General features: G+C 41.3%; 115 protein-coding genes and 3 tRNA genes (1 of these 118 running past the window's edge). 38 read left to right on the forward strand and 80 right to left on the reverse strand.

From position 1 onward, the window contains the following. Nucleotides 1-369 precede the first annotated feature (369 nt). Nucleotides 370-597, forward strand: a complete 228-nt coding sequence (locus J3998_RS03205) for a DUF6447 family protein (RefSeq protein WP_208147861.1) — start codon at nt 370-372, stop codon at nt 595-597. 80 nt (nt 598-677) lie between these two features. Here the strand turns inward: J3998_RS03205 and J3998_RS03210 are convergent, their stop codons facing one another. Next, on the reverse strand, nt 678-3,509 hold the full coding sequence (locus J3998_RS03210; RefSeq protein WP_208147871.1) for a diguanylate cyclase: 2,832 nt from the start codon (nt 3,507-3,509) through the stop codon (nt 678-680). A 238-nt stretch (nt 3,510-3,747) separates the two neighbouring features. On the opposite strand from J3998_RS03210, the gene dusA reads away from it, so the two are divergent. The 4 genes from dusA to arsC are packed head-to-tail and all read left to right on the forward strand — an operon-like array spanning nt 3,748 to nt 7,116. Then, nucleotides 3,748-4,821: a tRNA dihydrouridine(20/20a) synthase DusA gene (gene dusA / locus J3998_RS03215; protein ID WP_208147873.1), complete on the forward strand. Its 1,074-nt coding sequence runs from the start codon at nt 3,748-3,750 to the stop codon at nt 4,819-4,821. A 9-nt stretch (nt 4,822-4,830) separates the two neighbouring features. After that, nucleotides 4,831-6,531, forward strand: a complete 1,701-nt coding sequence (gene xseA, locus J3998_RS03220) for an exodeoxyribonuclease VII large subunit (RefSeq protein ID WP_208147874.1) — start codon at nt 4,831-4,833, stop codon at nt 6,529-6,531. Further along, entirely contained in the window at nt 6,524-6,736 is a 213-nt protein-coding gene (gene xseB, locus J3998_RS03225; RefSeq protein WP_208147876.1) for an exodeoxyribonuclease VII small subunit, read from the forward strand. The genes xseA and xseB overlap by 8 nt, the downstream gene beginning before the upstream one ends. 20 nt (nt 6,737-6,756) lie before the next feature. After that, nucleotides 6,757-7,116: an arsenate reductase (glutaredoxin) gene (gene arsC / locus J3998_RS03230; protein WP_208147878.1), complete on the forward strand. Its 360-nt coding sequence runs from the start codon at nt 6,757-6,759 to the stop codon at nt 7,114-7,116. Nucleotides 7,117-7,430: 314 nt separating this feature from the next. Here arsC and J3998_RS03235 read toward each other — a convergent pair whose 3' ends face one another. Next, entirely contained in the window at nt 7,431-7,754 is a 324-nt protein-coding gene (locus tag J3998_RS03235) for a hypothetical protein (RefSeq protein ID WP_208147880.1), read from the reverse strand. Nucleotides 7,755-7,998: 244 nt separating this feature from the next. Here J3998_RS03235 and J3998_RS03240 point away from each other — a divergent pair, with 244 nt between their 5' ends. Then, entirely contained in the window at nt 7,999-8,289 is a 291-nt protein-coding gene (locus J3998_RS03240) for a hypothetical protein (protein WP_208147882.1), read from the forward strand. Nucleotides 8,290-8,360: 71 nt separating this feature from the next. On the opposite strand, the gene J3998_RS03245 is transcribed toward J3998_RS03240, so the two are convergent. Then, nucleotides 8,361-8,798 (reverse strand): hypothetical protein, encoded by a 438-nt coding sequence (locus tag J3998_RS03245; protein ID WP_208147884.1) that lies wholly within the window; start codon nt 8,796-8,798, stop codon nt 8,361-8,363. A 364-nt stretch (nt 8,799-9,162) separates the two neighbouring features. Here J3998_RS03245 and J3998_RS03250 point away from each other — a divergent pair, with 364 nt between their 5' ends. Continuing rightward, a complete protein-coding gene (locus J3998_RS03250; protein ID WP_208147886.1) occupies nt 9,163-10,674 on the forward strand; it encodes an RNA polymerase factor sigma-54 in 1,512 nt (503 codons plus the stop codon). A gap of 38 nt (nt 10,675-10,712) precedes the next feature. Here the strand turns inward: J3998_RS03250 and rluB are convergent, their stop codons facing one another. The 4 genes from rluB to J3998_RS03270 all read right to left on the reverse strand — a co-directional run bounded on the left by rluB (nt 10,713) and on the right by J3998_RS03270 (nt 14,016). After that, entirely contained in the window at nt 10,713-11,672 is a 960-nt protein-coding gene (rluB, locus tag J3998_RS03255; protein WP_208147888.1) for a 23S rRNA pseudouridine(2605) synthase RluB, read from the reverse strand. 54 nt (nt 11,673-11,726) lie between these two features. Further along, nucleotides 11,727-12,380 carry a site-2 protease family protein gene (locus J3998_RS03260; protein WP_208147890.1) on the reverse strand — a complete coding sequence of 218 codons (654 nt, stop codon included), beginning with the start codon at nt 12,378-12,380 and terminating at the stop codon, nt 11,727-11,729. Between the two features lie 106 nt (nt 12,381-12,486). Continuing rightward, nucleotides 12,487-13,113: an L-threonylcarbamoyladenylate synthase gene (locus J3998_RS03265; RefSeq protein ID WP_208147899.1), complete on the reverse strand. Its 627-nt coding sequence runs from the start codon at nt 13,111-13,113 to the stop codon at nt 12,487-12,489. Nucleotides 13,114-13,161: 48 nt separating this feature from the next. Continuing rightward, nucleotides 13,162-14,016, reverse strand: coding sequence for a PHP domain-containing protein (locus tag J3998_RS03270; RefSeq protein ID WP_208147902.1), 855 nt, complete (start codon nt 14,014-14,016; stop codon nt 13,162-13,164). A gap of 160 nt (nt 14,017-14,176) precedes the next feature. Here J3998_RS03270 and J3998_RS03275 point away from each other — a divergent pair, with 160 nt between their 5' ends. The 4 genes from J3998_RS03275 (at nt 14,177) to J3998_RS03290 (ending at nt 16,306) form a co-directional block, all read left to right on the forward strand. Continuing rightward, the gene (locus J3998_RS03275; RefSeq protein WP_208147904.1) at nt 14,177-14,821 is read left to right on the forward strand and encodes a septation protein A; all 645 of its coding nucleotides are present in this window, start codon (nt 14,177-14,179) and stop codon (nt 14,819-14,821) included. A gap of 9 nt (nt 14,822-14,830) precedes the next feature. After that, the gene (locus tag J3998_RS03280) at nt 14,831-15,145 is read left to right on the forward strand and encodes a YciI family protein (RefSeq protein WP_481924056.1); all 315 of its coding nucleotides are present in this window, start codon (nt 14,831-14,833) and stop codon (nt 15,143-15,145) included. A 126-nt stretch (nt 15,146-15,271) separates the two neighbouring features. Then, nucleotides 15,272-15,724 carry a transcriptional repressor LexA gene (lexA, locus tag J3998_RS03285; RefSeq protein ID WP_208147906.1) on the forward strand — a complete coding sequence of 151 codons (453 nt, stop codon included), beginning with the start codon at nt 15,272-15,274 and terminating at the stop codon, nt 15,722-15,724. An 18-nt stretch (nt 15,725-15,742) separates the two neighbouring features. Beyond that, nucleotides 15,743-16,306: an asparaginase domain-containing protein gene (locus J3998_RS03290; RefSeq protein ID WP_208147908.1), complete on the forward strand. Its 564-nt coding sequence runs from the start codon at nt 15,743-15,745 to the stop codon at nt 16,304-16,306. Between the two features lie 127 nt (nt 16,307-16,433). On the opposite strand, the gene yjgA is transcribed toward J3998_RS03290, so the two are convergent. From yjgA to J3998_RS03305, 3 genes are all read right to left on the reverse strand, one after another. After that, the gene (yjgA, locus tag J3998_RS03295; RefSeq protein ID WP_208147910.1) at nt 16,434-16,979 is read right to left on the reverse strand and encodes a ribosome biogenesis factor YjgA; all 546 of its coding nucleotides are present in this window, start codon (nt 16,977-16,979) and stop codon (nt 16,434-16,436) included. Beyond that, entirely contained in the window at nt 16,972-19,041 is a 2,070-nt protein-coding gene (ligA, locus tag J3998_RS03300) for an NAD-dependent DNA ligase LigA (protein ID WP_208147912.1), read from the reverse strand. The genes yjgA and ligA overlap by 8 nt, the downstream gene beginning before the upstream one ends. Nucleotides 19,042-19,303: 262 nt before the next feature. Further along, on the reverse strand, nt 19,304-20,347 hold the full coding sequence (locus tag J3998_RS03305; RefSeq protein ID WP_208147914.1) for a cell division protein ZipA C-terminal FtsZ-binding domain-containing protein: 1,044 nt from the start codon (nt 20,345-20,347) through the stop codon (nt 19,304-19,306). A gap of 305 nt (nt 20,348-20,652) precedes the next feature. On the opposite strand from J3998_RS03305, the gene J3998_RS03310 reads away from it, so the two are divergent. Together J3998_RS03310 and J3998_RS03315 are read left to right on the forward strand one after the other, a co-directional pair. Continuing rightward, nucleotides 20,653-22,266, forward strand: coding sequence for a hypothetical protein (locus tag J3998_RS03310; RefSeq protein WP_208147916.1), 1,614 nt, complete (start codon nt 20,653-20,655; stop codon nt 22,264-22,266). A gap of 15 nt (nt 22,267-22,281) precedes the next feature. Beyond that, complete coding sequence (locus J3998_RS03315) at nt 22,282-22,629, forward strand: HopJ type III effector protein (RefSeq protein WP_243750576.1); 348 nt, start codon at nt 22,282-22,284, stop codon at nt 22,627-22,629. Nucleotides 22,630-22,743: 114 nt separating this feature from the next. Here the strand turns inward: J3998_RS03315 and J3998_RS03320 are convergent, their stop codons facing one another. Beyond that, the gene (locus J3998_RS03320; protein ID WP_208147918.1) at nt 22,744-23,517 is read right to left on the reverse strand and encodes an HAD family hydrolase; all 774 of its coding nucleotides are present in this window, start codon (nt 23,515-23,517) and stop codon (nt 22,744-22,746) included. A gap of 268 nt (nt 23,518-23,785) precedes the next feature. Between J3998_RS03320 and dksA the strand changes: the two genes are divergently transcribed. The 4 genes from dksA to J3998_RS03340 all read left to right on the forward strand — a co-directional run bounded on the left by dksA (nt 23,786) and on the right by J3998_RS03340 (nt 26,970). Beyond that, entirely contained in the window at nt 23,786-24,220 is a 435-nt protein-coding gene (gene dksA, locus J3998_RS03325) for an RNA polymerase-binding protein DksA (protein ID WP_208147938.1), read from the forward strand. Nucleotides 24,221-24,463: 243 nt separating this feature from the next. After that, on the forward strand, nt 24,464-26,098 hold the full coding sequence (locus J3998_RS03330) for a bifunctional aminoglycoside phosphotransferase/ATP-binding protein (protein WP_208147940.1): 1,635 nt from the start codon (nt 24,464-24,466) through the stop codon (nt 26,096-26,098). 27 nt (nt 26,099-26,125) lie between these two features. Beyond that, on the forward strand, nt 26,126-26,731 hold the full coding sequence (locus tag J3998_RS03335) for a hypothetical protein (protein WP_208147942.1): 606 nt from the start codon (nt 26,126-26,128) through the stop codon (nt 26,729-26,731). Nucleotides 26,732-26,733: 2 nt separating this feature from the next. Continuing rightward, nucleotides 26,734-26,970 (forward strand): hypothetical protein, encoded by a 237-nt coding sequence (locus J3998_RS03340; RefSeq protein ID WP_208147944.1) that lies wholly within the window; start codon nt 26,734-26,736, stop codon nt 26,968-26,970. 27 nt (nt 26,971-26,997) lie between these two features. Here the strand turns inward: J3998_RS03340 and J3998_RS03345 are convergent, their stop codons facing one another. Next, on the reverse strand, nt 26,998-27,660 hold the full coding sequence (locus tag J3998_RS03345) for a YqiA/YcfP family alpha/beta fold hydrolase (protein ID WP_208147945.1): 663 nt from the start codon (nt 27,658-27,660) through the stop codon (nt 26,998-27,000). A 20-nt stretch (nt 27,661-27,680) separates the two neighbouring features. On the opposite strand from J3998_RS03345, the gene J3998_RS03350 reads away from it, so the two are divergent. Then, nucleotides 27,681-29,438 carry a single-stranded-DNA-specific exonuclease RecJ gene (locus J3998_RS03350; protein WP_208147956.1) on the forward strand — a complete coding sequence of 586 codons (1,758 nt, stop codon included), beginning with the start codon at nt 27,681-27,683 and terminating at the stop codon, nt 29,436-29,438. A 58-nt stretch (nt 29,439-29,496) separates the two neighbouring features. On the opposite strand, the gene thrC is transcribed toward J3998_RS03350, so the two are convergent. The 4 genes from thrC to alaC all read right to left on the reverse strand — a co-directional run bounded on the left by thrC (nt 29,497) and on the right by alaC (nt 34,797). Next, nucleotides 29,497-30,975, reverse strand: coding sequence for a threonine synthase (gene thrC, locus J3998_RS03355; RefSeq protein WP_208147957.1), 1,479 nt, complete (start codon nt 30,973-30,975; stop codon nt 29,497-29,499). Nucleotides 30,976-31,077: 102 nt separating this feature from the next. Beyond that, nucleotides 31,078-32,139: a hypothetical protein gene (locus J3998_RS03360; protein ID WP_208147959.1), complete on the reverse strand. Its 1,062-nt coding sequence runs from the start codon at nt 32,137-32,139 to the stop codon at nt 31,078-31,080. A 91-nt stretch (nt 32,140-32,230) separates the two neighbouring features. Continuing rightward, on the reverse strand, nt 32,231-33,541 hold the full coding sequence (locus J3998_RS03365; protein WP_208147962.1) for a homoserine dehydrogenase: 1,311 nt from the start codon (nt 33,539-33,541) through the stop codon (nt 32,231-32,233). A 59-nt stretch (nt 33,542-33,600) separates the two neighbouring features. Continuing rightward, nucleotides 33,601-34,797, reverse strand: a complete 1,197-nt coding sequence (gene alaC, locus J3998_RS03370) for an alanine transaminase (RefSeq protein WP_208147964.1) — start codon at nt 34,795-34,797, stop codon at nt 33,601-33,603. 250 nt (nt 34,798-35,047) lie between these two features. Here alaC and J3998_RS03375 point away from each other — a divergent pair, with 250 nt between their 5' ends. Then, nucleotides 35,048-35,422 carry an Mth938-like domain-containing protein gene (locus J3998_RS03375; RefSeq protein ID WP_208147966.1) on the forward strand — a complete coding sequence of 125 codons (375 nt, stop codon included), beginning with the start codon at nt 35,048-35,050 and terminating at the stop codon, nt 35,420-35,422. A 30-nt stretch (nt 35,423-35,452) separates the two neighbouring features. Here the strand turns inward: J3998_RS03375 and J3998_RS03380 are convergent, their stop codons facing one another. The 4 genes from J3998_RS03380 to surE form a co-directional block, all read right to left on the reverse strand. Then, a complete protein-coding gene (locus J3998_RS03380; protein WP_425086087.1) occupies nt 35,453-36,040 on the reverse strand; it encodes a M23 family metallopeptidase in 588 nt (195 codons plus the stop codon). 268 nt (nt 36,041-36,308) lie between these two features. Beyond that, nucleotides 36,309-36,890 carry a YqaA family protein gene (locus J3998_RS03385; protein ID WP_208147970.1) on the reverse strand — a complete coding sequence of 194 codons (582 nt, stop codon included), beginning with the start codon at nt 36,888-36,890 and terminating at the stop codon, nt 36,309-36,311. Further along, nucleotides 36,887-37,585, reverse strand: coding sequence for a protein-L-isoaspartate(D-aspartate) O-methyltransferase (locus J3998_RS03390; protein WP_208147972.1), 699 nt, complete (start codon nt 37,583-37,585; stop codon nt 36,887-36,889). The genes J3998_RS03385 and J3998_RS03390 overlap by 4 nt, the downstream gene beginning before the upstream one ends. Nucleotides 37,586-37,610: 25 nt before the next feature. Beyond that, nucleotides 37,611-38,384: a 5'/3'-nucleotidase SurE gene (surE, locus tag J3998_RS03395; protein WP_208147973.1), complete on the reverse strand. Its 774-nt coding sequence runs from the start codon at nt 38,382-38,384 to the stop codon at nt 37,611-37,613. Between the two features lie 106 nt (nt 38,385-38,490). Between surE and J3998_RS03400 the strand changes: the two genes are divergently transcribed. After that, a complete protein-coding gene (locus J3998_RS03400) occupies nt 38,491-39,036 on the forward strand; it encodes a Smr/MutS family protein (protein ID WP_208147986.1) in 546 nt (181 codons plus the stop codon). On the opposite strand, the gene J3998_RS03405 is transcribed toward J3998_RS03400, so the two are convergent. The 6 genes from J3998_RS03405 to J3998_RS03430 all read right to left on the reverse strand — a co-directional run bounded on the left by J3998_RS03405 (nt 39,033) and on the right by J3998_RS03430 (nt 46,087). Then, nucleotides 39,033-39,425 (reverse strand): FtsB family cell division protein, encoded by a 393-nt coding sequence (locus tag J3998_RS03405; protein WP_208147987.1) that lies wholly within the window; start codon nt 39,423-39,425, stop codon nt 39,033-39,035. The two genes, J3998_RS03400 and J3998_RS03405, sit on opposite strands and share 4 nt — an antisense overlap. Nucleotides 39,426-39,532: 107 nt before the next feature. After that, nucleotides 39,533-40,813: a phosphopyruvate hydratase gene (eno, locus tag J3998_RS03410; RefSeq protein ID WP_208147990.1), complete on the reverse strand. Its 1,281-nt coding sequence runs from the start codon at nt 40,811-40,813 to the stop codon at nt 39,533-39,535. Nucleotides 40,814-40,955: 142 nt separating this feature from the next. Further along, nucleotides 40,956-41,795, reverse strand: coding sequence for a 3-deoxy-8-phosphooctulonate synthase (gene kdsA / locus J3998_RS03415; protein WP_208147992.1), 840 nt, complete (start codon nt 41,793-41,795; stop codon nt 40,956-40,958). Next, nucleotides 41,795-43,426 carry a CTP synthase gene (locus J3998_RS03420; protein WP_208147994.1) on the reverse strand — a complete coding sequence of 544 codons (1,632 nt, stop codon included), beginning with the start codon at nt 43,424-43,426 and terminating at the stop codon, nt 41,795-41,797. Before J3998_RS03420 ends, kdsA begins: the two co-directional genes overlap by 1 nt. Before the next feature lie 173 nt (nt 43,427-43,599). Beyond that, on the reverse strand, nt 43,600-45,075 hold the full coding sequence (tilS, locus tag J3998_RS03425; RefSeq protein WP_208148004.1) for a tRNA lysidine(34) synthetase TilS: 1,476 nt from the start codon (nt 45,073-45,075) through the stop codon (nt 43,600-43,602). Nucleotides 45,076-45,133: 58 nt separating this feature from the next. After that, on the reverse strand, nt 45,134-46,087 hold the full coding sequence (locus J3998_RS03430; protein ID WP_208148006.1) for an acetyl-CoA carboxylase carboxyltransferase subunit alpha: 954 nt from the start codon (nt 46,085-46,087) through the stop codon (nt 45,134-45,136). Between the two features lie 287 nt (nt 46,088-46,374). On the opposite strand from J3998_RS03430, the gene J3998_RS03435 reads away from it, so the two are divergent. Beyond that, nucleotides 46,375-47,127 carry a DUF481 domain-containing protein gene (locus J3998_RS03435; protein ID WP_208148009.1) on the forward strand — a complete coding sequence of 251 codons (753 nt, stop codon included), beginning with the start codon at nt 46,375-46,377 and terminating at the stop codon, nt 47,125-47,127. A gap of 158 nt (nt 47,128-47,285) precedes the next feature. Here J3998_RS03435 and J3998_RS03440 read toward each other — a convergent pair whose 3' ends face one another. Further along, a complete protein-coding gene (locus tag J3998_RS03440; RefSeq protein ID WP_208148021.1) occupies nt 47,286-49,040 on the reverse strand; it encodes a YcaO-like family protein in 1,755 nt (584 codons plus the stop codon). Nucleotides 49,041-49,175: 135 nt separating this feature from the next. On the opposite strand from J3998_RS03440, the gene J3998_RS03445 reads away from it, so the two are divergent. Beyond that, nucleotides 49,176-49,451, forward strand: a complete 276-nt coding sequence (locus J3998_RS03445; RefSeq protein WP_208148023.1) for a hypothetical protein — start codon at nt 49,176-49,178, stop codon at nt 49,449-49,451. Between the two features lie 103 nt (nt 49,452-49,554). Here the strand turns inward: J3998_RS03445 and J3998_RS03450 are convergent, their stop codons facing one another. From J3998_RS03450 to yoaA, 4 genes are all read right to left on the reverse strand, one after another. Further along, nucleotides 49,555-50,439 (reverse strand): hypothetical protein, encoded by an 885-nt coding sequence (locus J3998_RS03450; RefSeq protein ID WP_208148025.1) that lies wholly within the window; start codon nt 50,437-50,439, stop codon nt 49,555-49,557. Nucleotides 50,440-50,442: 3 nt separating this feature from the next. Next, complete coding sequence (locus J3998_RS03455) at nt 50,443-50,931, reverse strand: universal stress protein (RefSeq protein WP_208148027.1); 489 nt, start codon at nt 50,929-50,931, stop codon at nt 50,443-50,445. A gap of 195 nt (nt 50,932-51,126) precedes the next feature. Beyond that, nucleotides 51,127-51,891, reverse strand: a complete 765-nt coding sequence (tsaB, locus tag J3998_RS03460; RefSeq protein ID WP_208148039.1) for a tRNA (adenosine(37)-N6)-threonylcarbamoyltransferase complex dimerization subunit type 1 TsaB — start codon at nt 51,889-51,891, stop codon at nt 51,127-51,129. 28 nt (nt 51,892-51,919) lie between these two features. Beyond that, the gene (gene yoaA, locus J3998_RS03465) at nt 51,920-53,854 is read right to left on the reverse strand and encodes a DNA repair helicase YoaA (protein WP_208148041.1); all 1,935 of its coding nucleotides are present in this window, start codon (nt 53,852-53,854) and stop codon (nt 51,920-51,922) included. Nucleotides 53,855-54,144: 290 nt separating this feature from the next. On the opposite strand from yoaA, the gene ykgO reads away from it, so the two are divergent. Together ykgO and J3998_RS03475 are read left to right on the forward strand one after the other, a co-directional pair. Continuing rightward, nucleotides 54,145-54,270 carry a type B 50S ribosomal protein L36 gene (gene ykgO / locus J3998_RS03470; protein WP_084205718.1) on the forward strand — a complete coding sequence of 42 codons (126 nt, stop codon included), beginning with the start codon at nt 54,145-54,147 and terminating at the stop codon, nt 54,268-54,270. Between the two features lie 364 nt (nt 54,271-54,634). After that, entirely contained in the window at nt 54,635-54,874 is a 240-nt protein-coding gene (locus J3998_RS03475) for a helix-turn-helix transcriptional regulator (RefSeq protein ID WP_208148043.1), read from the forward strand. A gap of 774 nt (nt 54,875-55,648) precedes the next feature. On the opposite strand, the gene J3998_RS03480 is transcribed toward J3998_RS03475, so the two are convergent. The 4 genes from J3998_RS03480 to J3998_RS03495 all read right to left on the reverse strand — a co-directional run bounded on the left by J3998_RS03480 (nt 55,649) and on the right by J3998_RS03495 (nt 60,933). Then, complete coding sequence (locus J3998_RS03480; protein ID WP_208148045.1) at nt 55,649-56,095, reverse strand: hypothetical protein; 447 nt, start codon at nt 56,093-56,095, stop codon at nt 55,649-55,651. 217 nt (nt 56,096-56,312) lie between these two features. Then, nucleotides 56,313-56,795, reverse strand: coding sequence for a hypothetical protein (locus tag J3998_RS03485; protein ID WP_208148046.1), 483 nt, complete (start codon nt 56,793-56,795; stop codon nt 56,313-56,315). Between the two features lie 33 nt (nt 56,796-56,828). Further along, complete coding sequence (locus J3998_RS03490) at nt 56,829-58,733, reverse strand: UvrD-helicase domain-containing protein (RefSeq protein ID WP_208148048.1); 1,905 nt, start codon at nt 58,731-58,733, stop codon at nt 56,829-56,831. Between the two features lie 13 nt (nt 58,734-58,746). Continuing rightward, entirely contained in the window at nt 58,747-60,933 is a 2,187-nt protein-coding gene (locus J3998_RS03495) for an ATP-dependent nuclease (protein WP_208148050.1), read from the reverse strand. Nucleotides 60,934-61,287: 354 nt separating this feature from the next. On the opposite strand from J3998_RS03495, the gene J3998_RS03500 reads away from it, so the two are divergent. Next, nucleotides 61,288-65,847, forward strand: coding sequence for an AAA family ATPase (locus tag J3998_RS03500; protein WP_208148052.1), 4,560 nt, complete (start codon nt 61,288-61,290; stop codon nt 65,845-65,847). A gap of 1 nt (nt 65,848) precedes the next feature. On the opposite strand, the gene J3998_RS03505 is transcribed toward J3998_RS03500, so the two are convergent. Continuing rightward, the gene (locus J3998_RS03505; protein ID WP_208148055.1) at nt 65,849-66,409 is read right to left on the reverse strand and encodes a recombinase family protein; all 561 of its coding nucleotides are present in this window, start codon (nt 66,407-66,409) and stop codon (nt 65,849-65,851) included. 323 nt (nt 66,410-66,732) lie between these two features. Here J3998_RS03505 and J3998_RS03510 point away from each other — a divergent pair, with 323 nt between their 5' ends. Beyond that, complete coding sequence (locus J3998_RS03510; protein WP_208148057.1) at nt 66,733-67,665, forward strand: DNA-binding protein; 933 nt, start codon at nt 66,733-66,735, stop codon at nt 67,663-67,665. 551 nt (nt 67,666-68,216) lie between these two features. On the opposite strand, the gene J3998_RS03515 is transcribed toward J3998_RS03510, so the two are convergent. The 3 genes from J3998_RS03515 to J3998_RS03525 all read right to left on the reverse strand — a co-directional run bounded on the left by J3998_RS03515 (nt 68,217) and on the right by J3998_RS03525 (nt 71,080). Then, on the reverse strand, nt 68,217-69,470 hold the full coding sequence (locus tag J3998_RS03515; protein ID WP_208148059.1) for a tetratricopeptide repeat protein: 1,254 nt from the start codon (nt 69,468-69,470) through the stop codon (nt 68,217-68,219). Between the two features lie 75 nt (nt 69,471-69,545). Next, entirely contained in the window at nt 69,546-70,280 is a 735-nt protein-coding gene (locus tag J3998_RS03520) for a cold-shock protein (protein ID WP_208148061.1), read from the reverse strand. A gap of 335 nt (nt 70,281-70,615) precedes the next feature. After that, nucleotides 70,616-71,080: a hypothetical protein gene (locus tag J3998_RS03525; protein WP_208148063.1), complete on the reverse strand. Its 465-nt coding sequence runs from the start codon at nt 71,078-71,080 to the stop codon at nt 70,616-70,618. A gap of 217 nt (nt 71,081-71,297) precedes the next feature. On the opposite strand from J3998_RS03525, the gene J3998_RS03530 reads away from it, so the two are divergent. Further along, complete coding sequence (locus J3998_RS03530) at nt 71,298-71,543, forward strand: helix-turn-helix domain-containing protein (RefSeq protein ID WP_208148065.1); 246 nt, start codon at nt 71,298-71,300, stop codon at nt 71,541-71,543. Between the two features lie 663 nt (nt 71,544-72,206). Then, nucleotides 72,207-72,767 (forward strand): conjugative transfer protein MobI(A/C), encoded by a 561-nt coding sequence (gene mobI / locus J3998_RS03535; RefSeq protein WP_208148067.1) that lies wholly within the window; start codon nt 72,207-72,209, stop codon nt 72,765-72,767. Between the two features lie 94 nt (nt 72,768-72,861). Here mobI and J3998_RS03540 read toward each other — a convergent pair whose 3' ends face one another. The 16 genes from J3998_RS03540 to rpsB form a co-directional block, all read right to left on the reverse strand. Then, a complete protein-coding gene (locus J3998_RS03540) occupies nt 72,862-74,100 on the reverse strand; it encodes a tyrosine-type recombinase/integrase (RefSeq protein ID WP_208148069.1) in 1,239 nt (412 codons plus the stop codon). A gap of 215 nt (nt 74,101-74,315) precedes the next feature. Next, the gene (locus J3998_RS03545; protein WP_208148071.1) at nt 74,316-75,290 is read right to left on the reverse strand and encodes a chemotaxis protein CheV; all 975 of its coding nucleotides are present in this window, start codon (nt 75,288-75,290) and stop codon (nt 74,316-74,318) included. A 149-nt stretch (nt 75,291-75,439) separates the two neighbouring features. Then, complete coding sequence (gene rnhB / locus J3998_RS03550) at nt 75,440-76,048, reverse strand: ribonuclease HII (protein ID WP_208148073.1); 609 nt, start codon at nt 76,046-76,048, stop codon at nt 75,440-75,442. Further along, a complete protein-coding gene (gene lpxB / locus J3998_RS03555) occupies nt 76,045-77,247 on the reverse strand; it encodes a lipid-A-disaccharide synthase (protein ID WP_208148075.1) in 1,203 nt (400 codons plus the stop codon). The genes rnhB and lpxB overlap by 4 nt, the downstream gene beginning before the upstream one ends. Before the next feature lie 65 nt (nt 77,248-77,312). Beyond that, nucleotides 77,313-78,086 carry an acyl-ACP--UDP-N-acetylglucosamine O-acyltransferase gene (lpxA, locus tag J3998_RS03560; protein WP_208148077.1) on the reverse strand — a complete coding sequence of 258 codons (774 nt, stop codon included), beginning with the start codon at nt 78,084-78,086 and terminating at the stop codon, nt 77,313-77,315. 2 nt (nt 78,087-78,088) lie between these two features. Next, a complete protein-coding gene (fabZ, locus tag J3998_RS03565) occupies nt 78,089-78,526 on the reverse strand; it encodes a 3-hydroxyacyl-ACP dehydratase FabZ (RefSeq protein WP_208148090.1) in 438 nt (145 codons plus the stop codon). Nucleotides 78,527-78,563: 37 nt separating this feature from the next. Continuing rightward, complete coding sequence (gene lpxD, locus J3998_RS03570; protein WP_208148092.1) at nt 78,564-79,592, reverse strand: UDP-3-O-(3-hydroxymyristoyl)glucosamine N-acyltransferase; 1,029 nt, start codon at nt 79,590-79,592, stop codon at nt 78,564-78,566. Between the two features lie 16 nt (nt 79,593-79,608). Further along, nucleotides 79,609-80,151, reverse strand: a complete 543-nt coding sequence (locus J3998_RS03575; protein WP_208148094.1) for an OmpH/Skp family outer membrane protein — start codon at nt 80,149-80,151, stop codon at nt 79,609-79,611. Nucleotides 80,152-80,271: 120 nt separating this feature from the next. Then, nucleotides 80,272-82,575 carry an outer membrane protein assembly factor BamA gene (bamA, locus tag J3998_RS03580; protein ID WP_208148096.1) on the reverse strand — a complete coding sequence of 768 codons (2,304 nt, stop codon included), beginning with the start codon at nt 82,573-82,575 and terminating at the stop codon, nt 80,272-80,274. Next, on the reverse strand, nt 82,568-83,968 hold the full coding sequence (gene rseP / locus J3998_RS03585; RefSeq protein ID WP_208148098.1) for an RIP metalloprotease RseP: 1,401 nt from the start codon (nt 83,966-83,968) through the stop codon (nt 82,568-82,570). Before rseP ends, bamA begins: the two co-directional genes overlap by 8 nt. A 28-nt stretch (nt 83,969-83,996) precedes the next feature. Continuing rightward, entirely contained in the window at nt 83,997-84,806 is an 810-nt protein-coding gene (locus J3998_RS03590; protein ID WP_208148099.1) for a phosphatidate cytidylyltransferase, read from the reverse strand. After that, complete coding sequence (locus J3998_RS03595; protein WP_425086088.1) at nt 84,800-85,531, reverse strand: isoprenyl transferase; 732 nt, start codon at nt 85,529-85,531, stop codon at nt 84,800-84,802. The genes J3998_RS03590 and J3998_RS03595 overlap by 7 nt, the downstream gene beginning before the upstream one ends. A 169-nt stretch (nt 85,532-85,700) precedes the next feature. Further along, a complete protein-coding gene (gene frr, locus J3998_RS03600; RefSeq protein ID WP_208148100.1) occupies nt 85,701-86,258 on the reverse strand; it encodes a ribosome recycling factor in 558 nt (185 codons plus the stop codon). Between the two features lie 3 nt (nt 86,259-86,261). After that, nucleotides 86,262-86,984: a UMP kinase gene (pyrH, locus tag J3998_RS03605; protein ID WP_208148101.1), complete on the reverse strand. Its 723-nt coding sequence runs from the start codon at nt 86,982-86,984 to the stop codon at nt 86,262-86,264. Between the two features lie 142 nt (nt 86,985-87,126). After that, the gene (gene tsf, locus J3998_RS03610; protein ID WP_208148102.1) at nt 87,127-88,014 is read right to left on the reverse strand and encodes a translation elongation factor Ts; all 888 of its coding nucleotides are present in this window, start codon (nt 88,012-88,014) and stop codon (nt 87,127-87,129) included. A gap of 131 nt (nt 88,015-88,145) precedes the next feature. After that, nucleotides 88,146-88,886 (reverse strand): 30S ribosomal protein S2, encoded by a 741-nt coding sequence (rpsB, locus tag J3998_RS03615; RefSeq protein ID WP_208148103.1) that lies wholly within the window; start codon nt 88,884-88,886, stop codon nt 88,146-88,148. 255 nt (nt 88,887-89,141) lie between these two features. Between rpsB and map the strand changes: the two genes are divergently transcribed. Further along, nucleotides 89,142-89,924 carry a type I methionyl aminopeptidase gene (gene map / locus J3998_RS03620; RefSeq protein ID WP_208148104.1) on the forward strand — a complete coding sequence of 261 codons (783 nt, stop codon included), beginning with the start codon at nt 89,142-89,144 and terminating at the stop codon, nt 89,922-89,924. A 30-nt stretch (nt 89,925-89,954) separates the two neighbouring features. After that, on the forward strand, nt 89,955-92,594 hold the full coding sequence (glnD, locus tag J3998_RS03625; protein ID WP_208148105.1) for a [protein-PII] uridylyltransferase: 2,640 nt from the start codon (nt 89,955-89,957) through the stop codon (nt 92,592-92,594). 11 nt (nt 92,595-92,605) lie between these two features. Here the strand turns inward: glnD and J3998_RS03630 are convergent, their stop codons facing one another. Together J3998_RS03630 and J3998_RS03635 are read right to left on the reverse strand one after the other, a co-directional pair. After that, nucleotides 92,606-92,995: a VOC family protein gene (locus J3998_RS03630; RefSeq protein ID WP_208148106.1), complete on the reverse strand. Its 390-nt coding sequence runs from the start codon at nt 92,993-92,995 to the stop codon at nt 92,606-92,608. Between the two features lie 89 nt (nt 92,996-93,084). Beyond that, on the reverse strand, nt 93,085-93,984 hold the full coding sequence (locus J3998_RS03635) for a DapH/DapD/GlmU-related protein (RefSeq protein ID WP_208148107.1): 900 nt from the start codon (nt 93,982-93,984) through the stop codon (nt 93,085-93,087). A gap of 234 nt (nt 93,985-94,218) precedes the next feature. Between J3998_RS03635 and J3998_RS03640 the strand changes: the two genes are divergently transcribed. From J3998_RS03640 to J3998_RS03660, 5 genes are all read left to right on the forward strand, one after another. Beyond that, nucleotides 94,219-94,569, forward strand: coding sequence for an arsenate reductase (locus J3998_RS03640; RefSeq protein ID WP_208148108.1), 351 nt, complete (start codon nt 94,219-94,221; stop codon nt 94,567-94,569). An 83-nt stretch (nt 94,570-94,652) separates the two neighbouring features. Then, on the forward strand, nt 94,653-95,786 hold the full coding sequence (gene dapE, locus J3998_RS03645) for a succinyl-diaminopimelate desuccinylase (protein WP_208148109.1): 1,134 nt from the start codon (nt 94,653-94,655) through the stop codon (nt 95,784-95,786). Between the two features lie 10 nt (nt 95,787-95,796). Beyond that, a complete protein-coding gene (locus tag J3998_RS03650) occupies nt 95,797-96,042 on the forward strand; it encodes a hypothetical protein (RefSeq protein WP_208148110.1) in 246 nt (81 codons plus the stop codon). A 244-nt stretch (nt 96,043-96,286) separates the two neighbouring features. After that, on the forward strand, nt 96,287-97,999 hold the full coding sequence (locus J3998_RS03655) for a methyl-accepting chemotaxis protein (RefSeq protein ID WP_208148111.1): 1,713 nt from the start codon (nt 96,287-96,289) through the stop codon (nt 97,997-97,999). Between the two features lie 83 nt (nt 98,000-98,082). Continuing rightward, entirely contained in the window at nt 98,083-98,292 is a 210-nt protein-coding gene (locus J3998_RS03660) for a hypothetical protein (protein WP_208148112.1), read from the forward strand. 25 nt (nt 98,293-98,317) lie between these two features. Here J3998_RS03660 and J3998_RS03665 read toward each other — a convergent pair whose 3' ends face one another. Both J3998_RS03665 and J3998_RS03670 read right to left on the reverse strand, forming a co-directional pair. Further along, complete coding sequence (locus J3998_RS03665; RefSeq protein ID WP_208148113.1) at nt 98,318-98,947, reverse strand: DsbA family protein; 630 nt, start codon at nt 98,945-98,947, stop codon at nt 98,318-98,320. A gap of 231 nt (nt 98,948-99,178) precedes the next feature. Then, nucleotides 99,179-100,126, reverse strand: a complete 948-nt coding sequence (locus J3998_RS03670) for an ABC transporter substrate-binding protein (protein WP_208148114.1) — start codon at nt 100,124-100,126, stop codon at nt 99,179-99,181. A 384-nt stretch (nt 100,127-100,510) separates the two neighbouring features. Here J3998_RS03670 and J3998_RS03675 point away from each other — a divergent pair, with 384 nt between their 5' ends. Then, nucleotides 100,511-100,765, forward strand: coding sequence for a type II toxin-antitoxin system HicA family toxin (locus J3998_RS03675; RefSeq protein WP_208148115.1), 255 nt, complete (start codon nt 100,511-100,513; stop codon nt 100,763-100,765). Further along, nucleotides 100,762-101,097 (forward strand): type II toxin-antitoxin system HicB family antitoxin, encoded by a 336-nt coding sequence (locus J3998_RS03680; RefSeq protein WP_208148116.1) that lies wholly within the window; start codon nt 100,762-100,764, stop codon nt 101,095-101,097. The genes J3998_RS03675 and J3998_RS03680 overlap by 4 nt, the downstream gene beginning before the upstream one ends. A 297-nt stretch (nt 101,098-101,394) precedes the next feature. On the opposite strand, the gene J3998_RS03685 is transcribed toward J3998_RS03680, so the two are convergent. From J3998_RS03685 to uvrC, 20 genes are all read right to left on the reverse strand, one after another. Next, complete coding sequence (locus tag J3998_RS03685; protein ID WP_208148117.1) at nt 101,395-101,766, reverse strand: RusA family crossover junction endodeoxyribonuclease; 372 nt, start codon at nt 101,764-101,766, stop codon at nt 101,395-101,397. Then, nucleotides 101,756-102,019 carry a hypothetical protein gene (locus J3998_RS03690; protein WP_208148118.1) on the reverse strand — a complete coding sequence of 88 codons (264 nt, stop codon included), beginning with the start codon at nt 102,017-102,019 and terminating at the stop codon, nt 101,756-101,758. Before J3998_RS03690 ends, J3998_RS03685 begins: the two co-directional genes overlap by 11 nt. Before the next feature lie 8 nt (nt 102,020-102,027). After that, on the reverse strand, nt 102,028-102,531 hold the full coding sequence (locus J3998_RS03695; protein WP_208148119.1) for a siphovirus Gp157 family protein: 504 nt from the start codon (nt 102,529-102,531) through the stop codon (nt 102,028-102,030). Nucleotides 102,532-102,572: 41 nt separating this feature from the next. Beyond that, nucleotides 102,573-103,361 carry a hypothetical protein gene (locus J3998_RS03700; RefSeq protein ID WP_208148120.1) on the reverse strand — a complete coding sequence of 263 codons (789 nt, stop codon included), beginning with the start codon at nt 103,359-103,361 and terminating at the stop codon, nt 102,573-102,575. Nucleotides 103,362-103,374: 13 nt separating this feature from the next. After that, on the reverse strand, nt 103,375-103,893 hold the full coding sequence (locus tag J3998_RS03705; protein WP_208148121.1) for a single-stranded DNA-binding protein: 519 nt from the start codon (nt 103,891-103,893) through the stop codon (nt 103,375-103,377). Nucleotides 103,894-104,118: 225 nt separating this feature from the next. Then, a complete protein-coding gene (locus J3998_RS03710) occupies nt 104,119-104,562 on the reverse strand; it encodes a hypothetical protein (RefSeq protein ID WP_208148122.1) in 444 nt (147 codons plus the stop codon). Nucleotides 104,563-104,573: 11 nt separating this feature from the next. Beyond that, on the reverse strand, nt 104,574-105,167 hold the full coding sequence (locus J3998_RS03715) for a helix-turn-helix domain-containing protein (RefSeq protein WP_208148123.1): 594 nt from the start codon (nt 105,165-105,167) through the stop codon (nt 104,574-104,576). Further along, entirely contained in the window at nt 105,164-105,442 is a 279-nt protein-coding gene (locus J3998_RS03720; RefSeq protein WP_208148124.1) for a PriCT-2 domain-containing protein, read from the reverse strand. The genes J3998_RS03715 and J3998_RS03720 overlap by 4 nt, the downstream gene beginning before the upstream one ends. Continuing rightward, on the reverse strand, nt 105,424-105,924 hold the full coding sequence (locus tag J3998_RS03725; RefSeq protein ID WP_208148125.1) for a hypothetical protein: 501 nt from the start codon (nt 105,922-105,924) through the stop codon (nt 105,424-105,426). Before J3998_RS03725 ends, J3998_RS03720 begins: the two co-directional genes overlap by 19 nt. Beyond that, nucleotides 105,924-106,190, reverse strand: coding sequence for a hypothetical protein (locus J3998_RS03730; RefSeq protein ID WP_208148126.1), 267 nt, complete (start codon nt 106,188-106,190; stop codon nt 105,924-105,926). The genes J3998_RS03725 and J3998_RS03730 overlap by 1 nt, the downstream gene beginning before the upstream one ends. Further along, nucleotides 106,190-106,816 (reverse strand): hypothetical protein, encoded by a 627-nt coding sequence (locus tag J3998_RS03735; RefSeq protein WP_208148127.1) that lies wholly within the window; start codon nt 106,814-106,816, stop codon nt 106,190-106,192. Before J3998_RS03735 ends, J3998_RS03730 begins: the two co-directional genes overlap by 1 nt. A gap of 42 nt (nt 106,817-106,858) precedes the next feature. Further along, a complete protein-coding gene (locus tag J3998_RS03740) occupies nt 106,859-107,050 on the reverse strand; it encodes a helix-turn-helix transcriptional regulator (protein WP_208148128.1) in 192 nt (63 codons plus the stop codon). Then, nucleotides 107,050-107,475: a Mor transcription activator family protein gene (locus J3998_RS03745; protein ID WP_208148129.1), complete on the reverse strand. Its 426-nt coding sequence runs from the start codon at nt 107,473-107,475 to the stop codon at nt 107,050-107,052. The genes J3998_RS03740 and J3998_RS03745 overlap by 1 nt, the downstream gene beginning before the upstream one ends. A gap of 289 nt (nt 107,476-107,764) precedes the next feature. Then, the gene (locus J3998_RS03750) at nt 107,765-108,709 is read right to left on the reverse strand and encodes a hypothetical protein (RefSeq protein WP_208148130.1); all 945 of its coding nucleotides are present in this window, start codon (nt 108,707-108,709) and stop codon (nt 107,765-107,767) included. 355 nt (nt 108,710-109,064) lie between these two features. Then, complete coding sequence (locus J3998_RS03755; RefSeq protein WP_208148131.1) at nt 109,065-110,330, reverse strand: tyrosine-type recombinase/integrase; 1,266 nt, start codon at nt 110,328-110,330, stop codon at nt 109,065-109,067. Between the two features lie 221 nt (nt 110,331-110,551). Then, nucleotides 110,552-110,638 (reverse strand) — tRNA-Leu (locus J3998_RS03760). Nucleotides 110,639-110,714: 76 nt separating this feature from the next. After that, a tRNA-Cys gene (locus J3998_RS03765) sits at nt 110,715-110,788 on the reverse strand. Nucleotides 110,789-110,796: 8 nt separating this feature from the next. After that, nucleotides 110,797-110,872 (reverse strand) — tRNA-Gly (locus J3998_RS03770). Between the two features lie 116 nt (nt 110,873-110,988). After that, the gene (pgsA, locus tag J3998_RS03775) at nt 110,989-111,570 is read right to left on the reverse strand and encodes a CDP-diacylglycerol--glycerol-3-phosphate 3-phosphatidyltransferase (RefSeq protein WP_243750577.1); all 582 of its coding nucleotides are present in this window, start codon (nt 111,568-111,570) and stop codon (nt 110,989-110,991) included. Nucleotides 111,571-111,659: 89 nt separating this feature from the next. Further along, nucleotides 111,660-113,510 (reverse strand): excinuclease ABC subunit UvrC, encoded by a 1,851-nt coding sequence (gene uvrC, locus J3998_RS03780; RefSeq protein ID WP_208148182.1) that lies wholly within the window; start codon nt 113,508-113,510, stop codon nt 111,660-111,662. Between the two features lie 112 nt (nt 113,511-113,622). Here uvrC and J3998_RS03785 point away from each other — a divergent pair, with 112 nt between their 5' ends. Further along, a complete protein-coding gene (locus J3998_RS03785) occupies nt 113,623-114,615 on the forward strand; it encodes a S49 family peptidase (RefSeq protein WP_208148132.1) in 993 nt (330 codons plus the stop codon). 68 nt (nt 114,616-114,683) lie between these two features. On the opposite strand, the gene J3998_RS03790 is transcribed toward J3998_RS03785, so the two are convergent. Then, on the reverse strand, nt 114,684-115,343 hold the final stretch of the coding sequence (locus J3998_RS03790; protein ID WP_208148133.1) for an ABC-F family ATP-binding cassette domain-containing protein. The gene runs 1,275 nt beyond the window's last position; only the last 660 of its 1,935 coding nucleotides appear in the window; the start codon falls outside the window, past its right edge; its stop codon occupies nt 114,684-114,686.

Here is a 115,343-nt window from a genome sequence, read left to right on the forward strand (position 1 = left end):
GCAGTCAATTCTAGGCAGGTTTCGCAAAGCATAGCCATCGCTATGGTTAAGAAGCCTAACAACGAAGTGACGCTTCCAAACCTCGCCCGTAGGGGTTTTATAAAATTTGGCTAAGCAGTGTTGTCTCTTTTTGTCAGGTCTAGACATGACGGCAAACAGACGCCTCGCTTAGCCTAAATTTTACTTTGCCTGAAGCCATTTGGACTTGTTCTGCACTTCACTAAGAATAACACTTTCGTAAAAGTATTAATGGTAAGTTTTGACATTTTATAAAAGATGCTTACTATGTATGGCTACTAGATGTGTTGGCATGAAATAATGCCCAAGTAAAAAATGACAAAAATTAACTTATCTAAAGGAGATAAATTTATGGCAAAGTTTAAGCTAGGCAGTAAAGAGTTTGATACTGAGGATATGACCGAAGAAGCGAAAGCACATTATCAAGCGATTCAAGTATGCGAGGCGAAAATTTTAGAATTTAATGCACAGGTTTCAATTTTTCAGACAGCTCGAAATGCCTACGGAGAGAAATTACTGAAGCTAATGGAAGAAAGTGAAAGTAACGGTGGAATTGAATCAGACGGTATTCCCTTGTAACTTGCCATAAAAGTTATTTTTATATTTAAAGCCGGTCGGTCGTAAAACTGATCGGCTTTTGTTTTTTATAGCGCCTGATTTTATGAATAGACGTCTTCAATAAGATCTTCGAAACTGTCATAATCTCGTTGACAGCAGCTGGCTTCTCTTGGTGGTTTGTTCTCGGCATTTTGTGCTGAAATGTCGATAGCTTTAACGGTCATTCGGTTACGCCCGTTTTCTTTTGATTGATATAGTAACGAGTCGGTGTAATGCAGAACTTGGCTTTCTTTAGGGATGCATTCAGGGCTGCAGAATAGTGCACCGATAGAAAGTGTTAAGTAACCCAATGGAGTATTTTTGTTTTCAATTTTTTGTAGACGAACTGACTCTTGTAAGTTATTTAAGTGCACAGCAAAGGCTCGTAACTTTTCAAAATGCGTGATGACGAAAAACTCTTCGCCACCAATTCGGAAGACAAAATCGTTGGCTCGGTTAAAGTAAGTGTTGATTGAGGTTGCTATTTCGATTAACACTTCGTCACCGATTTGGTGGCCGTAGTCATCGTTAATTTTTTTAAAATAGTCCAAATCAATCATCACAAAACAGAGTCCTTGTTGTTCTCGCAAGGCGCGTTTTAGCTCATTTGATAACCGTTGGTCAAAATAGCGTCGGTTGTATAGGCCAGTAAGTTCATCGGTAATGGAAATTTCTTCGACTTTTTTACGATCACTGATATCAATGCGTGTTGCCAACACATTTGTGACTTTTCCAAAAAAGTTCTTATTTGGGGTTAACGTTAGTTCAACCCAATACTCCTCACCGTTTTTGCGAACAGCGGCTAACTCACCGCTCCAGGTATGACCGTTTTCAATCACCTGTTGATAAATTTTATGGATCTGCTTGGAATCAATTGAAGGGGCGGCTAACTTTAAATAAGGAAAACCAATCAGTTCTTTGGGAGAGTAGCCGCAGAGTTTGCTGAAAGCGTTGCTGGTCCATGTAATTTTCATTGAGTTAGCATCAATCATATTGGCATAAGATAGCTCATAAATCTGTTTCAAATAGCGCTGTTTTCGATAGTTGAAAATCAATAAGGTCAGCATAAATGCAACTAATATTATTAATACCGTGAGCAATTGCCAAAATCGTTGATAATTGAATGTTACCTGTGGTTTTTGACTTAACCAGCTTTGAAAGATTTGCGAGCGTTGTGATGGTTCGATTTTTTGTAATGCTTTGTCGATTATTGAATGTAATAAAGGTTGGTTGATATCTGTTGCCATTGCGAAACTATAGTCGGTCGCTATCTGACCGATAACTTGAAAGTTAGGGTAGCCATAATTATTAATCGTGTAATTTAATGCCGGTAAGTTGTCAATAATCGCCATAGCATTATTTAATTTAACTTGGATTAAACCGTCGTTAATCGTGTCAACGGCCAATAATTTTATATTTGGATAGTTGGTTTGCAGATATTGATATGGAAAGCTGTTTTTGCGCACCGCCAAGGTATAGCCGTCTAAAAGTGTTAAGTCTTGGATGAAGCCGCTATTGGTACTGATACCCATAAGCACTAGATTGAAGTTGAGGTATTTTTTAGAAAATAGGTATTGGTTTTGATTGCCAATGTGTGGAGACATAGCTGGGTACAATATCGGGAAATTTTCTGGAAGTTGCGCTTTTTGTGATGCTGTTAATGCTGATTGATGGATAAATTTGCTGCCAATGATTTTTTCAATAGCGCGCAGATAATCTTCAACCAATCCTTGAGGTATTCCGTTGGATTGAAACTGAAAGGGCGGATAGTCGATTTGATCAGTGGTGATAATCAGTTTGTGGTGTTGTAAAAAATCCCGCTCTTCTGCAGTAAACATGGCGTATGAATCATTGAACACTAATTCTCTATCGGCAACCGACTGATATTCCTGTGAAGTAATTAAGTTAAGTTGTTTAGCCTCAGATAAGATGGCAGCAATTTTAATTGGATCTATATCGCCAATTGGTGTGTTTCCCTGAAGGATGTATTTCTTTAGAGTGCTTGCTTCATTATGTAGAAAGGCTGGGTTTTTATTTAAAGCGTAGTGTTCGGAAATAAAGTCAATCAGTTCTTGGGGATGATTAACCGCATACTGCCAACCTTTTATCGTCGCTGCGCGAACTGCTGAAACCAGCTCTGGGTCGCTTGTTGCTAAATAAGCTGAGGTGAATAACAAGCCTGAATAGTTTTGTACGCCAAAGTTTTTCGGGTCGATAATATTGTAATTAACACCAAGCTTATCTAATTGATAAGGCTCGTTACTAATATAGGCGCCGTAAAAATCCACATTATCATTGATAAAGTCGTTTAAATTACCGGAAGATGGCAGCTCTGTCGGCATTTTTTCCGGTTGTAAACCACTTTTAGCCAGTAGGCTTCTTATCTGAATGCTGCCATTGTGCATAATGGTTTTATGAGCCAATTCATTGAGATCATCTATTGGCCTGTGCGATAAAAGCACTAGAGGGGAATATTGAAAGGCGCTTAAAACCAAACGTATATCGGCGCCTTTAGCGAAATCATTGATGATTGAACTAACGCCTACACCAAAATCTGCTTTTCCGCTTAGTACCTCTTGTAGAGGGTTAATACCATTCTCCCACGGCTTTAAGGTAACCTTTATGCCTGCCTGACGATAGTAACCTTGATGAATTGCGGCATAATAGCCGGCAAATTGGAATTGATGATTCCAGTTTAATTGTATGGTTACTGGTTGAAGTGATTCTTGTACTTCCGCTTCCGCGGCAGATATGTGGCAAGTAACAATCGAGAATATAAATGCGAGAAGGTAAAGAGAGAGAGGCTTTCTTAATGGCCTAGGTATATGACGATCATCGAGTTTACAAATGTCGACGAGCAAGCTGAAATACTTATAAGAAAAGATCGTCGACATTAGGTAAGTCTCCAATAGCCATACAAAAACATCATAGAGTAAATTAATAAAAATCAATAAACCATAGTTTTAAATGCATTTGAAATAATGTAGTTTTTAATTTACAAGAACTTTGCAAAAAGTAAATAGTATTGAGGATTCGAAAAACGTGAAAAAGCCGTTAAAATAGCGGTTTTTTGATGATGGCTAACTTTTCATGGAACTGACAACACTCTCAAGCTTGGAGCTCACAGCTGCAATGCAGCAAAAAAAGCTAAAAGAAAACAGCGCGATGCACTTCAGCGTTGCGCCGATGTTGGATTGGACCGATAGACACTGCCGCCATTTTCATAGAAAGCTAACTAAACGTGCTTGGCTATACAGTGAGATGGTTACGACCGGCGCGATAATCTACGGTGAAAATCTGCCACGCTTTCTAGGGCATGATGTTAATGATGCGCCTGTCGTATTACAGCTTGGAGGCAGTACGGCAAAAGATTTGGCATATTGTGCTGGTCTCGCTAAAGAGTGGGGGTATAGCGAGGTTAACTTAAATGTAGGCTGTCCAAGTGATCGTGTTCAAAATAATATGATTGGTGCATGTTTAATGGGGCACCCTCAAATTGTTGCCGATGCGGTCGCAGCCATGAAGGAAGCCACCGATTTACCTGTTACTGTGAAATGTCGCATAGGAATTGACCAACAAAATGAAGAAGAAACGTTGTCCCCGTTTATCGAAGCCATACAGCACGCGGAGGTTGATGGTGTCATTATTCATGCCCGCAAGGCTTGGTTGCAAGGAATCTCACCAAAAGAAAATCGTGACATTCCGCCCCTAAATTATGATCTGGTGCACCAAATTAAACAACAGTTTCCGCAGCTACCGATTGCCATCAACGGCGGTATTAAAAGCTTACAAACCGGTCAACAGCATCTAGGGTCTAAAGCGTTAAATCACTATGATTCTGCATTAGATGGTTTCATGATCGGCCGGAGCGCTTATGAGCAACCTTATATGTTGGCGGATATCGATAGCGTTTTATACAGTGCTGTAAATGAAACCCCAAGTCGTCAGCAAGTGGTCGAGCAGATGTATGACTATATTGATAATCATTTGTCGTCCGGCGGTAAACTTATTCAAATAACGCGTCATATGCTCGGTCTATACCATGGCTTGCCGGGAGGGCGTATGTTCCGCCGATATTTAAGTCAAAACGCCTTTAAACCTGAATCGGGTGTCGAGGTCTTGCAAGAAGCCGTACGTATGGTCAATGAAGAAATAGACCGTATGGCTGAACAAAAGCGCCAATTTGCGGCGCAACATGATTCTTAAATAGTCGTTATGATTTACTTAAATGTTCCTTATGCTCAGAAAGATCAAGCCAAAAGTCTTGGTGCGCGCTGGGATCCGATTGCACGTAAGTGGTATATACCGGAAGAATTGGCTGAAAAAACTGCAGCATTCGAACTCTGGTTACTTGAGCCGATTGCCAAACAAGAAACCTTAATGAATCAACCATTGAGTGCAGGCGGGGTCGAAAAAGATAATCAGACTATGAGTGACTTTTTTGTTCAAGCCAGTCAAATAAACACTCATATCTCCGACATTGAAACGGAAACTTTAGATGTTGAAGTAAAAACGAAGGGGCAGCCCTTATCTTCATTAATGAATAAAATTCAGCAGGCAATTTGGCAGCATTTTACCGGAGCCCAATGGGTTGTCGCTGAAGTTAGCAATCTTAGTGAACGACGCGGCCATTTGTATTTCGAGTTAAGTGAAACCGATGCAAACGGTCGAAGCATCGCCAATGCGCGAGGCATGATATGGCAACGTCAAGCTACGGCAATTAAGATGAAATTTGAGCAAGAAACACAAATGCCATTGAGTGCCGGTCAGAAATTGTTAATGCTCTGTGAGGTTAAGTTTCACGCGCAATACGGCCTTTCGCTTGAAATTCAGGAAATTGACGGTAATTTTAGCCTTGGAGAATTGGAACAAAAAGTTAGGGAAATTCGTCAAAAACTGCAACAAGAGGGCGTTTATGGCCTGAATAAACAGCTGAATTTACCCAAAGACTTTTTTAATATCGCTGTTATAGCCCCTCCAAAAGCAGCAGGCCTAGGGGATTTTCAAGCTGATGCTGAGCAATTGCATAACCTGAACCTTTGCCAATTCAGTTATTTCTATAGCAGTTTCCAAGGTGCAAAGGTTGAAAGTGAATTTGCTGAAGCCATTGCTCAGGTTGAACAGCAAAATCAACTAAGGCCATTTGATGCATTAGTCATTATTCGTGGTGGCGGTGCCAAACTGGATTTACATCAACTGAATGAATACAGTCTTGCGAAAGTGATCGCTATGCTGGATATTCCGGTTTTAAGCGGTATTGGGCATGAGCGCGACAACACGATTTTAGATGAAGTTGCTCACAGTTGCTTTGATACGCCATCAAAGGTTATTCATTATATTTGGCAGCAAATACTTAATCAGGCCAATAGCGCAAAGCAGAACTGGCACACTATCCAGCAGAGTTCTGAAAATGTCGTGTTTGGATTTGATAAAGCAATCGAACAATTATGGCGTCAGGTCGAGCAATACAGTCAACAACAAGTCCATCACTGGCGTCAAACAACTTTAATACCGTTTCAACAACTACAGCAGCAGGCAATTCATTCTCTAGAGCAAGCTAAGCAGAATCTGCAATGGTTAGATGAGCAGGTAATACAACTTAGTCAACAAAAAGTGTTGATAGCAAAACAGAATCTGAGCGTCTTAGATAGAGAAATAAATCAAAATGCACTGGCTAATCTGTATTTAAAGCAGCAACAGATGAAAGATTGGATGGCGTTAATATTAAACGCAGGGCCACAAGTTCAAGTTGAAAGAGGGTTTGTAATCGCTAGTGACAAGCAGGGCGCAACGGTAATCACAAAACAACAAGCTAACAAGGCCATGAATCTAAACCTACAGTTTAGAGATGGCATCATTGACGTAACAGTCAAGCAAGAAAAATCAAAGGAAGAGGATTCAAATCATTATGAGTGATGATAATAGTCAGAATTTCCGTGAGAATTATCAGAAATTACAACAAATCGCTAACAGTTTAACGCAAAATCGTGAAATCGATATTGACCAACTCATCCCAATGGTAGATGAAGCGACCAAGGCATATCAAGTTTGCAAAGAGCGAATTGATGCAGTAGAAAAAGCGTTAAATAAACGTTTAGAAAATGAAGACTCTTCTAACTAATTGGTATTTAAGGAATTATTATGCGTGAAGTTACGATCTATCACAATCCACGCTGTTCAAAAAGCCGTGGAGCCTTAGCAATACTACAAGAGAAATTTTCACCAAAAGAGATAACCGAAATCCGTTATTTAGAAAACCCGCCAAATAAGTCAGAATTGGAAAGTATCTGTGAAATGTTGGCAGTTGAGCCGTTTGCGATTATTCGTACCGGGGAAGCTCTGTTTAAAGAACTTCTACTAAACAAGCAAGATCAACGCAGCCGTCAGGAATGGATTGAAATAATGGTGGCTAATCCTAAGTTAATTGAGAGACCAATCGTTATTTATCAAAACAAAGCAGTTATTGCTCGACCGCCGGAAAAAGTAATGGAGATTTTATAGCTACTAGGCTTCTTATTCATTATTTTACTTTGATTGAGTGGGCTCGTAGTGGAATGAATAGGACATATTGATAGGTAAATAATCAATTTAACATAATATACATTATACGAATATTGGTAGCATAAGGCGTTTACAAATAAAACTCGTAGAGATTATGCTGATGCACTTGAGATCAATCCAAGATTACTTGATCTTTAATTCGACTAAATTCATCGATGTTTTAATTTAATTGTGGGAGCTGACTTAGATAACTAGCCCAATTCTTCTAATTGAGTCTTTGAGCTGCAAAAAGAGATGGAATTGAAATCGGTTATTTAAATATTATGTAATTCTTTTAACAAATTTACGCGCTCTGAATTTAAGGATTTTAATTTTTGGTGATCATAATATCTTGCTGTATCGGTGGCGATTGCTCTTAATGGACGAATCGATTCCACGTCGATTTCAAGCAGTCTTTCTTTAATTGCAGAGATTCTTTCTTCTGTTAAAGGTTCGCTTGATTGTTCGGTGGAATCTTTTTCCTTAAGGATTAAATCTCTTTGTTCAGCTGTAATTTCGGCCCAGTCGTGGCGAACTAAGTGCATTTGAGCTTCGGTAATAACAAAGATTTCATTATGCGAGTCTTTAAAAAACTTCATTATTAACTCGACCTCAACTAATTAATTAAGTTAAAAATATGTTGTTCATTAGCAATAATTGTTGCTCTGCAATGTCAATTACGCAAATGGATTTATGAATTTCTATAATTAAGTTGTTTGTTTTTTGCGTTCTATCAAGACCGAATGAGTATAGAAATTAAACTCCAGGGGCTTGTCATGTTGCATTCGTTGCTTAGGGTGTTTATATTGTTCATTCGTAAAATTAATGATTAAGGCTTTACAAATGTCGCAACAGATTAAAACAGGTATTTATAAGGTAACCAAAGGCGAATTCGAAGGTGCAGCCTTGTTAGTTATGGATGTTTCAACACCCGACGAAGCTGAATTCTGTTATTTGACAATTTATAATCCTGAAACTAAAGATAGTCATGAATTAACGGAGTTTGATTGGCAAGAAATGTCAGAAGTCGATGGTTTGCAATGGCAGCAAGAAATTCCGGAAGAAGTTAAAGATGAGTTTTTGTTTAAGAAAAGTTATGCGTCTATTCCCGGCTTAACTGTTGATGAGAGTTAAAGCTCGCTCATGTCAAAAAATAAGAAGGCGCCCTTTTGGCGCCTTTTTTATGTGTAGCTTTTTGTTCTGCGTTATGAATTGGCAAGTATATTAATTAGAGGAACTAAAGATACAATTGCTAAAAGCACTGGAACCCAAGATTTCTCTTCTTTTTTACTCATTCCGAATAGACCCGAACCAAAGGCGACAATAGCAGCGATCCACGCGATTGGTGGGAATACTAAGCTGAATAAAATTGCAGCCACACCTGATATCATGCCTAAAGTGACTGCATTACCTGGTGTATAGCTTTTGGTATTCCGCATGTCGTCTGGGCGCGAGTTGGATGATTCTAATCTTGCCATGATTGCGTTGATATCAGCTTCAGTTAGTTCTGATTGAACGACCTCCATGTCAGTCATTCCAAGAGTGATTTTCTTATTGCGGTATAGTGCTTTGATTAAGTCTTCCCACGATGCGTCTTCCGGCAGTTCATTTATGATGCTTTGTGCATCCGCTTTAATTGACATTTTTGCTCCTCATCTGACCTTAATGCTTCAAAATGCAGTGTTTTCTTCCTCAAACATGCAATTTTGAATTTTTAGCGGTTTTATTTTTGCTTCTGCGTAAGATTTCTTGATCTGTTTACGGTAGAATCATAATTAAAGATAAAGTAAGTAAGCACAAAATACACCAAAGATATAAGTTAGCTTACTGGTAAACAGATTGGATAAGGTTTCTGAAATTTTTCTTGAAATCTTGCAGACGTTTTTAGGTGCCATACATTTCTGTGTGGCTGTTTTGAAAAATTTCGAAGTTTATTATATCCATAATAATACTTTTTACTAATTCATTTGCTTTACGCATAGTTATAAATTTAGAAAGGTGTCTTCTATGGCTCTAATGCCTGGCCTTCAACTTAATATGGGGCAGCAGCTGAAATTAACGCCGCAGTTGCAACAGTCCATTAAGATTCTGCAATATTCCGCTTTGGAAGTTCAGCAGACCATCGAAACTACGCTAGAAACTAACTTTATGTTAGAAATTGATGAAGAGCGTGATGATGAGAGTGAGAACTATAAAGATCAGCTAGATTCAGATGCTTCGACTAACGAAGAGTCACTTAGTCTTGACGAAAAACCTCTAGACATTGAACAAAGTAAAGAGATCGACTCTGATTTACAGCTTGATATGGAATGGAATGAAGTTTTTTCCGACCATGCAGCGCCCAGCACCTCATTGAAAGATTCCTCCGATTACGTTTCAGCAGAAACCTATACTAGTGCCGAAACGACTTTACATGACCATTTACAATGGCAATTGGATATTGCGCCGTTAGACGAGCGCGTCACGGTTTTAGCTTCTTATATCATTGATGACGTAAATGATGAAGGCTATTTAGAAAGCTCATTGGCAGATTTGTTAATAACCATTAACGAAAATGAAAGTGATGATGAGCACCCTGCCTATCAGCTCTCCGATTTAGAAGATGCTTTAGCGATTGTGCATCAATTTGAACCTAACGGTGTAGCGGCTCGTGATTTGCAAGAATCCTTATTGTTGCAGTTAGCTGGAATGCCGCAAACTCCTTATGTAGTAACAGCAAAACAGCTTATTAAGGAAAATTTTGATTGGCTCAGTTATCACGACCATAAACGCATTAAAAAGTTTTACGGCCTAAATGATGAAGAGTTAACCACCCTACTGCGCTTGATTCAAACGTTAAATCCGCGCCCTGGTAGGGACTTTTCTCCGGTGCAATCTGAGGTGATTATTCCTGACTTGCGTCTAAAGCGTGCCAAGTCTGGCTGGTTAGTTGAACTTAATCAGGATGCCTTCCCTCGTTTAAGTGTTAATTCAACCTATATTCAACTGGCAAGCGAGTTGGATGATACTAATCAAAGTCAGCGTATCAAAGATCAGTTAAACGAAGCAAAAGGCTTAATTAAGAGCATTCAAAGCCGAGGTGAAACGCTTTTAAGAGTCGGTAGTTTTATCGTTGATCGTCAGCAGAACTTTTTTGAAGAAGGTGAGCAAGCGATGAAGCCTCTGGTTTTGCGTGAAGTTGCAGAGCATCTGGATTTGCATGAATCAACCATTTCGCGCGCTACCAATCAGAAGTACATTCAAACGCCGCGCGGCACTTTTGAATTGAAGTACTTCTTTTCGACTGGCGTCAGTCAGTATGGTAGTGCTGATCAGTCGGCAACGGCAATTAAAGCGCATATTAAGCGTTTGATTGATGAAGAAGATCCGAAAAAACCGTTAAGTGACAGTAAGTTAATGAAGCTTCTTGAAGAAGAAAAAGACATAGCTGTGGCGCGTCGAACGATTGCTAAATACCGCGAAGCGATGAATATCCCATCTTCTAGCGAACGTAAAAAGCTTAATAAATATAAGATATAAAAAAGGGCCGTGATGGCCCTTTTTTATAGCAATTGATTTTATTTAAAGGTGTTGTGTTTCCCTTTTCCACCGCGTTTTTCAAAGCCGCTATTCTGTTTTGCACCTTTACCTGTGTAGCGTCCAACTAAGGTTCGTTCCGACTTTTTGGCATCTCGTTTCGATAAGGTACTTTTATCAAGACGATTACTTGGGCGTTGATCTGGACGTGCTTCTTCAGCTAGATCAACCGAACGCAATAATTGGTTAATCTGCTTCCAAGTAAGCTCCTGCGTTTTTCCTTTGCGAAGATTGCGCGGCATTGAGAAATCACCGTAACGAACGCGATGTAAACGACTGACTTGTAAGCCAACTGCTTCCCAAATGCGACGGACTTCACGGTTGCGCCCTTCTTTAATTACAACCTTGAACCAGTTGTTTAGAGATTCTTCCTCTCCTGCATTGCTGTTCGGCATGACGTAGATTGAATCAAATTTTGCCGGGCCGTCTTCAAGCTGAATGCCTGTTTTTAATTGATTGATAATGTCTTCGGTAACTTCGCCGAAAACACGCACCATATATTCGCGTTCGATTTGGTAAGACGGATGCATTAAGCGATTGGCTAACTCGCCATTGTTGGTCAAAATTAAAAGACCGCTCGTATTTAGATCCAGACGGCCAATGCTAATCCAGCGCCCTTGGTGAAGTCTCGGTAGTTGTTTAAAAATGGTGTCACGGCCCTTTTCATCTTTACGTGTACAGACGCGGCCTTCGGGTTTGTTATAAAGGATGACCTGAGTATTCTGTTTGGCTAATTCTATGGCACGAAGTTGCTGGCCTCGGATTTGAATTTTATCACTGCTATTCGCACGATCCCCTAGTGTTGCGACGCGTCCATTAACCTTGACCAATCCTTCGACAATCAGTTTTTCGACTGAACGGCGCGAGCCGTAACCGGCACGAGCTAATATTTTCTGCAGTTTTTCGGTTTCGGGTTGCGAGGATCTAGGAGCTTTGTTCATGCGTGCAAATCGCCTTTACGTCTTATAATGAAAGTACCGCTATTATACGTGCCTTTATAAGCCGAATAACTGGTAAATAATATTTTGTAAGAAAGAATATGGCCCCATTAAGATTGGAGCCAAAATGCCCAGTAGTAATAACCCGAGTAAGATAAAAAAACCGTACGGTTCCAAGCGGTAAAATTGCCACGCCATTTTTTTGCTGAAAAATGCGACGAGAATTCGACTGCCATCTAATGGCGGAATAGGTAAGAGGTTCAATACCAGTAAGACCAAGTTGATACTGACTCCGGCCGTACCGCTATAGATCATGAACTGAGCAATGTCCGGTGAACTGGTTTGCAGGAATGTGCCGATTTTTAAAATTAACGCCCAGCCAAGTGCCATAAATAGATTAGCCATCGGTCCGGCCAAAGCGACCCATGCCATATCTGTTTGCGGGCGTTTAAAGTTGCGATCAGTCACCGGTACTGCTTTTGCCCACCCGAACAGAAAGCCTCCCAGCATGAGCAAGACGATGGGAATAACAACCGTTCCGATTGGGTCAATATGTTTGATCGGATTTAAGGTTACCCGTCCGAGCATCTTTGCGGTTGGATCCCCTAATTTATCAGCCATCCAGCCATGAGCTGCTTCATGAAGAGTAATTGCGAATAACACCGGCAATGCCCATACAGCGATGAGTTGGATGGTATTTAATTGATCCATACTTGGCCTTTAGTAGCTGACTACACTTTATGGCATTTTATCAGTCGCTCTTAAGAATACTGATGGAAAATTTGAATAAAGCCTGACCAGAAAACGGAGCAAGTTTTTAATTATCGCCGTTGAATTCCCCTTGCCCTTGACGAACTAAGATCGGTTCTTCTTCGGTAAAGTCGATGATTGTGGTCGGTTCAAAACCTGTGAAGCCGCCATCCAAAACTGCATCCAGTGCATGGTTAAGGCTTTCGTAAACGCTCCAACCATCGGTAAGTGGATGGTCGTCACCGGGCATAATTAAGGAGGCACTTAATAGCGGTTTATCAAAATAACTTAATAAAGTATTGGTAACAACATTAGGTGAAATTCGTAAGCCAATGGTTTTTCGTTTGGGTGATTGCAGTCGTTTCGGAACCTCTCGGCTAGCCGGTAGCAAAAAGGTATAAGGCCCGGGTAGATGTTTCTTTATGTAGCGGTATTGGGTGTTTCCGACTTTTGCATAAGATGACAAATTACTCAAATCTTCGCAAACCAGTGTCAGTTCGTGTTTTTCATCCAGTTGGCGAATCCGGCGAATTCGATCAGCGCCTTTTTTATTATCTAGTAAGCAGCCAAGCGCGTAACCGGATTCGGTCGGATAGGCTATTACGCCCTCTTTAGTAAGAATTTCCACCACCTGTTCAAGCAGACGAGCTTGTGGATTATCAGGGTGTACATTGATATATTTGCAGTCGCTCAAGCGTTTATTCCTTTAAAAACAACTTTTGGTTTATGACAGGTATTTGCATTATTTGTCAGTTGGCACTTGCGAGAACGCATGCCATACCGGTTGGCAACGTTCCGGCAATGGCGCTAACCAGCCGAGTCCACGCCAGTGGTGATCTGGCGTATGAAAGTCTGAACCGACCGATGCCAGCAAACCGTGTCTTTCGGCGCGATCGGCCATACCGATAACATCACTACTTGGACGAGGAGTGTTAACGACTTCAATGGCGGTGCCGCCGGCCGATTTGAAATCAATAATCATGCGATTCAGCTTACTGCTGGTGAATTTATAGATTTTCGGGTGCGCAATAACCGCGATCCCCCCGGCATCAACAATCCAGCTAACAACCTCTTGTAAACTTGGCCATTCGGCTTTGACATAGCCGATACGGCCACGCTTTAAATAGCGCTCGAATGCCTGAGCATTATTACTGACTAAGCCAAGTTGAACCATGGCTTGCGCGAAATGGCCTCGACCAATAACGCCACCGGCAACCAAGCTGTTGACTCGTTCTGGTAACTTTTGCAGATGTGCATTCGGTTTGGCGGTTAATTTTTCTAACATCTGCTCAGCACGGTTGCGGCGCGACTGTCGAATGCTTTCTAACCCTTGTTGCAGTTGTTGGTTTTGATGGTCAAAGTCAAGACCGACAATATGAATTGTTTGGCCGTTCCATTCGCAAGAAATTTCCGCCCCACTAATTAACTGCACGTGATTTGCTACGGCATATTCCTGAACCTGTTCAAAGCCTGCTGTGGTGTCATGATCCGTGATTGCCATGCAGTCAACTTGATGCTGACAAGCTAGGTCAATTAGGGCTTGCGGGCTTAAGGTGCCGTCGGATGCGGTGCTATGGCAATGGAAATCAACTTTCAATAGGTTCTCTCAGCGCTTTTAATCCATAGCAAACATGGTTAGAATCTTCGCCATACATTAATTACAGTACTCATAAACAGAGTATTATAAGACGCAACACCTAGCCGACAAGCAACTTTTAACGGCTTTAATCTTTTTTATAAGGAACTTCGGTTTTTCCATGAAACTTTTATTCGATCTCTTTCCGGTCATTCTTTTTTTTATTGCCTATAAGATGTATGACATTTACACGGCAACCGCAGTGATTATCGTCGCTTCAGCTATCCAGATTGGTTATATGTACTTCAAGCATAAACGTGTCGAGAAAATGCATGTTATCACTTTTGCATTGATTCTTTTATTAGGAGGCTTGACGCTGGTATTGCAGAATGAAGCATTTATTAAATGGAAGCCGACCATTGTTAACTGGGGCTTTGCTTTGGTTTTCTTAGGTAGCCACTACATTGGTCAAAAAACTATTGTCGAACGAATGATGGGTCAGGCGATTCATTTACCTGCTCTGATCTGGGTAAGATTGAGTTGGCTATGGATTGGCTTCTTTATATTGTCTGGGGTTGTTAACCTGTATGTGGCATATCAATACGATACCGATACATGGGTAAATTTTAAATTATTCGGTTTAATGGGAATGACTTTGGTATTTATCGTTTTGCAAGGTCTATATATCAGCCGTTATATGGAAGAATCTGACTCTCCTGCTGAAGCAGAGGCTCTAAGTGATGGCGTCGAACCAATTGATGACGAGCAACTACAAAAGTCGGAAAGTAAACATAAATCGCAGAATAAGGACTCTAAAGAGTTTTAGGAGAGAGATATGAGCATGTTGTATTCAATCGTCGGTTATGACGTCCCGAATAGTTTGCCATTACGCGCAAAAGTTCGCGGTGAGCATATATCAAGATTAAAAGTGCTTGCGAGTAACGGACATTTGGTAATCGCTGGTCCAAATCCTGCCATTGATAGCTTGGAACCCGGTGACGAAGGGTTTACTGGCAGCATTATTATCGCACGCTTCAAGTCATTGGAGGAAGCCAAGGCGTGGGCAGCAGATGATCCATATTTTAAAACCGGTGTTTATCACCGAGTTGAAGTAAAACCTTTCAAACAAGTGCTGCCCGCAGCAAATTAGATGATTGCTCAAGAGAAGTTTTACACGCTTCAAATGCTAGTGCTTAAAAATAAAACTTGAAAAAGGTTACAAGAATCTGGTTAGATGGTCGGATAAGTTTTTAGTTCAACTTTTAGGAGTGTCTGTATGAGTATCAGTTACCTAATCCCAAGAAGTAAATTACAGCTTAACCCTGCCGATCCAATCGAGTTGATGGACGAAGAGCTAATCGACGTTCCTTTGCTTGGTTGGACCTCCGCCGGTGACCCGATTCAGATGGAATTGGATTACGATACAGTCCCTGTGCCTCGCTCCATGGTACGTCGAGATACCTTTGCCTTACGCGTCAAAGGCAACTCGATGATTGAAGAGCAGATTAATGACGGCGATATTGTCATTGTCGAACGCCGCGCCAGTGCTGAAAATGGCGAATCCGTGGTAGTTCGTATCAATAACGAAGAGGTCACTATGAAGAAGTTGTATATCGATAAAGATGGGGTTCGCTTACAACCGGCCAATTCGGAAATGCAGCCAATTTTTCTAAAAAATGATGATATTGAAATTCTTGGTATTGTTCGCGGTGTTCTCAAACAACACTAATAGATAAAGTAAAATTTTATGCTTAAGCTCCTTTCAGACCAGCGCGTTGATATTGTGATTACCGGTGGTACTCTCGATAAAGACTATCATCCTTTACAAGGCGAATTAGTTTTCCCGACAAAAGATCAACCGAGTCATGTCGAAGCGATATTGCGCGAAGCTAATGTGGGTGCGGTCAATGATCAATCCGGCAAATTTACTCTGCACAATTTGATGCAAATTGACAGTTTGGAAATGAAAGCAGCCCAGCGAAAACAGATTGCCGAAGCCATTTTACAATGTACCTCTCAGCATATAGTGATTACCCACGGTACCGACACCATGGTAAAAACGGCGAAAAAACTGATCCAATGGATCGACGACAAAAAAGAATTTACCGCACTAACGGATAAAACCATTGTCTTAACCGGTGCGATGCGTCCTTTCGCTTTAGGAGATTCCGATGCTAGCTTTAATTTGGGGGCGGCTCTAATTGCGGCGCAAACACTTCCGGCAGGTGTCTATATCTGTATGAACGGCAATGTGCATCGCGGAAATGAAGTGATAAAAGACTACCAGCAAGGTATTTTTGTCTGCGCTTAAAAGACGTTAATTCATCTAGCTTGGTCATTGAAAATAGGCAGCCGCTAAGAAAGTTTTTTTCAGCGGCTTTTTTACTGGGGCCTGTTAAACATTCATGTTTTCAACAGAGCTTAGAACAGTAGAGAAATTACCACTCTAATCCGCGAAGATACTTAAAGATTTCGCGTGACGCTTTAGGTGGTTTATTTTGCTCTTGTTCTTTCTGAGCATTGCGAATTGCTTGGCGTAAATGCTGGCGATCAGCCTGAGGGTATTCTTGCATAAGCTCGGCTAAGGCATCATCGCCCTCTTCAATCAAACGGTCGCGTAGTTTTTCTAAACGGTGGAAATGTGCGTTTTGCTGTTTGCGCTTAGTTTCTTCTTCATCTAAAAGTGCTTTCACTTCTACAATCAGATGTTCATTCTGACGCAACAACTTACCGATATAAGATTTTTGGCGCTTGATAGCATTACCTTTAGTAATGCGTTTTAACGTTGCTAAGGCTTCCTTTAATTCAGCTGGAATGGTCAGTTTAGCTAAATTAGCCGGACTCATTTCCGCTAGTTGTTCACCTAATTCAGTTACCGCGTGCGCCGCTTCTTTAATTTGGGTTCGGCTATCGAATTCTTCTTGCTCCCAATCTGCTTTAGCTCGTGGGGCTGTTGCCCTGTTGACATTACGAGGTCTAACCATGCTCGGTCTCCATCATTTGCATAAATTGTTCTTCATCTAAAATACTCACGCCTAGCTTTTCTGCTTTGCTGAGTTTTGAGCCGGCCTTCTCGCCAGCAATTAAATAGTCGGTTTTTGCTGAAATGCTACCTGTTACTTTAGCGCCGACCGCTTCTAACTTCTCTTTAGCTTCACTGCGTGAACCTTGGTGTAAAGTTCCAGTCAATACCACCACTTTACCGGTAAACGGTGAATTAGTAGTTGGTTGTGTATTGGCTGGATGAGTTATTTCCGGCCAGTGAATTCCAGCATCTAGCAGGCCTTTAATGACTTCTCGGTTATGTGGCTGGGCAAAGAAATGCTGCAACTGATTTGCAACGATTTCACCAACGTCATCAACAGATAGTAACGCTTCTGTGTCGGCCTGCATAATTGCCTCTAAAGTTAGGAAATGATTAGCTAAATTTTTTGCCGTCACTTCCCCAACTTCGGGAATACCTAAAGCATAAATAAAACGCGACAAAGTTGTGTTTTTGGATATTTCAATGGCGTCGACTACCTTCTGTGCAGATTTCTGCGCCATACGTTCTAAACCAGCCAGAGTTGCTACATCAAGCTGATAGAGGTTGTCTGGATGTTTGACCAAGTCCAAATCACACAGTTGATCGATTAATTTATCACCTAATCCAACGATATCCATTGCTTTGCGAGAAACAAAATGGTGTAAAGCGCGTTTTCTTTGCGCCGGACAGAATAAACCTCCGGAACAACGGTATACCGCTTTGTCACCGTCTTTAATCACTTCAGATCCGCACTCCGGGCAGCGGCAAGGCATTACAAATTTAGGTAAATCGCTTTTGCGGAATGATAGCACTGGCCCGACTATTTCTGGAATCACATCACCGGCGCGGCGCACAATGACTTTGTCACCGACACGAACATCTTTGCGTTCAATCTCATCTTGGTTGTGTAGCGTGGCATTAGATACGACTACACCGCCGACTTCGACAGGTTCTAAACGCGCAACAGGTGTCAGTGCGCCGGTACGGCCAACTTGAATTTCAATACCGAGCAAGTCGGTCCATTTTTCTTGAGCTGGAAATTTTCTCGCAATTGCCCAGCGTGGGAATTTCGCTGTAAAGCCGAGTGGAGCATGCCAGTCAATACGGTTGACTTTATAGACAATACCATCGATTTCATAGTTGAGTGCTTCACGACGTGCTAGAAGTTGTTGGTAGTAGTCATCCATGCCTTGTGCACCAATAACCGCTTTAGTTTCCGGATTAGTCGGTAGCCCCCATTCAGCAAATTGTTGAAGGGTTTGTAAGTAGGTATCCGGCTGTTGCCAATCGGCACTGATTTCTCCCCAGCCATATAAATACAAGCTTAAACGGCGTTTTGCTGTGATTCTCGGGTCCAGCTGTCGTAATGTTCCTGCTGCCGCATTACGCGGATTAGCAAAAGCTTTATCACCATTGGCAAGCTGCTTCTGATTAATAAAATCAAAGTCTTTTTTAGTGATAAAAACTTCACCACGAACTTCTAGAATTTCTGGAATATCGGGTGAGTTGAGTTTTAAGGGAACCGAGTGCATAGTGCGAATATTGTGAGTAACATCTTCGCCGCTAATGCCGTCGCCTCGAGTGGTCGCTTGTACTAAATTTCCTTGCTCGTAGCGGATATTAATCGCTAGACCATCCATTTTCGGTTCGGCGATAAACTCTATCGCATCGGTCTGCTTTAACCTGTCGTGAATGCGCCGTTGGAAATCCACCAAATCCTGTTGGTTAAAAGCATTATCAAGTGAAAACATGGGAACGGCATGCTTGACTGAAGTAAACGCCTTAATGGGTTCACCACCAACCCTTTGGCTCGGAGATTGTTCCGTGACTAATTGCGGATGAATGTCTTCAATTGCAAGTAGTTGACGATATAACAAATCATATTCGCTATCACTGATTTGCGGGTCGTCTAAAAGGTAATATTGGCGATTATGGAACTGGATTTGATTACACAGTTGTTGATGTTGCTGTTGCGCATTAGAAAACGATTGCGGTACTTCAAAGCTAGTGGAGTTCGACATAGGTAAAGCGTATTCTTGATTGTTTATCAAACATAGAAAATACGCTATTTTACCTTAAGGATAGGTATTCAGTTAAAGAATTGGAAAAACTAAGTCAAGAGAGTTAAAGGGGCGCGAAATATGTTCCATTGACTTTAGGGTCTGTCGAAAATTCATATTTGATTCTGTTGTCGCTTAAAAATGTGACAATCAAGGCGCTTTTCTCGACTTACCTCTTCAGGCGTCGAGTTCTTCGTTTGAGCGCGACCTTCTGACCTTCTAGTTAGTTTACTAATTTTTGTGATTCGTAACCGAGAGCGCTATCGCGTAATGAGTGGTAGTAATGTTCGCCTACTACATGCTGCTCTTCGTTAAAGACTTGAGCATCTGTTCGATTGGCAAGCTTACGGGCTACAGTAATGAAGTTGTGCATAGCCGCAGGTGCGGTTGAATATGGTGTTGGTAAATCAAGGATAAACATTACCCCAGGCGTCTTGTCTTTTAAGCTCGGGTTTAGAGGAAAAGTCCCTGGTTTGAGCATATTGACCGCTTGGAAAATCATATTACCTTGATTGTCTTGGTATTCATAAAAACCTTGATGTGTATGGCGAAGATTATTTGCCATCATGAACTGATGAATATCGGTTAAATCAATTTGCTGTTGCCCCATTACAATTAAGGCAAAGGTTTTCGGCTCGACACGATCCGAATTCATAATCTTCTCTAAAGCGAGCCTTTGGCGTTCTTGACTGTCTTTATTCTCAGATTGAAGGTTGGATTCAGAGTTTTCTGAAACGATTTCTTCACTGCTTTCACTAATCTGATCGCTCTCAACTAGATTGTCAATTGCTTGTTGTGCGATATCGCGAAGCTCGGGAGCTTCTTCGGTTACTGAATCGTTTGCGTTATTGCTATTGTCACTTGGTACAGCGGTTACTTTGTGATTTTGTTTTACTTGCGCTGTTTCAGTTTCAACATTGCCAATTGACGGTTCAGGGTCAAAAGACAATTCCTGTTGATTTGGATTGATTTGGCTTTCATCAATATCTGAAATGTAAGGCTCGTTATTGTCTGCGTCGCCATGCGCTTCGTTGGCATTGCGGCCAAAAGGCTTTTTGCTCGGGATAATTCGCCCATCTTCAAAGCGAGCAGCATCCTTTGATGGTGTGGCTTTTGATTGAGCGCGTAATTCTTGGGATTGTTGCTTGGCTTTTTCAGCAGATTCCTGATATTTTTTTTTCTTACGTTGACCGAGAATGACTATCGACGCGATGATAATCGCCATCAGGACAATCAATACAATGCTCAGTTCATTCAGTTCTGCCATTTAAAACTCCGCCAATGATTTTTTATCAGCAACTGCAAGAAGCGTATCATTCCAGTGGTTACGGCGTGGAAGATAGTTGTGTGAAGAACCTTTTGTAAAAGGTCGTGCAGCTGCTACGTTATTTTTATAACTTTTTGCAGATGTAGCTGTTATAAAATAAATTTTATTAATCTCTCAAGCCAAAGATTGTAACTGCTATTAACCTAGCGATGCTAGAAAAAGTTACAATATTTTTAGCTTGTTTACCTTAAAACGCCTAAAGTTAATTGACCATTTCTTAAGTTTTGTCAAACCATAACGCTTCCATGAAAAACACCACGCAAATACACGTTAGTCACGCTCAAATTATTTTAGGTATCGACTTGGGTACCTCTGGAATTCGGGCAGCAATTGTTAAAAGACCTTTTTTACAGAACAAGGAAGAGAATCGTTTTCCCGAGCAAGGCTTAGATCAGATTCTGTTTACTGATTCAGTGCCTTTTACAGCAAATAACCTTGGCGCTACCGCTTCTTTGAGAATAGATCAATCAGATTGCAAACCCCAAAGCTTGTCGGAAAATGCCTCGGTGCAAGACCCAATGGTTTGGATTGCTGCACTAGAACAATTATTGAAACAGCTGTCTATGCGATTTGATTTAGCAAAAATCGATGCGATTATTTGTGATGCTACGTCTTCAACTGTCATGCTGACGGATGATCAAGGAACCTTACTCAGTAATGCCTTGATGTATAACGATGCGCAAGCGATTTCTGCCGCCTCAATAATCAAAGAAGTGCCAGTAGAACAGCAAACTGCTGCTAATGGTGCAAGCAGTTCCTTAGCTAAAACACTGTATTTGTCACAACTCATTGATAGCGCTAAACCAAAGCTAGTGGTTCATCAAATCGATTGGTTGAATAATTATTTTTGTGATTTTCTCAAAGATGGCATTTGCTACAGCGATCAGAATAACCTGCTTAAATTCGGTTATGACCCGGTTTCAGGCCAATATCCCGACTGGCTACAAAATATGACTCGTGAATATGCACCCAATATTATATTGCCAGTAGTCGGCGTCCCTGGTGAAGCATTGGCGCCAATTACAGGTAATATGCAAACAACGTGGGGGTTTTCTCAAAATTGCCGAGTGTTATATGGAACAACAGATAGTATCGCAGGTTTTTTCGCATCGGGCGCTCAGAAAAAAAATGATGCTGTCAGCTCCTTAGGTTCGACTCTTGCCATTAAACAGCTTATTAATGTACCAATATTTAACACTGAGTCTGGGCTTTATAGTCATAAAGTCAAAGATTTATGGCTACTTGGCGGTGCTTCGAACGGCGGCGGAAAGGTCTTACTTGACTACTATGTCCTTCCACAAATTATCTGGATGGATCATTTTTTACAGGCATTATGGCGTCTACAGAATTTAGAAGGAAAACGAGATTGGCTTATCCATTTCCCCGTTTTGCATGATTGTCATAACTTAGGTGATTACTATGCGCTGTCATCTATTGGTGAGCGTTTTCCTATACAAGACAGTCAAATGGTCGCAATATTGGAGACAAGGCCTTCTCAGTCGTTGCAGTCAATAAATCTTGAAAACTTCCCAATAAAGCATTTTTCAGAGGTTCTGTCTTCTAGAGAGCTATCTGAGGCGCTTAAGCAATGCTTTGCCGATAACTTAGAAATTATCCTGCAAAGTGCGCAGCACTTTGCATCAATTGTGCAAGGCTTGGTGCAGATAGAGAAAAAATCTTTTGAGCTATTATCCAAGCAGACAGGAGACGGCAAGACGGCTAATTTATATACCGTTGGTGGAGGTAGCAAAAACCGCTATTGGCAACTTTTACGGCAAGTGCATCTTGAAAATTGTTTACAATCTGCGTTTTCGCTAGATGCGGCTTACGGAGTAACGCGTTTAGCTAATTTTAGTTAAAACAAGGAGTATTTTATGAGTGTGATGACGATTGCCGAGTTAGTACATGCAGCAGAACAAGGGCCGGTAGATTTTCAAACAACGATGCAAGTGATTGATAATAATTATGAATTCACACCAACTGCATTTACTAACGGCAATACCGAAAATGCAGAAAATACCAATAATGGTTCCTGTAAGCTTTTCGCTTTTGCGCAATTAAACCAAATCTCTCAACAAGCGGCGTTGAATCTTTTTGGTGATTTCTACACGAAAGATGTATTGGAAAATCCTGATGGCGATGACCATCAAAATATCCGTAATTTTATGCAAAGCAGCTTTGATGGGTTGCAATTTACAGGACAGGCATTAACTTCTAAGTAAGTTGTACTTAAAATTTTGCATAGACAAAAAAGCCAAGAAAAATTTCTTGGCTTTTTACTTTAATAACAATGAGTTATTAGGGGTGAGGTCAATGAAAACCTATTCTGCGTTGCCTTAGGCTTTGTAAAGCTCTTTGTGCACCTTGTTAATTAACGCCAGATCAAGGTAGTGATGATCGTAGCTAGCGCCAGACAGTACCGTAAACGGAACGCCTGGTTCACCCATATCGGTTAACACCAGTTCCGCAGCGCTGAAGTCATCTTCCTTTGTATAACCATTAATAGTGATAATGGTTTTGATATTTGCTGCAATCGAAGATTTAATACCGTTAGCAGAGTCTTCAAAGGCCATACACTCTTCCGGTTGAAGATCCATCTGTTCCATTGCCCAAAAATAGATATCTGGAGCTGGTTTTTTCGCTGGTACGATATCACCGGCGGCAATGACTTCAAACCAACTTTCCGAGTCGGCGCCTAAAGTATTGGTTAGCAGTGCGGTAACATTAGCTGGCGTCGTCGTCGTCACGACTGCCATACGAACTTTTTCATTGCGTGCTTGCCTAATGAGGCGTTCTACACCTGGGCGTAGCGGAATTTTTCCTTCTGCCATCAGCTGTTTATAAAATTCGGTCTTAGATGCGTGTAAACCTTTAACGAAGTCGTCAAAGTCAGCAGGCTTTTGGAAACCGGTATTGAATTTTTCTAAATAAAATTTGATGCGTTCTTTTCCGCCAGTTACGGCAAGTAACTCACCGTACAAGTCTTCATCCCAGTGCCAGTCTAAACCAGCCTCTTCAAAGGCCATATTAAACGCTGGACGATGCCCATCTTTTTCGGTATCGGCAAGGGTTCCGTCAACATCAAAAAGTAGCGCTTTTAACTCAGCCATAAGGTTCTCTCTTGTATAATATTTATAAGAAGCTGAATTCTTGCGGATTCTTCGAGGAATTTCAAGTTCCGCTATCAATATATAGTGTACTGAATCAAAATTACCTACAAAAAAGAATGTAATTTTTGCTTGTTGAAGACTAATAAAGCTGATATAAATGTCGCTTAATTATCAGAGATGGTATCTAAAAAACAATAATAAATCGTTGTTTGACCCCTTTTAAAACGCCTAATCATAAGGCTTTACGGGTCCTGGCAGGAGAAGAACCATGGACAACAATAACACAGTCGATTTTATCGAAAACTACCCAATGTATGAGCCGAAGGACGGCGAAGAATACATGAGCGCAGACATGCTTGAACACTTTAAAAGTAAGTTGTTAGCATGGAAAGATCAATTAATTGAAGAAGCGAATAGCACGGTAACTCACCTTAAAACCGATTCTGATACCCCTGCTGATCCTAACGACCGTGCGTCTATGGAAGAAGAGTTCGCTTTAGAGTTGCGTACTCGTGACCGTGAACGCAAATTGATTGCCAAGATTGAAAAATCACTTAAAGATATTGAAAGTGGTGAATATGGTTATTGCAAAATGAGTGGCGATGAAATTGGCTTACCAAGAATGGAAGCTCGTCCTACTGCGACCTTAACCGTAGAGATGAAACGTAAGCAAGAAATTCGTGAGAAACAAGGCGTTGCTTAATCCTTGTAAATAACGTTTGCTTTCCTCTCGTTAAGAACGCGCCTTCAAGGCGCGTTTTTTGTTAGCAAAATTATTTTTTAGGTTTAAACGATAAGCTGTTGAATTCATCAATGCATTTTGTAGCAATAGATTTTTTTCAAGCGCTATTTTCGGTTTACACGAGTTCAATCAACTTCACTACTTGAATTTCATTGTTTAATGAAATTCATTTTAAAATTCTTATTAGGAATTTGTCCTTAGTCTATGCACTGCTCCGATTCAGAATCTAAATCATCAACCCGTAGCTACAGTCTTGAAGAAATGGTCACTGTACTGAGCGATCCAGGCTTCTATTCACATCCTGTCGAAGTTATTACGACCATTGAAACGCATATTTCAGTCGTATTTTTAACGGGCGACTACGCATACAAACTCAAAAAGCCCGTGAATTTTGGTTTTTTGGATTTTTCTTCTTTAGCTGCACGTAAAAAATATTGTGAAATGGAAGTCGAATTAAATCGTCGTACTGCACCGGAACTTTATATCGGCGTAGAATCCATCTATTTTGACCCGCAAACTGGAACAGCTTCTTTGCTTGCTAATGGTTCTGAACCGGTTGACTATCTTGTGAAAATGCAGCAATTTGATCCTAATGCGGTATTAGGTAGGCAAGATAATAATATCGAGATAAGTCATCAGCAATTGGATGCTTTAGCCTTGCAAATTGCCAGACTGCATCTTAATGCAGAGCCAGTTGATTCTTCGAGTGAGCTTGGAACGCCAGAGGTGATTCTTAGGCCAATGACGGACAATTTTAAAGCGCTGGAAATTTGTTTCAATTTTGAATCGCATCCATTCTTACAGGCTTTATACAATTGGACGTTAAAGCAGTATGAGGCCAAGAAGGCGTTGATTGAACAACGGCGATTAGAACAAAAAATCCGTGCCTGTCATGGCGATTTACATCTTGATAATATTGCGATTATCAATCAGAAACCGGTCTTATTTGATGGTATTGAATTTAATGACCATTTTCGTTGGATTGATGGTATCAGTGATTTAGCGTTTCTATTGATGGATTTGACATCAAGACAGCAATCTCATTATGCCTGGCAAATACTCTCCATTTACCTACAGCAAACTCAGGATTATTCCGGACTGCCGCTGCTAAGGTTTTATCTTGTTTACAGGGCGATGGTTCGCGCAAAAATCACTAATTTACGTGCTGAGCAACTGCCGGATGGCAGTAGTGAAAAGCAGCGTTTATGTTCTCTAGCCGGCAATTATGTTGATCTTGCTCAATCTTTGTCGAACACACCATCGCGCCCTAAATTGATTTTGTTACAAGGTGTCTCAGGAACCGGTAAAAGCCACTTGGCAATAGAAATACAAAAGATGTTGGATTTAGTTGTCATTAGCTCCGACCGAACTCGCAAAGCACTTTATGGTATCGATCCTCTTCACCGAGTCGATGAAGAAGTAAAGAAAGATCTGTATTCTCAAAAAATGAACGCAAAGACCTATCAAGCGTTATTGGATAATGCCAAAACCTCTCTGTTGGCCGGCTGGCATACATTAGTCGATGCAACCTTCTTAAAATACCAACACCGTGAAAAGTTTTATCAGTTAGCTAGAGATTTAGAGTTACCGGTTTATCTCATTTATATTGATAGTGATGGCGATCAGGATTCTGCATTCTTAGCGGAACAGCTAAAACAGCGTGAACTCGCGGACAACAACCCTTCTGATGCCGATGCTGCGATCATGCTTCAACAGATGCACACTTTAGAAAAACCGCATGCGCAAGAACCTTGTATTTGGTTAAATGCACAGAAGATTCGCAACGAATTGCCGGAAAACCAAATTAAACATTTTCTAAATCTGCCGATAAGCCAATAAAGCACCACAAAGCTATTGGAGGCCGTTTTGTTTAAGTCAGTCATTAGTATCACCATTGCCGTAACCGCTATTTTCCTTTGGCCTTATTTAGGAAAAGCCTACGCTGCAGAAATTATTGCTCCTAAAGAAGCTAAATTTCTTGGCATGCAAGTAGCCACGATGGACTTACAAACTGTACGCCAGCAGCTTTGGCAAATTGGCGGCTTTAAAATTTCTCGGTCAACCCGCTACCAGCATAATATCGATAAGTATTTTCCCAAGACTCGCCTTAAGGACAGCTACAAACTTACTTTTCATTACAATGATTTAGGCAAGGTTACGCGCTTCACTCGAGTCTATCGTCCTTATTCAAATGTTACCGATAATGACAATACTTTATTGACTACTCGGCAATTAGCGAACGAACTTGCATCGATATTTGGTGGCGCTAAAATAGAACGTAAAGGTTATGGGGGGTTTCGTTCTTATCTCAGTTATAGCTGGGAAGACGATGTAGTTAAGATTCGTATTGATCGGATTGGTGGTCACCCACTTGGAGATGTGTTTGTTGAATATAAACTTAAACAAAACGATCCATATGCCGCGCAATCACTAATCGAAACCCAAATACCTAATTTTGTAATGGGGATTTAAAAATGGATTCAATCAATGCTGTTAGCAATGCTGGAATGACTGCTTATCAAGGAATCCAGCAAAATTTCAATCGTTTAGCGGATAACACGCAAACCATTATTCAACCTCAACAGAGTTTTGATAACACCGCCAATGCTCTAATTGACAACAAAATGGCGCAGACAGATATCGAAGCCTTGGTTAAAGTATTAAAAACAGAAGATTTATTGCTTGGACAATTGTTAGATATAAAGGCATAAACTTAATTACTTCCCATGCTTTTCACTTCAAAAAACACTCTCTTCTCGCATAACTTGAATAAATTTTTGTATTTCTAGCCATGCTTCGGGCATATGCGTAAAAGCATGAGTGCCTCCCGGATAAATAAACGTCCTATGTTTGTCTTTCAGTTTATTTGCATACAATTGAACGGCAAATTCAATGTCGACCACTTCGTCATCATGGTCCGCCAGTAATAAACTCGGTAGCTTAGGGTTTAAAGTCGAGATATTAAGTCTTTGTAACTGTCCGCATAATTCTTCATCCACTACCACTGTTTCATTTGTATAAGGGTTTTGATGGGTACCTAAATAATCCGATAGAAGACTGACAGGGTTTAATGCCGGGTTGATCATCACATAAGGGCAATTGAAATGGTGTGCAAAATATTGTGCTAAATAACCGCCTAAGGATGAACCTATTAATAGTAACGGATGTCCTTTTTCACGCCATGATAGCAACTGTTCTTGAATAGATTGAACACCTTCCAGAAGGTTTTTTTGACTGTATGTCGGACAATATAACTCACCAAGTGGTGGCTCAGTTTTCGAGTGATTGGCTGTCAATAACCACTGCCCTTTTTGTGATTTGCCACTGCTTAAAAAACCGTGTAAGTACAGGCTCTTGATTTGTGTGCTTTTTATTGTAGAGGGCGTATTTTCACTAGCCATCTCTGTTACAATCCTTTGCTATGATAAAACAGCCGAAAATAGTCGAACGCCAAACCAACCCCCAAGTTTTCCAGCAAGCAAAAATGCTAGGGCTAAGTGATTTGCAGGCTAAATTAGTTGCTAATCGTTTAGACGATGCTGAGCATATGCAGGCCATTGTCACTCCGCAGCTGAAAAACCTGCAATCTCCAGCACAGTTAAAGAATGCAGACCATGCTGCAAAAATTATTGCCAAGGCCATACAAGGCTCTGGGCAAATTGTGTTAGCAACGGATTACGATACCGATGGTGTTACTTCTGCTTGGGTAGCAAAAACGGCTCTAATCGAGTTTTTCGGCGTTGCTCCTCAGCGTGTTGAACACATTATTGGTGAGCGCTCCAGTGGTTATGGTATCACTGAAGAGGTAGTCGATAGAATTTTAACAATCGACAAACCGGTCGAGTTGGTTATTTCCGCTGACCAAGGTTCAAGCGATGAGCCAAGAATCAAGCGTCTTAAAGATGCAGGTATTGAGGTTTGCGTTACCGATCATCACCAGATGCCACTAGAAGGGGTTCCTGCGAGTGCGATTTGCACGGTTAACCCGCAGCAAGAAGGTTGCAATTACGATAAGACCATTGCCGGTTGCTTCGTTATTTTCTTAGTGATGACGCAAGTTCGCCAGGAACTGATTAAAGCCGGCTTCTTACCAGCCGATGCTAGCAGTTTAAAGCCTTTGGCTTGTAATGTGGCTTTAGGTACCGTTGCAGATAGTGTTAGCCTAAAAAGCCCGAATAACCGGGCTATCGTTCGTGCCGGTCTTCAACAAATTAATCAATTTACTATTCCAGCATGGCAGGCGATGCGCCAGCTAAATGACAATAACGAACAACCTTATGATGCTGAATTCCTCGGTTTTCAGGTTGCGACGCGTATCAATGCGGCAAGCCGTGTCAGTGATGTCACTACCGCTTACCATTTTCTGACCTCGCCTTCTGCCGAGCAAGCGGCGTTTTATCTGCAACAGCTAGACGAAGACAACCAGAACCGTCGAGCGCAGCAGGAAGAGATGCTTGAACAGGCCAAGACTTTAGCTGAACAGCTATATCATCCAGACCGTTATAGTTTGGCAATTAAAATGCAAGGTAATGCCGGTATTCAAGGGATTATCGCGTCCCGTATCGGGGAAAAATACGGTGTTCCGACCGTCGCCATGACCGATTTGGAAGATGGGTTCTTAGCCGGAAGCGGCCGCGGTATTGTGCCGGAAATGGACTTACGTGCGGCCTTCCAGTGGATGAGTGAACAAGAGCCACAGTTATTTAAATCCATGGGCGGGCATAAAGGTGCGGCCGGTTGTATGATTCCAATTGAGCGCTATGAGCAGTTTACTGAATTATTTGAACGGGCTGTGCAATTACAACTGCCGGAAGCACCCTATCCGATTATTGAAACCGATGGCGCCTTAAGCAGTTGGCAGTTACAACCGTCATTGATTGAAGAATTATCTCTCTTAGAACCTTTCGGACGAGAATGGCCGAAACCAGTTTTTGCAGGTCGTTTTATCGTTGATTTTGTTAAAGTGGTTGGACAAACTAAATTGCATTTGTCGATGAAACTTCTGAGTGAAGATCGACAGAAGTTCAGCGCAATTTATTTTAATGCATTGAATAGTCAAGGAGACGCTTTACCGTTTGATAGCGGTGACTTGATTGAATGCGCTTACCAACCGGCACTGAATAACTTTATGGGACGCACCAGTTTGCAACTACGAATCTCCAGTGCTAAAGCGATTTAACGAAGATAGCTTCCAGAAAAAAACCGCCATTAAGGCGGTTTTTTGCATCGAAAAGTGTTTATTGATTTAAGAAATCAAGAATCGCATTATCGATTTCAGTCTTATCAACAATTGTCTTTTGAGTGATTTCTTTGCTGAATAGTGAAGCAATCTGTTCTGGAACTTGAACACCTGCTTTTCCGGCAATCATTTCCAAAGCTTCTTTGTCGTGTTCCGGTTTTTCACCAGTGATCGCCAGTGCGATATTTGGTGAGAATTTGGTCCATTCAGCGGTTGCATAAGCGATGGTCTTAATCGTTTTATCCTGACGTTGCGTATCATAAACCTTGAAGCAAGTCGCAGTATGCGGGCACATTAAGTAATTCACTTCAAACGCTTGCTTGATGTAATCCAAGCCTTCTTGGTCTGAACAGAAGTCAGCCGCAAAGATTTCTTGAACTTTCGCTAATTCTTCAGCCGTTAATTTGTAATATTTGTCGTTATCAAGTTGTAACATCAACGCTTTAGTTCGCTCAGCGCCAAACATGTCGAATAAGATACGCTCAACGTTTGATGACTTAAGAATATCCATTGCCGGTGATGTAGTCGGGATTACCGAAGATTCACGAAGATCATACTCTCCTGTCGTGATGAAGCGCGTCAGTACATTATTACTGTTAGATGCGATATGAATCTGCTTAACAGGTAATCCCATCTTCATCGCGTAGTAACCACCTAAAGCATTACCGAAATTGCCACTTGGAACATTTAGATAAACTTGGTCACCCATTTCGATTGCGCCTTGGCGAACCAGTTCAAGATAGCTGTAAACGTGGTAGATGGTCTGGAAGATAATGCGGCCGAAGTTAACTGAGTTTGCCGCAGACAGGGAAATATCGTGCTCTTTTAGTGCTGCATTAAACTTTTCAGAAACCAACAGTGATTTAAGAGCACTTTGCGCATCATCGAAATCGCCGTGAATACCGATAACTTTTAAGTTCGTGGCATCTTCAGTCACCATTTGCAGACGCTGCACATCAGAAGTACCGCCGTCAGGATATAGACAAGCAACTTGAACATTATCACGGTTCTTGAATGTCTCTAAAGCAGCAGGCCCCGTGTCACCGGAAGTGGCCGCAAGAATTAGATACTTTTCATTACGTTCTTGCGCAACGGCAGATAGCACTTTGCCGAAAGGCTGTAGAGCCATATCTTTAAAAGCACGCGTCGGCCCGTGGAATAGTTCACTGACATACAGATCATCATAAACTTTAACCACCGGAACCGGATTTTTCGGGTCGTCGAACTTGTCATACAGTGCAAGTGCTTCGTCGATAACACTATCGGCAATATCGACTTCAAATGCTTTAAGTAGGTCTTTAGCTAGCGTTTTATAACCGGAATTGACATGATCGGTTAAGAATTCTTCGCGTAGTGTCGGTAAAAACTCAGGTGAGTAAATGCCGCCAAAAGATGACATAGGGCTCAAGATGGCTTGAGAGAAAGTGATGGACGTTGGTTTTTGACCGTCATTGCCACGGGTTTCAATAAAGTTCATGGGGTACCTTATTAATCAATTCGTTATGATTTCAATAATTTGCGGAATTATACCGAAAGTTTGCTGTAATTGCTGTGTTCATAAGCCTAGTTTTAGACAGGTTTAATTACACAGTGCAGTAAGCTTTTTGTTCCAACGCCAAAAGCGTTTTAAAGATTTGGCGGTAAGATAAAACTGTTTATTGGCACCTAAATCAAGAAATACTGAATCCAGCTGTTTGTTGTTTAGTGCAGACAATACCGGCTTCATCCATTCTTCTTCAAATTTCTGAACCGCTTGTAGCCATTCTGTCGCCTGCATTTGTGGAATTTGTTCAGCTAAACTATCTAAGTAAATGAAGTTATTGCCATTTTTAGTTTTTGTCTGCCATTCTTGGTAGGAATTTACCTGCGGGAAACGTTGCGCACCGGTTGCGAGAGCTAAACCTTGCAGGTATTCGCAATCTGTAAATATTGTCGCGTTACTGCGTGGTGTTATCTGAGCAGCTGAAAGATTCCCTTCTCCCCAAGGCCAAATACTATTAATTTCCGGTAAGCCGTTATCACGGCGTTGTTCATTAACTGGGTGGGTATAGAACAGCATTTGGGTTTCATTAATTAATTGGCGCCAGTAGTTAGCAGCATTACCTCTCGGGTATGCATTGTTTAAGCTTTGGTAGGCTGCTTTTGTCAGACTGGTGGACTGCAAGTCAATCGGCTGTTTAATTTGCATAAACCATTGATCAGGAGCGCCATATAACACTTGTACCTTATCTTCGGCAAAATGCCGATTAAATGCGTCTAGCAAAGCTTCAGATTCTTGCTTGGTAATGGCTAAATCCTTTGCGGGAATTAACACCAGCGTGTCGCGATCTGGAATCATCTGTACGGGGTCAATGCTTAGCCAAAAATCGTTTGGTGCTTGTTGGAACGCTGAAGGAACTAAAACAGACGCACGCAGCGCAGCACTCGGTAAATGAGATTGTTGATGAAATAGATAACAAGCCTGCTCTTCAAAGTCACGTTTTTTCGTGACACGGTAATCAGCTTTAGAGAGCAGTTTTTGTAAGGCCGCTAGTTGTAAATTCGCTAATGAAGATCCTGCTTCGTCTATACGTTGTGGATGCAAAAGACCTGGAACCCATAGCGTCATTGAATTGATCTGTTTAGAAGCTGGCCGACTCATAGAAAGTCCTTAATCAAAAAATATAGTGACAAAAAAGCCAGTGAAATCACTGGCTTGTTTTATAGAAGTGATATTAAATAATCGAGACAGTTTAGCCCAGATCAGCAACACGAATTCTTTGCAGTTGTGAATCTACCACATCTAATTCAATCAGTTTTTGTAACGCTTGGTTTAATACCGATTCTTTGACTTTATCGGTAATAATTACTAGCGTTGCATCGTCCGGATTATTTTCCGATGGCTCTTGGTGTAATTGCTCTACGCTGATTTGATAGTCAGCCAAGGTTGCAGAAATTTTTGCTAAGGCGCCAGCCTGGTCATTAACAAAACAGCGCAAATAGTAGCCTGAAGTAATCTCTTCAATCGATTCAACCGGCGCTTGAGTTAAGCTATCGGTTCGGAACCCTAGACCTGGAACGCGGTCATCAACATTTTGTGACTGAGCACGAATAACATCAATGATATCGGCAACTACGGCACTTGCAGTTGGTCCTGCACCGGCGCCAGGGCCGTAATACATAGTTGGACCGACATGATCACCTTTCACCATAACAGCATTCATGACACCATCAACATTTGCAATCAAAACATCTTTAGCAACCAGTGACGGATGAACACGCAGTGAAAAACCGTTTTTGGTACGGTTGGCAATACCTAGATGTTTAATTTTGTAACCCAACAAATCAGCGAACTGAATGTCTTGTGCACTGATTTTGCTTATCCCTTCGGTGTAGGTTTTATTGAACTGCAATTCAATGCCAAAAGCATCCGAAGCAAGAATGGTTAGTTTGTGCGCTGCATCGATGCCTTCGACATCAAATGTCGGATCAGCTTCAGCATAACCAAGTTCTTGAGCCGTCTTCAGTACCTTCTCGAAGTCCGCACCCGGTTGCGCCATTTCGGTCAGAATGTAGTTACCGGTACCATTGATAATCCCTGCTAGCCATTCGATTTTATTGGCTGCTAAACCTTCGCGTATGGCTTTAATAATTGGAATGCCGCCGGCAACTGCCGCTTCGTAGTTAACAATCACATTGTTTTGATTTGCTAGAGCAAATAGTTCATTACCAAACTCGGCGATCAGCGCTTTGTTGGCGGTAACAATGTGTTTACCGTTTTTAATCGCTTGAGTTAATAGATCTTTTGCTAGTGCCGTGCCACCCATCAACTCAACAACAATATCAACTTCAGGATGGTTGATTACATTTTCAGGATTATCGGTCATGGTAATACCCGTTGTGTCGACCGGACGTGGACGATTTAAGTCACGGACCGCGATAATGCTGACCTCAATATTGTGCCCTATTCGACGTTGAATTTCGTCGAGAGTTGTTTGCAAGATATTGACCGTGCCTCCGCCAACGGTACCAAGACCTAATAGACCAATCTTAAAGGTTTTCATAGTGTGAGTGTAATCCTGTTGATGAATGGCTCAAGCATACGCAGAGCCACATTTTGAAATTAATCTTGTTTGATGAGTCCGTCTTTACGGAACATGTCGCGGATACCGCGAATCGCTTGACGTGTACGGTGTTCGTTTTCGATTAGACCAAAACGTACATGGTCATCACCATAATCACCGAAACCAATACCTGGTGCCACTGCAACCTTTGCATCGGTAAGTAGCTTTTTAGAGAATTCGAGTGACCCCATTTCGCGATAAGCCTCTGGGATTTTGGCCCAGACGAACATGGTCGCTTTTGGTGGCGTGACTTCCCAGCCAATGGCATTTAATCCTTGGCATAGAACATCGCGGCGCGATTTGTACATGTCAGAGATTTCTTGTACACAGTCTTGAGGTCCTTCAAGCGCGGTAATTGCCGCTACTTGAATTGGCGTAAAAGTACCGTAATCAAGATAGGATTTCATACGCTTAAGTGCGTGGACCAGTTCGGGGTTGCCAACCATAAAGCCGACACGCCAGCCAGGCATATTGTAGCTTTTAGAAAGTGTATAGAATTCAACCGCGATATCTTTGGCCCCTTCGACTTGTAGAACTGATGGCGCAACATAACCGTCAAATGCGATATCTGCATAGGCTAAATCGTGGATTAACCAAATTTTATGCTCTTTACAGATTGCAACAACTTTCTCAAAGAATTCTAGGTCAACACATTCTGTTGTTGGGTTTCCGGGAAAATTAAGTACCAACATCTTTGGTTTTGGCCAAGAATCTTTGATGGCTTTTTCTAATTCTTCAAAGAAGTCCACTTCAGGCGTCATACGGACATGACGAATATCCGCACCGGCAATCACGAATCCATAAGGGTGGATTGGGTAAGCGGGATTTGGAACTAGAACGGTGTCGCCCTTTTCTACTGTGGCAAGCGCCAAATGAGCCAGACCTTCTTTAGAGCCGATGGTTACAACCGCCTCACTATCAGGATCCAGATCCACATCAAACTTTGTTTTGTACCAATTACAGATTGCTTTACGAAGACGAGGAATACCTTGCGAAACCGAATAACGGTGAGTTCCTTCGCGCTGCACTACTTCAATAAGTTTGTCTACGATGTGCTTCGGAGTATCTTGGTCTGGGTTACCCATGCCGAAATCGATAATGTCTTCACCACGACGACGTGCTTCTGCTTTAAGTTCTCCGGTAATGTTAAAAACATAAGGAGGAAGTCTTTGAATTCTTTGAAATTCGTTAGCCACGAAAAATGCCTTTCAAACCGATAGTTGAGTGACGGAACCCGCATGGTCACCGCTCTCGAACTAACCTAAAAATGAGAAAAATTATGGGGTTTATTAAAGAAGATAATGATACAGCATCAAAGTTTTTCGTCAATTGAAAAAAGTGCTCAAATCCGCTTTAATACAGGCAATTGATATGTATCGAATGTGTGCTGTCGTAAACCTTTTCTAGTTTAGGATTTGTATGCATGATCAAACAGAAAGGATTCAAATGAAATTTAGCGAACACCGAGATTCCAATATTAATGTGGTTAAAAGTTACCAGCAAGGTGAAGTGAAAATTAATGCGGATGTCTACGGTAAAAGCCTGTTCTTTACTCAGCATGAAATTATTGCTGACTGGCCTGTAACACACATTAAAGAATTAGCAGTTGAGCACTTAGAACCCATTATTGATACCAAGCCTGAAGTGATTATTTTAGGAACCGGAGAACGGCAGGTTTTCCCAAATATCGAACTGTTCGCTTTTTGTGCCAGTCAAGGGATTGGTCTAGAGGTGATGGCAAATGACGCTGCCTGTCGAACCTATAATGTTATTACCACTGAAGATCGAGACGTTGTCTTGGCATTGATTTTTGAGGAATAATAAAAAGGCGCCAAACTAGCGCCCTAACCGTTAATTATTCAGTATTTTCTTAATTGAGATCTTCTGCCCTTGATAGCGGGTTTCCACGTAGAGTTTTGGCCTTTGAGTAATGCCGGTTGAACCCATGGCGGCAATTTTTTGTCCGGCCTTAACTTGGTCGCCTCTTTTGACAAAGAGTTTGTCGTTGTGCGCATACACGGACAGTTTGCCGTCAGGATGGCGAATCATCACCATATTCCCCAAGTCACTGATGCCATCGCCGGCAAAAGCGACTCGCCCTTCAGCCATTGCAAATACGCTTTGACCGACAAAACCGTATATTTCTAGCGCACTAATCCCTTTGTCATCGCGAACAAAACGATAGTCGGTTTGTTTGTTCATTGGCCAAAGCCAGTCAAACCCCTTCTTTTTGCTACCGTCTATCGATTGCGGCTGATAACTCGATTGATCTCGGCTATAAACTTGCGTGTTACTAGTTGGTTGCGTAACCGTTTGCGGCGTCTCATCTTGATATGCTGTTGGTTTATTTTCGGCTTGGCTACTTTGGTTAGGAATACGCAGTTCTTGATTAATGTAAATTAAGTCTGCACGACGGATATCGTTTACTTCCTGTAACAATTCAAGCGAAACATTACATTTATTTGCAATTTTGCTTAGGCTATCACCAGGACTAACAATATAAATGTTTGGGCAAGAGCCATTAGACAGCGGCTGTGTCCCTTTTATATCAGGTGCATTTCGGCCATCATTTTGTGCAGAGGGATCGTACTTTAATTGCGAGCTACACGCACTGAGAAAAATTGCAGAGACAAGTAAAAAACTGCTTGTGGCGATGGTTTTAAATGATTTTGTTATGGTATAAGGCATAGTAAAAATATTTATGTAATTAACCCAAATAATGCCAGCCGATGGCTAGTGAAATCAAAGCAATGAATGCCCAGCCAATCCAGTCGACCCATTTACGAATTAAGGGTTCTAAAGGGGCTCCGCCCCATTTCATTAATGCGGCAATTAAGTAGAAACGAGCGCCGCGACCAATAAAGGAGGCAATAATAAACGGCAATAATGCCATCGAACTTGCCCCGGCAGTAATGGTAAACACCTTATATGGAATTGGACTGAAGCCCGCGATAAAAACCACCCATACACCGTATTCAGCAAAAAATGCATTGGCAGAATCTAATTTTTCCTGGTATCCCATCTCAGTAATCAAAGGAGTAATAAAATCCATCGCGAAATAACCGATTGTGTAGCCTAACAGGCCACCTAAAACCGAAAATATCGTCGTAATCCATGCGAACCAAAAGGCTTGCTGAGGTTTTGCCAGACTCATTGGCATTAGCATGATATCTGGAGGAATCGGGAAGAAAGATGACTCTGCGAAGCTCATACCGCCTAAGTAATAAGGTGCTTTTGGATGAGCTGACCACTGTAAAACCCTATTGTACAGTGGAGAGAAAATTTTCATTGCGCAACTCCTTTACGCATTGGAACAAAACTGACATCCCCCAATAAAGTTTGTTGTAGGGTGTCTCCATGTCGAATAAATCCATAGAGGTGTTGAGGTTGGCTGCCGATAGGCATAACCATACGACCTCCATCTTTAAGTTGGGAAACCAATTCCGCCGGTAGTTCTTCCGGTGAAGCGGCAGAAATAATTGCATCAAAAGGGGCTAGATCAGGCAATCCCCAATGACCATCGGCAGTATAGAAATGGATATTTCCTGCCTGTAACTGATGTAATTTTGCATGCGCCTTTTGACTCAACTCCGGAATCCTCTCAACCGTGTACACTTCTTGACATAAGGCAGATAGTATAGCGGTTTGGTAACCTGAACCGGTGCCGATTTCTAAAACTTTATTGATTGGTTTTTCCGCTAAAAGCCATTGGCTCATCATTGCAACAGTAGACGGATGAGAGATCGTCTGCTCATGACCAATTGGTAAGGCACAATCTTCGTATGAACGGTGCTCAAAAGCGGGATCAACAAAAAGATGCCTAGGAATCATATTCATTGCATCGGCAACGGATCCAGATTGTAAAAACCCTTGCTTTTTTAGGTTCTCGATTAGTCGTTGTCGAGTTCTCGGGGAAGTCATACCGACGCCATCAAACTGTTGGCAAATTTCTGCTCTTAACGGTTGTCCGGTATATGACATCATTGATTAGAATCTTCCTAGGAAAAGGTTAAGCATCAAGTTTATGCGCCCAGTTTTGCAAAGAATGTAAGGTTTGGTAGTCTGTAAGATCGATTTTTAGAGGTGTAATCGAAATATAACCATTTTCAACGGCATGAAAATCGGTATCTTCGGCCGAATCGGCTGCGACACCAGCAGGGCCAATCCAGTGGATAGGCAAACCTCGCGGATCAAGCTGAGAAACAACTGGTTCAGAGGCATGACGGCGCCCTAAACGAGTGACTTTAATGCCTTTAATTTGCTCAATTGGCAAATCTGGAACATTAATATTGAGAATGCTATCGGCACTTAAATTTAGTTGCTCTAGATCAGCAAAGATTTTTAAAAAGAAATGCGTTGCGCTATCAAAATGTTTATCGCCACACAGCGAAATAGCAATTGACGGTTTTCCTAAAAAGCGCCCTTCTGTAGCAGCGGCTACGGTACCAGAGTAAATCACATCATCACCCATATTGGCACCGGCATTAATTCCTGAAATGACCATGTCCGGCTGAAAGCCAAGTGCGCCATTAACGCCAAGATGTACACAATCGGTCGGTGTTCCATTAACGTGGAATTGACGGAATTTGCCGTTCTCTTCATTGGAAGTCGGCTGCATCCGCAGAGGGTTTAACAAGGTCAACGAATTGCTGGCTGCACTGCGATTACGATCAGGGGCAATCAGAGTCATCGATTCAAGATTAGGTTGGTTTTTTAGGGCGGCAAACAGTGTTTGGATACCTGGGGCAAAATAGCCGTCATCATTGGAGATCAGTAATTTCATTCCGTTACAATATACCCTATTAAATGGTAATCCAGCCAAGCTGTAATTTAGGCTAATAATATACCGATAAGCCGCTAAATAAGCAAAAGAACCTAAGGAATTATTCATGAGTGAGCAGGATGAAAATCTCTTTACTGAAGCAATGCAAGATGTGATGCCGCTTAAGAACACTAAAAAAGTAAACCAATATAATCGAAGCAAGCAACAACAAGCTAGTCAGCAGACGTTACGGAAACTGAAGCGCAAACAAGTTAAACCCAATAAAAGTCTGCAATTAAATCGTTATCAAGAATTCTCAAAAGTCACGGCATTCGAACAATTGGATTATGCTCAGCAAGGTGTTCAGACCAGAGAATTAAGGCAATTGAAGAAAGGGGATTTCAGAGTGGAATCCGTGCTAGATTTACATGGTTACACTCAAGATCAGGCTCAAAAATTGTTGAATGACTTTTTGGCTGAGGCAATCAATTATCGAGCACGTTTTTTACGTATTGTGCATGGTAAAGGCTACAACTCGGATAGTGAATATCCGGTATTAAAGAATTTAACCAATGAAGTGCTAAGACAGTGCCCTCAGGTGATTGCATTTACGTCTGCAGCAGAAAAAGACGGCGGTGTCGGTGCGGTGAATGTTTTGTTGAAAGCATCTTAATTTTTATCGGAAATAATCTCCGGCGGAGCACTACTTTCCTCTTCAATAACACTATCAATGACATTGCCTTCACTATCAATAGGCAATTTTTCCGCACTTGGCATCATTGGTGTCACTGAAATGACTTCGATAAATATCTCATTTTTCTTAATCATGCCGAGATTTTCTCTTGCAAGAGTTTCAATCCCTTCAGATGAATTACGTAAAGCATTGATTTGCTGTTTCAATTCAATATTTTCAGTTTGCAGTGCTTCAAGTTCGGCCTTAATTGCGATGACATCTTTCTGATTGTTCCATAAACCCGAAAAGCCATTATCGCCCATTAATAAACGAATAAAAAAATACACACAAAGTACGGATACACCGATGATAACGAGATTAAGTCGCATCGAACACTCATAAGTAAGTTATAAAATTTTTGCCGTTATTTTAACCAAAAAAAGCGCCAAGGAATCAAATCCCTTGGCGCTTTCGGTACAAACTTAAAACTAAGTAATTATTTTAAGTTGTAGAACGCAGCTTTACCTGGGTAAACTGCCGCGTCACCTAGCTCTTCTTCAATACGGATTAGCTGGTTGTATTTGGCAATACGGTCTGTACGAGACATAGAGCCGGTCTTGATTTGACCACAACCTGTTGCAACCGCAATATCTGCAATCGTGGTATCTTCAGTTTCGCCAGAACGGTGAGAAACTACCGCTGTGTACCCCGCTTTCTTAGCCATAGCAATCGCTTCGAAAGTTTCAGTCAAGGTACCGATTTGGTTGATTTTGATTAGGATCGAGTTAGCGATTCCCTTCTCAATGCCTTCTGCAAGGATTTTAGGATTCGTTACGAACAGGTCGTCACCAACAATCTGCAAGCGTTTACCGTCTTTCTCTGTTTGGTATTTGAAACCATCCCAATCAGACTCGTCTAGACCGTCTTCGATAGAAATAATTGGGTAGTTAGTTACCCATTCAGAAAGTAGGTCAACCATGCCTTCAGAGGTCAAAGTACGTCCTTCAGAAGCTAGGGTGTAAACACCGTCTTTGTAAAGTTCAGAAGAGGCTGCATCCATTGCAATCATGATGTCTTCGCCTGCTTTGTAACCCGCTGCTTCAATTGCTTCTAGGATAACTTGTAGCGCTTCTTCGTTTGATTTTAGATCCGGTGCAAAACCACCTTCATCACCAACTGCCGTATTGTAACCCTTGTCGCCCAGTACTTTTTTCAGTGCGTGGAAAACTTCTGCGCCGTAACGTAGTGCTTCAGACATGGTTGGCGCGCCAACCGGCATAATCATGAACTCTTGGAAATCAACCGAGTTATCTGCATGCTCACCACCGTTGATGATGTTCATCATCGGTACCGGCATTTTATACTCATCCGTTTTTAGATAAGCGTAAAGTGGTAGGTTTTTAGACGCTGCTGCTGCTTGAGCAGTTGCGATAGATACTGCAAGAATTGCGTTTGCACCAAGACGGCCTTTATTATCTGTGCCATCTAGTTCGATCATTGCTGTATCGATTGCTTTCTGGTCGTAAGCGTCCATACCTACTAGCTTGTCTTTGATTTCTGTGTTGATGTTGTTAACTGCGGTTAACACACCTTTGCCACCAAATTTAGATTTGTCGCCATCACGTAGTTCAATCGCTTCACGAGAACCGGTTGAAGCACCTGAAGGTGAAATACCACGGCCTTTTGAGCCGTCTTCCAGAATCACGTCCGCTTCAACGGTTGGGTTACCGCGAGAGTCAATGACTTGGCGAGCTTTAATATCTTTGATTAATGACATTGCTTTTCCTATGGTTTAACAAAAACTTAAAAATCTTTTCTTACTGTGCCTTAGGCGTCATGCTAACGATTAAGTGTGACAGTCAGATGAATTAACAAAATAAAGCCCCGAAAACAAGGTTTTCAGGGCTTAAAACCGGATATTAGCCTAAAAGACTATTTTCAATAAAGCCGTGTTTTTTTACGACTTGATCAAGTTCCTTCATTGTTTCCAATAAAGGTTTTAAATTATTAAGCGGCCACATGTTTGGCCCGTCGCTTAATGCATTTTGCGGATCAGGGTGTGTTTCCATGAAGACACCTGAAATCCCTGCCGCAATTGCGGCACGTGCCAAAACCGGCACCATTTCGCGTTGGCCACCAGAGGTGGTTCCTTGACCACCCGGTTGTTGCACAGAGTGGGTAGCATCAAACACCACAGGGCAACCCGTTGAACGCATTTGCGCCAAACCGCGCATATCAGAAACGAGAGTGTTGTAACCAAAAGAGGTTCCACGGTCACAAACCATAATATTTTCATTACCGACTTCACGCGCTTTTGCCACGACTTGATCCATATCCCAAGGCGCTTGGAACTGGCCTTTTTTGATATTAACCGGCAAACCTTGCTTACAGACATTTTGGATGAAGTTGGTTTGACGAACTAGAAACGCAGGGGTTTGCATTACATCGACAACAGAAGCGACTTCATCCAGTGGCGTGTCTTCATGCACGTCAGTTAATACCGGTACGCCTATTTCGTCTTTTACTTTTTGCAAAATACGTAACCCCTCTTCAATTCCTAAACCACGGAAGCTAGAAGTTGAGGAGCGGTTAGCTTTGTCGTAAGAAGACTTATAGATAAAAGGTATGTCTAGCTCATCGGTCAATTCTTTCAGCGCTGCGGCTGTGTTCATCGCCATTTCTTCAGACTCAATAACACAAGGCCCGGCAATTAAAAATAAAGGCCGATCCAAACCGACTTGGAAATTACATAGCTGCATTACGATTTACCTTGTTTGTGAGTGTTTGCCGCATTGACAAAGGCACTAAATAACTTATGGCCTTTACGTGGTGTAGAAGTGAATTCCGGGTGGAATTGACACGCCACAAACCAAGGGTGCTCAGGAATTTCAATCGTTTCAACCAGAGTACCGTCTTCTGAACGACCGGCGAACTTTAGACCAGCTTCTTCCAGCCGAGCAATATAACCGTCGTTTACTTCATAGCGGTGACGGTGACGCTCGCGGATATTAGTTGCTTGGTAAATTTCAGCAATCTTAGAGCCTTCAGCAAGCTGACATTGTTGCCCGCCAAGACGCATGGTACCGCCAAGATCAGTTTGTTCGTCACGCTCAATAACATTACCGTCTTCATCGGTCCATTCCGTAATAAGCGCAACCACTGGATGCGGAGTTTGTGCGTTCAACTCTGTTGAGTGTGCCTTTTCAAGGCCTGCAACATGGCGAGCGTATTCAACAACGGCCATCTGCATACCCAGACAGATTCCCAAATAAGGAACTTTGTTTTCGCGAGCAAACTGAATTGCTTTGATTTTACCTTCAACACCGCGCTCACCGAAACCACCAGGAACCAGAATTGCATCTTTGTCTTTAATAGCGGACAGATCCGTACTTTCCAGCTCCTCGGAATCGATGTAATCGATATTGACTTTAGTGCGACTGTGGATGCCTGCGTGAATCAAAGATTCAATTAATGATTTGTAAGCCTCAGTCAAGTCGGTGTATTTGCCAACCATGGCAATATCGACTGTTCTCTCAGGATTAAGCTGGTCATTAACCACTTCGTCCCAATCCGATAGATCAACCGGCTTGGCGTCGATATTTAAACGTTCAGTGACTAAATTGTCTAAACCTTGTTCATGCAACATACGTGGCACTTCATAAATGCTACGAGCATCCAAAGAGTTGATTACCGCACGCTCTTCAACATTGGTAAACAGTGCAATTTTGCGTTTCTCGCTGTCCTCAAGTGCTTGCTCCGAACGGCATACCAAAATATCAGGTTGGATACCGATTGAACGTAACTCCTTAACGGAATGTTGAGTCGGCTTGGTTTTTACTTCACCTGCAACGGCAATATATGGAAGTAAAGTTAGGTGCATAAATAATGAATTAGCACGCCCTACTTCAATGCTTAATTGACGAATTGCTTCCAAGAATGGCAGGGATTCGATATCGCCAACGGTACCGCCTACTTCAACCAGAGCAACATCATAACCAGCCGCTGCGGATTTTATACGATTCTTAATTTCATCGGTGATGTGAGGAATGACCTGAACGGTTCCACCAAGATAATCGCCTCGGCGTTCGTTGCGAATAACCGTCTCATAGACCTGGCCGGTCGAAAAACTGTTGCGCTTTGTAAAATGACGCTCAACAAAACGTTCATAGTGACCCAAATCCAAGTCAGTTTCGGCGCCGTCGTCAGTGACAAAAACTTCACCGTGCTGCAATGGGCTCATAGTACCTGGATCAACATTGATATATGGATCCATTTTTAACATGCTGACTTTCTGGCCGCGTGCTTCCAGTAAAGCACCAAGCGAAGCCGCTGCAATACCTTTACCAAGTGAAGATACTACGCCACCTGTTACAAAAATATATTTCGTCATTAGGGTCACTTTTTAGAGAAAAAAAAAGAACTTGAAACATAAGAATTCAAGTAATCAGAATGGATGCACATTATAGCGAGTAAGTGCTTATTCAGCAATGTCTTTCCCAAAAAAACGTCATGACTTAAGCGATCGTTTTTTAGGATTAGGTCGTTACCTCAGTGCCAATTTAACTAAAGTAGCTGCATCCAACGCCATAATTGTTTTTGAGTAACGGTTCTTGTGGTGAATTTAACACCTTCCAATGGGTGCTTCTTGGTTATACCAAGCATAAAAAATTCCATTTCACCGCTTGCCGTATTGTTGTGCAGCATAACAGGCCACAAGCCTCTTTCCCAAGTTGGAATTTGATTGGATTGAAAGAACGTTTTGATACGCTTTTTGTTATCTGAATACCATGTCAAATTCATTGTTTTGGCTTGAGTTAAGGTGATTACCTCAAAAGTATTGGCCGCCTTGATAGATTCCTCTGGTAAACGCCATAAAAAACAAATAGCCGAGCTACTTTCAGCAGAATCATTACTCAATAAAAATGAGGAATTATTATTTTGTTCCTGTTTCGACAAATCGTCCGGTAGCAAGTAAAGTCGATTTTTGAAAACACGTAGTGATAAGTCTTCCGGTAGTTTTAACTTACCACTGCAATGATGCTCATCCAACCAACTTTGTTGCAACCATTGCAGTACTGCATTATTTAGTTTAATCGGATAAGCGCTATGATTTTGTAGCCAATAACGAAAAACATTTTTCTGCTCTGAGCAATCTAACTCTGCATTTCTTGTTAGGTAAAGTTCATTAAAATCGGAATCTTTAAGCTGCAATTTTGCCAGCTTATTCAGCAAATAACTCGCTTCTTGAAGGTTTTCTGCCGTTTTTGCCAAGTTTTGAGAGGCATTTGGAATAGATTCTTGCAGTTGCGGCAAAATTTGATTTCGTAACCAATTACGACGAAATTGTGGATTTTGATTTGAACCGTCTTCAATCCACATTAAGTCATGTCGTTCTGCATAACCAAGGATTTCAGCTTTCGAAAAATTAAGTAGCGGTCGAATATGCCATTTTTGATTTTTATTTTGCACTGCCAGCATTGCGCCAAGCCCAGTGACGCCAGTCTGGCGAAGCGCATTCAATAAAAAAGTTTCGGCCTGATCATTTTGATGGTGCGCGGTAAGCAGGACATCATTTTTCTGTAATTGTGCAAACAATATTTTATAACGTGCTTTGCGTGCAGCTTGCTCCAAGCCTTGTCGTGAGCGATTTTCAATCGTAATTTGATGACTTACAAAGTCAATTTGCCAATGATGACAAATGTCTCCACAAAAGTTTTCCCAGGCATGGGCTTCAGGCTGTAAATTGTGGTTGATATAGATCGCACGAATTTTATTATTTGGCTGTTTTTGTTGCCAAATTCTACATAGATGCAGCAAAACAACTGAATCAACGCCACCACTTAAAGCGATAACGACCGATCGACCTTCTTCGTAATCAAAAGAAATTTGGGAGGTTAATAGATCTTGAAAATGTTGCTGGAACACGCTATCGGAGAGAAGCGGTGTTTTCAGCTTTTCACAAGGATTAGACAAACTGTTATGGAGGCAGTAGAAATGACTTTTAGTGGCTAAGGCGGATGGGGTTAATAGTTCACTCATTTACAATCATTATCCTTGCTATCAAAGCCCAAAAACAATGATAGCAAGTCAGGAATTTTTAACCTTCAAAATTACCGTAACTCATATAGCGGTCATAGCGTTTTTTCAGCAGCTCTTCACTAGAACGCGTTTTTAGTTCACTCAATTGGCCTAAAATCGCTGTTTTTAGATTACCAGCAGCTATATGGTAATTGCGATGCGCGCCGCCTAAAGGCTCATCAATAATTTTATCAACTAAACCTAACTCTTTAAGGCGTGCTGCCGTGATTCCAAGCGCTTCAGCAGCATCGGGGGCATTTGCAGCATTTTTCCATAGGATGGAAGCACAACCTTCCGGAGAGATAACCGAATAGGTTGAATACTGCATCATCATCGTGACATCACCAACACCAATTGCCAGCGCTCCGCCAGAGCCGCCTTCACCAATAACAGTACAGATAATCGGAACCTTTAGCTCGGCCATCTCGATTAAATTACGAGCAATTGCTTCCGATTGACCGCGTTCTTCGGCATTGATACCAGGATAAGCACCCGGAGTGTCGATAAAGGTTACGATTGGCATATTGAAACGTTCTGCCATCTTCATCAGGCGTAAGGCTTTACGGTAGCCTTCTGGACGCGGCATACCGAAATTACGGCGAATTTTTTCTTTTGTATCCCGCCCCTTTTCTTGCGCAATCAACATCACAGGTTGACCGTCGATGCGAGCTAAACCGCCAACAATTGCTTCATCATCAGCAAACGCTCTATCGCCGTGAAGTTCTTTAAACTCATCAAAGATTAGAGGAATATAATCCGTTGCATACGGGCGTTGCGGATGGCGCGAAACCTTTGAGATTTGTACGTCACTTAACTTGCTAAAAATCGATTTTGTCAGGTTAGCGCTCTTCTCTTCCAATGCAGAAATTTCTTGGATCAAATCCATGTCTTCGCCTTCTAAATGGCGCAATTCATCAATTTTTGCTTCAAGTTCTGCAATCGGTTGTTCAAAATCCAAAAAGTCTAATTTCATAAGTTTCCATCTCTAGACAATGCTTATTTATGCGCGCATTTTAACAAAGTTAACGGGCAGTTACTGAATTTGTGTTAGGGAAACGCGGAATAAGTCCAAATGACTTCAGGTAAAGCAAACATGCGTCTTAGCTGGCCGATTATTTATGATCGTATTTAGATCTGATAAAAAGGGAATACTGCGGCCATCTGTTCAACGCTGTTTTTTTAATATTCAGATTTTACCTTTATAAGTAAATGCTTAATAATAGGCAGGTGAAAATTAACAACCAATCGTTAGGGATAAGCATGAACTCAACAAAAAAGTGCCTAAACAGAAATATCCACTCAGTAATCTTAGCTTCATTACTGGCTGCCAGCAGTTCGACTGCTATGGCTGAAAATGGATTTAAAGGAAGTGGCGAATTAGGTTACAGCGATATGTCTGGTAACACCGAAAGTACCTCTTTATATGCCTCTCTTAAGCTCTCCTACACTCAGGATGTTTTTGAAATTAAGTCGCTAATTGAAGCGAATTACCAAGAGGAAGGTGGTGATAAAACCCAAGAACGCTACCTTGTTGATCTTCAAGGAAATCGCTATTACAACGGCTCTAAAACTTACTATAGTTTTCTTGGCGCTCGTTTTGAGAAGAGTTTCTCTGAAGGAATTGATTTAGATTCAACTTACACCGGCGGTTTAGGTCGCACACTTTATAAAACCGATGCAACCAAATTGACCGGTGAACTTGGTGTAGGTTACCAAACGGTTGATTACTCAACAGCATTCGGTGGTGGTAGCGATGATAATACCATCGGGCGTGTTAAAGCGGATTTAACTCATACCTTTAATGAAAATGTCGATTTCACTCAGGACTTAATCACTACGGTTGGCATTAGTGATAAAAACACGAAAATCGAAGCAAATTCCGCTCTAAAAGTGAAACTTGCTGAAAAAATGCGTTTGAGTGCCGGCTTTAAATATCGCCGTAACTCGGATCCGGCAGCAGGTGCTGAGAAAGTCGATAAGCAGACATTGCTGACACTGGTTTTTGATTTCTAGGCAATTAAATCACTTTGTTTTTAACAAATGATTTAAGGAAACACAGCAATAAGTCCAAATGGCTTCAAACTCTTTGCTGAAGTTAATGGGGCTTTATTCTGCGTTTCCTTCAAGGTCACTTATTACTGTCACAGATTGGTGACTTACCTCATAACCATCTATACGTCTTTATATTTTCTTAAGTTATGATAAATCGCTAGCATGGTTTGATGAGAATTGGAATTTTTAAAGATATCAATTCCTTGCGGAGCATTCCAGAACACCATTTCAGAATTTAAGTGTGCTAACACTGTTGATACTGTTTCTTTGCAAAATAGCGCTTCTAAAATACTGGTATCCGGTAACGTCATTTCATCCTGTTGTAATAAGGATTCAATCGCAATTTCAAAACTTTTATAAACGCCATACCATTTATTATCCGGTGTGACAAAGAACCAAATACCGTGCAGCGAATCAAGAGCATCCTCATAAGCTTGAGCAGCTATTTGGCACCAGAATTTAAGCTGTAAACAATTGATTGCCCCCCAAAAGCTATTTTTGTCCGGCATTAGACCAATTAAACTAGCAACGCCTTGATGATCGCTAAAGCCTAATGCTTCGATGAGCTCGACAATCGCCAGAGGATCATTGGTTTGCGGATATTGAATTAGGGCTTCACGTAGTAGACGCCCAAAATTTTGATTGGCATCGAGAATTTCATGTTTTGGGTAAACTTCCGACATACCTGGCACTACAATACGACAGGCCTCAAAACCATATTGATTGTAATTAGCAACATAGACATCGGTTCCTTGTTGATAAACCAACTCGCAAAGATATTGCCACTGCGCATCAACATCGCCACTAAAATCCCACGCAACAAAGTCAAAATCGAAATTGTGACTGACAAAATTAGCGTGAATCAATCCACTTGAATCAATAAAATGATTTTCGATATTTTCGTCGCAAGCAACTGAGAATTCATCAAAACTCGGTACCTGAAAGCCGTCTAACTCTTTTAGATGTCGACCTTGTAATGATTCGGTAAGTGTTCGCTCTACGGCCACTTCAAAAATAGGGTGTGCGCCAAACGAGGCAAAACATTGCCCGGATTTTTGATGATAAAGAGTGACATTTATGACCGGGAATTTCCCGCCTAGAGAAGCATCACGGACTTCAATAAAAATACCTTCTTCATTTAATGCGCTGATTGCCTGAACGATATCAGGATATTGCTGTAAAACGTCTTCTGGAACCAGCGGTAAGCAAAGGTTTTCTAACAGAATTTGATTTTTGACCCAGCGCTCAAACACTTCTGATAAACCTTGAACTTGCGCTTCAAGTGCACTATTACCCGCGGAAAGGCCATTGCTGGCATAGAGATTTGAAAAAAGATTCATTGGGAAATAGTGCGTTGTCTCCTCTTTTTGCGAAATTAATGGCAAAGCACGGATTGAATCAACATGGTCATTGAAACTTAAAAAACTATCGAACTCGAAATCATCCTGCGCAAATTCTGCGTAGTTTTCCGAGTCACTTAAATTCGAATAGTATTCCCATAGTGTCGGACTGAGCATTTCACGGAAGTTCTCCCTTGTGAACTGCTTTTCATTCGGATAATACAGCCAATCTCCTGTACTGGCTGCATAATCTTGTTCAAGCCAATAGTCCGAAAAGAAATAATTGGTTGAAAGACGCTCAAGAAACTCCCCTAATGCACTGGCATAACAGGATTTTTCCGAAGCCCCTTTACCGTTAGTGAAGATGCCGGGACAACTTTTTTCAAAGATATGCAGTGAATGAATATGTGGCACCGGATTTAGCTTTAGCCCTTGCTGTATATCAAAGCCGATTTCCTTAGTAATCGATTCTAAATTATGAATCGACTGTTCCAAGCTTCTGACTTTGCCTTTGATAAATGTTTGTTCGCTCACAGGAGCTCCTTGAATAGTTTTTGCAATAAAAGTATTTGTTTTTTGGTTAAGTTTTTTTAATGAGAGATAATTCTCATTATCGGTAGAATGGCTTTGGGTTTACCTATTTTTCTTCACATTATGCTCGGAGGCTCTATGAAGAAATCACTCACTGCTTTTTTTGTTCTAACCGCTGTAATGGCTTCGCCTGCAATGGCAGAAATGCCAGGTAAAGTGCTGCATGATGATGCAAATTGCATGAAATGCCACACTGATAATCCTTACTCAACGAAAAAAACACCGACCTATCCAAAATTAGTTAAAGCTGTTCAGTTTTGTAACGACAACTTAAACGCGGGTTGGTTTGAAGATGAAGTTGAACAGGTTGCAGATTATCTCAACCAAACTTATTACAAGCACCCAAAACCTTAATCGAATTTATTTTTGATGCTATAAAACAATAATAATCATTGGTAGAACAAAAAAAGCCATACTCGATAAAGTATGGCTTTTATTTTTTAAAGAGCATCTGTCTCTAGTTTGAATTTCGTTTGATTCTATCAGTCAGTTCTCGCAAGTGCTGCACCTTGTCTCCTCCAGCCATCTCAATGCCTTCTTCGTACAACTGGTCTTTGGCATCTGCCAAGACTTTATCGATCGCTTCAATCATAAAGTAGTGATAAGTTGTTTTACCAATCTCCTGCCAGTCACGATTTTTGGCTGACCAAAGTGTGTTCAACTTCGGTTGTTCTGACAAGATTTTATCAACCTGTTCCAGCATTGCGATTGCCGGTACGATGCGTTCGGAAGCATACAGCGGACGGTTGTTTTCGTGATAGAAGGTTTTACGGTGATATTTCACCAAATCGAAAACCGGAACCAAATCATTTAATTTAACCGCCATGGCTTCACGCTGCGCACGTTCGATGCGATCTAAGGTCATTACCGGTGCATCGGATTTCCAGCGACCAAAAACGATATAAAGGTTGTTCCGCTCAACAAAATAATGTTTTCCTTCACCAAGTTTCATGGTTGATTGTTTCGGAACAACATAATCTAAGCGCTGAGTGTCAAGCTTAGTGGTATCTTTCCAGACTTCCCATCCGACGCCGTAACCTAGCGCCATGGCTTCTGGATCTTCTTTTTTTATCATCGGAATACAAGAACTACCGTAATCATGTCCTTCTACATAATCTTGAACTTCAACTAGATAGTCGCCATTATTTTGTACTGATTTAACCGTGCCGACAATAAAAGCATCGTCCTTAATATTCCCTGCCGGAAATGCCACAAAAACATGGCTGCCCTTCTGGAAATTGTGCAGCTGCGCTAAAGCTGATTGGCTTCCCAGCAGCCATAGACAAGCCATAAAAAATAGTTTTTTAGAGAGATTTTTACGTAAGTTTTTTTTGAATTGCATCATCTAATCTTTATTATCGATTTTTACATTAAGAACATCGCATTTTGCTTCTTGCAGAACCGAATGACTGGTACTACCAATAAATGCACGCCAAGCGGAATGACCATGAAAACCGATCAAGATACAATCCACCTGATTCAGTTCGGTAAAAGTACAAATTTCTCGTGCCGGATGACCAATTTTGATTTCGGTATTAAGCACGGAATCAACTGGTTTAAGTGCAGAGATTTCTTCTTTTAGAGACTGCATTTTATGTTTGGCGGCCTGTAATAAAACCTCTGTTGTTTGTTGATCCCAAACACCGGGTATGCCGCTGACAGCATTATCTTCAAGAATAGGATTAATCGGCAATTCAATCACATGCAAAACGGTTATTTGAGCCTGGTACTGTTGTGCCATGCAGATAGCACGTTGCAAGGCTGCATAACTGGATTTTGAGAAATCCATCGCAACCAATAAATGTTGATAAGGAGATTGCTGAACGGTTTGCATGAAAGCTCCTAAAGTCAATGCGGTTGAAGTTGTACACAGTTTCTGTGGATAAGCGTGTGTGTAATAGTTTTGTAATGCTCCAAAGTCCTTATACATCAAGCACTTTTCTATGGCTGATTATATTTTAAGCACTATTTTAGTTACAAGATTCAACCTTCAATAAAGTATGAAATTTGCCATTCCTAATAGGCTAAGTCAGTCATTCTTTTGAGCTATTTTTTTACGCGCCAAACGTTGTTCAATGGTTTCAGCGACTTCATTACGTAAATACAGCGGCATTGGCAAACCTTCTTCTAGAGTTTGGCTATTCGGGTAATACGCCTCTGCAAGGCGTAACATAGCATGTGCATTTGGAAGCGTGTCATGATACACCGGTTGAGCATGAGCAATTTCCGGATATTCCTTTTCAATATCACCAATAACAATCATCGTTTGGCCACTTTTTTCAGCCTGTGCTTGGATAACTTGTAATTGTTCAGTAACGTCTAGAGGCGTTAATAACGTTGTTTTATCAGCTTGCCATGGCTGTTTATCAGCAAGACTATAGGTACCCTGCTGTAGGTAAATCTCATTCATACGGGCATCCATTAAAGCCACCCAGATAACCGGACGCGTTCCTGCTTCCGCTTTTACCAGCTGGTAAGCCATTGACTCTAGTGATGAAATTGCTAAAAACGGAGTCTGCCAACCTAGCGCTAATCCCTGTACAATTCCAGCTGCAATGCGAATTCCGGTAAAAGCCCCAGGCCCTTCGCCAAATGCGATTAAATCAACTTCTTGTCCAGAAATGCCGGCTTGTTTAAGCACATCATCAATCATTGGCAAAATGCGCTGAGCATGTTTTTGAGGAGTCATTTCATGAATCGCGTGCACTTCACCTTTATATAATAGTGCAACAGTACAATTTGCTGTTGAAGTGTCTAATGCCAAAATAGTTTCAGGAGCGGTGGTATTCGCCATAGTTGTTTCCGGTAAATGTTGTAAATATTTATTCTAAAAAGTGAAGGGCGTCTTCCGCCTTGTAAACCCAGTTGAATGGTGGCAAGCTATCACTAATAGTCTTCCCATAGCCTTTGGAAGACAGTCGCGGATCACATAGCATTAATACGCCACGATCTTCTAAATCACGTATCAAACGGCCGGCACCTTGTTTCATTGCAATGACAGCTTCAGGTAGCTGAAAATGTACAAAGCCGTTTAAACCTTTCTCCTTTAGAAATTCTTCACGCGCTTTGACAATTGGATCATCTGGCGGAGCAAAAGGAATGCGATCAATTAAGACAAACTTGAGTGCTTCGCCTTTAACATCAACGCCTTCCCAAAAACTACTGGTGCCCAGTAGTATCGGTGATTTTGTTTCTCTAAAGCGTTGTAATAAAACTGATTTAGGTTGATCTCCCTGTACCAGTAAAGTGCCATGCCAGTGCTCTTCCAAAATCTCTCTTGCCTCTTGTAAAGCTCGGTGACTGGTGAAAAGCAGGAAAGCTCTACCATCACTGCTTTTTAATAGTGGCCATGCCGCACGTAGACAAATTTTGATATAGCGCGGGTCTTTGGGCTCCGGCAATCCAATTGGGTGATAAATAACCCCTTGTTTGACATAATCAAAAGGACTCAGCCAATTTGCGGTTTGTGCATCCGCTAAACCGAGCCGCTTGGCAAAATAATCGAAATTATTACGTACACTTAAGGTCGCCGAAGTAAATAGCCAGCTACCGCCTAAGGCTTCACGCTGACGACTAAATGGGCCGGATACATTCAATGGAGTTAGGTGCAAACGAAAACGCCCCATTGACGACTCAATCCAACGGATTTTATTTTCTGAATCTTCGGAACGCCAATCATTGAATTGTTCCAAAAACTCCTTACAACGTTTGTGCACTGTCGTAATCTGCTTGCCACGTTCGGTAAGTTGTTTAAGGCTATCAGTTAAATGTGTTAGGGACTGAATGGTTCGTTTCAACTGATTCTGAAAAGCGATCTGCTCTTCAAGCTGTTCCCAAGTCCAACGTTTTTCCCATTTTCCAAGCGACTCATTTAACAATTTAACCTGCTCTTGAAACTTATGCGCTTGATCGCTTACGGTTTGCGATTCAGTGGCTTCGGCTTTTTGTGCTTGAGTAATATCTCGAACCAACTCGTCGAGCTGAGCACGTGAAATGCTAAACCCAAGGAATTGGGCAGCGATATCCGGTAATTGATGGGCTTCATCGAAAATATAAATGTCAGCTTGTGGCAGTAGTTCGCCAAAACCTTGTTCTCGCAAAGCTAAGTCAGCACAGAATAAATGATGGTTAACAACCAGTACTTGGGCATCTTGGGCTTTTTGTTTTTGTTCGGGATAAAAACAACCTAAATCACTCGAGCAATCAGCGGCTTGACAGAATTCAAGGCGCGCACAAGTTTTACGCCAAATCGGATCAGATTCAGGAATTTCGGCTAATTCTGCCCGATCGCCGCTAACGGTTTGTTCCTCAACCCACTCACGAATCAAGCCAAGTTTTTTCCAGTCCTGCTTAGAATGCTGCTCGACAGTTTCGGTAATCTCTAGACGCTGCGGACAGACATAGTTATCTCGCCCTTTAAGCAATTGTGGTTTGCCTTTAATTTGGCATACTTTAAAGAGCATCGGTAAATCTTTTTGCACCAGCTGCTCTTGTAAGGTTTTTGTCGCTGTAGAAACAATTACCTTTTTACCACTTAATAGCGCCGGTACAAGATAAGCAAAGGTTTTACCGGTTCCGGTACCCGCCTCGGCCAATAAGGTATCTTCACTCTCAATTAAATCATGTACCTGCTCGGCCATCTCTAATTGTGCCTGACGTGGCGCATACCCATCAACCATCTCGCTAAGAATTCCGTCAGTCCCCATAACCGCGTCGATTGTTAACCGTGTTGCTTTAGATTTTTTTGCTGCCGCCATTGAATATCAACCATATTAAAACTGCCGCCATTATACTGGAATCTATACAGGATTCCCTTCCGTACTGTATTGATTTTTGGAAAGCGCTAAATACAATTTTCAATACACCGTTTTCTGTCTAAAATTCTTGTTGATAGTTGTGTTGATAAGCTCTGAATAAAGTATTTCAAATAAACTTGATTATAAGCTGGACATTATCAATTCCTTAGCCTATAATCCGCGGCTTCAAATATTTGAACTTAAGCTGAATTGGTTTAGAAATATTCGGCACAGAAAAATGGATATATCAGATGAAAATTCTATCTTCACTAAAATCTGCTAAGACTCGTCATAAAGACTGTCAAGTTGTTAAGCGTCGCGGTAAAGTTTACGTAATTAACAAAACTAACCCTAAGTTTAAAGCTCGCCAGCGTTAATCTTAGGTCGCGTTTTTAAAACGCCGCAGATTAAAAAAGCGCCCTGATCAGGCGCTTTTTTCGTTTTATAACCCGTTGAAATTAAACGAGTTATGCCCTTCCCAATAATACTCATACCGTAAATAGTACCGTAAAAGTTTTTCTTTAATTCGCCGCCAGCCCCCTTTCTTCTGGTCTACTAAGAATCATATTTACATCTAAGAGAAGTAAAAAATGCTTTTCTTTGCTCCCATAAAAACTCACTCCATAACATAAAATTTCATGCTCACTCTAAATTACCGCTTTTTTGGGCTAGTTTAGCCGGGCTTTCTCAAAACCGTACTTTATATTTGCTTTGAACCTAAACGTAAGGAGCAAATTTGATATGCATTCCAACTCAATTTCATTAATTAGCCTGCAAGATTTAGCACAAGCACTGAGTCTTTCGACAACTTCTATCTATAGATTCCTTGACCAAACAAGCAAGCATTACGATCCAACATTTCCAAAACCGTTCAAGTTAACCCCCAAAACTGTCCGTTGGAGCTTAGAACAAGTCGAACTTTGGCTTGAAAAAAAGCAATCCTGTAAAGCAGAAGAAGGCTCTGCCAATTTGACAGACTGAGCCTTTTCCACAGAACACAAAATGAGCTTTTTAAAAGAGGAGGAGCCTAGGAAAGTAGATATTGAATAGATTACGCAGAAGTCGAATTTTAATTGAATGCAGTGTCGAAATTCCATTCTCGAAGAAATATTCCCTTCTGTCAATTCCAATAGGCTGTTTTACGCCTAGTAGTTAACTTTTGAGCTGTTAGAAAGCGCAGAAGCGGTAAATCTGTACCTCCTGAAAGGTAGCAGAGGGTTAACTATTTCTAAGTGAAACTACTTTTTTATGCCTCTCTATGTCAGGTAGGGGTCGGTGTGTGCCTAATTTGAGAGCTAATCTGAATTAATCTTTTTTTGAGAGTAATTAAGATTCGTTTTTGGGAGTCGGATAAAAAAACGCATGGAAGGCGATGTGGATATATAGCGGTGATTAAAAACTTCATTTGAAATCGTCAAATTGGATGAAGTTAAATGCGTCTTGGTGTGAGGACCATGGCGGGATGAGTTTGGCCTACTTTACTTGCAACTTGAGAGAGTTACAGCCCTTAGTTAAACAAGGCAGTCCACAGGCATATAAACTGAGCATTGTTGGCTTATTAGATTTCCTTCAGGGATTTCGCATGGAGAAGGTTACTGGGAATCACCCTTCCCTTCAAAAGCCTTGCTTTTGTCTAAGAAAAATAGTTCTTAAAAAAGATACGTTTGCATGATTTAAGGGCTATCTTTTTAAAGAGATTTTTTGAGAACAAATTCTGCAAGAAAAATATACCTAACAACTTTCTTGATTACAGAACTACATTTTGTTTTGCCGGACATAAATATGACCATTCTGAGGAAAATACACAACTTCATTATTTTCGATGTTCTGCGCAGCACAATTTCTAGCACCACAATAGAGATATACAAGACTCTTATTAACACCATTAACAGGAACAACAACTGTACTCATTGTTCCACTTTTCATTTTGTTTAAAACTCCTTTAGCCGCATCTTGTCCTTTACTGTCAAAAATTGCCATTCCCACAATAAAAGCAAATGAAGCTATAAACATGAGCCATGCATTACTACTCCGTTTTTCATACTTAATTACGATTGACCTCATTTTTTTGGTTGGCAAGATAAGCCGTTTTTTGATTCTGACAACCTTTCTACCGTTTGTAAACCCTCTGAAAATATAGGAGCTAATTCCAATTTTGAACCAGGAATGTATAGTCACTAAAAGTGCAATAGAAAAAGGCACAACAATTATCGTCCATATATTGAGAACCATACCGTGGTAAAGAATTTGATGAAAGTTTCTATCCAGAATATCGCTATCTAGTTCTAAAACAGCAAAATAGCCATGTGTATAAGCAGTGCTTGCTGAATATAGAAATGCTGTTATACATGCAAGAATGACTGCACTATCAAATAATTTAATATCAAACCTCCTAGATACTTTGGGTTAGATGCCGAAACTATTTTTTGCGACTATCGTATGGTTCCATTTTTTCATATGCAGATGAGTAATTTATCAGTAAATCGAGTTCATCAAGCCTGTTTGCTACTATGGTTACTTCATCTTCCGACTTTGCTGGAAAAGTAACTGATAGCAATACCTCCTTATCTTTTTCAGGCATTGCGTAATCGTCACCAAGAATAGTTAGTGAAGAATTCTTAGCAAGATTACCTAGAGCACTCTTGACAGCAGTATGAGGTTCAGATTCTATTCCTTTATAAAAAACTTTAAATTCATTAATAAATGCAGGTCCAAGTCCATTGTTTATAAGAAGGATTTGAAGGCGTGCAATATTTTTGTTTCTATCACTAGTCGAGAGGCTAAAAAGATGAGGTTTTACACTTATTCTATTATGTTTTCTTTGTGTATTAGTTTGCCAAGCAGTAAAACCCAAGGCACATAGAGCAACTATTAAAGATGCAACAGATACAGCCATTTCCATGTAATTAAGCCTTTGTAATCAATTATTTAATCATTAAATCTCAACAATCTCGTCTTGTCTCGCAAATTTTCTTTCTATGAGGTTTTCTCTAACTTTAGCCACATCAGATGTGTAAATAACATGAACTAAACTCATCTTAGCTCGCGTAGACGTGACATAGAACAATCGACGGGTTCTATCCAGACCAGTTTCTTCTCCAGAATCTTTTTTTTGTTGACTAGATCTAGAAAGTTCTTTTGCACCGAAATACTGCTCATAAGAAAATAGGAATCCGCCGGCCTCTTGATCATCCATAACAACCATAACACGATCAAATTCATTACCTTTTACACCTTGATGAGTACGAAAAATGGAATTGTCTTCGACATAGTTTTTATAGTTTCGTATTTGAAAAAAGTTAGTCTCTAATGCTTCTGTCCAAGCTGATAACTCATCATCTTCGGTGTCCCCTTCATCTTCAGCTTGTAATTCATTCTCAAGATCTTTATCTACATCTTCAAGCGTTATAAATGACTTCAGTTTTTCAGGAATAATGAGAAGTTTGTATTCAGCTATTACGTTTAAAACATCAGCAAAATTTACATCATTATTTGAAACAATCTCTTTAAATGCTTGTTCTGCTATGCGAGCAGGCTGAAGCGGGTCATTCTTATTAGAATCAAGCACACTGACTTCCAAAAGCGGCGACTTTCTTGCGCGTAAAATTGACATTAATGTCGCTCGGTTTTCATTCAAACTTGCTTCCGCTAAAGGAAAAACAATTTCAGAGAAAAAATTCAGCTCCGGATTTGTACCTTCAGAAATTCGGTCCTTAATTTTGTCTGATCTTGAAAGTGCATCCCAAAGTTCAACAAAACCGAGTCTGCGGCCAGCCATCTTATGCTCCAGCAGTAAAATGGCAGTTTCTTTCGATGTAGTATCTGTCCAATTTGAGTCACCGGTAATTTCAGCCATCCTTCCACGAATTTCTGCTTCGATTTTATCTTTATCAGGTAAACCGATTGGTAATATGAAGTATCGAACAAAGCCTTCCAAAGCGCCAGCTAAAGCAAACTGTGTTCTTCCATCATCTTCACTACGAATTTGATTACCTAGACCTACAATTCGAACGGCAGAGCGGTGATTCATTTTCTTATCAAAAATTTCCCATCCCTTTGGCTTTGTCTTCCCTAATTCAGCTTCACCACCGCTAAAAATTCGTTGCATCGTATCTCCAAATAAACCAACCACAACTTTGTTTGACTTAATTGACTGAAGATTAAAAAAGGAATTTATGACATCAGTGTTTGTATCCTGACTTTCGTCTATAAATATGAATGGAAACTTGTTTACAATGACCTCTTCCATCATTGGCTTTTTAGTTAAGAAGCTGGAAAAAATTTTTAAGACATCTGCATGGGATAATGAATTTTGAGATGTATTGACCCCGTTAGGATCATAAATAAATGAACGAGGTTCATTCAACCACTCCATTTTTTCATTTAAACGAATAATTCTTCTTTTTCTTGCTTCTGAAGCTTTCCCAGCTCGACCACGCTTTTCCATATATTTTAGTTCGGAAAGCTCAGTGGGAATAACTTCTAAATACCACTTCCTGATATCTTCATTGAAGCCAGCAATGGCAGCCCAACAAAAGCTATGAATCGTAGAAACCATAAAGACTGGGTTCTGCTCAATCCGATTCATAATTTCGTCGGCAGCATTATTTGTAAAGGTTATAACTGCCACTTGCTTTCCATGACGAGAAAAGCTATCAGCATATTTTTCTTTTAGAAAATCTAATGCCTTTTTTAGAGAATAGGTTTTTCCTGAACCTGCTCCTGCAAAAGTAATAAAACTTTTCCCTGAACTAGATGAAAGACAACCTTGAATATCAGAATCTATACTATTATCGGTTTCGGAAAGCTTGGTTTCTGCTAAATAAAACTCGTCTGTCATGTCATAAATCGCCCTAATTTTTTGGTGATAGTTGAGTTTCCAGCCACTTAAGTCCATCACTCATATATTGAGGTGGATTAAATGAATGAGCTTCATCTTTAGCAAGATGGAAAAGACACTGAAAAGCAAAATCCCCTTTTGTTAAGCTCTGAACATAATCATACAGAGACTCTTCCAGGCACTTTGTATCATTCTCAAAATCAGATTTTGCCTTACTAATTTTTTTCTTTTTCTGAAAAAAGTTGTTTTCAAAATTAGCTAAAATTAATGCATCTTCAAAGGTTCTGGATAAGATTTCTTGTTCGGATATTTGAGTAGGTTTTTGGTAGGCAATGTACAACGGTGCATCTTTACTTGTTGTTGCATGCTCTGTTTCGGACAATGCAACTAAATCATCCAAAGATTCCTTCTTCGGGTGCCAATGCTTTAATGTATCGTTATTGGTTTTCTGATCTTGATTCTTTTTAGGAAAGCAAGATTTGCCATCTTCGCCTCCTACAGAATCAAGATCTGTCAGTACTAGAGTTGTAACCCCTAACATTTCAACTAAGTCTTTATATTTATAGGTGTGAGCACCATTCACCTCAAGCATTGATATGAAGCGATTAGATAAACCTTTAAAGTTCCTTGAAATAAACTCTGGTACCAATAAACTCTCTGCCTGCCCTTCGACAAAAATTACTCCGTCAGCAAAAAAAATATCGCAATGTGTAAGCTTTAGATGCTTTCGAACAAACATGAGTTCATCTTTAGGTTTGGCAAAAAGTTCAGACATATTAGCAATCGATGTATAGTCCATCGAAATAGTCTTATTGGCACCATTACGCCGGAAATAACGTAAATCTTTAAAATCAATATCATTAATAATATGACTTGAGTGAGTACTAATAACGAGTTGTGTTTGAAACTCGGAATAATCTTGTTTCGTTTTAATCTCACGTAAGGTTGGATGATTCCGCAATGTATCATAGGCTTTCGAAACAAATACTCTTTGAACTTGAGCATGTAAGTTAACCTCTGGTTCTTCAACAAGCACCAAATGAATTGCTTCTATCTGTTCATCATTTTTATTATCAGTAGATGCTGACTTACCTACACGCATCCATTTATCTCTGAATTCAAGAAGCCTAAAAGTCAGATATATTAGATTTTGATAGCCAAGTCCAAGGTAGCTTTCAGGAATAAAATCCTCATCACCTTCATTAAAACGATATCGTACTGAAGAAGATTTTTGCAAAGCATCAGTTCCACTGATTTTTGCAGCAATTTCCACCGTTGGATTACCACCAATTCCGGGATACCCCATATCTTGCAATTCTTTAAAAGGCTTTTTAAATTGTGTATTCAGCCGATCTGTAAAACCTTTTTCAAGATCTTGTTGCTGACCTAATACATCTAAATCTCCAGCTTCTGGAAAATCCTCAGGATTCAAGATCCGTTCGTAATATTCACGTAATAACTTATTAAGTCTTTGCTTTTCTGAAAAAGGCCCTTTTTGATCTGTTCCGTCTTCCGCTCCTAGCCCACGTTGCTCTGATACAACGTCTACGCGAATTATTTTTTTTAAGGCTTCAGATTTAAGATTTTGAGTGATTTCTCTAACAGAATCATTAATACTGTCTTCCTCAGTCAATTCATCCTTACTGAGAATATAGTGCTTCTGCTTTAAGTATTTGCTAAAGTTTTTCCCTTTTTCTAAGAAATCACATAGGTCTTTAGGCCACAGACTTGCCGCACCTTCATAATTAGCCACTACACATCTCGCATCTGAGAATTCTCGACAAAGTTTAGCTATTTCTATTGCTTCGTAGTTAATACGAACAAAGAGTGACCCGCCTCTCCATTCTAAATCTGGAAGTATGTCACGAACTTTATAAGCTTCTGACGCATCAGCATTAATTTCAATGTCTAAACATGGCAGTAACTTAACTAGATCAGCAGATATTGATTCCATTTCTTCTTTAGTGGGAAAATGATCCTCTATCTGCACCCCAAGCTCTTGGATTCTTTTCCAGTTTTGCTTTGAAATATCTCTAACTTTAAGACTATCTGGACTTTTTAGGAATGTGTGTAAAGCTCCAATACAAGATGTTTTTCCACTATTATTAGCACCAACCAAGACAGTTCTTTTGTCATCAAGGACCAAGGTTACATCTGCTAACCTACGATAATTTTTCAAAACGAGAGATGCAATTTTCATATAACAGGACCTTAAAAAAGCAGAAAAGTAAAAAAACTTATATAAAACACATTTATAATAAAGATAAATATACTACAAGTGAAATTTTAATATAAGAATTAGTTTTACCTTAAGAATCCAATACTCTGTGATATCTAAGCTATTTGACGACAAGGCAGTAGGTGACCTCAGTATGACATTGGAACAAATTGAAAGTTTCATAACCTAAGGGTCATCAGAACCTGACATAAATGAAGCTTTATTCACCCTTCAAATTAATTCCTATTTTTTGCAACCATTGGAAACGAGTGATGTATTAATCTCTTGTTACTTGGTTAAAAGAAAAAAATCAATAATCACAGAGGAACTAGACCATTGAGTATCGCAGGAATACGTTCAAATCGCGGAGATATTTATCAAACCCTAGTTGCCTTTGAGTGGGCTCTGAGCATCCTCACAGATCCTAGATGTGAGTGGATGGAGGTTGACTCAAACTCTCACCATGTTGATGACATTGTCATTGGTAAAAGCGACGGCTCTCTGATTTGTTGCCAATGCAAAAAGAATCAGGCTGATTTTAGAGCCTGGTCGTTACCTGATCTTAAAGATGAGTTAGAAAAAGCAGCCATAGAACTGGGCACATCGGCAACAACTCAAGTTCGATTTTATTCGCGTAGTAACTTTGGAGCGCCTGCAAAATTAAAAGAGTTTTCAACTTCATTTGATAACGAACCTGCCTATCTAGGTGCTTTAACAAAAGAGCATACTCAAACAAATCAATCTCTAGCGGAGATTATTACCACTAAAACTCCGCAGCTTTCTGTTTTTGAATTTCTAAACCGCACAAGTTTTGAGGTGACGCCTGAATTTGATCGAATGGAAGCGCTTCTCCATGAACGGCTTCATCGCCTTGTGAGTAATTCGCAGATAGCTTTTAAGGCTCTATGGACTTTTTTAGATTTACTTGGCGGCGGAATGGATTCTGGAAATTTATCCGCATCAAAACATCGAGTCACAAAGGAAGAGCTTAGAGTTAAGCTCAATGAATCAGGCGCTATTTTGACACCAACGGTCCCGGTTGCAGAAATAATCGCGTCACTTTCCAAAACTTCAGCTATTGGGCGTTCTTGGAAACGAGAGATTGCCGGTCAGTATATTAAAAACCCTGTTCTTGATGAACTTTTAACCAACATAGATCATAACACCAAATCCATCTTAGTCACTGGACAGCCTGGCTCTGGAAAAACTTGCGTGATGCTTGATTTACAAGAAGCACTAGAGGAACGATTCAAAAGGAAACAAGATTTAATTCCCATCTTCATTCAGTCAAGAGAGTTTGCGGACTTAAGTTCTTCACAAGAACGAGAAGCTCAAGGGCTTCCCAATAACTGGGTTGAACAGATCGCCCGATTAGCGGACGAATCCAAGGTTGTCGTTGTTATCGACTCCTTGGATGTTCTTTCCATTTCCCGTGAACATCATGCACTAACCTACTTTTTGGCTCAAATTGACCAACTATTGCTTATACCGAACATCACTGTCATTACAGCATGCCGAGACTTCGACCGAAAATATGATAAACGAATTGCCTCACGAGAATGGGATGCGGAACTCGAATGTGCTTCTCTAGATTGGGGTAACGACATCTATCCGTTACTTTCTGGGCTCCTGATTGGCACCACTTCACTCGATAACGATACGCGAGAATTAATTCAAAACCCCAGAGAACTCGCTTTGTTTGTTGAATTGGCGCAACGACAAGGAAGCTTTAATGTCGTAACCAGTCAAGCACTAGCATTGCTCTATTTAGATACAATCGTTCAATCAGATCTTGAATTGGGTGATGATGCTATACAGGAAATTGAAGCGATTGCTAAAAAAATGTTGGATACAAGAAGTCTTGCAATCCCTAGACGTCAATGCAATTTACCTGACGTTATGCTTCGCAAACTCCTCAGTTTGAATATCCTTCAGGACATATCTAATAACCAAATTACTTTTGGGCATCAGACACTACTAGACGTATTGGTTATCAGCGGCACAATCAGAGAAGGAATGACCCTTAATGAATTTATTGCCGGATTACCTCCGGTTCCCTTTGTTAGGCCAAGCATTCGTAGTTTTATTACTCAACTAGCACTTGGGGATCGAAAAGCATTTCGTAAGCAATTGCGAACCGTTTTAACTGGTGACAGTGCATTTCATATTCGACGATTGGTAGCAGAAACCTTTTCTCAACAACCGCCAGATCAAGCAGATTGGTCGCTTATTAGAGATTTGCGTGCACATCACAAAGATGTTTTTCAAGTGATTTATACGCAAGCAAAGTCCGTTGAATGGTATTTTTTTTGGAATGACAACTTGCTACCTCTACTTAAAGACGATCGAGATGCGGACGGTTTAACAACTCATGTCTATCGAGTATCAGAGTGGAAAAACGAGGATGCCAAAGGCGTTGTTAGTTTGTGGACAGAGGCATTGGAACTGGATTATGTGAATCAGGAGCAAATAGCCCATCAACTCGCCTTTTTTATCTCAGATTTTCACCATGAGAATTTGCCAGAAATAAAACCTTTGCTATTGAAGCTGCTAAGCATGCCCAAGCCAGATCATAGTTTTTTGGGTAAAGTGCTTGCACGATTAATATCTGCTGACTTACTTGATGAGCAAACTCTGTGGAATTATATAACGGGTGACCTTCAATCAGCAGATGTTCAGGAATATGACTTTAAAGATAAATTAAATTGCTCAGCTCATGAATTTGGAAGTAAAAATGAAAATTTTCTTTCCGAGCAAATGAAACAATCTTCTGCTTTACTTGATCTAGCGATTAATGCCGTTGAACAATGGAGTGAGATTCGAACCAGAGGTTACGATGCAGATAACAAATTGCGTTATGGCTTTTTAGATAAAACCACTTATGAAAAAACACACTCTAAGCGCGATATGCACTATCAAAACAATCTTGATTTTCTGTTAGACAGCGTTGAATTAGGAATACTTCATCAAGCTGCTCTTAATTCTGAATGGTGGCAGCAAAATAGAGAACGTCTAAGTTTTAATCAAGAAAGTGCGCTTTGCTATTTTGCCATAAATGCCTTAACCACCAATATTGAAAACAATACCGATATCATTGGAATGGTCTTATCCAATAAAAGCCGCTTAGAATCATTGTTGTCATACGAGTTAAGCGAACTGATGAATAAAAGCTTTGTTCATCTTGACGCACAAGCGCAAGATGAGATCATGACAACTATCATTAATTTGTACGAGAATCGAGAAAAAGATCCAACTACGCAAAAGTGGACATTGCGAAATCAAGTTGAATACATTTCTGCGATACCATGTCATTTTCGTTCAACTACTCTCAAAGAGCTTCTCGAGTCCTACGAGTATAAGTTTGCGCGATATATTAGACAGCCAGAAATACGCTCTTCAGGGGGATGGGTAAAGGCTCCATTCTCGTATGAAGTCTTTCTAAATATTGATAATCAAGGAGTGCTGAAATTACTTTCTCATTACACAGACTATAAACGTGATTACACTGAATTTCTGGTTGGAGGTACAAGAGAAGTTGGCAGACAGCTTCATGAGACTGCCTCCCGTGACCCTGTTAGATTTCTGAATTTCCTCACCACTCATTGGCAAGAAATTTCTGAAAAATTTCGAAATGAAATTCTGGATGGCGTCGCTACGCATTTAGCTTATTTATATGGAAACCTGAGTTCAAGTAACAACTGGGAACCCATTGAAAAACCCGACCCTTGGACTCTTACCAATCTTGCCCTTGAAGAGTTAGAAAGACATCCAGTCTATTGGCGCCACAGAAGATCTGCTGCGAAAGTGTTGCAAGCTGTTGCACATATCATTCAAGATGAACAAAACGCGCAGCGGCTCTCTTTTTTTGCAATTGGCTTTGCAGACCTAAAAAGTGAAAGCACTATTAGCGGTGATGGTGTTGGTCTTTACGGCAAAGCTATTAATATGGTTACCGGAAATGTTGCTGAAGCTTTAATTACTTTAGCAAATAAATTCCTGGAAAAAGAACAACCCTTCCCAGAGCTTTTAATTCCTTCGTTAATACGATTTGCAAAGCATGAAAATCCAGCTCTCCGAGCGTTACTTCTCGAGCACCTGCCTTTTCTCCAAAGTAAAAATCCTGAATTAGGCTGGAAATTGTTCGATGAATTAACTCAAGTACAAGGTCTATGGAAGCATGCAGAGCGTTGTCTGTATTATTCATACGACAAAAACTTTCCAAAAGTTGAATCTTCTTTGCAAAGAATATTGGATGAAGGTTCTGCTGATGGAATGCAAACTTGGGGTCGAATTTCAGCCTTGGCGGTATTATCTGGTCATTTAAAACTTGATGATTTTTTAGAACAGTTACATTCTCTGGATTCGACTGAAGCCTGGGAAGGCGCATCTAATGTGTTTACCCATAATGAAAATATTTTAGGTCATCAAGAACTCTGCCTGAAAGGGATGAAAGCAGGTTTGCAAGCAAGTGCTCCAAGCGCCATTGCCATGGCTAAACAAATGGAAAATATTTTTCAGAAGATGAAAATCAGTGTTGTCATTCCAATTGATTTAATCCAGACATTCTTTGAGATTTTAGGTTCTGATGAAAATGACAAGCACAACAGAGTATATGCTTTTGGCGAATGGCTAAATTGGCGTATTCAGCGAAATGTTGAAGAAACACTGGCTGCAACTGAACTCTACGTTAGCTACATTAAGCAAACTGGCGTTCACTTTTATGACCATGACAATAACTTTATCCAACTAATGAACCGCTTATTTGCAGAAGCTGAAGAGAGAGAGGAAAGTGATTCTGGCGATATGCTTAAACGAGTTGTTGAGATACAAGATCAGCTATTAAGTATTGGCTTAAATTCAATCAATGACTGGTTAAAAGCTGCCGAGCGGCCTTAAATCATTTAAGAGCACTTCGCTCTAGGGATTTGTTAAGTGTTACACGACTTACACCAAAATGTTCAGCAACTTCTTTTTTAGTAATCAACGGATCTTTGAGCATAGCAGCGGCTTTTTTAACATCTTGGGTTGTCATTGCCAGTTTTCTCCCACCCTTACGCCCTCTTGCTCTGGCAGCCGCTAAACCAGCTAAAGTTCTTTCTCGAATTAAATTATGTTCGAATTCTGCCAGCGCGCCAAAAATATGGAAAATGAGTTTGCCGCCTGCAGAGGTTGTATCAATTGATTCTGTTAGAGACTTAAAGCCAATTTTCCTCTCGTCCAGTTCGGAAATCATTTCCACTAAGTCTTTTAAAGATCTTGCTAAACGATCAAGTTTCCAAACAACTAAAACATCACCCTCTCTTAGAGTTCTCAGGCAGACATTTAACTCTGGGCGGTCTTTTTGCTTACCAGTAATTTTCTCTTCAAAAATTTCAGAACAGCCAATTTTTTGCAAAGCATCACGCTGGGCATCCAAATTTTGATCTTGTGTGCTGACCCGTGCATATCCAACCAACATAAAACGTACCTTTCCTTGTCATAGTTTTCTTTACGGAATTAATTATCACTCAAACCCTGTTTTTGGCTACCAAACCGCTTTCTATCAAGAACGTATAAAAAACGACCGTTTGTTTTACTCAACAAAGTTTCACGCATCATCACATATAAAAAATCGAGCCTAACCTTAAACCCCTTCTAAATCTGGCCTGTTTAGCGGGGAAATAATTTTTTACGCGGTATTTTTCTTATATCGAAAAAATTCGATGAAAAGGTATGAACTATTTTGTGAACGGTTCAGTTCAGTCTAGTTCAGTGAGTAATCCGTAATAGAAGGAAAAATGAATGATTAATAATCGCGAAAGAGATCCCAAAAAAGCGATTCATCAAGCTTTTGAGGAGATTGAATCTGATGGATTACATGCGACATATGATGCCATCCAAGATAAGACAGGGCTGGCTCGAGCAACAATTGCAAAATACATAAAAGACGTTAGGCAGGAACGCCTTAACCCTGCTGAAATTGATCCTGAAGATCTAGCTAAACAAATTAACCGCCTTGTTAAGCAACAGGTAAACGCTGCTATTATTCAGCAAAAAGAAGCCCATTCTTTGAGATATGACGCTTTACACACTTCTTTCGATGAGCTTCAGTCTGAATTTGAAACGGCTATTGCCAGTAATGAACAAATATCAAATGAAAACAATGAGCTACGCAATGAGAATGCCAAATTAGTCGGCACACTTGAGTCAACAAAAAATCAATTAGAACAATCGAAAGATGAGCATGTACAACAAACAAAACAGCTAAAAAATGAAAATCAGAAAGAGCTAGAAAAACTCAGTCTGCAACTGGAAACAACCATCGGCAAAAAAGCAACAGCAGAACAAAAAGTTACCGATTCTGAAAAGCTTGTTAACCATCTAAAAGAACAACTATCGGAACAGCGCTCTCTGTCAGCTCAACAAAGTAGTGAGATAGTGGAGTTATCAAAGCAATTGGCTGTGAGATGCTCTGAACTGATATCTGAGCAAAGTGCTCACGCCAAATCTGTTGAACTTATCGACAAGCTAAATCAGCAAACTGAATCTCTACAATCAGAAATAAAATTGCTCGAATCTGAACACAAAAAAACGTACTCTCAAGCTCTCTCAAGCCACGCTAAAATCGCGGCACAAGATGCTACTATCACAGCCTTGAAAGACCAGATTTCAATGCAGGAAAAACAACTTAGAATTTTGACTTCAGAAATTAAGCCGAAGATTTTACAAAATTAAACACAAAGCTCAGACTTGATTGATTGCCGATTTGTATAGGCGACTCTGCTAGGGAAGCGTAGAATAAATCCATAAGGTTTGCGTTACAGAAAAGCATCTCTAGCAATCTGCTACCTGAACGATTTAGCTGGAATCAATGAGGAATTGTTCTGCATATTCTAATGCTCTTTAACCAAGTTTATTAACGAGGTTACTCGAAGTGCTAAATAGGTATTTGTAAAAATGGCTGTTTCTTTTTTTTCAGAACTTATTCCCAATATTCATCTTTCTCGGTTGTGGAGTCTCTCTTTGGAGACGCCAAAAGTAGCACGACAAAAATAACAGTGACAATCAGCAAAAAAATAATTGTTGCGAAGTTCATTACTTACTAGTCCTAGTTTATATCCCTTGGCAGCGACATTTAAATTTTAAACTCTAATTTTAGGAAAAACAGCTCAGAATTTTGACCTCTGAAATTCAGCCGAAGAACCGAAGAACTTACAAGGTTAAGTGCGAAGTTCAGACTTGGTTTGTAAGTACATGACCAAGCCTGAAATAGCATATCAAGCTCCTTAAAAGTTTTCTTGTTGTGCTTGATACTGACTATTCTTCTCTGCTTCCGCTTGACGCTTCATTTCTTTCTGTTGAGATCGATAATTTTCTGGGTAGATATACGACAGATATGTATCTGTACCAAGCATACCTCTTTCTACCTCAATTTTAATTCCATCCCCTAAATTCCATGAGTATAAAACAGGTAAATAAGTGATTTTTTCAGGACCTTTATTTGGTTCACCATATTTTGAGCGAACCATATCACGAATTTGTGCGACTTGTTGAATATCTGAATTAGCTGGAAATGTGTAAGTGGCCAAAGCAACCCCCTTATCATCAACAGTGTATGAAACATACAATTCAGATGAATCCTTCAATAAATTTTCAGAATTATATGAATCCCCCCAATTATTTAAATTTTCATCAATAACTCGTCCACCAGCAGCTTTGATAGATTTTTGCATTTGAGTTCTATCTACACATCTTAATACAACATCAAAAAGGCGCGTTGCCGATTCCTCTGGTTTAGAACAATAGATCTTATTTCTTAAGACTTCTAACCTATCATGAGCTTCATTTTGACCAAGGTTTGCAGCTATCAGATAGAAAATTAGTGCTTTATTTAAGTTTTGCTCAACATCATCAAATCCATTGTCGTATATCCACCCAAGCAGAAATAATGAATTTGGCTCGCGTTTATCTGCTCCGATCTTTAACAGGTTCATTGCCAGTGTTACATTTTTTTCGCCACCCTCTCCATTTAAATACAACCGAGCAAGTGGATAATACGACTGGTAATAATTTTGATCTGCTGACTTTTGGTACCATTGACGCGCTTGTCGATAATCTTGCTTTATTCCATAACCATTTTCATACATTATCCCTAAATAGTACTGGGCGGCTTTATCATTCCTATTGGCCGCTGTATTAAAATAATTTAAAGCTCTAGCATAATCAGCCTTAACGCCATCACCATATAGAAACATAGTACCTAAATTTTGTAACGCGGTGAGATCACCGGCTTTAGCAGCAAGTTCGTACCAATAAATTGCGCTTTGAACATTTTGTTGAACTCCCAAGCCCTGATTAAACATTGTACCCAGCATATTTTGAGCATTTGCATCACCTTGTTTTGCTAAAGGTTCAATCTCCCTAAGAGCCGTCTGAAAATCACCCTCCTGAAAAGCTTTAAAACCTTCATCATATCCCGCAAACGCATTACCAGCAAAGCCTATAATAAGTGATGTTATCAAACTTAAGAACCGCTTCATTTACTTACACTCCAAAACTAAAATTAATTCAAATAAACATACAAAGTATTATTAAAGGGGTATTTTCTTTTTTGCCTACCCTTTTTGTAGCCAAGCTCCATGATTTGAAGGACGACCCCATATAAAACCAGCGATAACAGCTAAGAAAGAAGGCCAAGACATTTGGAAAACAAAAATAGTAACAAGAACAACAGACCAAATTAAAAATGCATTACGCTTACTTTTTGCATTCATATTCAGATAACGATTCTTTAAATTTTCAGCCGCTTCATTTAATCCAGTAAATTCGCTTTTGGCATAAGCTCCGCCCGCATGTTTCCTCCCTAATACACAAGGCCTGCCGCAAAAGTTGTGAACAGTATAGTAATACGTGCCATTACCAGTCCCAGCTTCCGAACCTGTAGTTTTGTAGTAATCAAGATAAAGCAAGGAGTTTGCACCAAGCATCCGAGCACCTTCAATTGCATCACGCTTTGCATGATCTGGAGAATCCCTTGAAGAACCATGAACTATCCAGTCAGCTTGGTTGATAATATTCCAGTTGCCAGCGGTACTTGAGCGTGAAGTAATAAATTCATCTGGAACGATATATTTACAAGGACCATTAGCATTTATTAACTTACATTTTTTTGCCGCATATCCTTTTGGATTGGCCGTAGGCTCAAATTCAACATAAGATTCTTCCGCTAATTTTGATAAATCAGTTGTTCTGGTAAAATCATTGGTATGAAAAAAATAGTCCTTATCATCTTCTCCTTTAAGGAATCCATATTTTTTCTGAGGTAAAAAAGTACTTACATATCCCTTCATTCACATCCTTCTTTGAGGGTTTTATTTATGCTAACTGCTTGTATAAGCACCACTAGAGTAGTTTTCACTTCATATCAACTACAAGGCTTTATTAAGGAAATGCAAATCAAATCCACATGACTTCAAGTACCCTAAACAAATTTCCTAGCAAAGTGAAAATTTGTAGTCATGTCTAGAACTGACAAGAACTCGCAACTCAGCTAGAGAATATTTGGCACTTCTCACTTGAAATATTAGCAAAAGCTCCAGTTGGCAAAGTCGCTATTAGAATAAAAGAAAATCGCTTGTATAATTTATTCATTGATAATATCCCTACTAACTTAACGCTTAGTAAATTACTCAGTAACCGTGTAATTAACTGCATTCATTAGAGATAACGCTTCTGTTGGAGACAAGCGAATAAGCTCTGTTTTAGGGCCAATAACCAAACGCGGAGTGCGAATCAATTCAAAGTAATATTTTTGTCCTGCAACTAAGTTTACATTTACTTCTGCTTCGGTAGCTGTTAACTGCGGCAGGTCAACTTGGATAGTTGTATTACCCGGATTAACGTCAACACGCTTAAAAGTCATCCCATAAGTTTCAACTTCGATATCACCAATTTCAACCTGAGTCCCATGTATTTTGGATTTATCGTTCTCACCACGGATAATGTAGACTGAAGATTTACCAGCTGGCACAAGGCCCTCGATAACCGCTTGTTTTTCCGCTGGAGGCGCGTAATTTACGGTAGTACATCCACTTGCTGCGAGTCCCAAAGAAATGATGGTAGCGAACCCTAATAATTTAATGTTTTTCATGAAAGCCCTTTTAATGACAAGTATTCTTAAAAAAATACTATTTGTTATATTTTTATCCCAGAAATTATAATCAACGACAAACGCTATTTTTTGAATTTTTACAGCTTTTAAATCGATTTACGTTATATATTGCATGGTTATTTACACTTTTTCTCAAAAAACCAATGCATCAATATCCTGAAATGGGATATTTATAACATAGTCATAAACTGCCTGCATGAAAAAAAGTGTCTGGCAGAAAAAATATGAACTACTAGCGGGAGAATTGCGTGCAATGCGCCTTGCCGCCGGTTTAACACAAGCTGACTTAGCTAAAAAACTAGATAAACCCCAGAGTTACGTTTCAAAGTACGAGGGCTGTGACCGTTATTTGGGATTTATTGAAGTACTTGAGGTATGTGAAGCCTGTGAGTCAGATCCTACTAGCCTTATCCAAAAACTGGGGTTTTCAGTAAGCCAATAATCGTTTCATTTTTGCCTCCACCCTTCTATCTCCTCGCCACAAGCTCTGCTCAAAACCGCTCTTCAGTATTAAAATCATTACGGCATTCAGCATTTACCCATACATAATTCCTGCATGATCCAAGTTTAATTAAACTCGAAAATTTTTATTTTTTTCGGGTTTAGTCATGTTAGAGATTTTATAGGGAGTTCAAGTTTTACCTACCCCTGAAGTAGACTCGAAAATTTTTTTATTTTCGAGTACAGGCTCTTTGAAACCATTTATTTTTGGGATCAGATTTCTTAAATTTGTTAATACGCAAAAAATTAAAATTTTCTAGTTTTAATAGATAATGTGGAAATTAAGACAAACCCATTTCTCTGAAATTTTCAAAGAATCAATAGGGATTTAATCTGGAACATTTTCAAGACATCAAATTCCGTGACTGCAGTAGAAAGAATGATCCAGTGATCAAACCGCCTACCAAATTAAGCTACTAACAAACGAAAGAACCACAAAATCAACTGCCAGCATCAACCACACATATAAACGCAACGATAAAGATGCATATACGTTACATAAAAGCATTAAATTGTAATTCACTTAGAATTCAGCCCCTTTTAGAGGAGACTCAGTTTTTTCAAAGATATGATTTTCTTCGAATCTTATAAAGGAGAAAAAACAATGATTGATTGGAACGATTTCATGAAAGACATAGCTGGATCAAACTTAGAGCTTATAGACCATCTGAATAATATGCTTAGAGAAATAGTTACTGCACAAATTAAACTTAAAGAAAATGCCTATGTCGTCGTTGATTGCTACCAAACTTTCCGTCTTGAGCGGATTCGAAAAGAGTTGAATGAAGCAAGCAGTAGCAAAAATCCAGTTTACTTTCCTGAAGTAAAACCGAAGATGCACGTCACGGACGATAAATCCTTTGGGGTGTACTGGCGAGATTACTCAAATGTAGCTGCAAAAAGAAGAATGGCAAAAGTCAAAGGTGTTGAATTTGATCGAAGAAATGCTCATGGGAGCCATGTTCGACCGCTTCAAAAAGGTTACACAGAGCGATGCTTTAAAAAAGCACCCGATTGGGAACTTGAATTGATTTTAAAAGCAGAAAAAGAATTTCAAATTATCCGAGATCAAACCTTTGAACTAGCCAAAATTGGTAAAAGTCTTCGAAAACTTTTAAAGGAATTGGATGAATTAGCTCAGACCCAATCTGACACGTCTCCTTAAAAAGAGAAGAATCACCAGTTTTGTTAAGGGAGCGAATCTTAAAATCCAAACAACAAATCTAAACTGACAGTCACCGAATCAAAACCGGCAACTGTCAGATAAAGTCTGAACTACTACAATTTAAGTTAGTTGCCTTTTTTATTGCATCCAAATGATCCGCCCAGGCCTGCATCATCTTGATCCTTTCAGGCATCCATTCAGCCTTATTGTACGCCGCCCTAATGCGGTCTTTATCCATATGTGCTAGTTGCGCTTCTATAGCATCTTTATCGAATTTTAGCTCATTGAGTATGGTACTTGCTGTATGTCTCCAACCATGAGGGCTCATCAAGCCTTTACCTACAGGTTCCCCTGTTTCTGGATGCTTAGTTCTGTTTATCGCACATGAAAGCGTACTTTCAACAGGAGGAATGTCTTTTTTTGCAGTATACGTAGTAAAAACATAAGTTCTATTACCGTTGATTTCCTGCATATTTCTAAGTATTTCAAGAGCTTGATTAGATAGTGGGACTTTATGGGCGCGATCTTTTTTCATATCGCCTTCCTTGTACGTAAGCATCTTGTTTTCCCAATCAATATTTTGCCAAGTAAGGTGCCGGATATTCTTAGGCCGCAAAAAAACATAGGGCATAAATTTCAATGCCATTTTGATTGGTAAGCTACCGTGATAATTATCAAAACCTTGCAATAGCAGTTTTAGTGAATTTTCATCATTAGAAGAAGGCATGCTCTTACTTGAAGTCCCATTTTTTGCGGGAAATAAGTCATTAAGACCACTGGCTGGGTTTATGCTAATTATCTGAAGAGCAAATAAACGATTAAAGACCTCTTTAGCGTAGCTAATCGATTTTCGAAGCGTTTCCTGCTTACCAGCATCATATAGTCCCTTAAAATGCTCATAAAGCTGGATAGTTGTAATTTTATCAACTGGTGTCTTGTCCAAGACGGGAAATAAGTGGAGCTGCATAACTTCAAGCTTTTTTCGTCGGGTAATATCTTTTATCGGTGCATCTTTTAAAAGATCTAATGCATAAGCACTAAATGGTTTGTATTGAGTACCCTTCAAGCGTTTGAGCTCTACTCTTGGATCAAGCCCTTCCGCAATAAAACCACGGGCTTGTTCATGAAGTTCACGAGCTCGTTTTAAGGTAATGTCTGGATATTGGCCAATGGTTAACGTATATCGATTGCCAAATAAAGCAAAGTCATAACGCCATGTCTTAGTTCCAGATGGTTTTACAAGAAGATAAAGGCCACCACCATCTGATTCTTTAAATTGTTTGTCCTGTGGCTTTAGAGTCAACACTCTTCTGTCAGTTAATTTACGTTTCATAAAAAAGCGCTCAAATTTATTCCGTACCGTAAACGATACCGTAAATGGTACCGTAAAATTCGTGATATTGCATGATAGCTGATGAAACGTAATGATACTAAAAACCCCCATGAATAGGGACTTTGTGGATAGATATGTGGACTCATGAAACTCAAAAAACACCCTCTGATCAGGCGCTTTTTTTATATCTGGAATTTAAGCAAATCTCTTGTATCTTACTCAGAATAGAACTCTTTCTGCACACTGTTAATAGTGTCAACGATCATATTGGTATCCACTTTACCGATAAAGTAATTAGCACCAAGTTCGATAACTTCACGCGAGTTATTGTCACTGGTCATCGAGGTGTGCACAATGATCGGTAAGTGTCGTGTTTTTGGATTTTCGCGCAGCTCACGGATAACGGTATGTCCAGATGCGACCGGCATCTCTAAATCGGTAAAGACCATTGAAATTTCATTTAGATCGGCCATTGAATTGACGTAATCTAAAAGCAAGCGGCCATTATTGAATGACTTATAAGCTAAACCTAATTGGTCAAATACCATCCCCATATACTGTTGAATGGATTTAGAATCTTCCGCAAACAGGATGGTGCGTTCGGTGATATCGGTGCTGAACTGGTTCTGGCTTGCATCGATTTCACGGGCAGAGGTGAAAATCTTTTCTGCCATACTCGGCATAGCTTCAATGAGTAGTTTTTCAATATCTAGAATAAAACAAAGCGTTTCGCTATTTTCCAAATAAGTGTGATTAATTATCTGATTTGTGTTGACGTTAACATTATAGTTAGAAGCAGGATGAATCTCTGACCAGTCTTTTTCTTCAACACCATAGATATGTGAAACACGTAGTCCGACAAAATTATGACTAAAATCCGAGACGATAATAATCGATTTTTCTCGCTCTTCTTCTGACATTGGAAAGCCCATCCACTGCGGTAAGTCGATAACCGGTAGATAAACACCTCGCAATTCAATCATACCTTCAATAAGTTGATTGGTATCCGGCATAGGAGAAATAGGATAACCGCGACCCTCTAATACTTCGCGAACCTTAAAAACATTCATACCGTAATAAGGCGGCTGATAGTCCTCTTTTGCAAACTGCACCTGAAAAATCATTAAACTCAGTTGATTGTTCTTGCTAAGTTGCGCGGTTTTTTCGACTTGTTCTAATGTTGTGCTCATGAGCGAACGGCTCCAATTTCAGAAATAACTCTACAATATCGTTGCTTGTATTAAGGATATAAGAATTCTAACGAAATGCTGAAATTAATCTCAAGTGAGAAGTGTTTAACCTGCGAAGTCTTGATGTAAACCAATAAAATTTGTTTTTATCAGACAGGTTCTAACAACACACGCACCGGTTTAAAGGACCGACGATATTCAGCCAAAATAGGCAGCGATTTTAGACGTTCTAGGTGCGCAGGGGTCGGATAGCCTTTATGTTGTGCGAAACCATATTCAGGATGTTGTTTATCTAAATCTTTCATTTGTCGATCACGGTAAACCTTAGCGAGAATGGAAGCGGCTGAGATGGCAGGAACTTTACTGTCACCTTTAACAATCGCAACACATGGATGTGTGGTTTTGGGACAGCGATTACCATCAATCATCGCTAAGTCAAATGCACTTTGTTGTGCAACCTCTTCTATTGCCCGACTCATTGCTAACATAGTGGCTTGTAGAATATTTAATTCATCAATTTCTTGTGGCGATGCCTTTTGGATGCTGTATGCAATCGCTTGCTGTTTTATTTCGGAAAACAGTGCTTCACGTTTTTTTTCACTGAGTTTTTTCGAGTCGTTCAAAGGCAATTGACAGTCTTCCGGCAGAATTACCGCAGCAGCAACCACATCACCGACTAAAGGGCCACGGCCAACTTCGTCTACCCCGACGATGATTTGTGACGATTGATCATTAAACAAATCAATTTGTTTAGTCATGATTTCTGCATCCATGTCTGTAGTGCTTGCACTGCAAGTTTTGCGCTCGGTTGCTTAAGCTGTTGATACTGTTCAGCAAAGGCGATGAGCTGTTCTTGGCGCATTAAGTCTGAAGCGATTAATTCGGTTAGTTTTGCAGCAATATTTTCCGGCGTAGCTTCCGCCTGAATTAACTCCGGGACAACGGATTTATTAGCAAGAATATTCGGTAACCCAATCCATTTAGTGGTGGCAAGTTTCGACATTATCCAGTAAGAAATCGGATGAACTTTAATCGCAAGAATCAGAGGTCTTCGCATAAGCGCACACTCTAACGTTGCAGTACCGGAAGTAACTAGCGCTTGATCACAAGCTTCTAAAGCCAGTTGTGCCTGTCCATCAAGCAAGTGAATATGCTTGATGAATTGACTCTGTAATTGACCTTTTTCACCAAGTTCTACAATGGTGGTTTCGATATGTTTTTTGGCTTTTTCATGAACTACCGGTATCACAAAATGCATTTCTGAGTGTTGCTGAAATACCTGCTGTGATGCTAGTAAATACGGTTCTATCATTTGTGAAATTTCACTCATGCGAGAACCTGGAAGAATTGCTAATACTTGGGCGTCCTTAGCTAACCCAAAACTGATACAAGCTTTCTGTTTATTCGGTAACTCCGGTACCTGTTGCGCAAGGGGGTGTCCGACAAAGGCTACGGGAATTTCATAACGATGATAGTATTTTGGTTCGAAAGGAAAGAGAACCAAAACGCCATTAACCGCCTGCTTAATTTTTGCCAAACGTTTTTCACGCCATGCCCACACAGAAGGTCCAACATAATGTGCAGTGGTAATACCCTGCTCTTTAAGTTTACGTTCCACAGTAAAATTGAAATCCGGTGCGTCAATTCCAATAAAAATATCCGGCTGTGCGGCAATCAATCTTTCAATCAAATTCTTGCGTAACCTAAGCAGCTCACGCAGACGTTTGAGAACCTCAAAAAACCCCATAACTGAAAGACGTTCCATCGGATACCAAGATTCCATGCCTTCTGCAATCATCTTTGGTCCACCAATACCAACAAATTTTGCATTTGGATAAACACACTTTAACTCTTGCAATAAATCTGCCCCGAGCGTGTCTCCCGAAGTTTCACCGGCAACTAAAGCAATGGTTAATGGTTTAGTAGTAGATATAGAGCTGTGTTTGAGATCGGACATAACGATATCACTATAGAAAAAACGCAGTAGAAAACTGCGTTATTTGAAATGAGTAAATGGATATATTAACGGGTAATGCCGCGGGTTGAAGTGCTTAAGAATTCAATTAAATGATTCAGTGTTCCCGCTTTGTCATTTTGTGCTTCCAATTCAGCAAGCGCATCCTTAATACTTAAATTACTGCGATAGATAATTTTGTAAGCGCGCTTAACTAAACGACGCTGTTCGCTATCAAAGTCACGACGCTTAAGCCCTTCCAAATTTACGGTTTTTGCTTCAGCAATATTGCCTGAAACCACAACAAAATCCGGGACATCTTGATTGATTACACTGCCCATTCCGCAAAAAGAATGTTCGCCGATACGACAGAATTGATGTACCAATGTATAACCACCAAGAATAGCCCAATCTTGAATTTCAACATGACCTGCTAATGCAACATTGTTAGCCATAATACAATTATTCCCAACGATACAATCGTGAGCAATGTGGACACCGGCCATAATCCAATTATTATCACCAACTACCGTTTTGGCAATGTCTTGAATGGTGCCTCGATTTACGGTGACATTTTCACGGAAGGTATTGTTATTACCAATAATTGTGATGGCTTCATCACCCTCAACAAACTTTTTGTCTTGCGGGGCTGCGCCAATACAGCCGAAAGGATAAAAACGATTACCCTTGCCAATTACGCATGGACCATAGACAACAACATGCGATTCCAATTTACAGCCGGAATCGATTTGCACATCCCCTTCAATAACACAATAAGGACCGATCTCAACGTCGTCAGCAATCCGTGCTTTAGGGTCAATAATCGCAGTTGAATGAATCAATTTTATACCTTACGTTCAGCACACATTAAATCAGCAGAGGCAATAATTTTACCGTCAACCTTTGTGGTACATTCGAATTTCCAGATCCCACGCTTATTGCCTAGCGCCTTAACTTCAAAATCAAGACGGTCACCCGGTACCGCCGGCTTACGGAATCGTGCATTATCGACTGCGGCAAGATAGTACATTGAAGAACCATCCGGTTTTTCACCTTGGCTACGGAAGGCTAAAATACCAGTGCATTGCGCCATAGCTTCAATAATCATAACACCAGGCATAATTGGATTATTCGGGAAGTGACCTGTGAATTGCGGCTCATTAAAGGTAACATTTTTGAAACCTTTCAAACTTTCATTCGGGGTAAATTCAGTGACGCGGTCTACCAACAGGAACGGGTAGCGATGCGGTAAGTAATCAAAAATATCTTTCACTTCCATCATGAGGAATCCAATTTTCTCTAATTCTATTTATTTGTAATTATTGTAATTCATTAAGTTGCTTTTGCAGCGCTTTAACTTGTCGAGCCAATTTATCTAAGGTTCTTTGTCGTACGATTTGTTTTTGCCATTTTGCCGTTTCTTGAGTAGGGAAACCGGAGTAAGCTCCCGATTCCTTAATATCGTGAGTAACGCCAGCCTTAGCAGCAAAATGACAATGATCGGTTGTAACTAAATGACCGGCAAAACCGACTTGGCCAGCAACGATATTGTGTTTACCTAATTTGGTCGTGCCGGCAAACCCTGTTTGTCCTGCAATAGCTGAACCTTCACCGATTACAACATTATGCGCGATGTGTACTAAATTATCGATAATACAGTGGTCTTCGATAATAGTATCTTCAATTGCACCACGATCAATAGTGCAGTTATTGCCGATAGAAACATAGTTGCCGATAACAACTCTTCCAACTTGGGGGATTTTCGACCATTTTCCCTGATGTGGAGCCCAACCAAAGCCATCGCCACCAATCACAGTTCCGGCTTCGATATACACATTATTGCCAATTTGACAATCATGATGGATTACAACATTTGCCCCGATCACGCAATTGCTGCCAATTTTGACTTTTGGATAAATAACGCAACCCGGAGCAATCCATGTGTTTTGCCCGACAGTCACTTCATCTTGTAATACACTGTTTGCTTCGACGCAAACATCCTCGGCCATCTTTGCCGTTAAGGATACCGTGGCACTTTCGGCAACACCAATAAATGGTAAAGGCTGACGATAAAGCACTTGCGCTAACAAGGAATAGGCATAATAAGGGTCTTTAACAATAATGCATGGCTGCGGACATTCTTCAGCAAATTGCTCGGTAAGCAAAACCAGTCCAGCCTGAGTATTCATTAAAGATGAGATAAATTTGTGGGAGTTTAGAAAGCTTAAGTTCTCTGCCATCGCTTTATCTAAAGGAGCAACGCTTACAATATCACTAGAAGCGTCGCCATTAAATTGAAAATCAACCTGATGTTGCTGTAAAACCGCAAGCAGAGAGTCAATGCGCACGAAGTAGCCTTATTTTTTATTTATTAAAATCTGAACGCTTTTTCTTGGATTGAGATTGTAAGAACTCTAAAACGTCTTTTGTGATATCAATACGATTGTTAGTGTAAGCAATACCTTCATACATAATCAGATCAAAGCCTTCTTTTTCACCGATGGTTTGAATCGCTTCATTGACCAGATTTTGAATTTTAGCTAGCTCTTCATTACGTCGAAGATTAATAAGTTCTTGCACATCGTTACGTCGACGTTGGATTTCACGCGTCATCATCGTGAGTTCACGTTCTTTAGTCGCGCGTTGCGTATTGCTCATTACACTCTTGTTTTTCTCATAGTTCTTCTGTTCTGAATCCAGTTTTGTAGCAAGCGATTTCAGCTCTTTTTGCTCTTGTGCAAACTCTTCTTTAAGCTTTTCTGTTGCAACACCTGCCTGCGGTGCTTGTTCCAACAATAATGCAACATTAACAACACCTAGTTTTACCGGCGCATCTTCTGCCGCTTGCAGTTGCGTAGTGATCAAAGAAAAAGCCATTGCAAAAATGACAAAAAGTGGTTTAAACATTGAACCGTCCTGTATACGAAGTTTTATCGGATTTTACCGTATTTTTTTAATAACAAGGCAGTATTTTATTAACTACTGAATCTGCCACTGCCATAACTCATGTCTCATATGAGGGATCTTTTAAAATGCTGTTCCCAGCGTAAACTGGAAGGTTTGAGTCTCATCCCCTTCTTGCTCATTAAGCGGTTGAGCTACACTAAATGTCAGTGGGCCAACAGGTGTAATCCAAGAATAACCAACACCAACCGAAGCACGCATATCATTGAATTTAGCATTACTAAGACCGTTAAACGCATAACCAGCATCAAAGAACCAACTGATTCTTTGGTTTGATGAGTCTTCAACAAAAGGAACCGGCGAAATCATTTCAACGGTTGTCAATACTCTGGTATTTCCTCCAACCGGACGGTCACTTCCATCGGTATCAAGATCATAATTAGCACTCAATGAGTTAGGCTCATAACCGCGCACCGTACCGATACCACCGGCATAGAAATTCTCATAGAACGGTAAAATATCAATATCACCATAGCCATCACCATAAGCCAAGCCGCCTTTCAAATGCAACGACAAGTTTTTAGTCATTGGCAGATACAGGTTCTCTTCAGCAAATACTTTATAGAAAGGCGCATCGGAAGTACCAGGAACAACCGCTTCTAAAGTTAGTGTGGTTTTCTGTCCTTTACTAGGGAAATAGAAGCTGTTGGTCGTATTATGAATCCAACTTAAAGATGCTTGCACAGAATTGGTTTTGTCGCCAAAGTCATCAATGTAATCTTTACAGTAATTAAACGTATTCGCACAAACTAGTTCTTGAGCATCAAACTTAAGACCATAACGTAATGTATTGTTTTCACTTAATGGATACCCTAGGCTGGTTCTAAAGCCGAAATTATTCGTTGTATAGTCGGCAACATCGAGTTCTTCTGCATCGATCTCACGGAAATACAGACCCATTCCCAAACTGACATTATCTTCGGTAAAGTATGGATTAGTAATACCTATGTCAGCCGTTTTACGTGCCGAGGAAGTATTAATTTGCAAATCCAGTTTATTACCGCTACCGATGAAATTTCGTTCGGATAAGCCGATATTGAAACTAACACCATCAACCTGGGAGTAACCAACACCAGCAGTAAAAGAACCGGTTGGCTGTTCTTCGATTTTGACAATCAGATCAACTTGGTCATCAGAAATGCGTTTGGTTTCAATCTTACTGGACTTAAAGAAGCCTAAGCGCTCAAGACGCGATTGAGATTGACGCACTGCTTTTAAAGAATAAGGCGCACTCTCTAACTGACGCAGTTCTCGGCGAATAACGTGGTCACGGGTACGCGTATTACCTTCAAAATCTACATAACGAATATAGACTCGATCTTTCGGCTCAATTTTAAAGGTTACATCCATTGTTTTGTCGGTCGGATTGATAATCGTGTCCGGTTCCACTTCGGCGAAAGCATAGCCTTCTTCACTCAATCTTTCGCGGATGATATTAACCGCATCAATGATTTTACTCCGGGAGAAAATGTCACCTGCTTGTACGTCTGTAATGCGATCAATCTCTTCCTGACTGATAATGGTTTCGCCGGTAAAAGCAACTTTACTTAAGGTAAAGCGATCACCTTCTTTCATGTTAATGGTGGTGAAAACTTTGGTTTTATCGGTTGATAGAGAAACCTGAGAGGAATCGATTTTAAATTGCGCATAACCGCGATCAAGATAAAACGAACGGATTTTTTCCATATCCGCTTCTAGCTTCGGTTTTGAGTAAGAATCACCTAAACCAAAAACACCGGTTTCTGAAAGTGCCATAATGCCTTTCAGACGACGGTCTGAGTAAACTTCGTTACCAACCAAAGCGATTCGTCCCATTGACGCCGGTTCGCCTTCGACAATCTTAATTAACAAATCAACACGGTTACGAGCTAGTTCCGTGCTTTCGATACTAACACTGGCTGCATAATAACCTTGGTTTTGGTAACGGCGTTTTAGGTCGATAATGATACGATCTAAATCGAGTTGGTTATAGATCCGCCCTTTTTTGATACCCAGAGTCTGTAATGCATCCTCGAGTACTTCAGTTTCTATGAGTTTATTCCCCTCAATTTTAACTTCCGAAATCGAAGGACGCTCAACCACGTCAATAACAAGTTCACCCTGACCACGTTGGTAAATCGAGACATTATCAAAAAAACCAGTCTTATAAAGGCGCTCGATGGTCTGTTTGGTTAAGGTGGAACTTAGAAACTCCCCTTTAGTCACCGGCAAATAGCTATTGATGGTTTCATAACCGATACGATTAGCCCCTTCTACCGTAATTTTCTCTACGACAAAAGCGTTGGCAATTGAAGGAATGATAAGCGCTGTGCTCAACGCTGTAGCAAGTGCGGTTTTGTTAAATTTCAGTGGATTCATCTTAACCATTGGATATTCTTAGAATGTCATTAAAAACTGCCAACAAGGTCAGACTAATTATCAAAAATAGCCCGATTGATTGACCATAAAGCATTATACGCTCGCTAACCGGCGAGCCCTTAACAATTTCGACGAGGTAATATAGCAAATGCCCGCCGTCTAAAACAGGGATAGGCAATAAATTTAAAATACCAATACTTAAACTTAATAACCCAAGCAAACTTAAAAAGTTAATTAAACCGCTCTGTACAGCCTGACCTGACATTTGCGCAATCGTTATTGGCCCTGAAAGATGTTGCAAGCTAATTTCACCAAACAACATCTTTTTCAACATTTGCAAGCTCAAGTAGGTCAAGTCCTGCATTCGCTGCCAACCCTGCGAGATGGCATCTACAAAACCATATTGAATGGTGTTGCTAAATGGTGCCATAGTTTGCTGATCAACCAACAGACCTAAACCAATCCGCCCTAGGGTTTTATCACCATTCTCGATAGAGCCTAAAGTAATTTTTTCCGAAAATTCAATATCTTGTCGTAAGTATTTAACTAATACTGTCTGATTAGGCCTATCTTGTACGGTATGCACCAATTGAGACCAATTTTGAATCGCAACACCGTCAATCTCAATGATTTGATCACCAATTTGCAATGCAGAATTATTTGCCGGGGCATCAATAGAAATATGACCAATAATAGCCGGAACTTTAGGGGCAGCTGGGTGAAAACCTAACGCTGTCAGCCAGTTTTCATCGGGTTTATTTAAATCGAGTAACGTCAGTGGTAGTTGTTCAATAAACAGAGTTTCGCCGTTACTGAGACTTTTTAAAGCGAAAGAGGCACTTGGCTGATGGCCCACCAAAGCAATCATTAATTTTTGGTTAACCTCATTCCATGCTTGAATCGGTTTATTATCGAATTCAACCAATTCCCATTGCTGAATATCATGATTAGCATTTTTTTGTAGCTGCTCGGTACTCAGAACTTGTGCCAACGGCGTATTATTAGGAACATCTTCGATAATCGGTTTTAGAGTTGAAACACCTAGCAAAAAGATGACGGTAAAAACAAGCCATGCAAATAATAAATTAATCAATGGTCCTGCTGCGACAATTGCAATTCTTTTATACACACTCTGACGATTGAAGGCGCGAGGTAAATCTTCCGTTGCGACTTCCCCTTCACGCTCATCAACAAAGCGCACAAAACCACCTAATGGAATGGCACAGATTTTATATAGCGTCTCGCCTTTCTGTTTTTGCCAAAGCGGTTTACCAAAACCAATAGAAAATTCTAGAACTTTGACATTAAAAGAGCGTGCAACTTGAAAATGCCCCCATTCATGAATGGTGACTAAGACACCAATCACAATGATGAAACCAACAAGTGACCAGAGAAAATCCATCAGCTGCATTTACCTTTATTTGTAAATATCAAAAATACCAAAGCCATAGCAAATAGCTTAATGGCATCGCCACCAATAAACTATCTATTCGATCAAGAATACCACCATGACCCGGTAAAATTTTGCCACTATCTTTGAGATTTGCTTGGCGTTTTAAAACGCTTTCGAACAGATCGCCAAATACCGAGAGTAAAGCGATAAAAGTTAGCATGGCTGAGAGCCCGACTAGCGACTGAATTGATATTTCTGGGAGTAAAAAATACAAGCTAAGCAAAGAAAGAACAAAGGCACTTAAGGCACCACCCCAAACCCCTTCCCAACTTTTTCCCGGACTGACAAATTTGGCTAATTTTCGCTTGCCAAACGCACGTCCTGAGAAATAAGCACCGGTATCCATCGCCCAAACAATTGCCATGCTTAACAATAGCAAGCCAGCGCTAACTTTACCTTGTAACTGAAGCATAGCGTTAGTAAAAACTAGTACAAGCAGAAAATTCAACCCAAGCATTAGAAAACGAGATTGCAAACCAATTCGTCCTTGAGTACGTTGATAGCGGTACACGACAAAAATCATTGTCGATAAAACGATAATGGTTAGCAAGACAAAGGTTAAAACTGAAAGGTATTGCAAGGAAAAGTAGAGAGTAATGCTCCCCAGAACAGCGAAGAGAACCTGAACACTAAAATGGTTTATTTGGGAAAGTCTTGCCGACTCGAACAGTGCAATTAAGGCCAGTGCAATAATGCCATATAGCCATGTTTGTCCTGAAGCGTAAAACAGGCCGCCGAGAACAATTGCGACCAATATTAATGCGGTAAAAATTCTTGGTATCAGCACTTCCGTACCTGCTCACTGGTTTTACCAAAACGGCGTTCTCTGGCCGCATAAGAATCAATTGCAGCATCAATATCATCAGCACCAAAGTCAGGCCAAAGGGTATCGGTAAAATACAGTTCAGAATAAGCCATTTGCCAAATCAAAAAATTACTAATACGCTGTTCACCACCGGTACGGATTAATAAATCAGGTAATGGCAAATCGGCGTTAGCGACATGTCGACTAATATCATCAACCGTTAATTCTTGTACTGATTTTTCGGGATTCTCCATTTGCCATGCTTTTACCGCTTCAACAACATCCATCTGTCCGCCATAATTAGCAGCAATATTCAACACCAAACCGGTATTGTCATGCGTTAGCGCTTCCGCTTTAGCAATATGCGCTTGGATCTCTTCACTAAAAGCACTACGTAAACCAATAATGCGAAGTTGAACATTATTACTATGCAATTTTTTAACTTCTTTCTGTAAAGCGGTTAAAAATATCGACATCAGTTTATTGACTTCTTCCGGTGGACGGCGCCAATTCTCGGTACTAAAAGCAAACAAAGTGATCGCTTCAACGTTACGTTTAGCGCAATGAGTAATGACTCTCTTAACCGCATTCAAGCCTTTTTGATGACCAATAAAACGCGGTAAAAAGCGTTTTTTGGCCCAACGACCATTACCATCCATAATGATTGCGATATGCTTGGGAATCTGAGCGACTGCTTCTTCAGACAAAACAAGAGTTCCTATTGTTTTTATAGTAGTAATCGGTGTGCAGGCCGATAGAAAATAAAAAAGCCAAAAACCGTGACGATTTTTGGCTTTTGAAAGTACACCAAAGACGCTAATTATGCCCTATTTAAGAGCAAATAGCGAATGATGATTCCTTCGCAAATGAAGGCAATTACACTTCCATCAAAGAGCTTTCTTTTTCAGCGAGAAGTGCATCAACTTTTTTCACCATTTCATCAGTGATTTTTTGAATACCATCCTCCGCACCACGTGCTTCGTCTTCGGTGATGTCCTTATCTTTCAGTAAAGACTTAATATCACCATTTGCATCACGGCGAACATTACGAATGGCAACACGCGCTTGCTCGGCTTCTGCGCGCGCCACTTTGGTTAGTTCAACACGACGCTCTTCCGTAAGCGGTGGCATAGGAATACGAATCAAGTTGCCAGTCGTATTCGGATTAACACCAAGATCAGACATCATAATTGCCTTTTCAACCTTCGCAACCATTGGTTGCTCCCATGGCTGAACCGTTAAAGTACGCGCATCTTCAACACCTACATTCGCTACCTGGCTAAGAGGAACGTCTGAACCGTAGTATTCAACTAGAACCGAATCCAAAATAGATGGGTGTGCACGACCAGTACGGATTTTAGCGAAGTTACTCTCTAGGTTTTCATAAGACTTCTGCATTCTTTGCTTAGCGTCTTGCTGGATTTCATTTAGCATCTGTTATTCTCCTGAACTTACCAAGGTACCTTCGTCTTCGCCTTTTACTATGCGAATAACCGCTTGGTCTTTAAACATATCAAAAACTCGAATTGGCATATTATGGTCACGACAAAGCACAAACGCCGTCATATCCATAACTTGTAGATTTTTCTGAATGACTTCATCATAACTTAACGCACTGTAACGTTCAGCGGTAGGATCTTTCATTGGATCCGCTGTATAGATACCGTCAACCTTAGTGGCTTTCAAAACTATATCCGCCTCAATTTCCACACCACGTAGCGCGGCAGCGGTATCAGTGGTAAAGAATGGGCTGCCGGTACCGGCTGCAAAAATAACAACCTCGCCGTCAGCCAGCTGTTTTTTCGCCATATTGGCGTTAAAACCGTCGGTCGCAATCCCTTCAATAGACATCGCCGATAGTACGCGCGCATGCATACCCATTGATTCGATTACATCACGCAGTGCCAAAGCATTAATCACCGTTGCCATCATTCCCATGTGATCACCCGTTGTACGGGCAATCCCTGAACCTTGAATCTGTGCACCGCGGAAAATATTACCGCCACCGACAACAATACCGACTTCGACACCTAAATCACGAAGGTCTTTAACCTGTTTAACCACTTGTTGCAGCGTGTTTGAACATAGACCAAAGTCACCTTCCCCCATTAAGGCTTCACCACTAAATTTTAACAGTATGCGGTTATATTTAAGTGTCATTTCTCTTCCTGAAGTATCGTAAAACCATTTTTAAATCATTAAGTTACAGTCTAATTTAAAAATAATTCTACTGCAAAGCAGTGTAGTAAAGTTATAAAAAAACCACAGTCAAGATTAACTCGACTATGGCTTTTAGGCAGGATTAGTTACCTTGTGCTACACGCGCAGCTTCAGCAACTTCATCTGCGAAGTTAGTTTCTTCGATTTCGATACCTTCACCTACTTCAAGGCGAATGAAAGAAGTTACGTTTGCAGAGTTAGCTTTAAGAAGCTTCTCAACAGTTTGGTCCGGGTCTTTAACGAAAGACTGACCTAGTAGCGTAATCTCACCAACAAACTTACGCATACGACCTTCGATCATCTTCTCGATGATTTCCATCGGCTTACCTGAAGACTGCGCTTGTTCGATTTGGAAGTTACGTTCTTTCTCGATAACTTCTTGGTCTAGATCTTCAGAAGAAACTGCCTGTGGTTTCGCCGCAGCAACATGCATAGCAACATCACGTACTAATGCTTCATCACCACCGTCCATTGCAACCACAACACCGATCTTCTCACCATGTTGGTACTGACCGATCTCACCCTTAGTTTCGATGATTTCTAGACGACGAACACCCATGTTCTCACCGATTTTAGCGATTAGCTCACGACGACGCTCGTCAACGGTTTTACCGTCGGCCATTGCCATACCCATAACAGCTTCAATATCAGTTGCGTTATTAGCTAGTGCGATAGCAGCGATTTCGTCAGCAAAACTCTTAAACTCGTCACCTTTAGCAACAAAGTCAGTTTCACAGTTAACTTCTGCGATTGCAGCGGTTTTCTTGTCGTCAGCGATTGCGATTGCAATACGACCTTCTGCAGCGATACGGCCTGCTTTCTTATCAGCACCCGCCATACCTTTTTTACGAAGGAATTCAATCGCCGCATCCATGTCACCGTCAGTTTCATTTAGGGCTTTTTTACAATCCATCATCCCTGCGCTAGTGATTTGACGCAGTTCTTTTACCATTGCAGCAGTAATTGCCATGTTCAATATTCCTTAGATCTTTATTAAGAGGGTTTTGAACCTATTCATTCAATTCAACTATGAATAATAGATTTTAGAAATCTGGGTAGAATTATCTGCCCATGAGACTGGGCAGATAATAAGCTCAGAGATTATTCAGCTGCTTGTTCTTCAGCTTCAACAAAATCATCACCTTCAACTGCAGTAGTAATTGAAGCAACACCTTCGTTAATTGCGTCAGCTGCAGAGCTTAGGTATAGCTTGATCGAACGGATCGCATCGTCGTTACCAGGGATAACATAGTCAACGTTACGTGGATCATTGTTAGTGTCAACAACACCAACAACTGGAATACCTAGCGTTTTCGCTTCTTGAATAGCAATTTTTTCGTTACCGGTATCGATAATGAAAATTGCTTCTGGCATAGCGCGCATATCTTTAATACCACCAAGAGACAGCTCAAGCTTTTGCTTTTGACGAGACATCATCAATGCTTCTTTCTTAGTGATTTTTTCGAAAGTACCGTCTTGCTCCATCGCTTCAAGTTCTTTTAGACGCTTGATAGACTGCTTGATGGTTTTAAAGTTAGTCAACATACCACCTAACCAACGGTAGTCAACATAAGGCATGCCACAACGCTCAGCTTCTTGCTTAACGATTTCGCTTGCCGCTTTCTTAGTACCAACAAAAAGAACTTTACCTTTGTTTGCTGCGATGCCGCCCATGAAGTTAAGCGCGTCGTTGAACATAGGAAGTGACTTCTCTAGGTTAACGATATGAATCTTGTTGCGCTCACCAAAGATGTACTCAGACATCTTAGGGTTCCAATAACGAGTCTGGTGACCGAAATGAACACCAGCTTCTAGCATTTGACGCATGGTAACTTTTGCCATGATTTAATTCTCCAAATAGTGGGTTAAGCCTCCGAATACCCATAAAAACGAACCTTGAATTTAATTCCAATATTAAATCCATCGGCACCCCGTTTTATGTGTCGGTAAACGTGCGGATTTTCTGTTAAAATTCACCTCATTTACGAGGCGCGGCATTTATACCATATTTTGTACAATTGCTCAATTAAAAAAGCCCTCACAGTGGATATTTACCGCTAAAATTCCTTTATTCAGAGAACAACAAAGAATCGCTTCATGGCCATTAAAATCAAAACTGCTGAAGAAATCCAAAAAATGCGCGTTGCCGGCCAGTTAGCCGCCAATGTTTTAGACATGATCACTCCACACGTTCAACCCGGCGTCAGCACCGGTGAGCTGAATGAAATCATGCACAAATACATGACCGAAGAACAAGGTACGATTCCAGCCACATTGAACTATCACGGGTTTCCTGCATCAAGTTGTATTTCCATTAACCAAGTGGTTTGCCACGGCATTCCCGATAAAAGTAAAAAGCTTAAAAAAGGCGATATCGTCAATATCGACGTTACCGTGATCAAGGACGGTTACCACGGCGATACCAGTATGATGTTTGAGGTCGGCGAAGTGAAACCTTTCGCAGCTCGTCTTTGCAAAGTTGCACATGAATGCATGTGGTTAGGTATTCAGCAAGTTAAACCTGACAATACGCTTTATGATGTTGCTAAGGCGATTCAAGATCACGCCGAAGCCAATAACTATTCGGTGGTTCGTGAATACTGTGGTCACGGTGTCGGCGCTGAATTTCATGAAGAGCCGCAAGTGCTGCACTATGCCGCCCCTGAATTGAAAGAGATCGTTCTAAAACCGGGCATGGTCTTTACTATCGAGCCAATGATTAATCTTGGTAAGGCTGATATTAAATTGCTGCCAGATAACTGGACGGTCGTCACCAAAGACCGCAAACTTTCAGCACAATGGGAGCATACCTTAGCGGTTACTGAAGACGGCTACGAAATTTTCACCTTGCGCCAGAATGAAACGCCAACAAACCTGTAAACAAAACCGACTTACGGAAAACTGAAGCAAATGACCGATACGCACCGTCCATCCTTGCCGCAATTTGTTAACTCTTTAAATGACAATGATGTTGCCTTAGCCGATAAAATCAAGGCTGGACGCGAGGTTATTAAACGCTTTACCGATTACCAATTCCTGCAATATGAAGAAGGGGCTCCGGTTGCGGAATTAATCAAAGAGCGCGCCACTTTTGTCGATCAGTTGCTAAAAAAGATATGGAGTCATTTCATTGCCGATGATAGTGCCGCCTTAGTCGCAGTGGGTGGCTATGGGCGCGGTGAATTACACCCTTACTCCGATATCGACCTGCTTATTATCAGTGAACACCCGGATGCAATTCAGCAAGCTCTATCATCCTTTATTACTTTTTTATGGGATTTAGGTTTTGATGTTGGTCATTCCATTCGTACCCATGACGAATGTTATCAAGAAGGGTTAAAAGACGTCACCACTGCCACCAACTTGTTAGAGGCACGATGGATTACCGGTAGTTATGAAGCATTCCAAGACTTAATCAGCCTATGGGCTCGAGATGATTTTTGGCCTGTCAAAACCTTTTTCTCTGCCAAGTTGGAAGAACAGCGAAGACGCCACCATCGTTTCCAAGACACCACTTATCAGCTGGAACCGAATATCAAAGAAAGTCCTGGTGGATTGCGTGATATTCATATGATTTACTGGGTTGCCAAGCGTTATTTTCGCGTCAACTCAATCAATGAATTGGTACAGCGTAATTTTTTGACTACCGAAGAGTATGTTGAAATTGAGGCGGCTAATAAATACTTAAACCGCATTCGTTTCGCTTTACAGCATCTGCGCCGCAGACGTGAAGATCGCCTGCAATTTGATCATCAACAGCAAATTGCGGAAATCTTTGGCTATATCGACAATCCCGAAAGAATGGCAGTTGAAGCTTTTATGAGCGGTTATTACCGCAATGTCCAAAGCGTGGTTAAACTCAACGAAATTCTGCTACAACATTTTCGAGAGGAATTGTTTGAGAACTTTAGTGATGATATTAAACCGATCAATAATCGCTTTTGCATTGTTAATGACTATCTCGATATTACTCACCCAGATGTTTTCGAAATCAACCCGACAGCCCTACTGGAAGTTTTCGTTGCCTTAGCAAATTTACCGCACGTAAAAGGCTTGCGTTCCAATGCAATCCGTTCAATTCGTGATCATCTACATTTTATTAATGACCAATTCCGTTCGGACCCGATTAATCGCGCCTTGTTTATTGAAATTTTTCGGCAACCATCCGGCGTTAATGCTTCGGTTCGTAGAATGCATAGTTACGGTATTTTGGAAAGCTACTTACCGGTGTTTAAAAAGATTACCGGGTTAATGCAATTCAATATTTTCCACGCCTATACCGTGGATGATCACACTATTTTAGTGATTCGCAATCTACGCCGTTTCTTTGTTGAAGAATATGCTTACGAATTTCCAACAGCGCATCAAATCGCAAAACAAATTTGCCGTCCTGAGGTTTTGTTTTTGGCCGGCTTGTTTCATGACATCGCGAAAGGCCGAAACGGTGACCACGAAATCCTCGGCGCGATGGACGCTGCAGAGTTTGCAAACTCTCACAATATGCCTAAAAAAGATCAGGAGATGATTGAGTGGTTGGTACGTTATCACCTTGAATTTTCGCATGTTGCACAACGCAAAGATTTAAGCGACCCGCAAACCATTAGCGATTTTGCCAAATTGGTCAAAGATCAAGACCATCTGAATCACCTATATCTGTTAACCGTTGCTGATGTTTGCGCAACTTCTGAAGACGTCTGGAATGATTGGAAAAACTCGTTGTTCCTAGAGCTATATCATGAAACCACGAAAGCATTAGAATTACGCTCTAATATCCCTAAGGATAAATCAATTAAAGCGTTGCAAACGCAAGAGAAAGCTAAAGAACAGCTGGCTAAATGCGAACTTAAAACAGCAGACTACCAACAGTTCTGGGATTCTATGGCTGACAGTGACTTCTTTAGTCGACAAAGCCCGGCTGAAGTGACTCGAATTACTCAAGAGTTATATCAAGCGGATACATCTGAAATCCACATTAAGGTGCATCCAAAAACAGCCCGTGGCGCTTCAGAACTAAAAATCTATATGCAGGATCGTGACTTCCTGTTTGCCAATATTACGCATGCACTGGATAAGCTTAAACTAGACATTATGGAAGCACGGATTTTCGGTGGTAATGATGGCATGACTTTAGTCATTATGTACTTCTTAAACCGTGAAGATCATCAAAGTGTCTCAACCGATAATTTGGAGATGATTGTCGAGACAATCCATCAACAAATGTTGAAAGACGAGGTGGAGCCGATAAAACACAATAGCTTCTTAAATCGTCGCATGCGTTGCTTTGAGACCCCTACTGAAATTCAATTTACGACCGTTAACGATACCCGCAGCGAACTGCATATTACCACCAAAGATAGCCCGGGGCTTTTATCACGCATAGGCTGTGCACTGAAAAATTGTCAAATTCGTCTGCATGATGCTCGTGTTACCACAGTCGGCGAGAAAGCCGAAGACTGGTTTATTATTAGCGACACCGATGACCATGCAATTAATAATAAAGAGCTAAAAAAACGCTTACGTGAAGCGCTAATTGAAAATTTAGAAAACTAGCAATCCGTTTTTTATACCTGCGTTAGCTCAATCGCATTACCATCCGGGTCACGAAAGAACAGTGCCTGACGCCCTGATTTGCTCTTAGTGTAGTCAATTTCATGATCATTCAATCTTTCAATAAACGGCGCTAACTCTTTGACTCGCAATGCAAAATGAAAATCACGGCCACCATGACTCGGCAATATCTGAGCATCAATGTGTTGGCGAGAAACTTCCAAAAGATGCAGTGCTTGCCCTGCGCCAAGATTCAACCATACGCCTGGAAAACCCAAATCCGGTCTTTGCTGTACTTCAAGCCCAAGTATAGATTGATAAAACTGTTGTGCTTGCTGACTGTCATGAACAATCAAACTGACATGATCTATTCCCAGTACCTGAGAAGTATTTAATGCTGTCATCTTTATCCCTCTAAGAAATCAATAAAAAACCCAGAGCGATTTAATCTGCTCTGGGTTTTGTACAAAACAATAAAATCGTTTAGACAATCTTAGTCGTTTTTGTGCAACTCCGAGTTCAAGCCACCCCATAGTGTACCGTCAGTCATAATAGCCTGAACCTTACCTGTCTGGCTGTGGCGACGGAATAGTAGCTTGTTCTGACCAGACAAATCACGTGCTGAAACAACCGAACCGTCAGGCATTTCAACTTTTGTCCCCGCGGTTAGGTATAGACCAGATTCAACGATACAGTCATCACCAAGAGAAATACCTAAACCTGCGTTTGCACCTAGCAGATTACGTTGTCCCATTGAGATAACTTGCTTGCCGCCACCGGATAGCGTTCCCATAATGGAAGCACCGCCACCGATATCCGTGTGATCATCAACCACGACACCCGCTGAAATACGGCCTTCAACCATTGAATGGCCAAGCGTACCGGCATTAAAGTTTACAAAACCTTCATGCATGATAGTCGTACCAGATGCCAAGTGAGCACCTAGACGCACACGATCGGCATCACCAATACGTACGCCTTCCGGAACCACATAGTCGACCATACGCGGGAATTTGTCGATTGAAGTAATCATTAATTGAATTGGTTCTTCCTGAATGGCTTCACGCAGATTTTCCACTTCAGCTGGTAGACATGGCCCAGCATTAGTCCATGCAACATTGCTTAATAGGCCGAATACGCCATCCAGATTAATTTCATGTGGTTTGTACGCACATTCAGAAAGTAGGTGTAAGCGAAGGTAAGCCTCTTCTGCTGATTGTGGCGCAGCGTCAACTGATTTGATTTCTACGGTAACAAAATCGCTTTTGATAATACCGGCTTTAAGTGCCAAGCAATTACGTGCGATTTCTTTATTAGAACGCGGGAACCAAACATCTAGGGTTGCACCAGAGTTAGCATCGGTATAACGGTGGCCAATTCGCTTAATGGTCATAATTCTTTCTCTCTAAAAATGGATGAAATGCGGATGAAAATTTTAAAAACAGAAGTATACCCTCTTGCACAAATAGATACAAAGCTATGACACAAAACCTAAGGCTATGCTTATCAAACGCTGCCTAGAATTTACCTCTTCAAACTCATCGCTGAAGTCAATGGGGACTTATTCTGTGTTTCCGTAAGTTAAACCGCTATAATTGCGCCTGTATAATTTTGACTGGAGTTGTTAATGAAAATCTATGGCATAAGTAATTGCGATACAGTTCGTAAAGCGCGAAAGTTTCTGGAAAACAAGCAATGTAATTTTGAATTCATCGACTTTCGTAAAGACGGTTTAAGCATAGAAACCGTTCAAGAATGGCTTAAATTCGCTGACTTTTCAGTCGTAGTCAATAAGCGAAGCACCAGCTGGCGTGGTCTTGATGGCTCACAAAAGGCATTATTAAGTTCTGATACTGCAACCGATGATGCACTCGCCCTTTTGGTCGAGCAACCAACCCTAATTAAACGACCGGTGCTGCAAACAGGCGATACTGTCTTATTCGGGTTCAAAGAAGCTGAATACCAACAAATTATCTAGTATCAATCATACCTTGTTCTAAAGTAGAACAGTTACACGTAAAATAGCCGTTTACTAAACGAAAAGTAAAATAGAGAAATCTCATGAGCGAAACCATTGATTTAGCCCAAGCCTTAATTCGTATCGATTCGGTTACCCCTGACGACAAAGGTTGTCAACAATTGATCGCCGATTACCTTAGTCCGTTAGGTTTCAATAACGAATCTATGCCGTTCGCTGAAGTCACAAATTTATGGTCTCGCCGCGGTAGCGAAAGTCCGTGTTTGGTTTTTGCCGGTCATACCGATGTCGTGCCAACCGGCCCTGAAAATGAATGGACTTACCCTCCTTTTTCGGCGCATATTGAAGGTGACATGATGTATGGTCGTGGCACAGCAGACATGAAAAGTTCGATCGCCTGTTTTATGGCAGCGACCAAACGTTTTGTCGAAGCTTACCCTGACCACAAGGGCTCTATCGCTTATTTAATTACCAGTGATGAAGAAGGTCCTGCCGTAAATGGTACGCTTAAGGTTATTGAAACGCTTGAAGAACGCAGTGAGAAATTTGAATACTGTATTGTTGGCGAACCTTCCAGTTCAACTAAATTGGCAGACTCCATTAAGAACGGGCGCCGCGGCTCTTTAAACGGCAAACTAACGGTTAAAGGGATTCAGGGGCATATTGCCTATCCGGACTTAGCCGATAATCCGATTCACAATCTCGCGCCGGCTCTAGAACAGCTTGTTAATGTAGGTTGGGATCACGGCAATGAATATTTTCCACCGACCTCTTTCCAGATCTCCAATATTCATGCCGGAACGGGGACAACTAACGTAATTCCCGGTCAGGTAGAAATGCTGTTCAATTTCCGTTTCTCAACGGAGCACACTGCAGAGAGTTTACAAGAGAGCGTACATGCTATTCTTGACCACCATAATTTAGATTATGATTTGGAATGGAATCTCTCTGGCAACCCGTTTATCACAGAAGGTGACGGTGAACTGATCCAAGCAATTAAACAGGCTTGTGATGCCATCGTCGGTTATCAACCGGAACTTTCTACTGGCGGCGGTACTTCAGACGGACGCTTTATTGCTCCGACCGGTGCACAGACCATTGAACTCGGTCCACTGAATGACACCATCCACAAAGTTAATGAATGTGTTAGTGTTTCCGATTTGAATAAACTGACTGATATTTACTACCAAACCATGATTAACCTGTTAGCGAAATAAAGGGATTTTTATGCAAGAAACCGATTTACCGGCTGGTGTTCAATATTTTCTTATCGCTTTACAAGTTCTCGCTCTCGGCATTTTCCTGTATTTCGTTTGGCCGTTGGTCAAATCGGAAAAATGGCGAGAGAAGTTTATCGAGAATAAAACAGCGCGTTCAATCCTGATTGTTTTTGTGCTGATATTTGTCTTTGTCTACGGCATTGGTTTTGTGTTTGATAGTTTATTTCCGGTTGAGCGCTTGGACCAAAACTGAATTTGCAAATTATCCTTTAAATATCACATACTGCTAATGCCTTAAAAAGGCATCATTTCTCTTGCTGAATTGCTATAAAGCAATCAAAAAACGCAATGTAGTTTTTGCTTACTCGGCAGCAAGCAGTAGCCCTCACATTCTATTACTTAGCCAATACACAACCGCCCTTATTGGCTTCCCCCTTTTAAGTCGACATAATACTTTTTAACTGGACATAATGTCTTTAAGTTCTGGGGGAAGAGCTATGTTTGTCAGCGCTAAACAACACCAAGCTGCAATACTGGAAAAACAACAGTTGCAAAATACAATGGATGCCTTGCAGCGTTCAATGGCTATTATTGAATTCGATCTACAAGGCAATATCCTCACCGCCAATGACAATTTCCTAAATACGGTTGGTTACCAATTGTCTGAAATCCAAAATCAAAAACATGCCATTTTTATGCCGCCAGAACAGGTAGACTCAATTGAATACCAACAATTTTGGGAACGCTTACGTAAAGGAGAATTTTTTTCCGGCCAATTTATGCGCACCGGGAAAAATAATAAACGCATTTGGATTGAAGCTACCTATAACCCGATTTTAGATGAAAACGGCAAACCATATAAAGTCGTTAAATTCGCTACTGACATCACCGTTCGTAAAGAGCAAGAAATTGAAGCTGAAGCAAAACTGCACGCGATTGACCAATCGTACGCGGTGATTGAATTCACCCCAGATGGAACAATTCTTGATGCGAATGCTAATTTCTGTTCCACGCTTAATTATGATCTTGATGAAATCCGTCAACAAAAACACAGTATGTTCGTAGACAATGAATACGCTTCTTCTAATGAATATAAACAATTCTGGATCGCCTTACAGCAAGGTGAAGAGCAAATTGGCAGCTTTAAACGCATTGGCAAAAATGGTAAAGAAGTTTGGATACAAGCAGCTTATATTCCTGTGGCGCATGACAATCAACTGCCTCATAAAGTCATTAAAATCGCAACGGATATCACAGAGCAGAAACAACAAGAAATGAACTTGGCTCGAATGGTTCATGAAGCCGGTGAAGTACTTCAAGCCATGGCGAGTGGTGACTTAACATTAATGGTCAATGGAGACTATAACGGTGATTTATTGAAACTTAAAGATGACTTAAACCATAGCATCAATAATCTCGCCGATGCGATGGGAGAAATTAATCAATCGGTGCGCTCGGTCTCAAATTCAGCCAGTGAAGTTTCAAGCGCCTCGATGAGTTTATCCGATCGTACTCAACAAACCGCTAACTCAGTTGAACAGACAGTTTCGGTTATGCAAGAAACCATGCAACAAGTTCAGCAGACTCGCAATAAAGTACAAGAAGCGCGTCAATCAAGCAGAGAGCAACAAGCCCTTATCTCTGCCGGCAATGACTTAATGGGGATTTCCTTGCAATCAATGCAACAGATTAAAGATTCCTCGGAAGAGATTACCAACATTGTTGCCCTAATTGACGGCATCGCTTTTCAGACTAATTTACTCGCGCTCAATGCTGCCGTTGAAGCGGCTCGTGCCGGCGAGCATGGTCGTGGTTTTGCCGTCGTCGCCGGCGAAGTTCGCAATCTTGCACAAAAATCGGCGGATGCAGCCAAGGAAATCAAACATTTGATTGACCAAGCGGTCGAACAATCGCAATCCGGTGTCGAAGTCGTTGGCCGACTTGCCGACAATCTCAACCAAATTCGCCAAAAATCAACCGAAGTCAGCGACATTATCGATACGGTAGGTTCTCTAGCAGAACACCAGACTGAAAGCGTTGGCAGAATCGGTAATGAAATATCAAATATCGACAGCTCAACTCAAGAAAATGCCGCTTTTGTCGAGCAGACTTCCGCTACGGCCGAAAGCTTGTCTGGCCAAGCACACGACGTTTTACAAGTACTACAGCAGTTCCAAATTGCCACTTCACACCGACTAACCCACCACTGATTAATATGGCGTTGAAAGACGCCATTCTTTTGCGCAAATGCGTAAAATACTTGCCATACAAACAGCCGCAAGGAAGCTGACTAATGTCAATGTTATCGATTTTAATTAAAGACGCTGAAGGGACACAAATTCCGGTAATCTCTTATAAGGGGCTGGATGACATTATTATGGATTTGTTCATTCAGAAACGCTGGGATATTGTTGAAGTGACCGACAATGCCGGCAGTTTTTTCTTTAAGGTTAAAGACGGTGTCGTTTTAAAAGAGCAGCAAGGTGAAGAAGGAGCCAACTAACTTCACCCTGCCAATCCAGAGTCTTTTAATCCTGTAATTTGCCCGAATTAAGTTGTTCTTCGATCATCTCTCTTAATACATCAGGATGCATTATCTTCAGTATTTGGCCGTTAACAAAAAATCCTGGTGTTTTTTGGACGCCTAAAGCGATTCGATCTTTTTCATCTTGCGTAATCACTGCATCAATTGTTTCTGCCTTAGCATCGATTTTTGCTTGATCCAGATTCAAATCCCCACGAATCATCACTTCCCATAAATCAACGCCCTCGTGACCATGAGGCGCCCAGACCGGTTGAAATGCCAACATCAACTCTAAAGTCTCTGCAAATTTACCTTGTTTTCGCGAGGCTTCAAGAATTTGAATCGCCTGCTTTGACTGTTTATGAAAATCGACATAGCGAATAACCAGTTTTATCTTATTTGGATTTTCACTGATAATCTGTTTTACATAAGGATACATTGCACGGCATGCTTCGCAGGCTGGATCGATAAATTCAACCAAAGTAACAGGAGCATCCTGCGGCCCGATAATAGGTGAATGCGCCCTTATTAGATTCGTATCCGAATCGGAATTTTTGTCAGCTTGTAGCAAAAAAGTCGCTGCAATCACCGCAACGACCAGCATGACGCCTAAGCCTATCAGCGTTTTTTTCATCTTGTTTTTCCTCCTCTAAAGTGAGGCATATCATAACAAGGAAAGGATTTTCATAGGCATTTTAGGGAAACGCAGAATAAGCCTTAGTTGCTTTACATCTCTCTTAGCCAATAAAAACCGAAGCTAGGAATAACAAGAGAGTTATTAAAAATTTCAGGCTGCTGGCGACTATGTAAATCGAACAACTGCCCTTTACGTGTAAATTCACCAATTGGTTGCCATATAGAATTGCTAGCAAAAACGATTACTGATTAAATGATTCATCTCTAGTGATTGTTTGAGCAACCCTTTCTCTAACATTATTTGCTGTACTTCATTAGCAGCAATATGCAGACGGCTACCGAGTTGCAATAAGCGACAATTTTCTTGTCGATTTGGCAATCGAATCCCTTTAATGGAATGAATAACTTCCGTATAACCAATATTTTGATGAGAAGCAATACGGTGAATCGCATCGCCGTAATTAACATTGATATATTGCAGTGCGGAAAAGTGCCCTGCAATAAGTTGCTTTAATTGTGACTGAATAGCAGGTAACCGATCTGTTCTCACCGCAAGAACGTCAAATATCATGTCTGGGAAATCTCGGCTATCAAGTAAAACTCGACCGGATTCCGCTGTTAATAGCGACGCTGTTGGTTCATAGGTGATCACAGCATCAACCACTTCATTACGCCATAACGCCACTTGTTCTTCACCAACAGCGGCGTCTACAGGAATCACATTCTCTAAGCGTAACCCAGCTAATTGCAAAGATTTTTGTAACATTAGCGAACCAACGGTATTGGCTTCATAAGCAATACGCTTGCCGCGCAGATCACCTAATGTCCTAATGCTATCGCGGCTAATAAGTTTATCCGCACCGGCAGAAATATCAAAAACCAAAACAATTGTTAAATCAGTGCCTTGATCAAGAAGTGTGAGCACTTCATCCAATGTTAAGGCACCCGCATCAAGAACACCATTTGCCAAGCTTTCGATAGTCGACGATGCACTTGCATTTCGAATAAGTTCAATATTGTTTCTGAAGTAACCAAGGTCTTGAGCCAACTGCAATGACTCATAGCCAATCCAAGGATGAACCCCGACCTTTATTGGAATTTTTTCTGAACAAGCAGGCAGGAATAGAGAAGCCACACCCAGCAAACTCTTTTTTAGAGCAGCTCTTCTTCCGATCACAATAAACTTCCCTATCAATAGTAAGCAAATAAAATATTACAGTAAGCGGTTGTTATAGAATTAATTGAAATCAAGCTACGTGCTTGCTAAACAGTCTAAATCAAAATCAGTGGATCTATGAGAAAAGCGATATGAAATTTTTTAGATAAATAAATGGTGCCCAGGGCCTGCACCAAACCTGCCTATAAACAGGTAGCTTGAAGAGCAACACCTCAAATTTACCCCACTTTTTACCCCATTTAATCCAAATTTTTTAATCGCTATGTTTTACCCCCATTTGTTTTTTTTGACGGGATTTAGCGGTTAATTCCGGTTATTTTTGGTATTTTTCAAGGTCTGCACCCAGTTGTTTACAGTAGTACTACAATTTAGTACCATAATCACATGAAAGCCAAACACCGTAAAACCATAGAGTTAATTTTTAAGCGCCCAGTTAGTGCAAATATCAAGTGGAAGGATATTGAATCCCTTTTTATTGCGCTCGGGGGTGAAGTCGAAGAACGTGAAGGCTCTCGGGTTGGCGTGTTTCTCTTTAATGAAGTGCGTATTTTCCACCGCCCCCACCCAACACCAGATACGGATAAGGGCGCGGTTGCCAGTGTTAGGAAATGGCTTGAATTGAACGGGGTGAAACCATGAAGAACATTTTAGAAATTGACGGCTACAAAGCCCACATTGATTACGACCCAGATATTGAACTATTCCGCGGTGAATTTATCGGCCTAAATGGGGGCGCGGATTTTTACGCCTCAGATATTGAAGGTTTGAAAACTGAGGCTAGACAATCTCTAACCGCCTTTCTTGATATGTGCAAAGAAAAAGGCATTGAGCCTAAGAAACAATATTCAGGGCGTTTTAACGTGCGCATTGCCTCTGATCTGCACGAAAGAATTGCCGCTGTTGCCGTTGCTGAAAATAAAAGCCTTAACCAATTGATTGAAGAAAGCTTGTCTAAGGTCGTTTTAGGTTAAACCGTTTCCATATTGTTCAAATGCTATAGAATGGCACTTAATGGGAAATGAGGCGTGGGAATTTTCGGAGTCCACGCTACCCCGTTCACTTTGTGAACTTGCTGTATTGTCGTGAACTTCTCGGCATTATGGAGGGACGTCCGGCCTCCCGTTTCTCATTACTGGCAATCCTGCGCTTGCTGGATTGCTTTTTAATTAGCTTTTAGGTGGGGTTACCCACTCTGTGGAGTTCTTTGCATAACGGTACACAGGCATAGGCGATTTAATTCTGCGGAATGGCCGCCTTTTTTATGACAGCTAATCATTCACTTCTCTAAGCAAAATTTCACAATAACCGGACTTATCAGGGTCTTTGCCGTGGCGTTGCACCGTTAGCCGGTCTATTTGCCCATCGTCCAGAATTAGACCGCCATCCTGTAAAGCATCAAGCACCGGCTTAACGCGGTTATCAATATCAAACGCCCGTCTATTGGGTGGATAGAGTCCGATAGTGACCGATAATCGGCATTTAAGCCCCTCTCCATGTAGATTTAGGGCTTTGAGTTGTTGGGCTACCAGTTTCTTAAACAACCTGCCCTTGGCGCTTAAATAGATCACGGTACCGGCACGGCGGTAATAGGTATTTGCCGTGGGAGGCCATGCAATCACAAAGCTGTATTCACGACTCAATCGCTTCACCCTCGCAACGTAGATAGCTTTCGATAAGATTAAGCCGGTTTCGAGTGCGTAATAACTCCCCCTCTATCGCCTTGTTTTCTTCCAACTTGATAAAGATTTGCTCTTTGAGCACCTTGGTAAGTTCATCTAGCCGCGCGTTATGTTCTTCAAGCTGTGATACTCGTTGAAATAGTTGTGCTATCGGTTCACTTGTTGCGGCATTGCAGGCCGCTTTAATCGCTTGTAGGTCGTTATCGGTCATCATTGCGCCCCCTACTTGATTCTTAGGCTTGGTTTGCTCGTTGTCAGGCGTGCACCGGCAATCTCTAGCCCATCCTTTAACGCCTTGGTTAAGGCGGCCTTATCCGGTTTTATTTCGGTCTTAACGCTCATGTATTCATCCGGTAGCGCGGCTTCGTCTGTTACTTCACAGATAGCACGGCCTTTTACCAGTGAAATAGTGAATAGCGGGCTTTCAATCTTGGTGATTTCACTGGCTTCCATGTTGTTGCGTAAATAGTCTTTTAACGCCGTCTGTCGATTAACAATGGTTTTTTTACGGGCTTGCAGGCGTTTGATTTCGGCATCAATCGCGGTGGTGTTCGCCCCCAATGTTTCAGCAACCTTTACTAAGGCTTCTGCCTTGTCGTTAAACTGCATTTGCAGGGCTTCCATCGTATCGGCTATAGCTAATGCAAAACTCTGATCGTCTTCCACTTCAAAGGCTAGGTGTGACAGTTCGTTTAGTTCGGTTGTTAGTTCATAGAGTTTGGTCATTTTCTTATTCCTTTCCGGTCTTTCTGTAGGGTGTGGGGGCATTAATGTGCCGCCGTTGTTACATTGCCTTGATTTGACATTAATTCGCCGTGTACGGCCTTAGAATCAGTCGTTTCTTGATTGGGTTTTGATTCGTCTGTTACGGCTTCAATTTCGGCCTTGCGTTTATCCTTGGCGCGTTCAAGTTTGATTAGCCATTGATTCGCTTTTTTCAAATTGGCCTTTCTTACCGCCATCGTATAAAGCCCCTTAAGTTCTCCCATACTGGGGGCGGCGGTCACTCGTTCCAGTAGATCCGCCATTTCTGACTCAAAGGCCTGTGCCTGTTTGAGTTTTTCCGCTTCATGGTCAATGGCCTTTTCTGCCTTGGCCTCTTGCGCACGGTGCTCTGTGTAGTGCACGTCCTCAAACATCCCTAGGTAAACGTCTGCATTGAATCCAGGCTTTGAAAGCGCCTTGCTTAGGGTGTTGGTTTCCAGTTTCTTGAGTGCGTCCGCGTCCACAAATTCACCGTTTCGGGTTTGCTGTCGAATATGAATGGCGTTACCGATTTCAAACGCGCCCCACGGGTACCAGAAAACAGCCTTGAGCGTTACCAGTCCTAACGACTCCACTAGGCTGTAATCGTGCTCAATGTCTTTAAGTCCCCATGTCGAACCGTATAGACCGAAAACCTTAGTCGCGGTCTTGAGTTGGTACATCGGGTCAATGGAGGTAAAGCCGCCGCGTTGCTTACTGAATTTGGTGAAATCAGGGTCGGTCTTACTGACTGAATCCCATAACGCCAAATTATCGGCCTGCATTGCGTATTGTTGCTGTGTTGGTTGCATCGTTCACCCCCTGCTAAAAATTCACGTCATCGTCTTCAAAATCGTTATAACCGCCATTCACCGTGGGCGGTTGTTGATTCTGATAGGCGGCTTGGTGTTGTGGATTGTGAAAGCCGTTTTGATTGGATTGCATAGAATGCCCTGTATGCCCTCCGTTTTGGTTTTGGCTATGGTTACCCATGTTTGGTGGTGTTTGAGGCGTGTACCCCTGTTTATTTTCGTTTCTTACCTGTTTTGTGCTGTTCTTACCGGCAATCCCCTCAAGGGTAATTTGCATTTGCTCCACTTCTTGGTTTTGCTGATTGGTGTAGCTGTTGATCTTGAGCGTACCGGCCACGTTTACGCCGTCCCCCTTGGAATAGGTCATTAACTCGTTAGCGACTTCACCAAAGGCAACCAGTGACAAGGCTAGGTCTTTGGAGTCCTCCCCCAACTTGGCAAACCCAAAACCGGTAGCCATGAAATTGTTGTTTCGAGTCGTTCGGCTCTGAGGCTCTTTTGCTAATCGAATGTTTGCGCTAATGAAAGCCATTTTTTTAATCCTCGTTTCAATTACTAATTTCAGTTTGATTAGTAGCAATTCAGTAGATGACCACTTACCCTAAACTTTAGTATCTCTAGCTTTTTTCTCCCCCCTAGATGGATACTAGAAGATATACAGTTTCTGTATCTATGACCTCTCTAAAAACCCCGTTTTAAAGTACAGTTTCTGTATCTATGATCGGGTGATGACTTTCCATAGATACAGTTCCTGTAGCTAGATAGATACAGTTTCTGTACAGGAGGGGTTATTATTTTCTAAGTGATTTATCCCTAAAGTTTTGCCTACTAATTCACGTGCTGTTGGGTCATATTTGTAACTGGGTTTTTCATCAATTCTGAGCCATGTAACAGCAAATAAAGAGCACGTTTTAGGGAAAAATCCCTGTCTGGTTTTGTAGAGCAAGCCAGAATTAATTAACTCATCTATACACTTTTGAAGAGTTACAGGGGACTTCCAACCTCTGGCCTTAAAAATATTAAAAGAGGCCTGTAGGTCACCGTTATTCCCACCTTTGAATTGGTCACAAATCTGAGTCAAAAGTTTTGCGGCATTGCCGCTTAAGCCTTGGTAGTTTTTTGAGTTAATGACACTTGACGGCATTTTAAAAAACGCACCGTGCGCCTTTCTTCCCTTAGCATTTCCCTGTTTACTTGTCATGCAGTGCCCTACTAAATTGCTCTTTGTTGGCGGTCTACCCACGTTAGGCCGTAGTTATTCGGCTCCCCGTATCTTGTGCTTTTGACGCAGAAAGCAAGGCCGCTATAAACCAGTTCATCAAGATGTTTTTTAATGGTGTTTTTGGACTTCCAACCGCGCCCCTTTAGTTCTTTGTGCGTTGCAGTTAATTCACCATTATTTGAGCCGTCATACTGGTTAATAAGTTCCCATAGCAAAGCCTTTGCCCCATGACTCAAGTTCTCGTATTTCTTTAACCCTAAGAGGCGTTTCGTTACGATGATCGTTTTCTCGGGGTTGTCTTTCGGCTTAATCTGCTCCCATCCGTTAGCCTTTGCCATCGCTACAAATTGCATAAAATCCGCTCGTGTTACAGGTTGGGGGCGGTTTAAAACGTAGTCCGTAAATTCGACCTCTGAAAAATCACGGTCATCAATCCAGTAAAAAACAACCAAGTGCGCGCCCCGTCCGTAAATTCTGCTGATACAACTAAAAAGCGTATCTTTTTGCTCTCTGTCTATCCCTCTAGGGATATAGGTAAGCATTCGTTCAAGCTGTTCAACCGGCGGCGGTGTATCAGGTCTCACAATTCCCCCTCCCAACCGTTTGCCTTAGCTTCAAAGTACAAACCGACACAGTTCACACCGTCCACCGGCTGTATGTTTTGCCAAGTCGTAGAGAAACTCGCTGAATGGAAATTAGGTGCGCGTCTAGCCCATTGGTGGGCGGCTGTCTTACCGCTGATACCAAACTCGGATTTAATCGCCGTCAGTATGGCTAGAAATCGGTTGTGGTCGTTCGGTATCGGGGTATAATCGAGAACGCCTTCAAGCTGTTGGGGAGTTAGTGCTTTGCTTTGCATGGTGCTTCCTCCCCATCATCTTTCAAACTCGCAAAACTCTTGAGCATTTGCCCCTTTACCGCTAGATAAATATCTTCATCCATCAAAACGGCGGCCTCTCTTGCAAGGGCTTGGCTAAGCGGTTCAATCAACTGGAACAGTCGTAAAGCGTTCTTTAGGCGGTCAATTTCAAATTTCGTGTCTTCCTCTGATAACTCAATGACATTCATCAAATCAGATAGGCTTAAATCCTTGCCATGTGTTGCGCCGTAATTCAGGCCGCCTTGTAGCTTTCCTAGGCTAATGATTGTGTAAGTGAGCGCGTCCTCAATCTCTTTAAGTGCCAATTTGCGCAAGGTAAACGCCGCTTGGTATTCTTCAAGAGAAGTGAATAAAGGCTCTCTATTGTCGATGCGCTTTTGTAGTTCGGCCTCGGTGATCGTGCCGTCCAAAACGTCAAAATTCACCTTGCGCACTAATTCCGCAAATTTAAGCCAGTCCATTACGCCCCCTCGTATTCTGATTCAGGTGCAATAATCTCTAGCAGTTCGCGGCTATCCATTGCTAAACGGTTTAGGTGGTAGGCGTGGTCGCTTACTTTGACCTGTTGAGCGGTGGTATGCAGTGACATATCGGAAATATCGCAACTAATCGCTCTGATTGCGGTTAGGTTGTCAGCTAGCATAAGGCGGCTAAGTTCGGCCAATTCTTGGCGGTCTTGCGGTTCTTTGGCGTTGTAGAGTTCGGCAAACTGAATTAAACGGCTCATTAGTCGCGCCCTCCCATGCTTAAAGCAGGTAGGAAAACGCTCATTTCTGGCACGCCTTGGGTAGAAAGCCATAAGGCAAGGCTGTCTAGGTCTTCAAAGTAACGAGTAAAGCCGTTAGATGGATTGCATATTGTGGCAACTTGTCCGGATTCGGTCTCAATCATGAGCGACCATCCGCAAGCAGGCGAATAGACGGCAATAAACCGCTTAATAAAACTGTGTTGTGGGAGTTCGATAGAAAAGGAAAAATCCGCGGGGGTGAATTTACCGCGTGTTTGAGAAGTATTAGCCATGTGGTGGCCTCCTTGGGATTCTAGCTTAGTTTTCCCACCTGCGATTTTTACAGGTGGACGGGTATCACTAATCGTCCCAAGACGACTGAACATATTCCCCCACGAATGGGGTCTTTTATTTTGTTCATTAACCCGTCCATATTTTGAAATACGGTTACGGTTTTTCATGCCCATAGCGCAAAGAAATGCACGGATTTTAGGCACAAAAAAAGCACTGTTTAAGACTTTGCTCTGTCTCTTGGGATTTTTAGTTAGGCCGCCAATGTTAGCGGCTTTGGTTGTTCCATGCAAGCCCATAGAGCCACATAGCGCGTTTTTTATTGCTGTTGTCATCTGATTGCCTTCAAGCTATTTAAATGGTCATTAACTGCCGTTTTAAGCGGCGCCAACGTTTGAGCATTGGTTAATCCACGCTGTTACATCGCTTTCAAGCCATCCCACTGAACGCGCGCTAAGTTGCTTGCGCTGAGGGAACTCCCCCGCCTTTACTTTTCGGTAGATCGTTGTGCGTGAAAGCCCTGTTGCTTCAATGACTTCTTTAAGTCTCATAATCTTTGCTTGGCTCATTATCGTCCCCCTTTTCTTACTTCTGTCATTAGTGCCTTTTGGCGTTTTATTGCCGTTCTAATCGTCATTTCTGAAACCCTGTATTTCTTAGCTAATTCAGGGTAGTTAAAGCCTGTAAAGTCCTTGGAAATACGTAAATCCTGTATGGCTTGTTTAAGCCCACTGGATGCCGGTAAATAAAAGGATTTCCCACCCATATAAAGCGAAATCGCGGTGCAAATCGAAGCGGCTAAAGCCTTTTGTGCATCCTCGTTATTGAGGCCGCTCTTTTCGATTTCGTTAAGTGCTACCTCGTAAAATTCTTGGATGCGTCTAGGCCAAAGTTTCAAGTGCACGCCTTGGTATTCTGCCGCCAAGAGTTTCAACCCCTCTTCATGCTCGTTAATTTCGCCTTGTGTTAGTCCTGCTACTTCGATATTTGCCACGGTGTCACCTTTAACCTCTATGAATTGAAGCGCCTCAAGCCATGTTTCAAGAGTGTAAAAACGGTGCCGGCATGGTTGTATTTCAAGTGTTTGAGAAGAAATACCAGTAACGCCCTATTTGCCCCGTGACGTACCGTGTTGGCTTGGGGGTAATTAAAGCGCGTTGATCTGGCAAAGTGAGAGCCACCTACAGGTAGCACCTAGGTAGCAGTTAGGCTATTTTTTGGGGAGTTAAAACGAAAAAAGCCCCATGATTAGGGGCTTTAACAGGTGTTAGTAAAAAGTTGAATTAATTACGTTTATTTGGGTTTGCAGTTATGGCTATTCGTCCGGCTCGGGTTGTTGATTCAATGCCTTTTTTATTCATCAACCAGTCAGTCATACCCTTAACGCTTTGGTGGGCTACATTGTCGATAAATGCCGCTTTATGCGCTTGAATCGCTAAATCAATATCGGGGGCGTAAATCGGGCTGTTTGGGTCAAGGTATGGGGGCGTATCTGTCTGCTGATCGGTGGATGTTGGTGCTTCAAGATAGGCGGCCACTTCTTCACGGCTAATAAATAAATCAGCGCTTTTTGATTGTTGTTTCATCGCTTCATAATTCCAAAAAAAGCGACCGTTCTCAATGTCGAAAATAGTAGGCTCTATCGGAATAAAACAGGCCTGCCCATTCTGTAAATAATAAGCGCCTGTTTCGTGTGCCTCGATTATGAAGCCGTCCGTACTCTTTGGCGTTCCATATGCTGTAAACGGCTCTTTATTGAATACACTACCTATAATGAAAGGCTCCCCCCATCCCTCTGAATTTTCAAGCCTTTCTGCTTTGATTGGTGTCAGATTTATTTCTGAAATCTCTAAGCCGTGCTTAATAAATGGCTTTGAATAAGTAACGTTCTTTACAAACGATAAGCCTTTATGAATCGGCTTTATATAGGCTCGATACATATCCAGAAAATAGGCCTTATCTGAATCTTCTAGGCTGTTGTAGTGTCTTCTTGCTGTGTTCTGAATGTCTTTTAATTTGGAAAATATAAAGCGGTTTTCATCCATCTGAGACGCATTAACAACCATAAAAAAATCACTTGTAACGCTTGCGACTACATTAAATACTCCCTGCTCTGCAAGATATCGCACGTCTTCAACCGTTACCGCTCCTACAAGGTCGTACTTACTTAATATTTTCGCCACTTCTTCAAGGCTGTAATAAGGTCTTTCAAGCCCAAGAGATTTCATTTTGCACGGCCTCCCGACCTCTCCACTACTGAATAAGGTGGCACGGTCTGGGGCGGGTGGATAGTCCGCCTTTTCGGGTGATCTGCCCTAGACCATGCCAATAATGTTCTGTATACGGCTTAAATTACCGCCAACTATAAGCGCTGTTAGTTTCTCCGGTACCAGACAGAAATTAAGGCATCATTCGAGCTCAAACTAATTTCTCCGGAAGTAGACACAAATTAGTGCCAACTACAACCGCCGCTATTTTCTTCCGTATCTGGCACAAATTACCGCCAACTATAAGCGCTGTTAGTTTCTCCGGTACCAGTAATAACCGGAATTAACCGCTAAATCCCGCCTAAATTAATCACCGTTACGCCGTTCCTCGATTAATTGGGATAACATCGCCACCGGCTTTGATTCCGTCTAGGTAGTCGCTCCAATGTTGGAGCATTTTGCGGCGTTGTTCGAGTTTCTGAGCCTTGTTATACACGCCCCGAACGCCCCCGATAACGTGATTTAATTGCAGTTCGATTTCATCGGCGTTAAAGCCTATCTCGTTTAGCATGGTGCTAGCTGTATGCCTAAAGCCGTGGGGAACTATCAGCGTATTGAGGCCGTTATCCCTTACATTCTTGTTTATCGAACCGCTTGTAATATGGCTGTTGGTCATTGGCGATTTGAATACATACGGGGTTTCACCAGTCAGGGCATACAACTCATTGAGCATCGTTTCAACTTGGCGGCTCATTGGAATAATGATTATTTTGCCCTCCCCTGTTTGGTCTCCCTTGGTGGTTATGCGGTGTATTTCCTTGGCTTTGAAATCGACTTCATCCCAACGCATTGCCACTAATTCGCTCGGTCTAAGGAAAACGTGAAGCCCAAGCCGTAAACAGCTTAATACCTCGAAAGTACCGCGCATGGCGTCCAGTTTACTGAGAACGGTTTTTAGTTCTTTGGGGGTGGTAACGTGCTTTAACTGCTTGGCAACGTGTTTAACGAATAGCGCCCGTGAAATGTATAAGGCAGGGTCGCGGTCTATGTAGCGTTTTCCCTTGGCATACTCAAATAACAGCTTAAACACGCTGTAGACCTTATCCCGATTCTCTAGGGTGCCGTGCTCTTGGATTCTTAACAGACAATCTTCTAGCTGTTGCTCGTTGATCTGCACAACCGGCACAGTGCCAAGCAGTGGCAAAACGTGCTTTTCAAATCTAAGCTTATGCTTTTGGTAGGTGCTTAATGCCCATTCTGGTTTGCGGTCACCATAGCTTTTAGTCTTATGGGTGTAGAACTCATCCAATAACAGGGAAAAGGTCATCAAATCACTTTCGGCCTGTTGCCTTGCCGCTTGTTCTGCAATTTGTTGCTTTTGGTGGCGCTTATGGTCATTCGGATTAATACCGGCCTTAACCAGTTGGCGTGCTTCGTCTCTAAGTGTTCGAGCTTCCAGTAGGCTAATTGCAGGGTATTCGCCTATCGTGTGATCTGAGTCTTTTCCGTCCATCTTAAAGCGGTATTTGAAAACCTTGGTACCGGCCTTAGTGATTTCCAAGCGCAAGCCGCCGCCGTCCGATAACTTTTGAACTTTACCGGTGGGTTTGGTCTTTCTGATTTTGGTATCGGTAAGCGCCATTGCTAACCCCCTAATAACGGTGGAATTAGTGAAAATGGGGTAAATAAGGGGGGTTAATTGAATTGGGGTTAGAAATTTACCCCACTTTTTACCCCCTAAAATCCTGCGCTTTTATGGTACAACGTGAAACACTGTGAAACAACTAAAACGCTGAAACGACGTATAGAGAAGGGTTTGAATGGGGTATTTGGAATGATTTGAAACTTGCTGAAACGTAAGAATGGTGCCCAGGGCCGGAGTCGAACCGGCACAGTGTTTCCACCGGGGGATTTTAAGTCCCCTGCGTCTACCAATTTCGCCACCTGGGCATGGTGTTCAGTAAAGTCTAATGAAGAATTGCTTTACTGAGTAATTCACAATTTAGATATTGTGAATGAAATAATATGGAGGCGCGACCCGGAGTCGAACCGAGGTCCACGGATTTGCAATCCGCTGCATAGCCACTCTGCCATCGCGCCATATTTTTTGGAGCGGGAAACGAGGTTCGAACTCGCGACCTCAACCTTGGCAAGGTTGCGCTCTACCAGCTGAGCTATTCCCGCTTGAATGCGGCGTATTATAGGGGTTGAGCGTAAAAGGTCAAGCAATTTACTGCAATTTTTTACGACTTTTTTAGTATCCCCTCATACGTCGATTTAGATTCAATAATATCAATGATTTATGAATTTTCTTCTTTAGTTGATTCAATGATTTGTGGCAATGCCGCCTTGGTATATTGCACCCAAGTAATCAATGTTAATGCCGCAGCAAAATACAGCATCGGGAAGCCAAGTTCACCCCAGTTAATACCCCAAAGTTCACCGCCGTATAACAACCAAGTTAAAGCTGCTAGTTGTGAAGCGGTTTTGACTTTACCTAATGAAGACACTGCCACCACATCACGAGCATTATTTTCCGCCATCCATTCACGAAGCGCTGAAATCGCTACTTCGCGCATCATAATAATAACCGCAGAAATAATGACCAAAAGATTATCGTTGTATTCTGCCGCAACCACAATCAGTGCTGCTGCCACAATTAACTTGTCGGCTACCGGATCCAAGAAGGCTCCAAGCTTACTCGACGAACCAAGCTTACGCGCCAGGTAGCCGTCAAACCAATCCGTGATGGCGGCAACCATAAATGCCAAAGCCCCCCAGAAACGAGCGTCTTCAATGGGCGCGTAGTAACAGATTAAAAATACTGGTATTAGAATGACTCGACTCCAAGTCATCATCATTGGCAAGGATTGCAAATTCATTAGTTATCTTAATTCTAGAGTTTGGAATAATGCAAAATACTAACATATTTTGCCGAACGGCTCTTTATTAAAAGCAAGTCTGCTGGCGCTTATTCCCCATGAAAGAAATCATAAATTGCCTGTGCTTTATCTTGGCTAACGCCTTTTACTTTTTGTAACTCATTAACAGCAGCATTTTTAACTTCATTTAAACCACCAAAATGTACCAGTAAGGATTTACGGGTTTTTGGGCCTATTCCGGGAATATCTTCCAATCGTGAATGCGTCAGGGCTTTATTACGTTTTTTACGATGCGAGGTAATCGCAAAACGATGCGCTTCATCACGGATATGGTTAATTAGATGCAATGCGATATCTTCATCAGAAAGGTCAATGCCCTCCATATTATATGGCGTGTACAGAACTTCTAAACCAGCTTTGCGCCCTTCACCCTTCGCGACCGACACCAAAGGCAGAAAATCGAGTTGCAAAGACTTTAAAACATCAACCGCTTGATTTAGCTGCCCTTTGCCACCGTCAATAACAATTAAACTTGGGAAGTTTGCATTTTCCTGTTTTAAACGTGCGTATCGTCGACTTAATACCTGATGCATTGCCGCATAATCATCTCCCGGCGTAATCCCTTCGATATTAAACTTTCGATAGTCCCGGTTACTTGGAACGCCCTCTTTAAAGACCACGCAGCTGGCAATCGTCATTTCACCTTGGGTATGACTGATATCAAAACATTCCATATGCTCCGGTACTTCAGCCAAAGCCAGCACTTCCTGCAACGCCTGTAAACGCTGTTGCTGGTTACTCTTTTGTGTTAGATGCTGTTTTAAACCGGCTTCAGCATTGGTTTTCGCTAAAGAAAAAAGACTCTTATCAGTTTGCAATTTCGGCTGTTTAAAACCGGTACGGCGCTGATACTTTTCCAATAACAATGCTTGAATTGCCGATTGTTCAGCCAAGCTCTGCTCCAATAAAATTGTATGCGGTGACGGGTGTTCTTGATAATGCTGCAAGATAAACGCGCTCAGAATCTCTTCTTCAGACGAACCGGCAACCAGTTTCGGGTAATAGGTTTCGCTGCCCCAAAGATTACCGGCACGATACATCATTAAACATAAACAGACCTGATTTCCGTTTACAGCCACTGCCAAAACATCAATATCGCGATTACCCGGTTGATTGATCAGGTGTTGTGATTGAATCGAACGTAGCGCGGATATCCGGTCTCGGAACATCGCAGCTGTCTCAAACTCTAATTGCTCGGAAGCCTGCTCCATCTGCTTGCCAAGTTCATCGATTACCTGAAAACTTTTCCCTTCCAAAAACATCAAGGTATGGCGCACATCGCGCTGATAATCGGCATCGGTGACTAAACCCTCAATGCAAGGGCCGGAACAGCGTTTAATTTGGTACTGCAAACAAGGTCGCGAACGGTGTTGAAAAACGCTTTCGGCACACTGACGCACCGGAAAAATCTTCTGTAAAGCATGCAAGGTGTGATGCACCGCCGACGCATTTGGAAAAGGCCCGTAATATTCACCTTTACGTCTCTTCACTCCACGGTGAAAACTCAATGCAGGATATTCTTTTGCCGTAGAAACAAAGATATATGGGTAAGATTTGTCATCGCGAAACAGAATATTGTATTTCGGCTTATGGCGTTTAATCAGCGTACTTTCGAGTATATAGGCTTCCGATTCGGTATCGGTAATAGTGACTTCAACACGAGCGATCTGCTCGACCATTTTGGCCGTTTTAATGTCGTCGTGACGCTTTTTAAAATAACTGCTAACCCTTCTTTTTAAGTTTTTTGCCTTGCCAACGTAGATAATCTGCTGATCCTTATCCAACATGCGATATACGCCCGGACGCTGAGTAAGATGCTTAAGGAAGTCATCAATATCAAACCGTGCCGTGCTTTCATTGCTCGTTTCGTTGTCTTCCATAATGTCTTCAGGCTGTTTTGGCGGATTCTGCGTGCTCTTGGCTTGGGTCATAGATGATTAAAGGTTAAAATGCGAAACACAATATTATAGCGAATCTCTAAAGGGAATTACGATGGAACAAGAAAACCAATCGGCACCTAGCTCAAATGAAAGCTCAAAACAATCGGTTCCGACAATGCAAAACTTCGACCGCTTAGCCGGCGCAGTTGAATCTTTAGTCAAACAAGAGCGCTGGAGCCGCCGTTTTGCGAATTTATTAAAACTGGCTATTGCCGGTTATATCGTCTTTTTCATTTACATTGCAATTGACAATATGGGCGCTGCAAAAGAGTTAAAAGAGATGAACAATGACCAAGAGCACATTGCGGTAGTTCGCTTAGAAGGTCCAATTATGGCGCAAACCGAAAACAGTGCGGAATACATGATTCCATTACTTCGAGAAGCCTTTAGCAATGACGCTGCCAAGGTGGTAGTGATCAAAGCCAACTCACCTGGCGGAAGCCCGGTGCAATCAGCACTGATTAATGATGAAATCACGCGCCTGAAGAAAAAATACAATAAGCCGGTCATCGCTGTAGTTGAAGATCTATGTGCTTCAGGCTGTTACTACATCACCGTCGCAGCCGATAAGATTATCGCCAATAAAGGTTCACTAATAGGGTCAATTGGGGTGCGCATGGATTCATTCGGTTTTACAGGGCTCATGGAGAAAGTTGGTATCGAAAACCGTTCAATGCATGCTGGCGAACATAAAACCTTTATCAACCCTTTTGCGGAAAAAGATGAAGAAGGCCGTGAATTCTTCCGTACTAAAGTCTTAGAACGCACTCATCAGCAATTTATCCAAGCAGTTCGTGACGGGCGTGGCGATCGCATTAAAGAAACCGAAGATACTTACACCGGACTGGTTTGGCTCGGCGATGAAGCAGTTGAAAATGGTATGATTGACGGACTAGGTGATATGGGTTCAGTCGGCCGCGAATATATGGATGAGCCAAAATATCGTTACTATGAAGTAGAGAAAACCATTTTTGAACAACTACTTGGTGATATCAGCACGCAAACGGCAAGCCGTTTAGCGATGTTCTTCACCACCATGCATTAATCCATTCGTTTGAATTTACGACAAAAAAGGCGAGTCAAAACTCGCCTTTTTTATTTCTTGTACATTCTTTATAGCCCTGATTCAAATTCATCACGTTTGGCTTGGATCGTTTCTTCAACTTCCATCCATTCCATTTCCAGTGCTTCAATAAGCGCCTGACAATCGGCTTCCTGTTGTAAGCATTGGCTTAATTCGTCTTTATTGGCATCGTCATACAGAGAGCTGTCTTCCATTTTTTGATGCAGCTTGCCAAGTTTACCTTGCGCCTTATCCAGCTCCTTTTCCAACTTACGGCTACGCTGCAAATCGGCTTTAATCAATTGATCAAGCTGTTTGCGCAGGTTGGCATTTTCAATTCGTTGCTGTTTTTTATTCTGACTCTTGTTGGCGTCATCAGCGCCTTCCATCTGCTTCTGTGCTTCAGCGGACTGTTTGATTCGCTTTAATTGCTCAGACAGATACTGATCCAAATCGCCATAGAACAACTCAACCATACCTTGATGCACCCACCAATATTGGTCGGCAATCGATGCCAACAGGTGCTTATCATGGCTGACTAACAACAGCGCCCCACTATAATCATTCAGCGCCATTTCCAAGGCATCACGAGTTTCCATATCCAAATGGTTAGTCGGTTCATCAAGGATAATAAGATTAGGTTCTTGGAAAACAATTATTGCTAGCGCTAATCGTGCTTTCTCGCCACCGGAAAACGGTGCGATCGATTC

Source organism: Thiomicrorhabdus marina (genome assembly GCF_017571465.1).
Classification (GTDB): domain Bacteria; phylum Pseudomonadota; class Gammaproteobacteria; order Thiomicrospirales; family Thiomicrospiraceae; genus Thiomicrorhabdus; species Thiomicrorhabdus marina.

Excerpts from the sequence above, each read along its gene's own strand:
- J3998_RS03205 (WP_208147861.1), top strand. The coding sequence starts at position 370 with ATGGCAAAGTTTAAGCTAGGCAGTAAAGAGTTTGATACTGAGGATATG.
- J3998_RS03210 (WP_208147871.1), bottom strand. The coding sequence starts at position 3,509 with ATGTCGACGATCTTTTCTTATAAGTATTTCAGCTTGCTCGTCGACATT.
- dusA (WP_208147873.1), top strand. The coding sequence starts at position 3,748 with ATGCAGCAAAAAAAGCTAAAAGAAAACAGCGCGATGCACTTCAGCGTT.
- xseA (WP_208147874.1), top strand. The coding sequence starts at position 4,831 with ATGATTTACTTAAATGTTCCTTATGCTCAGAAAGATCAAGCCAAAAGT.
- xseB (WP_208147876.1), top strand. The coding sequence starts at position 6,524 with ATGAGTGATGATAATAGTCAGAATTTCCGTGAGAATTATCAGAAATTA.
- arsC (WP_208147878.1), top strand. The coding sequence starts at position 6,757 with ATGCGTGAAGTTACGATCTATCACAATCCACGCTGTTCAAAAAGCCGT.
- J3998_RS03235 (WP_208147880.1), bottom strand. The coding sequence starts at position 7,754 with ATGAAGTTTTTTAAAGACTCGCATAATGAAATCTTTGTTATTACCGAA.
- J3998_RS03240 (WP_208147882.1), top strand. The coding sequence starts at position 7,999 with ATGTCGCAACAGATTAAAACAGGTATTTATAAGGTAACCAAAGGCGAA.
- J3998_RS03245 (WP_208147884.1), bottom strand. The coding sequence starts at position 8,798 with ATGTCAATTAAAGCGGATGCACAAAGCATCATAAATGAACTGCCGGAA.
- J3998_RS03250 (WP_208147886.1), top strand. The coding sequence starts at position 9,163 with ATGGCTCTAATGCCTGGCCTTCAACTTAATATGGGGCAGCAGCTGAAA.
- rluB (WP_208147888.1), bottom strand. The coding sequence starts at position 11,672 with ATGAACAAAGCTCCTAGATCCTCGCAACCCGAAACCGAAAAACTGCAG.
- J3998_RS03260 (WP_208147890.1), bottom strand. The coding sequence starts at position 12,380 with ATGGATCAATTAAATACCATCCAACTCATCGCTGTATGGGCATTGCCG.
- J3998_RS03275 (WP_208147904.1), top strand. The coding sequence starts at position 14,177 with ATGAAACTTTTATTCGATCTCTTTCCGGTCATTCTTTTTTTTATTGCC.
- J3998_RS03280 (WP_481924056.1), top strand. The coding sequence starts at position 14,831 with ATGAGCATGTTGTATTCAATCGTCGGTTATGACGTCCCGAATAGTTTG.
- lexA (WP_208147906.1), top strand. The coding sequence starts at position 15,272 with ATGAGTATCAGTTACCTAATCCCAAGAAGTAAATTACAGCTTAACCCT.
- J3998_RS03290 (WP_208147908.1), top strand. The coding sequence starts at position 15,743 with ATGCTTAAGCTCCTTTCAGACCAGCGCGTTGATATTGTGATTACCGGT.
- yjgA (WP_208147910.1), bottom strand. The coding sequence starts at position 16,979 with ATGGTTAGACCTCGTAATGTCAACAGGGCAACAGCCCCACGAGCTAAA.
- ligA (WP_208147912.1), bottom strand. The coding sequence starts at position 19,041 with ATGTCGAACTCCACTAGCTTTGAAGTACCGCAATCGTTTTCTAATGCG.
- J3998_RS03305 (WP_208147914.1), bottom strand. The coding sequence starts at position 20,347 with ATGGCAGAACTGAATGAACTGAGCATTGTATTGATTGTCCTGATGGCG.
- J3998_RS03310 (WP_208147916.1), top strand. The coding sequence starts at position 20,653 with ATGAAAAACACCACGCAAATACACGTTAGTCACGCTCAAATTATTTTA.
- J3998_RS03315 (WP_243750576.1), top strand. The coding sequence starts at position 22,282 with ATGAGTGTGATGACGATTGCCGAGTTAGTACATGCAGCAGAACAAGGG.
- J3998_RS03320 (WP_208147918.1), bottom strand. The coding sequence starts at position 23,517 with ATGGCTGAGTTAAAAGCGCTACTTTTTGATGTTGACGGAACCCTTGCC.
- dksA (WP_208147938.1), top strand. The coding sequence starts at position 23,786 with ATGGACAACAATAACACAGTCGATTTTATCGAAAACTACCCAATGTAT.
- J3998_RS03330 (WP_208147940.1), top strand. The coding sequence starts at position 24,464 with ATGCACTGCTCCGATTCAGAATCTAAATCATCAACCCGTAGCTACAGT.
- J3998_RS03340 (WP_208147944.1), top strand. The coding sequence starts at position 26,734 with ATGGATTCAATCAATGCTGTTAGCAATGCTGGAATGACTGCTTATCAA.
- J3998_RS03345 (WP_208147945.1), bottom strand. The coding sequence starts at position 27,660 with ATGGCTAGTGAAAATACGCCCTCTACAATAAAAAGCACACAAATCAAG.
- J3998_RS03350 (WP_208147956.1), top strand. The coding sequence starts at position 27,681 with ATGATAAAACAGCCGAAAATAGTCGAACGCCAAACCAACCCCCAAGTT.
- thrC (WP_208147957.1), bottom strand. The coding sequence starts at position 30,975 with ATGAACTTTATTGAAACCCGTGGCAATGACGGTCAAAAACCAACGTCC.
- J3998_RS03360 (WP_208147959.1), bottom strand. The coding sequence starts at position 32,139 with ATGAGTCGGCCAGCTTCTAAACAGATCAATTCAATGACGCTATGGGTT.
- J3998_RS03365 (WP_208147962.1), bottom strand. The coding sequence starts at position 33,541 with ATGAAAACCTTTAAGATTGGTCTATTAGGTCTTGGTACCGTTGGCGGA.
- J3998_RS03375 (WP_208147966.1), top strand. The coding sequence starts at position 35,048 with ATGAAATTTAGCGAACACCGAGATTCCAATATTAATGTGGTTAAAAGT.
- J3998_RS03385 (WP_208147970.1), bottom strand. The coding sequence starts at position 36,890 with ATGAAAATTTTCTCTCCACTGTACAATAGGGTTTTACAGTGGTCAGCT.
- J3998_RS03390 (WP_208147972.1), bottom strand. The coding sequence starts at position 37,585 with ATGATGTCATATACCGGACAACCGTTAAGAGCAGAAATTTGCCAACAG.
- surE (WP_208147973.1), bottom strand. The coding sequence starts at position 38,384 with ATGAAATTACTGATCTCCAATGATGACGGCTATTTTGCCCCAGGTATC.
- J3998_RS03400 (WP_208147986.1), top strand. The coding sequence starts at position 38,491 with ATGAGTGAGCAGGATGAAAATCTCTTTACTGAAGCAATGCAAGATGTG.
- J3998_RS03405 (WP_208147987.1), bottom strand. The coding sequence starts at position 39,425 with ATGCGACTTAATCTCGTTATCATCGGTGTATCCGTACTTTGTGTGTAT.
- eno (WP_208147990.1), bottom strand. The coding sequence starts at position 40,813 with ATGTCATTAATCAAAGATATTAAAGCTCGCCAAGTCATTGACTCTCGC.
- kdsA (WP_208147992.1), bottom strand. The coding sequence starts at position 41,795 with ATGCAGCTATGTAATTTCCAAGTCGGTTTGGATCGGCCTTTATTTTTA.
- J3998_RS03420 (WP_208147994.1), bottom strand. The coding sequence starts at position 43,426 with ATGACGAAATATATTTTTGTAACAGGTGGCGTAGTATCTTCACTTGGT.
- tilS (WP_208148004.1), bottom strand. The coding sequence starts at position 45,075 with ATGAGTGAACTATTAACCCCATCCGCCTTAGCCACTAAAAGTCATTTC.
- J3998_RS03430 (WP_208148006.1), bottom strand. The coding sequence starts at position 46,087 with ATGAAATTAGACTTTTTGGATTTTGAACAACCGATTGCAGAACTTGAA.
- J3998_RS03435 (WP_208148009.1), top strand. The coding sequence starts at position 46,375 with ATGAACTCAACAAAAAAGTGCCTAAACAGAAATATCCACTCAGTAATC.
- J3998_RS03445 (WP_208148023.1), top strand. The coding sequence starts at position 49,176 with ATGAAGAAATCACTCACTGCTTTTTTTGTTCTAACCGCTGTAATGGCT.
- J3998_RS03450 (WP_208148025.1), bottom strand. The coding sequence starts at position 50,439 with ATGCAATTCAAAAAAAACTTACGTAAAAATCTCTCTAAAAAACTATTT.
- J3998_RS03455 (WP_208148027.1), bottom strand. The coding sequence starts at position 50,931 with ATGCAAACCGTTCAGCAATCTCCTTATCAACATTTATTGGTTGCGATG.
- tsaB (WP_208148039.1), bottom strand. The coding sequence starts at position 51,891 with ATGGCGAATACCACCGCTCCTGAAACTATTTTGGCATTAGACACTTCA.
- yoaA (WP_208148041.1), bottom strand. The coding sequence starts at position 53,854 with ATGGCGGCAGCAAAAAAATCTAAAGCAACACGGTTAACAATCGACGCG.
- ykgO (WP_084205718.1), top strand. The coding sequence starts at position 54,145 with ATGAAAATTCTATCTTCACTAAAATCTGCTAAGACTCGTCATAAAGAC.
- J3998_RS03475 (WP_208148043.1), top strand. The coding sequence starts at position 54,635 with ATGCATTCCAACTCAATTTCATTAATTAGCCTGCAAGATTTAGCACAA.
- J3998_RS03485 (WP_208148046.1), bottom strand. The coding sequence starts at position 56,795 with ATGGAAATGGCTGTATCTGTTGCATCTTTAATAGTTGCTCTATGTGCC.
- J3998_RS03490 (WP_208148048.1), bottom strand. The coding sequence starts at position 58,733 with ATGACAGACGAGTTTTATTTAGCAGAAACCAAGCTTTCCGAAACCGAT.
- J3998_RS03495 (WP_208148050.1), bottom strand. The coding sequence starts at position 60,933 with ATGAAAATTGCATCTCTCGTTTTGAAAAATTATCGTAGGTTAGCAGAT.
- J3998_RS03505 (WP_208148055.1), bottom strand. The coding sequence starts at position 66,409 with ATGTTGGTTGGATATGCACGGGTCAGCACACAAGATCAAAATTTGGAT.
- J3998_RS03510 (WP_208148057.1), top strand. The coding sequence starts at position 66,733 with ATGATTAATAATCGCGAAAGAGATCCCAAAAAAGCGATTCATCAAGCT.
- J3998_RS03515 (WP_208148059.1), bottom strand. The coding sequence starts at position 69,470 with ATGAAGCGGTTCTTAAGTTTGATAACATCACTTATTATAGGCTTTGCT.
- J3998_RS03520 (WP_208148061.1), bottom strand. The coding sequence starts at position 70,280 with ATGAAGGGATATGTAAGTACTTTTTTACCTCAGAAAAAATATGGATTC.
- J3998_RS03525 (WP_208148063.1), bottom strand. The coding sequence starts at position 71,080 with ATGAAAAACATTAAATTATTAGGGTTCGCTACCATCATTTCTTTGGGA.
- J3998_RS03530 (WP_208148065.1), top strand. The coding sequence starts at position 71,298 with ATGAAAAAAAGTGTCTGGCAGAAAAAATATGAACTACTAGCGGGAGAA.
- mobI (WP_208148067.1), top strand. The coding sequence starts at position 72,207 with ATGATTGATTGGAACGATTTCATGAAAGACATAGCTGGATCAAACTTA.
- J3998_RS03540 (WP_208148069.1), bottom strand. The coding sequence starts at position 74,100 with ATGAAACGTAAATTAACTGACAGAAGAGTGTTGACTCTAAAGCCACAG.
- J3998_RS03545 (WP_208148071.1), bottom strand. The coding sequence starts at position 75,290 with ATGAGCACAACATTAGAACAAGTCGAAAAAACCGCGCAACTTAGCAAG.
- rnhB (WP_208148073.1), bottom strand. The coding sequence starts at position 76,048 with ATGACTAAACAAATTGATTTGTTTAATGATCAATCGTCACAAATCATC.
- lpxB (WP_208148075.1), bottom strand. The coding sequence starts at position 77,247 with ATGTCCGATCTCAAACACAGCTCTATATCTACTACTAAACCATTAACC.
- fabZ (WP_208148090.1), bottom strand. The coding sequence starts at position 78,526 with ATGATGGAAGTGAAAGATATTTTTGATTACTTACCGCATCGCTACCCG.
- J3998_RS03575 (WP_208148094.1), bottom strand. The coding sequence starts at position 80,151 with ATGTTTAAACCACTTTTTGTCATTTTTGCAATGGCTTTTTCTTTGATC.
- bamA (WP_208148096.1), bottom strand. The coding sequence starts at position 82,575 with ATGGTTAAGATGAATCCACTGAAATTTAACAAAACCGCACTTGCTACA.
- rseP (WP_208148098.1), bottom strand. The coding sequence starts at position 83,968 with ATGGATTTTCTCTGGTCACTTGTTGGTTTCATCATTGTGATTGGTGTC.
- frr (WP_208148100.1), bottom strand. The coding sequence starts at position 86,258 with ATGCTAAATGAAATCCAGCAAGACGCTAAGCAAAGAATGCAGAAGTCT.
- pyrH (WP_208148101.1), bottom strand. The coding sequence starts at position 86,984 with ATGACACTTAAATATAACCGCATACTGTTAAAATTTAGTGGTGAAGCC.
- tsf (WP_208148102.1), bottom strand. The coding sequence starts at position 88,014 with ATGGCAATTACTGCTGCAATGGTAAAAGAACTGCGTCAAATCACTAGC.
- rpsB (WP_208148103.1), bottom strand. The coding sequence starts at position 88,886 with ATGGCAAAAGTTACCATGCGTCAAATGCTAGAAGCTGGTGTTCATTTC.
- map (WP_208148104.1), top strand. The coding sequence starts at position 89,142 with ATGGCCATTAAAATCAAAACTGCTGAAGAAATCCAAAAAATGCGCGTT.
- glnD (WP_208148105.1), top strand. The coding sequence starts at position 89,955 with ATGACCGATACGCACCGTCCATCCTTGCCGCAATTTGTTAACTCTTTA.
- J3998_RS03630 (WP_208148106.1), bottom strand. The coding sequence starts at position 92,995 with ATGACAGCATTAAATACTTCTCAGGTACTGGGAATAGATCATGTCAGT.
- J3998_RS03635 (WP_208148107.1), bottom strand. The coding sequence starts at position 93,984 with ATGACCATTAAGCGAATTGGCCACCGTTATACCGATGCTAACTCTGGT.
- J3998_RS03640 (WP_208148108.1), top strand. The coding sequence starts at position 94,219 with ATGAAAATCTATGGCATAAGTAATTGCGATACAGTTCGTAAAGCGCGA.
- dapE (WP_208148109.1), top strand. The coding sequence starts at position 94,653 with ATGAGCGAAACCATTGATTTAGCCCAAGCCTTAATTCGTATCGATTCG.
- J3998_RS03650 (WP_208148110.1), top strand. The coding sequence starts at position 95,797 with ATGCAAGAAACCGATTTACCGGCTGGTGTTCAATATTTTCTTATCGCT.
- J3998_RS03655 (WP_208148111.1), top strand. The coding sequence starts at position 96,287 with ATGTTTGTCAGCGCTAAACAACACCAAGCTGCAATACTGGAAAAACAA.
- J3998_RS03660 (WP_208148112.1), top strand. The coding sequence starts at position 98,083 with ATGTCAATGTTATCGATTTTAATTAAAGACGCTGAAGGGACACAAATT.
- J3998_RS03665 (WP_208148113.1), bottom strand. The coding sequence starts at position 98,947 with ATGAAAAAAACGCTGATAGGCTTAGGCGTCATGCTGGTCGTTGCGGTG.
- J3998_RS03675 (WP_208148115.1), top strand. The coding sequence starts at position 100,511 with ATGAAAGCCAAACACCGTAAAACCATAGAGTTAATTTTTAAGCGCCCA.
- J3998_RS03680 (WP_208148116.1), top strand. The coding sequence starts at position 100,762 with ATGAAGAACATTTTAGAAATTGACGGCTACAAAGCCCACATTGATTAC.
- J3998_RS03690 (WP_208148118.1), bottom strand. The coding sequence starts at position 102,019 with ATGATGACCGATAACGACCTACAAGCGATTAAAGCGGCCTGCAATGCC.
- J3998_RS03695 (WP_208148119.1), bottom strand. The coding sequence starts at position 102,531 with ATGACCAAACTCTATGAACTAACAACCGAACTAAACGAACTGTCACAC.
- J3998_RS03700 (WP_208148120.1), bottom strand. The coding sequence starts at position 103,361 with ATGCAACCAACACAGCAACAATACGCAATGCAGGCCGATAATTTGGCG.
- J3998_RS03705 (WP_208148121.1), bottom strand. The coding sequence starts at position 103,893 with ATGGCTTTCATTAGCGCAAACATTCGATTAGCAAAAGAGCCTCAGAGC.
- J3998_RS03710 (WP_208148122.1), bottom strand. The coding sequence starts at position 104,562 with ATGACAAGTAAACAGGGAAATGCTAAGGGAAGAAAGGCGCACGGTGCG.
- J3998_RS03720 (WP_208148124.1), bottom strand. The coding sequence starts at position 105,442 with ATGCAAAGCAAAGCACTAACTCCCCAACAGCTTGAAGGCGTTCTCGAT.
- J3998_RS03725 (WP_208148125.1), bottom strand. The coding sequence starts at position 105,924 with ATGGACTGGCTTAAATTTGCGGAATTAGTGCGCAAGGTGAATTTTGAC.
- J3998_RS03730 (WP_208148126.1), bottom strand. The coding sequence starts at position 106,190 with ATGAGCCGTTTAATTCAGTTTGCCGAACTCTACAACGCCAAAGAACCG.
- J3998_RS03735 (WP_208148127.1), bottom strand. The coding sequence starts at position 106,816 with ATGACAACAGCAATAAAAAACGCGCTATGTGGCTCTATGGGCTTGCAT.
- J3998_RS03740 (WP_208148128.1), bottom strand. The coding sequence starts at position 107,050 with ATGAGCCAAGCAAAGATTATGAGACTTAAAGAAGTCATTGAAGCAACA.
- J3998_RS03750 (WP_208148130.1), bottom strand. The coding sequence starts at position 108,709 with ATGAAATCTCTTGGGCTTGAAAGACCTTATTACAGCCTTGAAGAAGTG.
- J3998_RS03755 (WP_208148131.1), bottom strand. The coding sequence starts at position 110,330 with ATGGCGCTTACCGATACCAAAATCAGAAAGACCAAACCCACCGGTAAA.
- pgsA (WP_243750577.1), bottom strand. The coding sequence starts at position 111,570 with ATGAATTTGCAATCCTTGCCAATGATGATGACTTGGAGTCGAGTCATT.
- uvrC (WP_208148182.1), bottom strand. The coding sequence starts at position 113,510 with ATGGAAGACAACGAAACGAGCAATGAAAGCACGGCACGGTTTGATATT.
- J3998_RS03785 (WP_208148132.1), top strand. The coding sequence starts at position 113,623 with ATGGAACAAGAAAACCAATCGGCACCTAGCTCAAATGAAAGCTCAAAA.